Source organism: Pseudomonas sp. BS-2016 (assembly GCF_001806145.1).
GTDB classification, from domain to species: Bacteria; Pseudomonadota; Gammaproteobacteria; order Pseudomonadales; family Pseudomonadaceae; genus Aquipseudomonas; species Aquipseudomonas lundensis.
On the sequence record NZ_MLCT01000013.1, the window covers coordinates 230687 to 344312 of the forward strand.

The 113626-nt window shown below is 59.4% G+C and carries 109 protein-coding genes and 2 pseudogenes (2 of these 111 cut by a window edge); 57 read left to right on the forward strand and 54 right to left on the reverse strand.

What is annotated here, in order from left to right; all coding sequences use genetic code 11:
- From BKD70_RS03030 to BKD70_RS03055, 6 genes are all read left to right on the forward strand, one after another.
- Positions 1–228: the end of a YicC/YloC family endoribonuclease gene (locus BKD70_RS03030; RefSeq protein ID WP_047278751.1), read on the forward strand. Its footprint begins 636 nt before the window's first position; only the last 228 of its 864 coding nucleotides appear in the window; the start codon falls outside the window, past its left edge; its stop codon occupies positions 226–228.
- A gap of 13 nt (positions 229–241) precedes the next feature.
- Positions 242–862, forward strand: coding sequence for a guanylate kinase (gmk, locus tag BKD70_RS03035; RefSeq protein WP_047278749.1), 621 nt, complete (start codon positions 242–244; stop codon positions 860–862).
- A 168-nt stretch (positions 863–1030) separates the two neighbouring features.
- On the forward strand, positions 1031–1294 hold the full coding sequence (gene rpoZ, locus BKD70_RS03040) for a DNA-directed RNA polymerase subunit omega (protein ID WP_016782707.1): 264 nt from the start codon (positions 1031–1033) through the stop codon (positions 1292–1294).
- 60 nt (positions 1295–1354) lie between these two features.
- The gene (gene spoT, locus BKD70_RS03045) at positions 1355–3460 is read left to right on the forward strand and encodes a bifunctional GTP diphosphokinase/guanosine-3',5'-bis pyrophosphate 3'-pyrophosphohydrolase (RefSeq protein WP_047278746.1); all 2106 of its coding nucleotides are present in this window, start codon (positions 1355–1357) and stop codon (positions 3458–3460) included.
- Between the two features lie 34 nt (positions 3461–3494).
- A complete protein-coding gene (locus tag BKD70_RS03050; RefSeq protein ID WP_019828190.1) occupies positions 3495–3875 on the forward strand; it encodes a RidA family protein in 381 nt (126 codons plus the stop codon).
- Between the two features lie 70 nt (positions 3876–3945).
- Positions 3946–4689: a hypothetical protein gene (locus BKD70_RS03055; protein ID WP_047278743.1), complete on the forward strand. Its 744-nt coding sequence runs from the start codon at positions 3946–3948 to the stop codon at positions 4687–4689.
- 44 nt (positions 4690–4733) lie between these two features.
- Here BKD70_RS03055 and BKD70_RS03060 read toward each other — a convergent pair whose 3' ends face one another.
- Positions 4734–5591, reverse strand: coding sequence for an NAD-dependent epimerase/dehydratase family protein (locus tag BKD70_RS03060; RefSeq protein WP_047278741.1), 858 nt, complete (start codon positions 5589–5591; stop codon positions 4734–4736).
- Positions 5592–5776: 185 nt separating this feature from the next.
- Here BKD70_RS03060 and exbB point away from each other — a divergent pair, with 185 nt between their 5' ends.
- The 6 genes from exbB to BKD70_RS03090 all read left to right on the forward strand — a co-directional run bounded on the left by exbB (position 5777) and on the right by BKD70_RS03090 (position 12607).
- Positions 5777–6784 (forward strand): tonB-system energizer ExbB, encoded by a 1008-nt coding sequence (gene exbB / locus BKD70_RS03065; protein WP_047278738.1) that lies wholly within the window; start codon positions 5777–5779, stop codon positions 6782–6784.
- A gap of 6 nt (positions 6785–6790) precedes the next feature.
- A complete protein-coding gene (exbD, locus tag BKD70_RS03070; protein ID WP_047278735.1) occupies positions 6791–7216 on the forward strand; it encodes a TonB system transport protein ExbD in 426 nt (141 codons plus the stop codon).
- Entirely contained in the window at positions 7213–7962 is a 750-nt protein-coding gene (locus tag BKD70_RS03075) for an energy transducer TonB (protein ID WP_047278733.1), read from the forward strand. The genes exbD and BKD70_RS03075 overlap by 4 nt, the downstream gene beginning before the upstream one ends.
- A 161-nt stretch (positions 7963–8123) precedes the next feature.
- Positions 8124–9044 (forward strand): hydrogen peroxide-inducible genes activator, encoded by a 921-nt coding sequence (locus tag BKD70_RS03080; RefSeq protein WP_047278730.1) that lies wholly within the window; start codon positions 8124–8126, stop codon positions 9042–9044.
- Between the two features lie 8 nt (positions 9045–9052).
- Positions 9053–11128, forward strand: coding sequence for an ATP-dependent DNA helicase RecG (gene recG / locus BKD70_RS03085; RefSeq protein WP_047279208.1), 2076 nt, complete (start codon positions 9053–9055; stop codon positions 11126–11128).
- 78 nt (positions 11129–11206) lie between these two features.
- Positions 11207–12607 (forward strand): aminoacyl-tRNA deacylase and HDOD domain-containing protein, encoded by a 1401-nt coding sequence (locus BKD70_RS03090; RefSeq protein WP_047278728.1) that lies wholly within the window; start codon positions 11207–11209, stop codon positions 12605–12607.
- Between the two features lie 48 nt (positions 12608–12655).
- Here BKD70_RS03090 and BKD70_RS03095 read toward each other — a convergent pair whose 3' ends face one another.
- The 4 genes from BKD70_RS03095 to BKD70_RS03110 all read right to left on the reverse strand — a co-directional run bounded on the left by BKD70_RS03095 (position 12656) and on the right by BKD70_RS03110 (position 15062).
- A complete protein-coding gene (locus BKD70_RS03095) occupies positions 12656–13039 on the reverse strand; it encodes a hypothetical protein (RefSeq protein ID WP_047278726.1) in 384 nt (127 codons plus the stop codon).
- A 207-nt stretch (positions 13040–13246) separates the two neighbouring features.
- Positions 13247–13522 (reverse strand): HU family DNA-binding protein, encoded by a 276-nt coding sequence (locus BKD70_RS03100; RefSeq protein WP_047278724.1) that lies wholly within the window; start codon positions 13520–13522, stop codon positions 13247–13249.
- A 189-nt stretch (positions 13523–13711) separates the two neighbouring features.
- Complete coding sequence (locus BKD70_RS03105) at positions 13712–14860, reverse strand: NAD(P)/FAD-dependent oxidoreductase (protein ID WP_047278721.1); 1149 nt, start codon at positions 14858–14860, stop codon at positions 13712–13714.
- A gap of 34 nt (positions 14861–14894) precedes the next feature.
- Positions 14895–15062 carry a rubredoxin gene (locus tag BKD70_RS03110; RefSeq protein ID WP_041071620.1) on the reverse strand — a complete coding sequence of 56 codons (168 nt, stop codon included), beginning with the start codon at positions 15060–15062 and terminating at the stop codon, positions 14895–14897.
- Positions 15063–15271: 209 nt separating this feature from the next.
- Between BKD70_RS03110 and BKD70_RS03115 the strand changes: the two genes are divergently transcribed.
- Together BKD70_RS03115 and ubiA are read left to right on the forward strand one after the other, a co-directional pair.
- The gene (locus BKD70_RS03115) at positions 15272–15826 is read left to right on the forward strand and encodes a chorismate lyase (protein ID WP_169859488.1); all 555 of its coding nucleotides are present in this window, start codon (positions 15272–15274) and stop codon (positions 15824–15826) included.
- Positions 15826–16716: a 4-hydroxybenzoate octaprenyltransferase gene (ubiA, locus tag BKD70_RS03120; protein WP_047278716.1), complete on the forward strand. Its 891-nt coding sequence runs from the start codon at positions 15826–15828 to the stop codon at positions 16714–16716. The genes BKD70_RS03115 and ubiA overlap by 1 nt, the downstream gene beginning before the upstream one ends.
- Positions 16717–16734: 18 nt before the next feature.
- On the opposite strand, the gene BKD70_RS03125 is transcribed toward ubiA, so the two are convergent.
- Both BKD70_RS03125 and BKD70_RS03130 read right to left on the reverse strand, forming a co-directional pair.
- On the reverse strand, positions 16735–19116 hold the full coding sequence (locus BKD70_RS03125; RefSeq protein ID WP_047278715.1) for a penicillin acylase family protein: 2382 nt from the start codon (positions 19114–19116) through the stop codon (positions 16735–16737).
- Positions 19117–19145: 29 nt separating this feature from the next.
- Entirely contained in the window at positions 19146–19730 is a 585-nt protein-coding gene (locus BKD70_RS03130) for a DUF6436 domain-containing protein (RefSeq protein ID WP_047278712.1), read from the reverse strand.
- 109 nt (positions 19731–19839) lie between these two features.
- Here BKD70_RS03130 and BKD70_RS03135 point away from each other — a divergent pair, with 109 nt between their 5' ends.
- Positions 19840–20787, forward strand: coding sequence for an alpha/beta hydrolase (locus BKD70_RS03135; protein ID WP_047278710.1), 948 nt, complete (start codon positions 19840–19842; stop codon positions 20785–20787).
- Positions 20788–20796: 9 nt separating this feature from the next.
- Here the strand turns inward: BKD70_RS03135 and BKD70_RS03140 are convergent, their stop codons facing one another.
- Positions 20797–21549 carry a DUF2059 domain-containing protein gene (locus tag BKD70_RS03140; RefSeq protein WP_047278709.1) on the reverse strand — a complete coding sequence of 251 codons (753 nt, stop codon included), beginning with the start codon at positions 21547–21549 and terminating at the stop codon, positions 20797–20799.
- A gap of 152 nt (positions 21550–21701) precedes the next feature.
- On the opposite strand from BKD70_RS03140, the gene BKD70_RS03145 reads away from it, so the two are divergent.
- The 3 genes from BKD70_RS03145 (at position 21702) to BKD70_RS03155 (ending at position 23641) form a co-directional block, all read left to right on the forward strand.
- Complete coding sequence (locus BKD70_RS03145) at positions 21702–22337, forward strand: 2OG-Fe(II) oxygenase (RefSeq protein ID WP_047278706.1); 636 nt, start codon at positions 21702–21704, stop codon at positions 22335–22337.
- Positions 22334–22816, forward strand: coding sequence for a DUF523 domain-containing protein (locus BKD70_RS03150; protein ID WP_047278704.1), 483 nt, complete (start codon positions 22334–22336; stop codon positions 22814–22816). The genes BKD70_RS03145 and BKD70_RS03150 overlap by 4 nt, the downstream gene beginning before the upstream one ends.
- Before the next feature lie 93 nt (positions 22817–22909).
- Positions 22910–23641 carry a carbonic anhydrase gene (locus BKD70_RS03155; RefSeq protein WP_047278703.1) on the forward strand — a complete coding sequence of 244 codons (732 nt, stop codon included), beginning with the start codon at positions 22910–22912 and terminating at the stop codon, positions 23639–23641.
- 88 nt (positions 23642–23729) lie between these two features.
- Here BKD70_RS03155 and BKD70_RS03160 read toward each other — a convergent pair whose 3' ends face one another.
- Complete coding sequence (locus tag BKD70_RS03160; protein ID WP_047278701.1) at positions 23730–24371, reverse strand: hypothetical protein; 642 nt, start codon at positions 24369–24371, stop codon at positions 23730–23732.
- A 331-nt stretch (positions 24372–24702) separates the two neighbouring features.
- Here BKD70_RS03160 and coxB point away from each other — a divergent pair, with 331 nt between their 5' ends.
- The 9 genes from coxB to BKD70_RS03205 are packed head-to-tail and all read left to right on the forward strand — an operon-like array spanning position 24703 to position 32907.
- Positions 24703–25830 carry a cytochrome c oxidase subunit II gene (gene coxB, locus BKD70_RS03165; RefSeq protein WP_047278698.1) on the forward strand — a complete coding sequence of 376 codons (1128 nt, stop codon included), beginning with the start codon at positions 24703–24705 and terminating at the stop codon, positions 25828–25830.
- A 34-nt stretch (positions 25831–25864) separates the two neighbouring features.
- Positions 25865–27454 (forward strand): cytochrome c oxidase subunit I, encoded by a 1590-nt coding sequence (ctaD, locus tag BKD70_RS03170; RefSeq protein WP_047278696.1) that lies wholly within the window; start codon positions 25865–25867, stop codon positions 27452–27454.
- Between the two features lie 57 nt (positions 27455–27511).
- Positions 27512–28081: a cytochrome c oxidase assembly protein gene (locus tag BKD70_RS03175; protein WP_047278694.1), complete on the forward strand. Its 570-nt coding sequence runs from the start codon at positions 27512–27514 to the stop codon at positions 28079–28081.
- Between the two features lie 12 nt (positions 28082–28093).
- Positions 28094–28981, forward strand: a complete 888-nt coding sequence (locus BKD70_RS03180) for a cytochrome c oxidase subunit 3 (protein WP_047278692.1) — start codon at positions 28094–28096, stop codon at positions 28979–28981.
- 11 nt (positions 28982–28992) lie between these two features.
- A complete protein-coding gene (locus tag BKD70_RS03185) occupies positions 28993–29730 on the forward strand; it encodes an SURF1 family protein (RefSeq protein WP_047278691.1) in 738 nt (245 codons plus the stop codon).
- Positions 29705–30298 (forward strand): hypothetical protein, encoded by a 594-nt coding sequence (locus BKD70_RS03190; RefSeq protein WP_047278689.1) that lies wholly within the window; start codon positions 29705–29707, stop codon positions 30296–30298. Before BKD70_RS03185 ends, BKD70_RS03190 begins: the two co-directional genes overlap by 26 nt.
- A 10-nt stretch (positions 30299–30308) precedes the next feature.
- Positions 30309–31388 carry a heme A synthase gene (locus BKD70_RS03195; protein WP_047278685.1) on the forward strand — a complete coding sequence of 360 codons (1080 nt, stop codon included), beginning with the start codon at positions 30309–30311 and terminating at the stop codon, positions 31386–31388.
- On the forward strand, positions 31376–32275 hold the full coding sequence (gene cyoE, locus BKD70_RS03200) for a heme o synthase (RefSeq protein ID WP_047278683.1): 900 nt from the start codon (positions 31376–31378) through the stop codon (positions 32273–32275). Before BKD70_RS03195 ends, cyoE begins: the two co-directional genes overlap by 13 nt.
- A complete protein-coding gene (locus BKD70_RS03205; protein WP_047278681.1) occupies positions 32272–32907 on the forward strand; it encodes an SCO family protein in 636 nt (211 codons plus the stop codon). The genes cyoE and BKD70_RS03205 overlap by 4 nt, the downstream gene beginning before the upstream one ends.
- A gap of 87 nt (positions 32908–32994) precedes the next feature.
- On the opposite strand, the gene BKD70_RS03210 is transcribed toward BKD70_RS03205, so the two are convergent.
- The 3 genes from BKD70_RS03210 to BKD70_RS03220 all read right to left on the reverse strand — a co-directional run bounded on the left by BKD70_RS03210 (position 32995) and on the right by BKD70_RS03220 (position 35529).
- On the reverse strand, positions 32995–33765 hold the full coding sequence (locus BKD70_RS03210; RefSeq protein ID WP_047278679.1) for a MetQ/NlpA family ABC transporter substrate-binding protein: 771 nt from the start codon (positions 33763–33765) through the stop codon (positions 32995–32997).
- 82 nt (positions 33766–33847) lie between these two features.
- Positions 33848–34522, reverse strand: coding sequence for a methionine ABC transporter permease (locus BKD70_RS03215; RefSeq protein WP_047278677.1), 675 nt, complete (start codon positions 34520–34522; stop codon positions 33848–33850).
- Positions 34522–35529, reverse strand: coding sequence for a methionine ABC transporter ATP-binding protein (locus BKD70_RS03220; RefSeq protein ID WP_047278675.1), 1008 nt, complete (start codon positions 35527–35529; stop codon positions 34522–34524). The genes BKD70_RS03215 and BKD70_RS03220 overlap by 1 nt, the downstream gene beginning before the upstream one ends.
- A 308-nt stretch (positions 35530–35837) precedes the next feature.
- Between BKD70_RS03220 and katE the strand changes: the two genes are divergently transcribed.
- On the forward strand, positions 35838–37976 hold the full coding sequence (katE, locus tag BKD70_RS03225) for a catalase HPII (RefSeq protein ID WP_047278673.1): 2139 nt from the start codon (positions 35838–35840) through the stop codon (positions 37974–37976).
- A 67-nt stretch (positions 37977–38043) separates the two neighbouring features.
- On the opposite strand, the gene BKD70_RS03230 is transcribed toward katE, so the two are convergent.
- The 4 genes from BKD70_RS03230 to BKD70_RS03245 are packed head-to-tail and all read right to left on the reverse strand — an operon-like array spanning position 38044 to position 40849.
- A complete protein-coding gene (locus BKD70_RS03230; protein ID WP_047278671.1) occupies positions 38044–38760 on the reverse strand; it encodes a PA5502 family lipoprotein in 717 nt (238 codons plus the stop codon).
- A gap of 37 nt (positions 38761–38797) precedes the next feature.
- Positions 38798–39586, reverse strand: coding sequence for a zinc ABC transporter permease subunit ZnuB (znuB, locus tag BKD70_RS03235; protein ID WP_047278669.1), 789 nt, complete (start codon positions 39584–39586; stop codon positions 38798–38800).
- Entirely contained in the window at positions 39579–40367 is a 789-nt protein-coding gene (gene znuC, locus BKD70_RS03240) for a zinc ABC transporter ATP-binding protein ZnuC (RefSeq protein WP_047278667.1), read from the reverse strand. Before znuC ends, znuB begins: the two co-directional genes overlap by 8 nt.
- On the reverse strand, positions 40367–40849 hold the full coding sequence (locus BKD70_RS03245; protein WP_047278664.1) for a Fur family transcriptional regulator: 483 nt from the start codon (positions 40847–40849) through the stop codon (positions 40367–40369). Before BKD70_RS03245 ends, znuC begins: the two co-directional genes overlap by 1 nt.
- A 66-nt stretch (positions 40850–40915) precedes the next feature.
- Between BKD70_RS03245 and BKD70_RS03250 the strand changes: the two genes are divergently transcribed.
- Positions 40916–41836, forward strand: a complete 921-nt coding sequence (locus tag BKD70_RS03250; RefSeq protein ID WP_047278662.1) for a zinc ABC transporter substrate-binding protein ZnuA — start codon at positions 40916–40918, stop codon at positions 41834–41836.
- A gap of 80 nt (positions 41837–41916) precedes the next feature.
- Here BKD70_RS03250 and BKD70_RS03255 read toward each other — a convergent pair whose 3' ends face one another.
- Both BKD70_RS03255 and BKD70_RS03260 read right to left on the reverse strand, forming a co-directional pair.
- On the reverse strand, positions 41917–42867 hold the full coding sequence (locus BKD70_RS03255; RefSeq protein WP_047278660.1) for a homoserine kinase: 951 nt from the start codon (positions 42865–42867) through the stop codon (positions 41917–41919).
- Positions 42868–42924: 57 nt separating this feature from the next.
- Positions 42925–43215, reverse strand: coding sequence for a DUF2782 domain-containing protein (locus tag BKD70_RS03260; RefSeq protein WP_047278657.1), 291 nt, complete (start codon positions 43213–43215; stop codon positions 42925–42927).
- 74 nt (positions 43216–43289) lie between these two features.
- Here BKD70_RS03260 and polA point away from each other — a divergent pair, with 74 nt between their 5' ends.
- Positions 43290–46058: a DNA polymerase I gene (gene polA / locus BKD70_RS03265; protein ID WP_047278654.1), complete on the forward strand. Its 2769-nt coding sequence runs from the start codon at positions 43290–43292 to the stop codon at positions 46056–46058.
- A 268-nt stretch (positions 46059–46326) separates the two neighbouring features.
- On the opposite strand, the gene yihA is transcribed toward polA, so the two are convergent.
- Positions 46327–46971: a ribosome biogenesis GTP-binding protein YihA/YsxC gene (yihA, locus tag BKD70_RS03270; RefSeq protein ID WP_047278652.1), complete on the reverse strand. Its 645-nt coding sequence runs from the start codon at positions 46969–46971 to the stop codon at positions 46327–46329.
- 215 nt (positions 46972–47186) lie between these two features.
- Here yihA and BKD70_RS03275 point away from each other — a divergent pair.
- From BKD70_RS03275 to BKD70_RS03305, 7 genes and pseudogenes are all read left to right on the forward strand, one after another.
- Positions 47187–47439 (forward strand): annotated as a pseudogene (locus BKD70_RS03275) (cytochrome c5 family protein).
- Between the two features lie 46 nt (positions 47440–47485).
- Positions 47486–48106, forward strand: coding sequence for a cytochrome c (locus BKD70_RS03280; protein WP_047278650.1), 621 nt, complete (start codon positions 47486–47488; stop codon positions 48104–48106).
- A 198-nt stretch (positions 48107–48304) separates the two neighbouring features.
- Complete coding sequence (locus BKD70_RS03285; RefSeq protein WP_047278648.1) at positions 48305–48946, forward strand: thiol:disulfide interchange protein DsbA/DsbL; 642 nt, start codon at positions 48305–48307, stop codon at positions 48944–48946.
- A gap of 14 nt (positions 48947–48960) precedes the next feature.
- The gene (locus tag BKD70_RS03290) at positions 48961–49839 is read left to right on the forward strand and encodes an endonuclease/exonuclease/phosphatase family protein (protein ID WP_047278645.1); all 879 of its coding nucleotides are present in this window, start codon (positions 48961–48963) and stop codon (positions 49837–49839) included.
- Positions 49836–51878, forward strand: a complete 2043-nt coding sequence (locus tag BKD70_RS03295) for a GGDEF domain-containing protein (protein WP_047278643.1) — start codon at positions 49836–49838, stop codon at positions 51876–51878. Before BKD70_RS03290 ends, BKD70_RS03295 begins: the two co-directional genes overlap by 4 nt.
- Positions 51879–51933: 55 nt before the next feature.
- On the forward strand, positions 51934–52710 hold the full coding sequence (locus BKD70_RS03300; RefSeq protein WP_047278641.1) for an N-acetylmuramoyl-L-alanine amidase: 777 nt from the start codon (positions 51934–51936) through the stop codon (positions 52708–52710).
- Positions 52711–52725: 15 nt separating this feature from the next.
- Positions 52726–54366: an EAL domain-containing protein gene (locus tag BKD70_RS03305; protein ID WP_371913980.1), complete on the forward strand. Its 1641-nt coding sequence runs from the start codon at positions 52726–52728 to the stop codon at positions 54364–54366.
- A 7-nt stretch (positions 54367–54373) separates the two neighbouring features.
- On the opposite strand, the gene BKD70_RS03310 is transcribed toward BKD70_RS03305, so the two are convergent.
- Positions 54374–56161 carry an ATP-binding protein gene (locus BKD70_RS03310; RefSeq protein WP_047278639.1) on the reverse strand — a complete coding sequence of 596 codons (1788 nt, stop codon included), beginning with the start codon at positions 56159–56161 and terminating at the stop codon, positions 54374–54376.
- 10 nt (positions 56162–56171) lie between these two features.
- On the reverse strand, positions 56172–57518 hold the full coding sequence (gene algB, locus BKD70_RS03315) for a sigma-54-dependent response regulator transcription factor AlgB (RefSeq protein WP_047278637.1): 1347 nt from the start codon (positions 57516–57518) through the stop codon (positions 56172–56174).
- A 436-nt stretch (positions 57519–57954) separates the two neighbouring features.
- Between algB and BKD70_RS03320 the strand changes: the two genes are divergently transcribed.
- The 5 genes from BKD70_RS03320 (at position 57955) to BKD70_RS03340 (ending at position 62167) form a co-directional block, all read left to right on the forward strand.
- Positions 57955–58239: a hypothetical protein gene (locus BKD70_RS03320; RefSeq protein WP_047278635.1), complete on the forward strand. Its 285-nt coding sequence runs from the start codon at positions 57955–57957 to the stop codon at positions 58237–58239.
- 85 nt (positions 58240–58324) lie between these two features.
- Positions 58325–58489: a DUF1328 domain-containing protein gene (locus tag BKD70_RS03325; protein WP_019828122.1), complete on the forward strand. Its 165-nt coding sequence runs from the start codon at positions 58325–58327 to the stop codon at positions 58487–58489.
- Positions 58490–58491: 2 nt separating this feature from the next.
- Positions 58492–58956, forward strand: a complete 465-nt coding sequence (locus BKD70_RS03330; protein ID WP_047278632.1) for an inhibitor of vertebrate lysozyme family protein — start codon at positions 58492–58494, stop codon at positions 58954–58956.
- Between the two features lie 557 nt (positions 58957–59513).
- Positions 59514–60833 carry a glutamate/aspartate:proton symporter GltP gene (gene gltP / locus BKD70_RS03335; protein WP_047278630.1) on the forward strand — a complete coding sequence of 440 codons (1320 nt, stop codon included), beginning with the start codon at positions 59514–59516 and terminating at the stop codon, positions 60831–60833.
- A 104-nt stretch (positions 60834–60937) separates the two neighbouring features.
- Positions 60938–62167 (forward strand): nucleoside recognition domain-containing protein, encoded by a 1230-nt coding sequence (locus BKD70_RS03340; protein ID WP_047278628.1) that lies wholly within the window; start codon positions 60938–60940, stop codon positions 62165–62167.
- 66 nt (positions 62168–62233) lie between these two features.
- Here the strand turns inward: BKD70_RS03340 and BKD70_RS03345 are convergent, their stop codons facing one another.
- The 7 genes from BKD70_RS03345 to BKD70_RS03375 form a co-directional block, all read right to left on the reverse strand.
- A complete protein-coding gene (locus BKD70_RS03345; RefSeq protein WP_047278626.1) occupies positions 62234–62872 on the reverse strand; it encodes an ABC-type transport auxiliary lipoprotein family protein in 639 nt (212 codons plus the stop codon).
- Positions 62869–63807, reverse strand: a complete 939-nt coding sequence (locus BKD70_RS03350) for an MlaD family protein (protein WP_047278624.1) — start codon at positions 63805–63807, stop codon at positions 62869–62871. The genes BKD70_RS03345 and BKD70_RS03350 overlap by 4 nt, the downstream gene beginning before the upstream one ends.
- Position 63808: 1 nt before the next feature.
- Positions 63809–64600 (reverse strand): ABC transporter ATP-binding protein, encoded by a 792-nt coding sequence (locus BKD70_RS03355; RefSeq protein ID WP_088500181.1) that lies wholly within the window; start codon positions 64598–64600, stop codon positions 63809–63811.
- Between the two features lie 8 nt (positions 64601–64608).
- Positions 64609–65751: an ABC transporter permease gene (locus tag BKD70_RS03360; protein WP_047279204.1), complete on the reverse strand. Its 1143-nt coding sequence runs from the start codon at positions 65749–65751 to the stop codon at positions 64609–64611.
- 57 nt (positions 65752–65808) lie between these two features.
- The gene (locus BKD70_RS03365; protein ID WP_047278620.1) at positions 65809–66852 is read right to left on the reverse strand and encodes a DUF5924 family protein; all 1044 of its coding nucleotides are present in this window, start codon (positions 66850–66852) and stop codon (positions 65809–65811) included.
- Positions 66853–66978: 126 nt separating this feature from the next.
- Positions 66979–67644, reverse strand: a complete 666-nt coding sequence (locus tag BKD70_RS03370; protein WP_047278618.1) for a fumarylacetoacetate hydrolase family protein — start codon at positions 67642–67644, stop codon at positions 66979–66981.
- Positions 67645–67778: 134 nt separating this feature from the next.
- Complete coding sequence (locus tag BKD70_RS03375; protein ID WP_047278616.1) at positions 67779–69173, reverse strand: FAD-binding oxidoreductase; 1395 nt, start codon at positions 69171–69173, stop codon at positions 67779–67781.
- Positions 69174–69379: 206 nt separating this feature from the next.
- Between BKD70_RS03375 and serA the strand changes: the two genes are divergently transcribed.
- Positions 69380–70609, forward strand: coding sequence for a phosphoglycerate dehydrogenase (gene serA, locus BKD70_RS03380; RefSeq protein ID WP_047278613.1), 1230 nt, complete (start codon positions 69380–69382; stop codon positions 70607–70609).
- Between the two features lie 56 nt (positions 70610–70665).
- Here serA and BKD70_RS03385 read toward each other — a convergent pair whose 3' ends face one another.
- Positions 70666–71091: a DUF4399 domain-containing protein gene (locus BKD70_RS03385; RefSeq protein ID WP_047278611.1), complete on the reverse strand. Its 426-nt coding sequence runs from the start codon at positions 71089–71091 to the stop codon at positions 70666–70668.
- A gap of 137 nt (positions 71092–71228) precedes the next feature.
- Here BKD70_RS03385 and BKD70_RS25295 point away from each other — a divergent pair.
- Positions 71229–71667 (forward strand): annotated as a pseudogene (locus tag BKD70_RS25295) (transporter substrate-binding domain-containing protein); the annotation flags it as partial.
- Positions 71668–71733: 66 nt separating this feature from the next.
- Here the strand turns inward: BKD70_RS25295 and BKD70_RS03390 are convergent.
- The 3 genes from BKD70_RS03390 to BKD70_RS03400 are packed head-to-tail and all read right to left on the reverse strand — an operon-like array spanning position 71734 to position 75548.
- Positions 71734–73002, reverse strand: a complete 1269-nt coding sequence (locus BKD70_RS03390) for a cytochrome c (protein ID WP_047278609.1) — start codon at positions 73000–73002, stop codon at positions 71734–71736.
- A 12-nt stretch (positions 73003–73014) separates the two neighbouring features.
- On the reverse strand, positions 73015–74796 hold the full coding sequence (locus tag BKD70_RS03395) for a GMC family oxidoreductase (RefSeq protein WP_162493706.1): 1782 nt from the start codon (positions 74794–74796) through the stop codon (positions 73015–73017).
- 2 nt (positions 74797–74798) lie between these two features.
- Entirely contained in the window at positions 74799–75548 is a 750-nt protein-coding gene (locus BKD70_RS03400; protein WP_047278605.1) for a gluconate 2-dehydrogenase subunit 3 family protein, read from the reverse strand.
- A 302-nt stretch (positions 75549–75850) separates the two neighbouring features.
- On the opposite strand from BKD70_RS03400, the gene BKD70_RS03405 reads away from it, so the two are divergent.
- Complete coding sequence (locus BKD70_RS03405; protein WP_047278603.1) at positions 75851–76492, forward strand: dual specificity protein phosphatase family protein; 642 nt, start codon at positions 75851–75853, stop codon at positions 76490–76492.
- On the opposite strand, the gene BKD70_RS03410 is transcribed toward BKD70_RS03405, so the two are convergent.
- On the reverse strand, positions 76489–77544 hold the full coding sequence (locus BKD70_RS03410) for an aminopeptidase (protein ID WP_047278601.1): 1056 nt from the start codon (positions 77542–77544) through the stop codon (positions 76489–76491). The two genes, BKD70_RS03405 and BKD70_RS03410, sit on opposite strands and share 4 nt — an antisense overlap.
- 109 nt (positions 77545–77653) lie before the next feature.
- Between BKD70_RS03410 and BKD70_RS03415 the strand changes: the two genes are divergently transcribed.
- Entirely contained in the window at positions 77654–78073 is a 420-nt protein-coding gene (locus BKD70_RS03415) for a hypothetical protein (protein WP_047278598.1), read from the forward strand.
- 3 nt (positions 78074–78076) lie between these two features.
- On the opposite strand, the gene BKD70_RS03420 is transcribed toward BKD70_RS03415, so the two are convergent.
- A complete protein-coding gene (locus BKD70_RS03420; RefSeq protein WP_047278597.1) occupies positions 78077–78310 on the reverse strand; it encodes a DUF1161 domain-containing protein in 234 nt (77 codons plus the stop codon).
- Between the two features lie 170 nt (positions 78311–78480).
- A complete protein-coding gene (locus BKD70_RS03425) occupies positions 78481–78912 on the reverse strand; it encodes an OsmC family protein (RefSeq protein ID WP_047278595.1) in 432 nt (143 codons plus the stop codon).
- Between the two features lie 216 nt (positions 78913–79128).
- Between BKD70_RS03425 and BKD70_RS03430 the strand changes: the two genes are divergently transcribed.
- Positions 79129–80133, forward strand: coding sequence for an LLM class flavin-dependent oxidoreductase (locus BKD70_RS03430; protein ID WP_047278592.1), 1005 nt, complete (start codon positions 79129–79131; stop codon positions 80131–80133).
- Between the two features lie 90 nt (positions 80134–80223).
- Positions 80224–83148 carry an RHS repeat-associated core domain-containing protein gene (locus BKD70_RS03435; protein ID WP_052892489.1) on the forward strand — a complete coding sequence of 975 codons (2925 nt, stop codon included), beginning with the start codon at positions 80224–80226 and terminating at the stop codon, positions 83146–83148.
- 30 nt (positions 83149–83178) lie between these two features.
- Here BKD70_RS03435 and tauD read toward each other — a convergent pair whose 3' ends face one another.
- Genes tauD through tauA form a run of 4 tightly spaced genes read right to left on the reverse strand, consistent with a single transcriptional unit; the run spans position 83179 to position 86706 of the window.
- Complete coding sequence (gene tauD, locus BKD70_RS03440; RefSeq protein WP_047278591.1) at positions 83179–84012, reverse strand: taurine dioxygenase; 834 nt, start codon at positions 84010–84012, stop codon at positions 83179–83181.
- 55 nt (positions 84013–84067) lie between these two features.
- Positions 84068–84907: a taurine ABC transporter permease TauC gene (tauC, locus tag BKD70_RS03445; protein ID WP_047278589.1), complete on the reverse strand. Its 840-nt coding sequence runs from the start codon at positions 84905–84907 to the stop codon at positions 84068–84070.
- Entirely contained in the window at positions 84904–85698 is a 795-nt protein-coding gene (gene tauB, locus BKD70_RS03450) for a taurine ABC transporter ATP-binding subunit (protein ID WP_047278587.1), read from the reverse strand. The genes tauC and tauB overlap by 4 nt, the downstream gene beginning before the upstream one ends.
- A gap of 27 nt (positions 85699–85725) precedes the next feature.
- Positions 85726–86706: a taurine ABC transporter substrate-binding protein gene (gene tauA / locus BKD70_RS03455; protein WP_047278585.1), complete on the reverse strand. Its 981-nt coding sequence runs from the start codon at positions 86704–86706 to the stop codon at positions 85726–85728.
- Positions 86707–87204: 498 nt separating this feature from the next.
- Here tauA and BKD70_RS03460 point away from each other — a divergent pair, with 498 nt between their 5' ends.
- The 8 genes from BKD70_RS03460 (at position 87205) to BKD70_RS03495 (ending at position 94390) form a co-directional block, all read left to right on the forward strand.
- Entirely contained in the window at positions 87205–88548 is a 1344-nt protein-coding gene (locus BKD70_RS03460; protein ID WP_047278583.1) for an OprD family porin, read from the forward strand.
- A gap of 294 nt (positions 88549–88842) precedes the next feature.
- On the forward strand, positions 88843–89481 hold the full coding sequence (locus tag BKD70_RS03465) for a peroxiredoxin (protein WP_047278581.1): 639 nt from the start codon (positions 88843–88845) through the stop codon (positions 89479–89481).
- A gap of 214 nt (positions 89482–89695) precedes the next feature.
- The gene (ssuE, locus tag BKD70_RS03470; RefSeq protein ID WP_047278578.1) at positions 89696–90289 is read left to right on the forward strand and encodes an NADPH-dependent FMN reductase; all 594 of its coding nucleotides are present in this window, start codon (positions 89696–89698) and stop codon (positions 90287–90289) included.
- An 87-nt stretch (positions 90290–90376) separates the two neighbouring features.
- Positions 90377–91342: a sulfonate ABC transporter substrate-binding protein gene (locus BKD70_RS03475; RefSeq protein WP_047278576.1), complete on the forward strand. Its 966-nt coding sequence runs from the start codon at positions 90377–90379 to the stop codon at positions 91340–91342.
- Between the two features lie 31 nt (positions 91343–91373).
- Positions 91374–92522: an FMNH2-dependent alkanesulfonate monooxygenase gene (gene ssuD / locus BKD70_RS03480; protein ID WP_047278574.1), complete on the forward strand. Its 1149-nt coding sequence runs from the start codon at positions 91374–91376 to the stop codon at positions 92520–92522.
- A gap of 7 nt (positions 92523–92529) precedes the next feature.
- Positions 92530–93336: an aliphatic sulfonate ABC transporter permease SsuC gene (ssuC, locus tag BKD70_RS03485; protein WP_047278572.1), complete on the forward strand. Its 807-nt coding sequence runs from the start codon at positions 92530–92532 to the stop codon at positions 93334–93336.
- Positions 93333–94139 carry an aliphatic sulfonates ABC transporter ATP-binding protein gene (ssuB, locus tag BKD70_RS03490; protein WP_047278570.1) on the forward strand — a complete coding sequence of 269 codons (807 nt, stop codon included), beginning with the start codon at positions 93333–93335 and terminating at the stop codon, positions 94137–94139. Before ssuC ends, ssuB begins: the two co-directional genes overlap by 4 nt.
- 35 nt (positions 94140–94174) lie before the next feature.
- Positions 94175–94390: a molybdopterin-binding protein gene (locus BKD70_RS03495; protein WP_003444581.1), complete on the forward strand. Its 216-nt coding sequence runs from the start codon at positions 94175–94177 to the stop codon at positions 94388–94390.
- A 60-nt stretch (positions 94391–94450) separates the two neighbouring features.
- Here the strand turns inward: BKD70_RS03495 and epsC are convergent, their stop codons facing one another.
- From epsC to phoB, 7 genes are all read right to left on the reverse strand, one after another.
- Positions 94451–95377 (reverse strand): serine O-acetyltransferase EpsC, encoded by a 927-nt coding sequence (gene epsC, locus BKD70_RS03500; RefSeq protein WP_047278566.1) that lies wholly within the window; start codon positions 95375–95377, stop codon positions 94451–94453.
- A 94-nt stretch (positions 95378–95471) separates the two neighbouring features.
- Positions 95472–96854, reverse strand: a complete 1383-nt coding sequence (locus tag BKD70_RS03505; protein WP_047278563.1) for a pitrilysin family protein — start codon at positions 96852–96854, stop codon at positions 95472–95474.
- A gap of 81 nt (positions 96855–96935) precedes the next feature.
- On the reverse strand, positions 96936–98594 hold the full coding sequence (locus BKD70_RS03510) for a Na/Pi cotransporter family protein (RefSeq protein WP_047278560.1): 1659 nt from the start codon (positions 98592–98594) through the stop codon (positions 96936–96938).
- 207 nt (positions 98595–98801) lie between these two features.
- On the reverse strand, positions 98802–100109 hold the full coding sequence (locus BKD70_RS03515; RefSeq protein WP_047278559.1) for a CitMHS family transporter: 1308 nt from the start codon (positions 100107–100109) through the stop codon (positions 98802–98804).
- Positions 100110–100327: 218 nt separating this feature from the next.
- The gene (locus BKD70_RS03520) at positions 100328–101668 is read right to left on the reverse strand and encodes a hemolysin family protein (RefSeq protein WP_047278557.1); all 1341 of its coding nucleotides are present in this window, start codon (positions 101666–101668) and stop codon (positions 100328–100330) included.
- A gap of 123 nt (positions 101669–101791) precedes the next feature.
- Complete coding sequence (phoR, locus tag BKD70_RS03525) at positions 101792–103114, reverse strand: phosphate regulon sensor histidine kinase PhoR (protein ID WP_047278555.1); 1323 nt, start codon at positions 103112–103114, stop codon at positions 101792–101794.
- 41 nt (positions 103115–103155) lie between these two features.
- Positions 103156–103848 carry a phosphate regulon transcriptional regulator PhoB gene (phoB, locus tag BKD70_RS03530; RefSeq protein ID WP_047278552.1) on the reverse strand — a complete coding sequence of 231 codons (693 nt, stop codon included), beginning with the start codon at positions 103846–103848 and terminating at the stop codon, positions 103156–103158.
- A gap of 152 nt (positions 103849–104000) precedes the next feature.
- Here phoB and BKD70_RS03535 point away from each other — a divergent pair, with 152 nt between their 5' ends.
- Positions 104001–104381, forward strand: coding sequence for a hypothetical protein (locus BKD70_RS03535; protein ID WP_047278550.1), 381 nt, complete (start codon positions 104001–104003; stop codon positions 104379–104381).
- A gap of 88 nt (positions 104382–104469) precedes the next feature.
- Here the strand turns inward: BKD70_RS03535 and BKD70_RS03540 are convergent, their stop codons facing one another.
- From BKD70_RS03540 to BKD70_RS03575, 8 genes are all read right to left on the reverse strand, one after another.
- A complete protein-coding gene (locus tag BKD70_RS03540) occupies positions 104470–105360 on the reverse strand; it encodes an ABC transporter permease subunit (protein ID WP_047278547.1) in 891 nt (296 codons plus the stop codon).
- Positions 105357–106277, reverse strand: coding sequence for an ABC transporter permease subunit (locus tag BKD70_RS03545; protein WP_047278545.1), 921 nt, complete (start codon positions 106275–106277; stop codon positions 105357–105359). Before BKD70_RS03545 ends, BKD70_RS03540 begins: the two co-directional genes overlap by 4 nt.
- Complete coding sequence (locus BKD70_RS03550; protein ID WP_047278543.1) at positions 106274–107416, reverse strand: ABC transporter ATP-binding protein; 1143 nt, start codon at positions 107414–107416, stop codon at positions 106274–106276. The genes BKD70_RS03545 and BKD70_RS03550 overlap by 4 nt, the downstream gene beginning before the upstream one ends.
- Before the next feature lie 68 nt (positions 107417–107484).
- Positions 107485–108579: a polyamine ABC transporter substrate-binding protein gene (locus BKD70_RS03555; RefSeq protein ID WP_047278541.1), complete on the reverse strand. Its 1095-nt coding sequence runs from the start codon at positions 108577–108579 to the stop codon at positions 107485–107487.
- A gap of 249 nt (positions 108580–108828) precedes the next feature.
- Entirely contained in the window at positions 108829–109941 is a 1113-nt protein-coding gene (locus BKD70_RS03560) for a polyamine ABC transporter substrate-binding protein (protein ID WP_047278539.1), read from the reverse strand.
- A gap of 184 nt (positions 109942–110125) precedes the next feature.
- On the reverse strand, positions 110126–111490 hold the full coding sequence (locus BKD70_RS03565; RefSeq protein WP_047278537.1) for an aspartate aminotransferase family protein: 1365 nt from the start codon (positions 111488–111490) through the stop codon (positions 110126–110128).
- Positions 111491–111545: 55 nt separating this feature from the next.
- Positions 111546–112904, reverse strand: a complete 1359-nt coding sequence (locus BKD70_RS03570) for a glutamine synthetase family protein (RefSeq protein WP_047278535.1) — start codon at positions 112902–112904, stop codon at positions 111546–111548.
- Positions 112905–112940: 36 nt separating this feature from the next.
- On the reverse strand, positions 112941–113626 hold the 3' portion of the coding sequence (locus BKD70_RS03575; RefSeq protein ID WP_047278532.1) for a gamma-glutamyl-gamma-aminobutyrate hydrolase family protein. It continues 91 nt past the right edge of the window; only the last 686 of its 777 coding nucleotides appear in the window; the start codon falls outside the window, past its right edge; the stop codon is at positions 112941–112943.

Here is a 113626-nt window from a genome sequence, read left to right on the forward strand (position 1 = left end):
GACGTGGCCGAAGAGCTTGACCGTTTGAGTACCCACCTCCTTGAGGTGCGGCGTGTGCTCAAGTCCGGTGGTGCCGCGGGCCGGCGCCTGGATTTTCTGATGCAAGAGCTTAACCGTGAAGCCAATACACTGGGCTCCAAGGCTTTTGATCCCCGCAGCACGCAAGCAGCGGTCAACCTCAAAGTGTTGATCGAGCAGATGCGTGAACAAGTACAGAATATTGAGTAAGGCTTCCCCTGACATGACCCACAGCACTGGCACCCTTTACATCGTTTCTGCACCTTCGGGCGCAGGAAAAACCAGCTTGGTGAAGGCGTTGATCGACCTTGAGCCGCAAATCCGCGTCTCGGTTTCGCACACCACGCGGGCGATGCGTCCGGGTGAAGTCGACGGCGTGAACTACCACTTCGTCGAGCGCGAAGAATTCGTGAAAATGATCGAGCACGGCGACTTTCTTGAGCGCGCAGAAGTGTTCGGCAACCTCTATGGCACGTCCCAAAGCCATTTGCAGCAGACGCTGGATGAAGGTCACGACCTGATTCTGGAAATCGACTGGCAGGGTGCCGAACAAGTGCGCAAGTTGATGCCTCAGGCGCGTTCGATCTTTATCCTGCCGCCCAGCCAGCAAGCATTGCGTGAGCGTCTGGACAATCGCGGGCAGGACAGCGATGAAATCATTGACGGTCGCATGCGCGAAGCGGTGAGTGAAATGAGTCACTACGTCGACTATGACTACCTCATCATCAATGATGACTTTGCGCTGGCGCTGGAGGATTTGAAGGCTATTTTCCGTGCCAATCGCCTCCAGCAGAAGCGTCAGCAGCAGCGTTATGGCAAATTACTGGCCGAACTGCTCGGCTAAAGGGCTCTTCCCAAAACACCTGTAAGGCCTTTACATTGGCGCTTACAGACGGTTTTGGGAGAGCGCTCGAAAAATCAGCGCTTCCCTAATGGCTGGTGATTTTTTAAACTGTTCAGTCCGCTCGCCCATCCGGGCAGCGCGCATATTGCATTTGCTACGAGGAAGACCATGGCCCGCGTAACCGTTGAAGACTGTCTAGAACACGTGGATAACCGCTTTGAGCTGGTCATGCTGTCTACCAAGCGTGCCCGCCAACTGGCCACCGGTGGTAAAGAGCCGCTGGTTCAGTGGGAAAACGACAAGCCTACTGTTGTAGCCCTGCGTGAAATCGCTGAAGGCCTGATGAGCTACGAGTTTATCGCCAACGCTGAAATCGTCGAAGACGAACCGCTGTTTGCAGCGTTCGAGGACGAGTCCAACGAGGCGAACTAAGCCTATGCCCGGTCGACGTAGCACGGCGAAGGGTACACAGTTTTGGCAGGAGGCTTACTCTTGCCGAGCATAGACGCCCTCGCCGATCGCTTGTCGGCGTACCTCGGCCCGGACCAGGTCAATCTGGTCCGCCGAGCGTACTACTACGCAGAACAAGCCCACGACGGCCAACGCCGCCGTAGCGGCGAACCTTATGTCACGCATCCGCTGGCAGTCGCGAATATCCTTGCCGACATGCACATGGATCATCAAAGCCTGATGGCGGCGATGCTGCATGACGTCATCGAAGACACCGGTATTGCCAAAGAGGCGCTCGTCGCGCAGTTCGGTGAAACCGTGGCAGAACTGGTTGATGGTGTCAGCAAGCTGACCCAGATGAACTTCGAAACCAAAGCCGAAGCCCAAGCCGAAAACTTCCAGAAAATGGCCATGGCCATGGCGCGGGACATCCGCGTGATTCTGGTCAAACTGGCTGACCGTCTGCACAACATGCGTACCCTCGAAGTGTTGTCCGGCGAGAAACGCCGGCGGATTGCCAAGGAAACCCTGGAAATCTACGCACCCATTGCCAACCGGCTGGGCATGCACAACATTCGTATCGAATTCGAAGACCTCGGTTTCAAGGCGATGTACCCGATGCGTTCGGCGCGCATCTATCAGGCCGTCAAACGTGCCCGGGGCAATCGCAAGGAAATCGTCAACAAGATCGAAGAGTCGCTGAGCCACTGTCTGGCCGTTGATGGCATTCAGGGCGAAGTCAGTGGTCGCCAGAAACACATCTACGGCATCTACAAGAAGATGCGCGGCAAGCGTCGGGCGTTCAACGAGATCATGGACGTTTACGCGTTCCGCATCATCGTTGATAAGGTCGATACCTGTTATCGCGTGCTGGGTGCTGTACATAATTTGTACAAACCCCTGCCGGGGCGCTTCAAAGATTACATTGCCATACCCAAAGCCAACGGCTATCAGTCGCTGCATACCACGCTGTTCGGCATGCATGGTGTACCGATCGAGATTCAGATCCGTACCCGTGAAATGGAAGAAATGGCCAACAACGGTATTGCCGCCCACTGGTTGTACAAATCCAGTGGCGACGAGCAACACACCGGCACCCATGCCCGCGCACGGCAATGGGTCAAAGGCGTGCTTGAAATGCAACAGCGCGCAGGCAACTCCCTCGAATTCATTGAAAGCGTGAAAATCGACCTGTTCCCGGACGAGGTTTACGTATTCACGCCCAAAGGCCGGATCATGGAGCTGCCAAAAGGCTCCACGGCGGTCGACTTTGCGTACGCGGTACACACTGACGTGGGCAACAGTTGCATTGCCTGTCGGATCAACCGTCGTCTTGCGCCGCTGTCCGAACCGCTGCAAAGCGGCTCCACGGTCGAGATTGTCAGTGCCCCCGGCGCCCGCCCGAATCCGGCGTGGCTTAATTTTGTGGTGACAGGCAAAGCCCGTACCCACATCCGTCACGCCCTCAAGTTGCAGCGTCGTTCCGAGTCGGTGAACCTCGGCGAGCGGCTGCTCAATAAGGTGCTCAACGGTTTTAACAGCTCGCTGGACAAGATCCCGGCCGAGCGTGTGCAGGCGATGCTCAACGAATATCGCCTGGAACAGATCGAAGACTTGCTCGAAGACATCGGTCTGGGCAATCGCATGGCTTACGTCGTCGCCCGCCGCCTGATGGGCGAAGGTGAGCAGTTGCCAAGCCCGGAAGGGCCGCTGGCCATCCGTGGCACCGAGGGGTTGGTGCTCAGCTACGCCAAGTGCTGTACGCCTATTCCGGGCGACCCGATCGTGGGTCATTTGTCCGCGGGCAAAGGCATGGTTGTGCACTTGGACAACTGCCGCAATATCAGCGAAATCCGCCACAACCCCGAGAAGTGCATCCAGTTGGCATGGGCCAAGGATGTAACGGGCGAATTCAACGTCGAATTGCGCGTCGAGCTGGAGCACCAGCGCGGTTTGATCGCGCTGCTGGCCAGTAGCGTGAACGCCGCCGACGGCAACATTGAAAAGATCAGCATGGACGAACGCGATGGTCGAATCAGCGTGGTCCAACTGGTGGTCAGCGTGCACGATCGCGTGCACCTGGCTCGCGTGATCAAAAAACTGCGTGCCCTTACCGGGGTTATCCGCATCACTCGGATGCGTGCATAGGCCGTCTACCTGCGGCCATTACAAGGAGTCAATCATGACCAAGACTGTTATCACCAGCGACAAGGCACCTGCGGCCATCGGTACTTATTCCCAGGCGATCAAAGCTGGCAATACCGTCTACATGTCCGGTCAAATCCCGCTGGACCCAAAAACCATGGAACTGGTTGAAGGCTTCGAAGCCCAGACCATCCAGGTGTTTGAAAACCTGAAGTCGGTGGCCGAAGCAGCAGGCGGTTCGTTCAAGGATATCGTCAAGCTGAACATCTTCCTGACTGACTTGAGCCACTTCGCCAAGGTCAACGAGATCATGGGCACTTACTTCGAACAACCTTACCCGGCTCGTGCAGCCATTGGTGTTGCAGCCCTGCCAAAGGGTTCGCAGGTTGAGATGGATGCCATTCTGGTTATCGAGTAATGCCCCTCGGCGCAGCGTCCTCATGCTGCGCCAACTCCCCCGCTTTTCCCCGTTTTAAAAGGATTCCACCATGCGCAAAGCGTTAGCCTTGTCACTGCTCACCGTTTTTCTGGGTGGCTGTGCCAACGAACCCGCCCACCGCGATGTCAGTGGTATCTGGATCAACCAGGCTGCGATTGATGCAGCTGCCCAAGGTGGCAACCTGCGTGAAGCGTTGCTGACTTACGGTCCCAACCTTGAGTGGGACATTGATACCCAGCGTGCTCAAGCCCGCTACACCAATGGTTTCGAACGTGTCGAAGGCAAATTGCAGCCCGAAGACAAGGGTGTGTGGCAGGTTAATTTTTATGGCAGCACGGCAACGGCCTTGAGTGTGGAGGGCGATGAGCTCATCCAGGCTGCGGCTGACGCCGACCCTCAGCAATCTTTCGTACGATCACGCGTCAATGTGATGGCCGATGACCCGCTTGGAACCAGCTTCGAAAAAGCGCTCAAAGCAGCTTACCTGGGTGGCCCGTGGCGCATTCAGAGCGGCGCTGGGCAAGGTGGTACGGTGACGTTTACACCGGGTGGCCAGCTCACGGGGTTGCCGGGCATGAATGCCTACGCGCTGTGTCTGGCGGGCGATTGTGCGTCGATGAGCGGTGAGTACGACAGCCTGTGGCTGCAGCAGGGTGATGCGGGCGCCGCTCACATTTTCGTGCGTAAAGGTAAGCAGCTCGAAATCTTTGAAGCGCTGGATGCATCGCAACCTGACGAAATGCCTCAGTTGTATCCGGGCAAGCGTGAATGGGTGCTTGAAAAACAGAGTTAAGCGTACGCGGGAGCCAGATTAACAGCTCCCGCCCTTGCCTATGATTAAGCCTGCCCTGCCAGAATTGCCGCATAACCTTCACGGTAGCTCGGGTAGCGCGGTTCCCAGCCCAATGCCCTGGCCCGCGCGTTGCTGCATCGCTTGCTACCTGCGCGTCGCACGCTAGCTTCGTCGCTCCATTGTGTGACGCCCAATTGCCCACGCAGCCAGTCGACCACATCTGCCAGCGGTGCAGGCTCGTTGTCGACACCGATGTAACAATCGTCCAGCTTTTTGCCCTGCCGGTGCGCTTCCAACAAAAAGGCCAGTAACCCGCCTGCATCGTCCGCATGGATGCGATTGCCATACAGCGGCGGATCACGCTCTACGCGATAGCCTTTGCGCACTTGCCCCAGCAGCCACTCCCGGCCCGGTCCATAAATGCCGGTCAGGCGTACAACGCTGGCGGGGATGCCGCTGTTCAACGCGAGCTGTTCGGCATCGAGCATGATGCGGCCTGAATACCGGGTGGCTTCGGCCGGGGAGGTCTCATCGACCCAGGCCCCGTTTTGCTGCACATACACACCGCTGCTGGAGACAAACAACAAGTGCTTGGGGTGCTGGTTGTGCTGTTTCAGCCAGCTCAAAGTGTGGGTGAGGGCTTGCACATACGCCGCTTGATAGCCCGCTTCGTCATGCTCGGTCGCGGCAACGCTATAGACGACGTAATCAATCTGTTCAGTGGGCCATTGGGCCGGGCACTGCGCGTTGAACAGATCAGCAGGAACGCCGATCACCCCCTTGGGCAGTCGATCAACGGAGCGTCGCAATCCGTACACCTTCCAGTCGGCATCCATCAGCTGGGCAGCAAGTCGGCTTCCGACATCGCCACAGCCGACGATCAAAACAGCGCCTTTGGTCATCTCAAACTCCTAAAGAAAAGCTACAAAGCGGCACGAAAAGGTCAGACGTTGGTCGTGACACTGGAAAAAAACAGGTGCTATTGCTTTTGTTAACAAGAATTACTTGCAATAATAACGCATCATTTGTCCTTGGTCTTACACGCGTTGTAGGGCAAAACCCTAATACTTTCTCAGGTCCGGCTAGCATGACACGCAATCATTCCACCGCTTCGCCAACCCAGCCGTTGAGCCCGACACGCCTTTGGCGTGGAGTGGCGGCGCTGATGTTCAGCCTGTTACTTGCTCCTGCTGCGGCGTTTGCCGATGAGCCAACGACGCCTGCCACCCAGCCTGCTGCCGTCGCGCCTGCTCCAGCGGATGCGGCAGCTCCTGCCACGCTTCCTGTTGTCACTCCTGACGCTACTACGCCGGCCAATGCTGCTGACGGTGTTGCGGTGCCCGCTGAAGACGCACAACAAATCGTCGCTGAAGAAGGCAACAGCCTGGGCATGGCCCACGACCTGTCGCCTTGGGGCATGTATAAAAATGCCGACATCATCGTCAAAATTGTGATGATCGGTCTGGCTATTGCTTCGATCATTACCTGGACCATCTGGATTGCCAAAGGGTTTGAAGTGCTGGGCGCCAAGCGTCGCCTGCGGACCGAAATCGCCAACCTGAAAAAGGCCCGCACCCTTAAGGAAGCCAGCGAGTCGGCCGCCAAAGAAGGCACCCTTGCTCACCTGCTGGTGCAAGACGCTCTCGAAGAGATGCGTTTGTCGGCAAACAGCCGTGAAAAAGAAGGCATCAAGGAACGTGTGAGCTTCCGCCTGGAGCGCCTGGTTGCGGCATGCGGCCGTAACATGAGCAGCGGCACAGGTGTATTGGCCACCATCGGTTCGACTGCCCCGTTTGTTGGTTTGTTCGGGACCGTGTGGGGCATCATGAACAGCTTCATCGGCATCGCTAAAACGCAAACCACCAACCTGGCTGTTGTTGCGCCTGGTATTGCCGAAGCCCTTCTGGCGACGGCTTTGGGCCTGGTTGCAGCGATCCCGGCGGTCGTGATTTACAACGTCTTCGCCCGCTCGATCACCGGCTACAAGGCCCAAGTGGCAGACGCGTCGGCCGAGGTGTTGTTGCTGGTCAGCCGTGACCTCGATCACCTGCCGCCTGAGCGCAGCTCGCAACCGCACATGGTGAAAGTGGGGTAATCGGCCATGGGCCTGCATTTAAAAGAAGGCGCAGACGATCTCGCCGAGAACCATGAAATCAACGTCACGCCCTTCATTGACGTGATGCTGGTGCTGCTGATCATCTTTATGGTGGCCGCTCCGCTGGCCACTGTGGACATCAAAGTGGACCTGCCCGCCTCGACAGCCAAGCCTGCGCCTCGTCCCGAGAAGCCAGTGTTTCTGAGCGTCAAGGCTGACCAGCGTCTGTTCCTGGGCGAAGAGCCGGTATCGGTTGAAGCGCTGGGCCCGACCCTGGATGCCCGCACGCACAACAACAAGGACACGACGATCTTCTTCCAGGCCGATAAAGGCGTGGATTACGGTGACTTGATGAGCGTAATGGATGCATTGCGCGCAGCCGGTTACTTGAAGGTGGGTCTGGTCGGACTTGAGACGGCAGCCAAGAAATGAGCATGACGCGCCAAAAGATGACGCGTTACGGAATCAGCCTGGCCGTGGTATTGGGCGTCCATGCAGTGGCGGTTATCCTCGCCCTGCAATGGTCTAACCCGCGCGCGATCGAATTGCCGCCTCAGGCGATGATGATCGATCTCGCGCCACTGCCGGCACCGCCTCCTCCTGCGCCGCCGAAAGTGGTGACCCCACCACAGCCGCCGGCACCGGTAGAAGAGTTGCCGATCCCCAAGCTGGCCGAAGCGCCCAAGCCGAAGATTTCTGTTCCTAAACCGGTCAAGCCCAAGCAGAAGCCGCAGCCTCCCAAGCCTGTGGAAAAGAAGCAGGAGCCGGTCAAAGAGAAGCCTTCTGAAGAAAAACCGAGCGATGCGACGCCCACCAAGGCGCCAAGCGAGAAGTCAGCCGCCCCGGTCCAAGGGCCGTCGGCACAACAGTTGGCGGCGAAGGCCAGTTGGGAAGGCGCCTTGCTGGCTCACCTGGGCAAGTACAAAAAGTACCCGGCGGCTGCGCAGTCGCGTGGCAAGGAAGGCCTGAACCGGCTGCGCTTCGTGGTCGATGCCGAGGGCAAGGTGTTGTCCTATGAGTTGGTAGGACGCTCGGGCAACGCCGATCTGGACCGTGCCACCCTGGAAATGATCCGCCGGGCACAGCCGCTGCCCAAGCCTCCGGCAGACATGCTGACCAACGGCAGCATCGAAATTGTGGCGCCTTTCGTTTATTCGATCGATAAACGTCGGCGTTAACATCAGAAAGGGCACCGCGAGGTGCCCTTTTTGCGTCTGCTAGCGCAAGAAAACAGCTCAGGCACTGATTAGCGACTGTAGCTGCGTGGGTAATGTCTGATAACGTGCGTCTATCGATTGCAGCCGTTATGCTTTGGCCCGCAACCACATGGACGCCCGCTATGACTCTTACAGAATTGCGTTACATCGTTACTCTTGCCCAAGAGCAACATTTCGGCCATGCGGCTGAGCGTTGCCACGTCAGCCAGCCGACCCTCTCGGTAGGCGTGAAAAAACTGGAAGACGAACTCGGTGTGCTGATTTTTGAGCGCAGCAAAAGCGCCGTGCGACTCACGCCCGTGGGTGAAGGCATTGTGGCCCAGGCCCAAAAAGTACTGGAGCAGGCGCAAGGCATTCGCGAGCTGGCCCAAGCGGGTAAAAACCAGCTGACTGCCCCGCTCAAGGTCGGCGCGATCTACACCGTTGGCCCCTATCTGTTTCCGCACCTGATCCCGCAACTGCACCGGGTCGCTCCGCAGATGCCGTTGTACATCGAAGAAAACTTCACGCATGTGCTGCGCGACAAACTGCGCAACGGCGAACTGGACGCGATCATCATCGCCCTGCCGTTCCAGGAAGCGGACGTGCTGACCTTGCCGCTCTATGACGAGCCGTTCTACGTGCTGATGCCGAGCGAGCACCCGTGGACCAAAAAAGAAACCATCGACGCCAGCCTGCTGAACGACAAGAGCTTGTTGTTGCTGGGTGAAGGCCATTGCTTCCGCGATCAGGTGCTTGAAGCATGCCCGACCCTGACCAAAGGCAATGACGGCGCCAAGCACACCACGGTGGAATCCAGTTCGCTCGAAACCATTCGCCACATGGTGGCCTCCGGTTTGGGGATTTCGATCCTGCCGCTGTCGGCGGTAGACAGCCATCACTATTCCCCCGGCGTGCTGGCGGTGCGTCCACTGACGCCGCCCGTGCCATTTCGGACGGTTGCGATTGCATGGCGCGCCAGTTTCCCGCGGCCCAAAGCCATTGAGATCCTCGCTGATTCGATTCGCCTGTGCTCGGTGGCCAAGCCGCCCGCGGCGACATAAGTGCTGCCATGACCGAGTTGTCGAAGGTGTCGGTCACTGCGCTCAAGGGTGTGGGCGAGGCCATGGCCGAGAAATTGGCCAAGGTCGGGCTGGAAACCGTACAAGACGTATTGTTCCATTTGCCGCTGCGTTATCAGGACCGCACCCGCGTCGTGCCCATCGGCGCGTTGCGGCCGGGTCAGGATGCGGTGGTCGAAGGGCGGGTGATCGGCGCCGATGTGGTCATGGGCAAGCGTCGCAGTCTGCTGGTGCGCATCAATGACGGCACCGGCGGCCTGAGCCTGCGCTTCTACCACTTCAGCAATGCGCAAAAGGAAAGCCTCAAGCGCGGCACTGAAGTACGGTGTTACGGCGAAGCTCGTCCCGGCGCATCGGGGCTGGAAATCTACCACCCGGAGTACCGCGCCATCACGGGCGATGAGCCCCCTCCGGTGGACACCACCCTGACCCCGATTTACCCCACGACGGAAGGCTTGACCCAGCAACGGCTGCGCCAGTTGAGCCAGCAAAGCCTGGCCATGCTGGGACCGCGCAGCCTGCCGGACTGGCTGCCGCCGGAGCTGGCCAAAGACTACCAACTGGCCCCGCTGGACGAAGCGATTCGCTATTTGCACCAGCCGCCGGCCGATGCGGATGTAGAAGAGCTTGCCCTCGGCCATCATTGGGCTCAACACCGGCTGGCTTTCGAAGAACTGCTCACCCATCAGCTCTCCCAGCAGCGGCTGCGTGAAAGCCTGCGTTCGCTGCGTGCTCCGGTTTTGCCCAAGGCCAAACAGTTGCCTGTTCAATTTTTGAACAATCTTGGGTTCTCACCCACGGGTGCCCAAGTACGTGTGGGCAACGAAATTGCCTACGATCTCAGTCAGCACGAGCCCATGCTACGTCTGATCCAGGGCGATGTTGGCGCCGGTAAAACGGTGGTCGCGGCCATGGCGGCGTTGCAAGCGCTGGAGGCTGGCTATCAAGTGGCATTGATGGCACCGACGGAGATCCTCGCCGAGCAACACTTCATCAGCTTCAAACGCTGGCTGGAACCGCTGGGGCTTGAAGTGGCGTGGCTGGCGGGCAAGCTCAAGGGCAAGGCACGCGCCTCTGCGCTGGAGCAGATCGCCAATGGCGCGCCGATGGTGGTGGGCACGCACGCGTTGTTTCAGGATCAAGTGCAGTTCAAGAACCTGGCCCTGGTCATCATCGACGAGCAGCACCGTTTCGGTGTTCAGCAGCGGCTGGCCCTGCGCAATAAGGGGGCGGGCGGTGTGATATGTCCGCACCAATTGATCATGACCGCCACCCCGATCCCGCGCACGCTGGCCATGAGTGCTTACGCTGACCTCGACACGTCGATCCTCGACGAATTGCCCCCCGGCCGCACGCCCGTCAACACCGTGCTGGTGGTCGACACCCGGCGTGTCGAAGTGATCGAGCGGGTGCGTGCTGCGTGTGCCGAAGGCCGTCAGGCGTACTGGGTGTGCACCTTGATCGAAGAGTCTGAAGAGCTGACCTGTCAGGCGGCAGAAACCACCTATGAAGACCTGTCCAGCGCCTTGGGCGAGCTGCGCGTCGGCTTGATTCACGGCCGCATGAAAGCCGCAGAAAAGGCCGAAGTCATGGCGTGTTTCAAGGCCGGTGAGCTGCAATTGCTAATTGCTACCACCGTGATTGAAGTCGGGGTCGACGTGCCCAACGCCAGCCTGATGATTATCGAAAACCCCGAGCGTCTGGGCCTGTCGCAATTGCACCAGTTACGCGGCCGCGTCGGGCGTGGCAGTGCCGTCAGCCATTGCGTGCTGTTGTACCACCCGCCGCTGTCGCAAATCGGCCGTCAGCGTTTGGGCATCATGCGCGAGACCAACGATGGTTTCGTTATCGCGGAAAAAGACCTGGAGCTGCGTGGCCCCGGCGAAATGCTCGGCACCCGGCAAACAGGCCTGCTGCAATTCAAGGTCGCGGACCTGATGCGCGATGCTGACCTGCTGCCTGCGGTGCGTGATGCCGCGCAAGCCCTCCTGGAGCGTTGGCCAACCCATGTCAGTCCGTTGCTGGACCGATGGTTGCGGCATGGTCAGCAATACGGACAAGTCTAAAGCGCGTTCAGTAAATAGATCAGCGGCCGATTAACTGCCTGATAACCACATTCGAGTTGTAAGAACCGGACACACATCATGACTGAAGTCGCCAGCGCACCAACCTCCCCGAGCACACCCTCCGTTATCCGGGAATTGCTCGGCGAGTTGGCCATCCCATACCGGGAAGTCATTGACCACCCCGGCCTGAATCCCGCCCGCAAGGTCCAAGCCGCACTGCTCGATGATTCGGTCGGTGCGCTCATGGTGCTGTTCCCGCAGAGCCATTTGCTTGACCTCAACCGTTTGGCGGAACTGACCGGTCGGCGCATGACGGCCGTGGCTCCGGCCGCGCTGGAACGCATGCTCGGCAAACACGAACTGACGTTGTTGCCGGGGTTGCCGGCGCTCACCAGTTCGCCTTGTCTGTATGAAGAGCAACTGCTGCAACAGCCGCTGCTGCTGATTAATGCCGGGGAGTCGGGCCTGTTGCTGGAGATCTCGCAAGAGGACTTCAAAAGCATGCTGACCAAAGCCAGCGCGGGCCGTTTTGCCGAACCGCTGGCGGGGATCAAGCTCAACCTTGATCGGCCCGATGACGACAGCGAAACCATCACTGAGGCGGTGCATGCGTTTACGGCGCGCCGCATCCAGCAGCGGCTGGAAGCCACCATCGAGATTCCACCGCTGGCCGAAACCGCCCGCAAAATCATCCGCTTGCGCGTCGATCCCAACGCCACCATCGACGACATCACCGGGGTTGTCGAAACCGACCCGGCGCTGGCGGCTCAAGTAATGAGCTGGGCGGCGTCGCCGTACTACGCGTCGCCGGGCAAGATTCGCTCCGTAGAAGATGCCATCGTGCGGGTGCTGGGTTTTGACCTAGTGATTAATCTGGCGTTAGGTCTGGCCTTGGGCAAAACCCTGAGCTTGCCCAAGGACCACCCGCAATCGAGCACGCCTTACTGGCAGCAGTCGATTTACACGGCGGCCGTCATTGAAGGGTTGACCCGCGCCATGCCCCGGGCCGGCCGCCCTGAAACCGGTCTGACCTATCTGGCAGGTTTGCTGCACAACTTCGGTTATCTGCTGTTGGCGCACGTGTTTCCGCCACACTTTTCGCTGATTTGCCGGCATCTGGAAGTGAACCCTCACGTCAGCCACAGCCTTGTCGAACACCATTTGCTGGGCATTACGCGCGAGCAAATCGGCGCATGGCTGATGCGTTACTGGGACATGCCTGACGAGCTGGCGACCGCGCTGCGCTTCCAGCACGACCCGCATTACGCCGGGGAACATGCCCAGTATCCGAATCTGGTGTGTGTGGCCGTTGGCCTGTTGCGTAGCCGAAGCATCGGTCACGGGCCTTATGAGCCGCTGCCGGACGCGTTGTTTGAAAGCCTTGGCGTGACGCGCGAGAAAGCCGAAGACGTCGTCAGCAAAGTGCTGGAGGCTGAGGTGCTGCTGCGTGAGCTGGCAGCGCAGTTCAGTCAGGCGTAAAGCCGCCACGCCACTCAATACCCTCTCCCGGCGGGAGAGGGTCAGGATTCACTGGGCTTTTGGTTTTTTGCGCGGTTTGAGGTATTTGGTCAGGCCCTGAAACCAGATCACCTGTGCCGGATTACCCTTGATCTGAATCGACTTGTCCTGAATCCCGGTCATGAAAGCCAATTGCTTGTTCTTGGCCTGCAGGGTCGCAAACCCGTAGGCCGCATCCTTGAACGCAATCGCAAAAGCCGGTTCCGGGTACAGCCCGGCGTGGCTGGTGATGCGTTGGTTTTTGACCTTGAAGTGACGGGCAACCTTGCCATCGAGGGTTTGCAGCTGGAACACCAGATCCTTGTCCACCAGTTGCTGCTGGAACGCGGGGTTTTTACGGCTGGCCTTGCTCATCAGGAAGCCCAGCATCCAGAGCAAAAAACGAAATTTCATCTACGCGGCCTCAGGGAAAAATAAATGGCCGGCGCAGTGTAGCGATTTGCTCAGGGAACGCCATATATCTGTAGGGATAGGCGTAGATAGGCGGGGTTTTGCCACTTATGGCCGCACGATTGTCTCATTGTCTATCAAGAATGGGCGACTGGCCGGGCCAGCGTGCCCATTCTTCATGGCCAGGTGCAGCTAATGGCCGGGCGAAGACTAAGGGTTGACGCTGTCTTTCAGGAATTTGCCAGGCTTGAATGCAACCGTGTTGCTGGCTTTGATCGTGACCGGCTGGCCCGTTTGCGGGTTTTGACCGGTACGGGCGCCGCGATGGCGCTGCAGGAACGTACCGAAACCGACCAGCGTGACGGTGTCTTTGCGATGCAGGGCGCCGGTGATTTCTTCCAGTACCGCATTCAGGACACGGTTGGCTTGTTCTTTGGTGAGGTCAGCCTTTTCAGCGATGGCGGCGGCGAGATCTGGTTTACGCATGATGAAGCCTCTTTGACGGTTTTTTGTTGTTATGTCCGTGCTGCTCTCTGTGGAGCAACGCCTAAGGCGCCGCAGGCTCTACGCTGCGGCAGACCGGTGTGAGAATGGCATGCGGCCAAAGCCGACGCCAGCATCGATCCGGCCTTTGTTGCCCCAAGGCAAAGGCATATGCGACAGAATTCGCAGCATTTACGCCAAAAGCGCAGGCAGCTCTTTGTTGAGCGCCAATTTCTCGCGAACGGCTTCGCCTGTCAGTGCATAGCCCAGCAATTTGCCATCAGCATCGCGGCACAGCGCCTTGATATCAGCGCCAGCGCCTTCAACCGACCACACGCCTTCGCAGCCACGGGGTACAGGCGAGACCACCAGGGGGCACACCGGCGTTTTGACGGTGATCGGCATGGCGCCGTAGCTGACGGCCGTCGGGTTACCCGCCAGGGTTTGTGCGAGCGCGCGGGCGCAGCTCATCAACGGCATCACGTACAGCAAGCTCAGGCCTTCCACCTCGGCGCAGTCCCCGAGCGCGAAAATGTTGGCGTGGGAGGTTTTGAGCAGGCGATCCACTTCGATCCCGCGATTGACCCGAATCCCGGCAGCCGCCGCCAAGTCGATGCGCGGGCGCAAACCGATGGCGGACACCACCACGTCGCACGGGATGACGCTGCCGTCGGACAGCTGTGCGTGCAGCCCGTCCTCAGTCCGTTGCAGGCGGGTCAGCACCGGCCCGAGGTGAAAGCGGGCGCCGAGTCCTTCGAGGGCTGTTTTCACCGCCGTGGCGGCGGCCGGGTGCAGCAGGGTGGGCATGATTTGTTCGCACGGGGCGACCAGGTCCACTTCATAGCCGCCAGCGATCAGGTCATTTGCAAATTCGCAGCCAATCAGACCGGCGCCCAATATCAGCACACGGCGCTTGCCCGCAGCCGCGGCGCGAAAGCGTGCGTAGTCTTCCAGGTCGTTGATCGGGAAAATCGCGTCCTGAGCGTCACCTTCTACCGGCACCTGCACCGTTTGCGCGCCCCACGCCAAAATCAGGTCGCGATACGGGACGGCTTCTTCACCGATCCACAATTGTTTATGGCCGGGGTCGATGCCGCTGATGCGCGTATGGGTGCGCACTTGGGCCTTGAGTTGCTCGGCCATCGCGCCCGGCATGGCCATGCTCAGGCCGTCGGCTTCTTTGTTTTTGCCAAAACCGGTGGAGAGCATGGGCTTGGAGTAGGAACGCCCGTCATCGGCCGTGATTAACAACAGTGGGGTTTCGCTGTCCAGTTTGCGAAACTCCCGAGCCAGGTTGTAGCCGGCCAGCCCGGTGCCCACGATCACGACAGGTGCGTTCATTCCATTCTCCATAGGGGTCAAACTCAAAAAAGGATCAGTTGATTTCGATCATCTCGAAATCCAGTTTGCCGACGCCGCAGTCCGGGCACAGCCAGTCTTCGGGTACGTCTTGCCACAGGGTGCCGGGCGCAATGCCGTCATCCGGCCAGCCATCGGCTTCGTTATAAATCAGTCCACAGACGATGCATTGCCACTTTTTCATGGGGATTTCCTTGGGTTCAGGCTTAGACAAGCCCACGGTTTCTTAACAACGGCACGTGGTGCTAGGTGAAATCAGGGCGTTTTGTACTGATCGCACGCCGCAGATGCAAGCCTGATGACGACCAATCGGTACTCAAGCGCTCAGGGCAAGGGCAGCGTGATAAGCTCGGCGCCCTCAATGGCTGCCAATTATGACCGACTGTGCCGCACATGACTTCCCCGTTGATCTCCCCCGTCTGGCTTGAGCAAAGTCAGCTTGGCGCCCTGCCCGACGCCCTCACCCTCGACTGGTTGTTCGATGAAGGCTCCCTGACCCGCCGCCTCACTGCTGTGTCGAGTGACCACTTCAGCGTGTCGCCACTGTTTGAAGGCTGGCAAACCCTGCGCGAGGACGAATGCCGCGCTCTGGAGTTGCCCGCTGGCAGTCTGGGCTGGGTGCGTGAAGTGTATTTGCGCGGGCATCAGGTGCCGTGGGTATTTGCCCGCAGTGTGGCGTCCAAGTCCGCCCTTGAAGCGGGCGGGTTGAATATGGACGCGCTGGGCACGCGTTCGCTGGGCGAGTTGTTGTTCAGCGATCAGGCGTTCGAGCGTGGCCCGTTGCAGGTGTGCCGCTACCCTCGGGACTGGTTGCCGGACGCCGACCGCACCGACAACCTGTGGGCGCGACGCTCACGTTTTATGCGCGGGTCGTTGAGCGTGCTGGTGGCTGAAGTGTTTTTACCCAACCTGTGGGCCGCAGTGAGTGCCCGGCCGGAGACCTACTGATGTACGTGCGTTTGCTCAAATCTCTCAATCGCCTGAACCCCCGCGCATGGGACTTCATCCAGCTGACGCGCATGGACAAACCCATCGGCATTTACCTGCTGTTGTGGCCCACCCTGTGGGCGCTGTGGATTGCCGCTAAAGGGGTGCCCTCCCTGAGCAACCTGCTGATTTTCGTCTTCGGCGTCATCCTGACCCGGGCCGGTGGCTGCGTGATTAACGACTTTGCAGACCGCAAGGTCGACGGCCACGTCAAACGTACTGAACAACGCCCTTTGGTGAGCGGAAAAATCAGCAGTAAAGAAGCATTGGTGTTTTTTGCCCTGCTCATGGGGGTCAGCTTCCTGCTGGTGCTGTGCACCAATGCGACCACCATCTGGCTGTCCTTCGGGGGTCTAGCCTTGGCGGCCAGCTACCCGTTCATGAAGCGCTACACCTATTACCCGCAAGTGGTGCTCGGTGCTGCGTTCTCGTGGGGCATGCCGATGGCGTTCACGGCCGAAACCGGCAGCCTGCCTGCGGCGGCCTGGTTGCTGTACATCGCCAACCTGCTCTGGACCGTGGCCTACGACACCTACTACGCCATGACTGACCGTGAAGACGACCTGAAAATCGGTGTCAAATCCACCGCCATCCTGTTCGGTGATGCGGATCGCGTGATCAACCTCAGCCTGCAAGGCCTGGCGCTGGGTTGCTTGTGGCTGGCCGGGACGCATTTTGAGTTGGGCGGCTGGTTCCACCTGGGTCTGCTGGTGGCTGCGGGCTGCTTCGTGTGGGAGTTCTGGTACACCCGCGACCGCGATCCGCAGCGTTGCTTCAAGGCCTTCTTGCACAACCATTGGGCCGGGTTGGCAATCTTCGTCGGCATCGTCCTCAACTACGCCCTGGCCTGACCCCGGTCAGATCAGCGCTTACGGCTGGGGCATCAAGCGCAAGGTGCTACGGGTGTTGAGCTGCACATCGGCTTCTTCCAGGTACGGTTTGTCGTACTGGCCTTCAATGTAGCTTTGCGCCTGATCCTTATAGTGCTTGTCGAACGGCACCCCGCTCTGGCCCACCGGGTTGATGGTCAGGGTGTGGGTCGGGTCTGCGAAATCGATCAAACGCCGCGTGGACGGGCCGTAACTCACCGGCCACGGCGCCGGCCCGAGTTTGGCCGACAGGTTATTGGGCACTTCATGGCTCCCCGGCGCGTCGAACGGGCCGACGTTGAGCAGCCAGTCCAGCGGCTTCTGTTTGCCCAGCGGGTGTTCTTGGGTCAGCGTGTGCGCCCTTCCCCACTGCCAATGCGCGGGATCGTCCCCCAAGGTGGCTTTGAGCTGAGTGATGCTGTTTTGCCAGGCGACCAGCACCGTGTCGGCCCGCGATTCTTTGGCCAGGGTGTGGCGATTGTCCCACCACGGCGATGTTGGATTGGCAATCAGGCGAGGTAGCGCTTCATCCACCAACCGGGTGGTCAGCAGAATGTCGAAGAAGGCATCGCCCAACTCATCCTGCATCGCGGCATCGGCCAAGCTGAACAGCAATTGATTGAACAGCGTGGCACTGGTTGATTCCAGCGGGTAGTCGCCTTGCCACTGCGCCAGTTGCTCCACCAGTTTGAGTTCGGCCGGGTCGCTCACCACCTTGCGCAGTACCGGCAGCAGGGCGGTGAGCACGCGCGGCCCATAACCCGTGGTGGTGCCCAGTTGCAGCGCCTGACTGTTTTTCAGGTTCCACTTCACACCGGGGGCGCTTAGCTGTCGATCGAGCTGCTGGCCGCGGTCCGCCAGGTTGTAATAGCCCGCAATCTCAATGCCGGCGGGTGAGACCGGCTGGAAGTTGGCCGACACGATATAGCCACGCGGCGGGTTCACTTCCTGCGGGTTGGCGCTGAACGGGTAAAACCCGGGCTTGTCGGCCTGCGCGGTGCTGCCATCCAGAATGAACGCCGGGTTCACCCCGGCCGCACGTTTGGGCAATTGCGCGGCGGCCCACCAGCCGATGTTGCCTGAGGCATTGGCCCAGACCACATTGAGCCCCGGCGAGTGGATGTACGTCGCGGCCTGACGCGCTTTGCTGACCGTGTCCGCGCGGTTGAGCCGGTAAAAACCTTCCAGAATCGGGTTTTTGGTTTCCAGAAAGCCCCACCACATGGCGATGGGCGTATTGCCAGCGATGCCACCCAGCACGTCGTTGATGATCGGCCCGTGCGGCGACTGACGCAGTACCAGCGTCACGGGGGCCTGGCCCTTGACGGCAATTTCCTGTTCGGTGCGGGTCATGTCGACCCATTGGCCCTGATACCAGACCTGATTCGGGTTGGCGGGGTTGGTCTTCTCGGCGATCAAGTCCAGGTCATCGTTCTGGAACATCGTCAGGCTCCAGCCGAACGCGCGGTTGTTGCCCAGAAACGCGAACGGCACCAGCGCCTGGTGATAGCCGTACAGGTCAAAATCAGGGGCCGACAGCTGCGCTTCGTACCACACCGACGGCACTGAAAAGCGGATGTGCGGATCGCCCGCCAGCAGCGGCTTACCGCTTTGCGTGCGTCTGCCTGACACGACCCAGGCATTGCTGCCTTCAAATTGCGGCAACCCGGCCTGACTCAAGGCGCTGTCGCTGAGCTGCGCCAGTGCGCCGAGGGATTTCCAGTCATTGGCCGCCAGCGTCGGGGGCAAGACCCCTTTGGGTTGCCAGTCGAGGTCAAAGACCTTCAAGTAATCGCTGCCCAGTTGATCGCGCACATAGGTTAGAAGCGGCTCGGTACGAAAAGCGGCCGCAAAGCTGTAGGCCATGTAGCCGGAGACGCTGATGGTGTCTTCGGCAGTAAACGCGCGGGGCGTGATGCCCAGCAGATCGAACTCCACGGGTGTGGCGTGGGTGGACTGGTATTGATTAATACCGTCCAGATACGCTTGCAGCGCCTGCCAGGCGGGGGATTGTTGATCCAGTTCACTGACATAACTGGCCGCTCGCTCGCGAATGCGCAGGCTGCGAAACAGCTTGTCGGTGTCCACCAGTTTAGGGCCTAGCACTTCGGCCAGTTCACCCCGGGCCAGGCGGCGCATGATTTCCATCTGGAACAGCCGATCCTGTGCCTGCACATACCCCAGCGCCCGGTACATATCCAACTGATTGCCCGCGCGGATGTGCGGCACACCGCGCTCGTCGTAACGCACGGTGACGGGCTCTTGCAGTGTGGGCAGCTCAACCTGCCCCTGACGCGTGGGCAATTTGCTCTGCACGTACCAGACACCCCCCCCGGCCACGGAGGCGACGATAAGAGCGATGACGGTCAGGCTGCGTTTCATGGGGTGAACTCCTGTTCGTTAACACGCCATCACGGGGCGACGTGATCGGCCTGCCACGGGCAATAACAGCCCACAGCCATGGTGTGCGTGGCTTTTACCGGGCGCCCGGCGCTCAACGCGTGCAGGATCGGCTCGATAAAGCTGTTGCTGGCGTTGCAGGTGGCCCCTTCGCTGTAAGGTCCGAAGTACGCCAGTTGACCACTGTGGTCCCAGATGGCGACGGCAGGACTGGCGCTCACGTGTTCGGCGCCGGGCAGTCGGGCGAGGGGTTTGATCGCGCTGAGGCTCTCGGGCAGTTGGCCTTGAGTGCCTGATTTTTGCACCGCATAAAACTCAATGCCCAGTGGCACGTAATGCGCCAACAGTTCGCTCAAGTGCTGCTGGTTGCCGACATTGCACGGGCAGGCCGGGTCCCAGAAATGCACCACGCGGATGGGGCCCGGCCCGGACAGCTCAGCGGGCAGGCTCAGCACATCCCCGGCGAACAGCGCGGTCTGCTCACTGAAGGGACGAATGTACTGGCCTTGAAACCAGTCATAAGCGGCCCATAATCCGGCCGCACAGACACCGATCAGCACGCAGGCAAGCAGGGTTTTGAAAGTGGGCACAGGCATCAAATTAGGTCCTCGAAGGCCGCGTAGCTTGCCATGCTTGACCTGACAGAAGAATATCGACGTTCTATAAAGCCTGTTTTGCGCACACGCGCCCTGCCTGGAACCCCTTATGCCTGCCCCGTTTTCCCCCGATACCTTGCGCGCCAGTTTGCAGCCCTTGGCCGCAGAGGGCCCGATATCGAGCGAGGGGTTGGCGTACCAACGGTTTTACGGGCTGGACTTCCCCCATCGCGCCACGCCCGTGAAGCGGCAACTGGGGCGCTACAGTGCGGCGGGCTACGACCTGGTCAGCCAAGTGTGGTGGCCGGAGGCTGCGCCAGTGGGCACGCTGTTCGTGATACACGGTTTTTACGACCACATGGGGTTGTACCGCCACATCATTGAATGGGGGCTCAACCGGGGTTTTGCGGTCATTGCCTGCGACTTGCCGGGGCACGGCCTGTCCAGTGGCGAGCGGGCCAGCATCGGGGACTTTTATCAGTATCAGGAAGCCTTGCAGGGCCTGTTCATTGAGGCGCAATCACTGTCGCTGCCTCAGCCGTGGCACCTGTGCGGGCAAAGCACCGGCGCCGCTATCGTGCTGGATCATGTGTTGCGTCAGGGCGACAGCAGCCCGGCACAAGGGCAGGCGATATTGATGGCCCCGTTGGTACGGCCCAAGGACTGGCATTGGTCCAAATTCAGCTATTACCTGCTGCGGCCGTTCGTCAAAGGCATTGCCCGGCGTTTCAGTGAAAACACCAATAACCCCGATTTCATGCCGTTTTTGCAGGCCGATCCGTTGCAGCCGCTGCGTTTACCGACCGCCTGGGTCGGTGCGCTGGCCCGCTGGATCCCGCGCATTGAAGGCGCAACACCCAGCGCGCGTCAGCCGCTGATCATTCAGGGCGACGCAGACAAAACAGTGGATTGGCGACACAACCTGCAGGTGCTCAAAAGCAAATTCCATGAGCCGCACGTGTTGTTGCTACCCGGCGCCCGCCATCATTTGGCCAATGAAACGGATGACATACGCGATCGCTATTTCGCGTTTCTGGACCAGCACTTCAACGCGTAACCCGTCAGGTTACGGCGCTAGATTTGAGGTGCTCTGCCCGACCGCCAGCCCGGCGCGCACGGCGCTCAAGGCGGCCTGGTAATACGCTTTGCCTTCCGGCGACTCTGCAAAAGTGACGAATTCTTCCAGTTCGGGATCGGACAAGTCGCGGTACACATAGAGCAACGTGTTATCCAGCTCGCCGCCGATCTGCTCCATCAGCCGCTGGCGCTGACCGTTGAGCATGCCTTGGGCCTGACCGCCGCCGAGCAGTCCCGGGATCATCGAGCTCAGGCTGTCTGCCGCCACGCCTGCAATCGCGAGGCTGACTTCCGCCCCTGCTTCGCGCGCGGGCAAGGCGTTGGACAAATGATTAATCAACAATTGGCGGGTGGCGCTGGCTTCGATGCGCGGCAAACCTTGGGCGTGCTGGGCCAACTGGTCGCGACGCGTGGCCAGCAGCTCGGCCGCGACAATCTTGCGCCCCAGCTCGGACTGGAAAAAAGCCAGTGCCGGGGCCGGGTCAGCCAGGTGCTTGCGCATCTGATCCTTGGCGCGGGTGTCCATGGCTTGCGGGTCGAAACGCTGACTGCTGTTGTTGACCAGGGCTTGATACACAGCGGGCGGCAAATTGCTGCGATAGCGTTCTTGGGCTGCCGTCAGCGCGTCATTGAAATGCGCCCGTTGATCCGACCAGCCAGCGACCTTGTACAAATCATCCAGGCTGTCTGACCATGCGGGTAATGAACAAAAAATAAGCAACGATAAAACCAAGCGGCGCATGAAGGACTCCTGTCAACAAGTCGCTATTGTCCGGGTGTGGCGTAGGACTTGTCGAGAATTCGTCTGGTCCAAAGGGCTTTTAAAGTGCGAGCGGTATTTTTTCGTGGAACACCGCTATATGGCTCTGTCAGATTTTGAGGCGTATGGATACTATGCGCGCCATGCACATATCCTCTGATCACCCGCTGTTACTGCGCATTGTCGACGACCTGTACGCACAGGGATGGTCACAGCAAAACATCTTCCTGCCCGAGGCTTTGACCCTTGAGTTGGCGGCTGAGTGCCGCAAACGTTCGGCCGAGGGGGAACTGACCCCGGCGGCGGTCGGGCGCGGGCTGAATCAGGAGGTTCGCGAGGGTATCCGCGGGGACCACATTCAATGGCTGGAGCCCGGAGAAGCGCTGGCCTGTGACAGTTATCTCGGCTTGATGGAAAGCCTGCGAGTCGCCATGAACCGCAGGCTTTTTTTGGGCCTGGAGGACTTCGAAAGCCACTTCGCGATGTACCCGCCCGGCGCGTTTTACCTCAAACATCTGGACCGTTTTCGCGACGACGACCGGCGCATGGTGTCGGCCGTGGTGTACCTCAATCAGGCGTGGTTGCCCGAGCATGGCGGACACCTGCGCATGTACCTCAATGACCGCGGCGAATACGATGTGCTGCCGACGGGCGGTTGTCTGGTGGTATTCCTGTCGGGGGAAATTCCCCATGAAGTGATGCCCGCGACCCGTGACCGCTTGTCATTGACGGGCTGGTTCCGGCGTCGTCCTACAGAGATCGTGCTGTGAAGTCCAAAGTGCTGGTCAGCCGCTGCTTGCTGGGGCATCGCGTGCGGTATGACGCAGGCGCCAGCGGCCCATATCCGCAACTGATGGAGTGGCAAGCGCAAGGCCGGGTGATTGCACTTTGCCCTGAGGTCGCAGGCGGTTTGCCCACGCCGCGCGCGGCGGCCGAAATTCCCGGAGGCCAGGGCATTGAAGTCCTCAGCGGCAAGGTTCCGGTGATAACGACAGACGGCGACGATGTCACCGAGGCCTTTGTATCGGGCGCCCGGCAAGCGCTGGCACTGGTGCAAAAACACGGCATCCGCGTGGCGATCCTCAAGGCCAACAGCCCTTCATGCGGCAACCGGCTAACCTACGATGGCAGTTTCAGCGCAACCAAAGTGGCCGGTCAGGGCGTGACGGCCGCGCTGCTGAGTGAGGCTGGCGTGCAAGTGTTCAGTGAACTTGAACTCGAAGACGCGGCCAAAGCGCTGGAACAATGACCCGCAATCGTCAGGGCCATGCGCCGGTTTGGCGTAGAGCCCCGATTTGAGTTCAGGTAACATCCGGTGCCACTTTGCCTTGGGGAATACGCGATGAGTGATAAACAAAAACCGCAGCCTGCTGCTTCGGCCACTGGCCCTTCACCCGCTGAAAGCGCCGACGCAGCCTTGCACCATATCGTTGATGGCTTTTTGCATTTCCATCACGAAATCTTTCCTGAACAAGAAGCCTTCTTTAAAAAGCTCGCCACCGCGCAACGCCCGCGGGCAATGTTCATTGCCTGTGCGGATTCGCGGATCGTGCCTGAATTGATTACCCAAAGCGCGCCGGGCGATCTGTTTGTGACCCGTAACGTGGGCAACGTTGTTCCGCCGTACGGTCAGATGAACGGTGGTGTTTCAACCGCCATCGAATACGCCGTGCTGGCCTTGGGTGTGCAGCACATCATTATTTGCGGCCACTCGGACTGCGGCGCGATGCGCGCGGTGCTGAACCCGGCCAGTTTGAAAAAAATGCCGACGGTACGCGCCTGGTTGCATCACGTGGAAGTCGCTAAAACCATGGTGCAGGACAACTGCAATTGCGCCAATGAAGCCGAAAGCATGCACGTACTGACCGAAGAAAACGTCATCGCTCAGTTGCAGCATTTGCGCACGCACCCGTCAGTGGCTTCGCGCATGGCCAGCGGGCATTTGTTCATTCATGGCTGGGTGTATGACATCGAAACCAGCCAGATCAAAGCGTATGACGCCGATAAAGGCGCTTTCCTGCCGCTCGACGGGACCAACCCGATCCCGAGTGCAACGCCCAAGGCGCGGTTCTAACCGTTGCCCAGCGTCGCCGCCGAACACCAGAGGCTGATTCGGCGGCGGCGCCGTCGCACGTCATTGAGCCCGTGCGACAGGTGTCAGCTTACAAATTCAAACCGACACCCAACTGTTTGGACAGGCACGGCCAGCGCTTCCAGGCAGCGCCGGTGTCCGGGCTGGTGAGTTTGTCGCGGTAGGCTTCCACCGATTCCAGCGTGAAACATTCGTCGTCCAGCATGCAATCAACCGCGTGGTGAACCACTTCATCCAACTGGTTGGCAAAGGTTTCACCAATCAAGTGGTGGGCGATTACATTGGCCACCGTGGTGTCCAGCGGGATCAGCGGCTGATTGAAATGCTTGATATAGAGGTCGTTGACCTCTTCCACCAGGCGGTGGGCCAGATACGCTTCATCCAGCAAACCTTCCAGACCGACGTGTCCGTTCATCACGGCTGGCGGCTGAACGAAAAACTGTTCGGCAATTTTCAGCACCGGCGTGATCTGCGACTCGATACCCGCTTCGCGCGCGACTTCATTGGCCGCCTCCAGCAAAGCAGGTACTTGATCGATGTAGGCGCTGACAAAACGGGTCATTACCAGATTTTTAGAGTGGTCTTCTTCAGGCACACGGATGGCGGTGTGAAGGTGCGGCAGTTTGGTTTCCAGTTGGCGAGCGAGCAGGCCCGTATCGGCCTCATGTTCTTGGGCACACAAGATCTGCTCGCGGATGGCGGCGGTGTTCATGGGAACTCCAGGGAGACACTAGACAGGGAATATCGTTGAAAAATGGCCCCGTGAATCAGAGGGCCTTTTTCAGAGGGCGCGTATTGTTATTCATTTTGTGATCGGGCAGTGAGTGCCATTTGTCGTTGGGGTCAGTTTTTTACAGTTTTCCGCCAGCGCGTTGCGGGGTTGAAGGCGCTGGCTATACTCGATTTTGTAAACGTTTTCTGATGATGCCCGACTGCCTGAGCAGGCGAGGCTCGGCGGTCAAGGTTCACTGGTTTGAAAACCGCCCCCTTGTAACGCAGGTATAGACCGGCGCAATAACAAGAAAAATAAAGGGGAACCCGCAATGAAGCGACATCCAAACCTATGGATGGGCCTGCTGTTGTGGTCCGTTTTCAGCCAGGCGCAGGCCGCCTGGACCGTGAACATGACGCCCGGCGCGACTGAGGTCAGCCAGGCGGTCTTCAACCTGCACATGACCATTTTCTGGATCTGTGTTGTGATCGGCCTCATCGTGTTCGGCGCCATGTTCTGGTCAATGATCGTTCACCGGCGCTCCACGGGCCAGCAAGCGGCCAAGTTCCACGAGAGCACCACGGTCGAAATCCTCTGGACGGTCGTGCCCTTTCTTATCCTCGTGGCGATGGCGGTGCCCGCCACCAAAACCCTGATTAACATCTACGACAGCAGTGATTCGGATGTCGATATCCAGGTCACGGGCTATCAGTGGAAATGGCATTACAAGTACCTGGGTCAGGACGTCGAGTTCTTCAGCAACCTGGCCACCCCCGCCGATCAAATCCATAACAAAGCCCCCAAGGACGAACATTACCTGCTCGAAGTCGATGAGCCGCTGGTGCTGCCGATTGGCGCCAAAGTGCGCTTTCTGGTGACCTCGGCCGACGTCATCCACTCGTGGTGGGTGCCCGCGTTCGCGGTCAAGCGCGACGCCATTCCGGGGTTTATCAACGAGGCCTGGACCCGCGTTGAAAAGCCCGGCGTTTATCGGGGGCAATGCGCCGAGTTGTGCGGCAAGGACCATGGCTTCATGCCGATTGTGGTGGATGTCAAAACCCGGCCTGACTACGACGCCTGGCTGGCCGAACGCAAAGCACAGGCTGCGCAGCTTAAAGAACTGACCAGCAAGGAGTGGACCCTCGACGAGTTGGTCGCTCGGGGTGACAAGGTCTACCACACCGCTTGCGTCGCCTGTCACCAGGCCGAAGGCCAGGGGTTGCCGCCGATGTTCCCGGCGCTCAAGGGCTCTCCGATTGCCACCGGCCCCGCCGCCGATCACCTGCATCGCGTGTATTTCGGCAAGCCGGGCACGGCCATGGCCGCCTTCGGCAAGCAACTGTCGGAAGTCGACATCGCGGCGGTGGTGACCTACGAACGCAACGCGTGGGGCAACAACAAGGGCGACATGGTCACCCCCAAAGACGTGCTCGCGCTGAAACAGGCGCAAGGCAAATGAGCCGCTCATTGATGTGCGCGCAAGGAGTCAGGACATGAGTGCTGTTATCGACGACCACGGGCACGCGGACGACCACGCTCACGGCCCGGCCAAAGGCTTGATGCGCTGGGTGCTGACCACCAACCACAAAGACATCGGCACGCTGTACCTGTGGTTCAGCTTCTGCATGTTTTTGCTCGGGGGCTCATTCGCGATGGTCATCCGTGCCGAACTGTTCCAGCCGGGCTTACAGATCGTCGAGCCGGCGTTCTTTAACCAGATGACCACCCTGCACGGCCTGATAATGGTATTTGGCGCGGTGATGCCCGCATTCGTCGGGTTGGCCAACTGGATGATTCCGCTGATGATCGGCGCGCCGGACATGGCCTTGCCGCGCATGAACAACTTCAGTTTCTGGCTGCTGCCGGCGGCGTTTCTGATGCTGGTGTCGACCCTGTTCATGGCCGGGGGCGGGCCGAATTTTGGCTGGACCTTCTACGCCCCCTTGTCCACCACTTATGCACCCGAGAGCGTGACGTACTTCATCTTTGCCATCCATCTGATGGGCATCAGTTCGATCATGGGCGCGATCAACGTGATCGCCACCATCCTTAACCTGCGTGCGCCCGGCATGACGCTGATGAAAATGCCGCTGTTTGTCTGGACCTGGCTGATTACTGCGTTCCTGCTGATCGCCGTGATGCCGGTGCTGGCAGGCGTGGTCACCATGATGTTGATGGACATCCATTTCGGCACCAGCTTTTTCAGCGCGGCCGGCGGCGGGGACCCGGTGTTGTTCCAGCATGTGTTCTGGTTCTTCGGTCATCCTGAGGTGTACATCATGATCCTGCCGGCCTTCGGCGCGATCAGTGCCATCATCCCGACCTTCTCGCGCAAACCGCTGTTCGGTTACACCTCAATGGTCTACGCCACGGCCAGCATCGCCTTCCTGTCCTTCATCGTCTGGGCGCACCACATGTTTGTGGTGGGCATTCCGCTGGTGGGCGAGTTGTTCTTCATGTATGCCACGTTGCTGATCGCCGTGCCCACCGGGGTCAAAGTCTTCAACTGGGCCAGCACCATGTGGCAAGGTTCGCTGACGTTCGAGACGCCGATGCTGTTTGCCGTGGCGTTTGTGATTCTGTTCACCATCGGCGGGTTTTCCGGGCTGATGCTGGCCATTGCCCCGGCGGACTTCCAGTACCACGACACCTATTTCGTGGTGGCGCACTTCCACTACGTGCTGGTGCCGGGCGCCATCTTCGGCATTTTCGCCTCGACCTATTACTGGTTGCCGAAGTGGACCGGGCATATGTACGACGAAACCCTCGGCAGGCTGCATTTTTGGCTGTCCTTCGTGGGCATGAACCTGACGTTCTTCCCGATGCACTTCGTGGGACTGGCCGGTATGCCGCGTCGGATTCCTGACTACAACCTGCAATTTGCCGACTTCAACATGGTGTCGTCGATCGGTGGGTTCATGTTTGGCGCTACGCAGTTGCTGTTCCTGTTCATTGTCATCAAGTGCATTCGCGGCGGGCCCAAAGCGCCCGCCAAACCGTGGGACGGTGCCGAAGGTCTGGAATGGAGCGTGCCTTCGCCCGCGCCGTATCACACCTTTACGACGCCCCCTGAAATCAAGTGAGCCGGTGCCCTCACCCCAACCCTCTTCGGGAGGGCCGGCTGAGGGTCAGGAGGATTCATGGCTGACTCAACATCGATCAAGCGCCTGGTCATGCGCCTGTTGCTGATGGTGGTGGTGATGTTTGCCTTCGGCTTTGCCCTGGTGCCGCTCTACGACGTGATGTGCAAAGCCTTCGGCATTAACGGCAAGACCGCCGGGCAGTATGAGGGCGCGCAGGTAGTGGACACCGGGCGGCAGGTGCGGGTGCAGTTTCTGGCTACCAACAACCTGGGCATGGTGTGGGAGTTTTACCCCAAGGGCGACCAGTTAGTGGTCAACCCCGGCGGCGTGTACGAGATGGTGTTTGTGGCGTCCAACCCGTCTGACCACCCGATGTCAGCCCAGGCGGTGCCGAGTATTTCCCCGGCCGAGGCGGCGCAGTACTTCCACAAGACCGAATGTTTCTGTTTCACCCAGCAAGTGCTGCAAGCGGGACAGCGCATCGAAATGCCCATGCGTTTTATCGTCGACCGCGACATGCCCAAGGACGTGAAACACCTGACGCTGGCCTACACGCTGTTCGATATCACTGCGCGCCATCCGCCCGTTGCCGCTGCTGGCAATGACGCTCAACGGCCAGCCCGATAAGGAGAACGCTCCATGGCAACTCACGATCACTACTATGTCCCGGCGCAGAGCAAGTGGCCGATCATTGCCACGGTCGGCCTGCTGGTCACGGTGTGGGGGCTGGCCACATGGTTCAACGACCTCAAGGCCACGCGCCCTGAATCCCATGGACCGCTGATCTTTTTTGTCGGCAGCCTGCTGGTGGCCTACATGATGGTCGGCTGGTTCGGCGCGGTGATTAAAGAGAGCCGCGCCGGGCTGTACAGCCCGCAACTGGACCGTTCGTTTCGCTGGGGCATGACGTGGTTCATCTTTTCGGAAGTGATGTTTTTTGCAGCGTTTTTTGGCGCGCTGTTTTACGTGCGCCATTTCTCGGGCCCGTGGCTGGGCGGTGAGGGCAGCAAGGGGCTGGCACACATGCTGTGGCCCAATTTTCAGTTCGCCTGGCCATTGCTCAACACCCCTGATCCGGTGCTTTACCCGGCGCCCAAAGACATCATCAACCCGTGGGGCTTGCCGCTACTGAACACGGTGTTGCTGGTCAGTTCCAGCGTCACCCTCACCCTCGCCCACCATGCGTTGAACAAGGGCCAGCGTGGTGCATTGAAAGCCTGGCTGGGCCTGACCGTGGTGCTGGGCATCGCTTTTTTGGGCTTTCAGGCCGAGGAATACATTCACGCTTATAAAGAGCTGGGGCTGACGCTCGGCTCAGGGGTGTATGGCGCGACCTTCTTTATGCTCACCGGATTCCATGGCGCCCACGTCACCATCGGCACCCTGATTCTGTTGGTGATGCTGGTGCGTATCGTGCGCGGGCATTTCAACGCCGAACATCAATTCGGCTTTCAGGCGGCCAGTTGGTACTGGCACTTTGTGGACGCGGTGTGGGTGGCGCTGTTTCTGTTTGTCTACGTGCTGTAGACGCCGCGACCATGGCCGCCTTCGCGCCCGGACGTGTGCCCACCGTGGTGGTACTGGCGCTTTTGCCGGTGCTGGTGTTTCTGGGGGTTTGGCAACTGGGGCGTGCCGAGCAAAAACGCACCCTGCTCGACAGCTATGCCGTACACCGGGCCGCCGCGCCCCTCAATGTGGATCAATTAATGAGCACCTCAACGCCTGCTTTCCGCCGTGTGCAGTTGCGTGGCCATCTGGATGCGCAGCACAGCCTGCTGCTGGACAACCGGGTGCGGGACGGCAAGGTCGGGGTGGAGCTGTTGCAGCCTTTTCAGGATCAGGCCAGTGGCCAGTGGCTGTTGCTCAATAGGGGCTGGATCGAATGGCCCAGTCGGCGCACGCCGCCAGTGTTCAGTACCCCGGATCAATTAGTGGAGCTGGAAGGCTGGGTGTATGAGTCGCCCGGCACGCCCTTCCAGCTGCAGGCCGACCCGGCCACGGGTAACTGGCCGCGGCTGGTGACGGCAGTCTTCCCCGCCAAGGTGTGGGCTGAGCTGGGGCGAAGCGGTTTTAACGATGAAGTGCGTATTGCGCCCGGCCCTGCGGCGTATCAGGCCGACTGGCCAGTGATCGCCACGGGCATGGGCCCGGAAAAACACACCGCGTATGCCGTGCAATGGTTCGCCATGGCGCTGGCGTTGTGCGGGCTTTATGGGTACCTCGGTTGGCATAACGCTCGGGAGAAGCGCCATGGGAACGGCCATCAATCCGTCTGAAACGGCTCACCACGCGGCACCGGCTTCGCGGCGCCGTGGACGGCTGCAGTTGATCCTTATTCTGTTGCTGACCATCGGCCCGATGGTGTTGGCCACCGGGATGTACACGCTCAAGTTCTGGGTGCCCGACAGCCGCAGCTATCACGGTGAACTGATAGGTAACGGCCCGACCCGCGCTGAGCTGGGCGTGCAAACGGACGAGCAGCGCTGGCAGTTGCTGGTGACTGCGCCACAAACCTGCACTGTGGCGTGTCAGCAATTGGTGTACTTGGCACGGCAGATACAGATCGGCCTGGGCCGCGATGCCTCCCGTGCCACCCATGCGCTGGCGAGCGCGCAGCCGCTGGACGCTGACTATGTGGCCAGGCTGCAACGTGAATACCCGCAGTTGCAGCGTTACGCGATGGACGTGCCAGCGTATACCCGGGGGGCGCAGGGCAATGGCGGCGCCCAGCTGTGGATCATCGACCCGCACGGCAATCTGGTGCTGCGCTACGACCCCAGTGTTAAAGGCAAGGACGTGCTCAACGACCTGCGCCACCTGTTGAAACTGTCCAACATCGGGTAGGAAAACCGTCATGGCCAAAGCCGGATTTCGTCTCGCATTACTTGCCACCGTGCTGGCACTGGTGGTGGTGTTACTCGGTGCCTACACGCGTTTGACCCACGCCGGGCTGGGTTGCCCGGACTGGCCCGGCTGCTATGGCTTCATCAGCGTGCCCAAAACCGATGCACAGCTGGCGCATGCGCAACGGCACTTTCCCGACACCCCGGTACACGTCGAAAAAGGCCGGAGCGAGATGGTGCATCGCTATTTCGCAGGCACCCTGGCGCTGGTGATTGTGCTGTTGGCGGCGCGGGCCTGGCGCCAGCGCACACTGCCCGGCCAGCCACTCAAATTGCCGTTGTTCATTCTGTTGGTGGTGCTGGCGCAGGCGGCCTTTGGCATGTGGACCGTCACGCTCAAACTCTGGCCGCAGGTGGTGACTGGGCATTTGCTGGGTGGTTTCGCGACCTTGAGTTTGCTGTTTTTGCTGACCCTGCGTTTATCGGGCGTGCTGCCAGCGCTTGCCGTGCCCCGCCGTTTACAGCGTTGGGCGACTGCCGGGCTGGTGCTGGCGATTGGACAAATCGCGCTGGGCGGCTGGGTCAGTTCCAACTACGCCGCCGTGGCGTGTGTCGACCTGCCGACGTGCCACGGTCAATGGTGGCCGTCGGCCGATTTCGCCAACGGTTTTCATCTGACCCAACACATAGGGCCGAACTATCTGGGCGGCCAACTGGACAGCGACGCGCGCACCGCGATTCATCTCACCCACCGTTTGGGCGCGCTGGTGCTCACGGTGGTGCTGTTGGGGCTGGCCTGGCAGCTGCGGCGAGTGGGCATGACGCGGCTGGCGGGGTTACTGATGCTGGCGCTGGGCCTGCAAGTGAGTCTGGGGATCAGCAACGTGCTGTTTGGTCTGCCCCTGGCGGTTGCCGTGGCGCATAACGCTGGCGGCGCGGCCCTGTTGTTGACGCTGGTGCTGGTCAACTACCACGCACGTACGGCCCTGGTCAGGGTCAAGGCACTGCGTCTTGCCCGCTGGCGTTTCAGCCCTCGGCCACCGGTGCCCGGCCCGATCATGCTTAAAGGAGAACTGCCATGGCGACCTTGACCGTTGAGCGTTCACGTCCGGCGTCCTGGCGCGACTACCTGGAGCTGACTAAACCCAAGGTGGTGATGTTGATGCTCATCACCTCGTTGGTGGGCATGTTCCTCGCCACGCGCGCAGGTGTGCCGTGGACGGTGCTGGTCTTTGGCAATCTGGGCATTGGTTTGTGTGCCGCAGGCGCTGCGGCGGTCAATCATGTGGTGGACCGGCGCATTGATGCGCTGATGGCGCGTACCCAAAAGCGTCCGTTGGCCGAGGGCCGGATTTCAGCGGGTTCTGCGCTGGCGTTCGCCCTGTTGTTGTCCGCGTCGGGGTTGGGGGTGTTATGGGTGTTCACCCATGCACTGGCGGCCTGGCTGACCCTGGCGTCGTTGTTGGGGTATGCAGTGATTTACACGGGTTTTCTCAAGCGCGCCACGCCGCAGAACATCGTGATCGGCGGGCTGGCCGGGGCTGCGCCGCCGCTGTTGGGCTGGGTCTGCGTGACCGGGCATGTGACTGCCGAACCGCTGCTGTTGGTGCTGATTATCTTCGCCTGGACCCCGCCGCACTTTTGGGCGCTGGCGATCCATCGCAAAACTGAGTACGCGAAAGCCAACATTCCCATGCTGCCCGTGACCCATGGTGAGCAGTACACCAAGTTGCACATCCTGCTTTACACCTGTGTGCTGCTGGCCGTGAGCTTGCTGCCGTTTGTGATTCGCATGAGCGGCTTGCTCTATCTGGTGTGTGCGCTAGGGTTGGGCGCACGCTTTCTGTATTGGGCGTGGGTGCTGTACCGTGGCACCCTGCCGCACGCCGCGATCAACACCTTCAAGTACTCTATTTACTACCTGTTCGCGTTGTTCATCGCGCTGCTTGTCGACCATTACTCAGTGTTGAACCTATGACTAAAACTCAAAAAACCGTCTACATCCTCGTTGCGCTGGTGGCATTGGTCATGGGCCTGACGTTTAACAAAATCATGTCCGGCAAAAGCCAGAGCGACAATACGGCGCTGATCGATGCGGGCATCATTCTGCTGCCGCAGAGCCGTCCGTTACCGGCCATCAAGATGACCAATCAGGACGGTCAGCCGGTGCAGATGAATGAACTGACCGACACGTGGAGCTTGTTGTTCTTCGGTTACACCTTCTGCCCCGATATTTGCCCGACCACCCTGGCCCAGCTGCGTCAGATCAAAAGTGAGCTGCCGAAAGCCGCGCAAGACAAACTGAAAATCGTGCTGGTCAGCGTCGATCCGAACCGTGATACGCCGCAGCAGCTCAAGCAGTACCTGGGTTACTTCGATCCGCAGTTCGTGGGCCTGACGCCCGGCTCGATTGAAGAGCTGCAAACCCTGGCCAATGCGGTGAGTATTCCGTTCATTCCGGCGGATACCAGCAAACCCAACTACACGGTCGACCACAGTGGCAATCTGGCGCTGATTGGCCCGGACGGCACTCAGCGGGGTTTCATCCGCGCACCGTTCAACAACCAGAAAATGGTTGCCCAGTTGCCGGGTTTGATCGAAAGGAAATAAGGCAAAGCGGTTGCTGCGGGCACAGGCTGCGAGCTTGCGGATCAAAGCTCACAGCCTGCGGCAGCGATCAGGCGAGGGTCTGAGGCATTAGAACGCCGGAACGATGGCGCCTTTGTACTTCTCATTGATGAACGCTTTCACTTGCGGCGTGTGCAGCGCATCAACCAGTTTCTTCATATCAGCCGAATCTTTGTCGTCCGGGCGAGCCACCAGAATGTTCACGTAAGGCGAGTCGCTGCCTTCGATCACCAGTGCGTCTTTTTCCGGGTTCAACTTGGCTTCCAGCGCGTAGTTGGTGTTGATCAGCGCCAGGTCTACCTGGGTGAGCACACGCGGGATGGTGGCCGCTTCCAGTTCACGGAATTTCAGGCCCTTGTTGTTCTCAGTAACGTCTTTAATCGTCGAGAGAATGTTGGTCGAGTCTTTGAGCTTGATCACGCCCGCCTTGTCCAGCAGCAACAGGGCACGGCCGCCGTTGGTGGCGTCGTTGGGGATCACCACGGTTGCGCCATTGGGCAGTTCTTCAAGCTTTTTGTACTTGGACGAGTAAGCGCCCAGCGGCTCAAGGTGAACGTTGGCCACGCTGACCAGGTGGGTGCCCTTGGCCTTGTTGAACTCATCCAGGTAGGGCTGGTGCTGGAAGAAGTTGGCATCCAGGCGCTTTTCGGCAACTTGCACGTTGGGCTGGATGTAGTCGGTGAAGACCTTGACCTTGAGGTTGACGCCTTCTTTGGCCAAGGCTGGCTTCACGAATTCAAGGATTTCGGCGTGCGGCACCGGGGTGGCCGCCACCGTCAGATCGCCCGCGTGGGCTGAAAATGCCGCAACAGCGGCGACCGCAGCAAATAACTTCTTCATCCAGCAACTCCTTGTGAACACCTGACTTCAGGCGCCTGCCAGCCCGTAGGCTGGCGGTTACGTTTATTAACGAGGGTCGCGCTCACTTGCGCGAAAAGTGCACCACCAGCCGATCGCCAACGGTTTGCAGAATTTGCACCAGAATCAGCAACAGCACCACTGTCACGATCATCACGTCAGGCTGGAAGCGCTGATAACCAAAGCGGATGGCCAGGTCGCCCAGACCGCCCGCGCCAACCACACCCGCCATGGCGGTGTAGCCGACCAGCGTAATGGCTGTCACCGTAATTGCCGCAAAGATGCCGGGACGTGCTTCAGGCAACAACGCACTGGTAATGATCTGACGCGTGTTGGCGCCCATTGCCTGAGTGGCTTCGATGATGCCGCGGTCCACTTCCCGAAACGCCGTTTCGACCAGGCGCGCAAAGAACGGCGTGGCCCCCACGACCAACGGCGGAATCGCACCGGCGACGCCCAGCGAGGTGCCGGTAATCAGGACGGTGAACGGGATCATCACGACCAGCAGGATGATGAACGGCAGCGAACGCAGAATGTTCACCACGAACGACAGGGCCGAATACAGGGCTTTCTGTTCCAGCAGTTGGCGCGGGCTGCACAGGAACAACAGAATGCCCAGCGGCAAACCGAGCAACACCGTAAACAGCAGCGAACCGCCGAGCATGATCAGGGTGTCGATGGAGGCCAACCAGATTTCGTACCAGTCGATGTTGGAAAAGAAGCTCAAGAGGGTTTCCATTAGCGCAGCACCTCCATATGTACGTCTGCGGCGGTGAAGCGCGCGAAAGCAGCTTCCATGTCGCCACCGGTGATGGCGAGGGTCAGTTGCCCATAAGGGGTGTCTTTGATGCGGTCGATACGACCGGCCAGGATGCTGTAGTCCACTCCGGTTTCACGGGCGATGGTGCCCAGCAATGGCGCGTAGGTGGATTCGCCCTGGAACGTCAGGCGCACGATACGGCCTGGCACGTGAGCGAAGTCGTCACGCTGTTCGCTTTCGTCGATCTGCTCGTCTTCCTGCACGAAGCGTTTGGTCGTCGGGTGCTTGGGGTGCAAGAACACGTCGGCCACAGGGCCTTGCTCGACGATCTTGCCCGCATCCATGACCGCCACCACGTCACACACGCGACGGATAACGTCCATTTCGTGGGTAATCAGCACGATGGTCAGCTTCAGCTCACGGTTGATTTCGGCCAGTAGCTGCAACACCGAAGCCGTGGTTTGCGGGTCGAGGGCACTGGTGGCCTCGTCGCAGAGCAACACTTTTGGCTGGGTGGACAAGGCGCGGGCGATACCCACGCGCTGTTTCTGGCCGCCTGACAGTTGCGCCGGGTACTTTTTGGCGTGGTCGGACAAGCCCACCCGTGCCAGCAGTTCAGCGACGCGTTTGTCGATTTCGTTGCGGGACAATTCACCGGCCAGCGTCAGAGGCAGCGCGACGTTGTCCGCCACGGTCTTGGAGGCCAGCAGGTTGAAGTGCTGAAAGATCATGCCGACTTGTTGACGGAAACGGCGCAGGCCGTTGCCGTCCATCGCCGTGACGTCTTCGTTGTCGACGATGATCTGCCCGCCGCTCGGTGTTTCGAGGCGGTTAATCAGGCGCAGCAATGTACTTTTACCCGCGCCGGAATGGCCAATCAGACCAAATACCTGGCCGCTCTCGACACGCAAACTGGTGGAGTGCAGCGCGGGAATGTCCTTACCGGCGACCCGGTAAGTTTTATGAACGTTATGGAACTCAATCACGTAGCGAACCTTGTGGGGCGCGAAAAAATAAGATCAGCGGTTAGCCGGGCGCGCATTTTAGCCTGTCCGTATAGAGGTTCTTAGCATTTATTTGCGCTCCAACCATCGATTTGGCAATAAGACGATCAAAGGTCAGAAAAAAGGAACGCCGCTAAGGGTGACAAGTCAGTACTAGGGTCTGTTCACGTTTCAATGAAAGCGGCGGCGATCAAACGGGAACAGACCCTGAAGCAACTCACATCCCGTTTCGGGAGATTTGTCTACAAAGCCCGGCCCATGGGGCTTTTGCCTACAAGGAGTGAAGTCTGATGAGTACCAAAAAACCGTCTTCGAACAAGAGCCAGATGGCCGGAACCGACACCTTGGATCGTGGCAACACGAACGTCAAACTGGAGAGCCTGGAACGCTTCCGGGATGACGCCACCGATCAGGCGTTGCGCACCAATCAAGGGGTGAAGATTTCAGACAATCAAAACACCTTGAAGGCCGGCGCCCGAGGCCCTTCGTTGCTTGAAGACTTCATCATGCGCGAGAAGATCACGCATTTTGACCACGAACGCATTCCAGAACGTATCGTCCACGCCCGGGGCACCGGCGCCCATGGTTACTTTCAGACGTACGAAGCCCACACCGCCCTGACCAAGGCGGGTTTCCTGCAAGACCCGAGCAAGAAAACCCCCGTATTTGTGCGTTTTTCCACGGTACAAGGACCTCGCGGGTCGGGTGATACGGTGCGCGACGTTCGCGGCTTTGCCGTGAAATTTTTTACCGATGAAGGCAACTTCGATCTGGTCGGCAACAACATGCCGGTTTTTTTCATTCAGGACGCCATCAAATTTCCTGACTTCGTACACGCGGTAAAACCTGAGCCGCATAACGAAATTCCTACCGGCGGTTCAGCCCACGACACGTTCTGGGATTTTGTTTCACTGGTGCCCGAGTCCGCGCACATGGTTATCTGGGCGATGTCTGACCGTGCCATTCCGAAAAGCCTGCGCAGCATGCAAGGTTTTGGCGTGCATACTTTCCGGCTGGTCAACGCCGAAGGTAAATCCAACTTCGTCAAATTCCATTGGCGCCCAAGTGCTGGCACCTGCTCACTGGTGTGGGACGAAGCGCAAAAACTGGCCGGTAAAGACACCGACTTCCATCGCCGTGATCTGTGGGAGTCGATTGAAGTCGGCGATTACCCGGAGTGGGAGCTGGGCGTTCAAATCATTGCCGAAGAAGACGAACACAAATTCGAGTTCGACATCCTTGATCCGACCAAATTGATCCCGGAAGAGCTGGTGCCGATCACGCCTCTGGGCAAAATGGTGCTCAACCGTAACCCGGATAACTTCTTTGCCGAGACCGAGCAGGTTGCGTTCTGCCCCGGTCATATCGTGCCCGGTATCGATTTCTCGAATGACCCGTTGCTGCAAGGTCGTCTGTTCTCGTACACCGATACGCAGATCAGCCGTCTGGGCGGGCCGAACTTCCATGAGATCCCGATCAACCGCCCGGTCGCGCCGTTCTATAACAACCAGCGCGATGCACAGCACCGCAGCACCATTCATAAAGGTCGGGCGTCTTACGAGCCTAACTCGATTGATGGTGGCTGGCCGAAAGAAACCCCTCCAGCGGCACAGGATGGCGGTTTTGAAAGCTACCCTGAGCGCATTGATGCGAACAAGATTCGCCAGCGCAGTGAGTCGTTCAGCGACCACTTCTCCCAGGCACGGCTGTTTTTCCACAGCATGAGCAAGCACGAGCAAGAGCACATCATTGCGGCGTATAGCTTTGAGCTGGGCAAGGTGGAGCGCGAACACATCCGCGCGCGTCAGGTAAACGAGATTTTGGCCAACATTGATCTTGAACTGGCCAAGCGTGTGGCTGAAAACCTCGGTCTGCCAGCGCCTAAAGCCGGCACGGTGGAGGCTCGCAAAACCACGGTTAGCCAGTCCCCTGCGCTAAGCCAGGCCAACCTGCTGCCAGGCAATATCAAAACCCGCAAAGTGGCGATTCTGGCCGCCAACGGGGTCGATGGTGCCGCGATTGATGCACTTAAGCAGGCGCTGGCGGCTGAAGGCGCGCATGCCAAGCTGCTGGGGCCGACTTCAGCGCCTGTGAAAACAGCGGATGGCAAGGCGTTGCCAGTGGATGCGTCGATGGAAGGCATGCCCTCGGTGGTGTTCGACGCGGTGTACGTGCCGGGCGGCGCAGCATCGATCAAAGCGCTCAGCGGCGATGGCGTAGCTTTGCATTACGTACTGGAAGCCTACAAACACTTGAAAGCGATTGCGCTGCACGGCGAAGCCAAGCAGTTGCTGGATGTGCTGCATTTGCAGGCGGATGAGGGGCTGTTGGTGCTCAAGGATGCCAAGGACTTCAAGGCGTTCTTTGCTGCCATTGGCCAGCATCGTGTCTGGGCGCGCGAGCCGAAGGCCAAAGCAATCCCGGCATAAGGTGAGCCTGAAAAAAACGCGCTTGCAGAGCCTGCAAGCCCGTTTTTTTACGTCTGGAGCCTGTCGGTCAAGGCTTGCTTGGAATCAGCACCATTTGCGCCGGGACGTGGCGCACGATGTGGCGATCAAGTTTGAAGTCGAAGCCGGGGTTGAGCTTTTTAACGCGTTTGGTGATCAGGGTCGCCAGCCATGGGTAATCGGCGGTGCGCGGCACTTGTAACGTCACGGCGCACTGATAATTGACGATGTCCTGCGCGATCAGGTCCAGTTGATGGCGAAGTTTCTTGATGTCGGTGATGTTCAGCGCAACGGTGGTGCTCTCTGCTGCCGGGTCGATGACCTTGGCCGGTGGCCGTTTTTCAGCCGCTTTGAGGGCGGCTTCTGCCTTGTCCAGTTCGGCTTTGCGTGCATGGGCAATGGCGCTGTTGACGCCGCTGGTCAGCGCAGGCGCTTTGGGCATGAGGGTGCGGGCGCGGCTCAGGGCCGTGGCAGCCGCATTCACATCACCCTTTTGCAGGTAGATTTGACTGCGTTGCAGGTAGGCTTCGGCCAGTTGGCGCTGGTACTGCACCCACTGGGGGTCGTCCGGGGTTTGCGCTTGCAGGGCCGCCAGTTCGTCTTCGGCGGTCGCCAGTTCGCTGCTGGCCAGGTTTTGCTCCAGCTGAGCGATGGCTGCAGCACGTTGTTGCTGCGCGAGCTGGTCGGCAGACGGTGTGCTTTGGCAGGCGCCCAGCAGCACGGAAAATGCGACCAGAAGCACATAACGGTAATTGAACAGCTTCATTCCTGCGGCTCTCTAAGTGCGCAAAAAACGAGCAAGTCTACACCCCTCGACGGGGCAGAACAAAACTCAGCAGAAACAGTGCAGCGGCACAGACCACAATCGAAGGGCCAGCCGGTGTGTCCTTGAACCATGACAGCGCAAGGCCACCACCCACGGCCATCATCCCCAGAACGCTGGCCCCGAGGGCCATTTGCTCAGGGGAACGGGCATGGCGTTGAGCCGCCGCTGCCGGGATGATCAGCAGCGATGTAATCAACAGCACCCCGACAATTTTCATTGCCACGGCAATCACGACAGCAATCAACAGCATCAAGGTCATGCGCAATGCGGCGACGGGCAAGCCTTCGACCATGGCCAGCTCTTCGTGCACTGTAATCGCCAGCAACGGCCGCCACAATGCGACCAATAGCGCCAGTACCACAGCGCTACCGCCCACGATCCACATCAGGTCGGTCGGGCTGATCGCCAGCAGGTCACCGAACAGGTAGGCCATCAGGTCGATTCGCACTTCATGCATGAAGCTTAGTACGACCAGGCCGAGGGACAAGGTGCTGGGTGCGAGAATTCCCAGAAGCGTGTCTGAAGCCAGTGGTTGTCGTTGTTGCAAGGTTACCAAGAGGATGGCCAGCAACAGGCAACCGACCGTCACGGCAATGGCCGGGCTGATGTCCAGCAAGAAACCCAGCGCTACGCCCAACAAGGCCGCGTGGGACAGCGTATCGCCAAAATAGGCCATGCGCCGCCACACCACAAAAGAGCCTAAAGGCCCTGCTACCACCGCCAAAGCCAAGCCTGCCAGCAGGGCGTAAAACAGAAAATCAGCCATGCTTGCAGCCTTCTCCATGAACGTGGGGGTGTGTGCTTTGGGCGTCTGCGTTGACCACCGAACCATGCAAGTCATGGGCATGGTCGTGATGGTGGTGATAAATCGCCAGGCTTTGTGCGTTTTTGCCGAACAGCTCGACGAAAGCGGGGTCGCCGCTGACCTGTTCCGGGTGACCTGAGCAGCAGACATGACGGTTCAGGCACACCACCTGGTCAGTGGTGCTCATCACCAGGTGCAGGTCGTGGGACACCATCAACACACCGCAACCATGACGGTCGCGCAGGCGGGTAATCAGGGCGTACAGCTCGGACTGACCGGCGACGTCCACGCCTTGCACCGGTTCGTCGAGCACCAGCAGTTGAGGCTTGCGCAGCAAGGCGCGGGCCAGCAGCACGCGTTGCATTTCGCCCCCGGACACGCTCTGCACCGGGCTGTCGATGACCTTTTCTGCGCCCACTTCTTTCAGGGCTTCGAGCGCCTGAGCCCGGTCAACCCCCGGTACCAGGCGCAAAAAACGCAGCACTGACAACGGCAGCGTCGGATCGACGTGCAGTTTTTGGGGCATGTAGCCCACGCGCAGTTTGGGTTTGCGCCACACACTGCCGCTCGTCGGCTTTATCAGGCCCAGTACGGCTTTGACCAGTGTGGTTTTACCCGCGCCATTGGGCCCGATCAGGGTCACGATCTGGCCCGGCTCGACGCTCAGCTCGATGTTGTCGAGCACGTTTTGCCCCGAGTAGGTCACGGTGACGTGTTCAAGGCGAATCAATGCAGCGCTCATCAAGCCTCCCGGCAGCCTGCGCACAAGCCGACGACTTCGACCGTCTGGCCTTCGACAGTAAAGCCGACATCGTGTGCGCTGCTGATAATCGCGTCGCTGATGGATTTTTGCTCCAGCTCAATGGCGGCGTGGCAGGTGCGGCAAATCAGGAACTGCCCCTGATGCGGGTGCTCGGGGTGGCTGCACCCCACAAAGGCATTCAGAGATGAGATGCGGTGCACCAGGCCGTTTTCCAGCAGAAAGTCGAGTGCTCGGTACACGGTCGGGGGCGCGGCGCGGCGGCCGTCCTGTTCGCTGAGCACGGCCAGAATGTCGTAGGCGCCCAGCGGTTTATGGCTCTGCCAGACCAGCTCCAGCACCCGCTTGCGCAATGCGGTCAGGCGCAGGCCCTTTTGCGCGCACAAGGTATCGGCCTCGCTTAGGGCGCTGTGAACGCAATGGGAGTGGTCGTGAGGGCGGCTGGCAAGCGGTGTAATAGGCATGGGCGGCGACGATTTCTGAGAGAGACGTTATTATGTTACCCGTTTCAACCACCCTGAGTGCTCATCGTGCCCCGTCTTTTTTCGATTTTTATTGCTTTCAGCGCCAGTTTGTTGGTGATTGGCCCTGCTCAAGCGGACGTTAACGTGCTGACCAGCATCAAGCCTTTGCAGCTGATCGCTGCGGCGGTGCAGGACGGCGTCGGTAAGCCAGACGTGTTGCTGCCACCCAACGCATCGCCGCACAGCTTCGCGCTTCGGCCATCCGACGTACGGCGTGTGCAATCGGCCGACCTGCTGTACTGGATCGGCCCGGACATGGAAGGGTTCCTGCCGCGCGTGCTGACGGGGCGCACCGCTCCGTCGGTCTCGGTACAGACCTTGCCTGGCCTGACGCTGCGTCACTTTACCGAGGACAGCCATTCCCACTCTGAGGATGCTGCCGAACACGATCACGATCATCGCCCTGGCACGCTGGATGCCCACCTGTGGCTGGCGCCTGCGAATGCACGGGTTATCGCAGCCAAAATGGCGGCTGACCTGAGTGAGAAAGACCCGGCCAATGCGGCGACATATCAGCGCAACCTGAAGGCCTTCAACGAACGCCTGGACGCACTTGATGCGCGGCTCAAGGCGCGTCTGGCAGGCGTGGCCGACAAACCGTTCTTTGTGTTTCACGAGGCTTACGACTACTTCGAGAGCGCTTACGGCCTCAAGCATGCGGGCGTGTTCAGCGTGGCATCGGAAGTCCAGCCGGGCGCTCAGCATGTGGCCGCCATGCGCAAGCAATTGCAGGCAGTGGGCAAAACCTGCGTGTTCAGCGAGCCGCCGCTGCGTCCGCGTCTGGCGCAAACGCTGACGGCCGGGATGCCCGTGACCTTGGCGGAGCTGGATGCGTTGGGGGGCTACACCCCGGCGACGGCTCAAGGCTATGAGCAGTTGCTGGAGAAACTGGGCAACGACCTGGCGGGGTGTCTGGAGAATTTGTAACTTGGCGCCGCTGAGGGGCGGGCTGCGCTATCACGGTGATCGCAGCCCTGCCCCTCAATCGCACTGTGTGGCCGTGTGCGTTACAGCGCGAACGGCAATTGAATACTGACGTTTTGATGAACGGCCAACAGTCGTTCGAACTCGGCCGGGTCGTGAATCAGTACGTCCTGGCCTGCGAACGTTTGTGCTGCAATCAGGCGCGATAGCCAGAAACGCACACAGGCGACGCGCAGCAGGGTGGGCCATAACTCGGCTTCGCTGGCGGTAAACGGGCGCAATGCTGCGTAGGCACCCAGCAAGGCGCGGGCACGGGGAGCGTCTAGGTGGCCTGCTTCGTCTGCGCACCAGTCGTTCAGTGCAATGGCCACGTCGTACAGCATCGGCCCGGAACAGGCGTTGTAGAAGTCGATCAGGCCGGTCAGGTGCGTGCCTTCGAACATCGCGTTGTCGCGGAACAGGTCGCCGTGCAGGTTGGCCCGTGGCAGCGCCAGAATCTGCGCTTTGCGTTCGCTGATCTCATCGAGTGCGAGTTGCAGCAGCCGGGCCGCTTCAGCGGTCAGGTCCTTTTTCAGCGCGGGGCCTTCGGCCAGCATCCAGTCCAGACCGCGGTCCGTCTTGCGCTCAAGCAGCTTGTCGCGGGTCGCCACATGCAAATGGCCCAGCAGCTCACCGACTTGTGTGCAGTGCTGAGCATTGGCTTCGCGAATGTGCTTGCCCGCCAGGCGCGGTTGCAGGAGCGCCGGTTTGCCTTTGAGTTCACGTAAGGCCTGGCCGTCCAGCGTGCGCAAAGCGTAGGGCACCGGCAAGTCGGCGTCGTGCAGCACGTCCAGCAATTGAATGAAGAACGGCATTTCGTCAACAGGACCGCGTTCAACCAGGGTCAGAACGTATTCGCCCTTCTCCAGGCTGATGAAGTAATTGGTGTTTTCGCTACCAGCGGCGATCCCCTGGAAGTCGAGCAAACGGCCGAGCCCATAAGGTGCAAGAAAGGTTTCCAGCTCGGGACGAGCCAGTTGCGTGAAAACAGACATGGTTAAAACTGCCAGTACGGGCGCCGCGAGGGTGCGGCGCCGATTAAAGTTAAGACGCTATTTCCATTCGAAAATTTTCCACGATGGAATCAGCATATCCGGCTGGTCGGAACGGATGTAATTGCCTTCTGAACCATCAGCGCGTACCAGAAAGTACGGTTTGCCCCCTTTTGGGGTGACCTTGATGGCGTACAGGAAGCCGTTTTGACGGTATTCCTGGATAGTTTTGTCGCCTTCCGTGCGAATGGTGACTTCCGGATCGGCGGAAGGTGCCTCATCTGCCGCGAAGGTTACCAGCGGAATGGCTGCAATCAAGCCGGTGAGCAACAGGCGATTAAGTGTACGCATGATAACCTTGTCCCTTTGTCGTCATTGGTCCGGACATTCTAGCGCCGGACTCGCGGAAAAGGTTGATCCTGCTCATGAGCCAAGCACCCCTCGTCCTGGTGGACGGTTCTTCATATCTGTACCGCGCTTTCCACGCGCTGCCGCCGCTGACCACGTCCAAGGGCCTGCCGACAGGTGCCGTGAAGGGCGTGTTGAACATGCTGAAAAGTCTGCGCAAGCAGTATCCGGACAGCCCGTTCGCGGTTGTTTTCGATGCCAAGGGCGGGACATTTCGCGATGACATGTACGCCGAATACAAGGCCAACCGACCGAGCATGCCCGATGACATGCGCGTGCAAATCGAGCCCTTGCATGCAAGCGTGATTGCGCTGGGCTTCCCCCTGCTGTGTGTCGAAGGCGTTGAAGCGGACGACGTGATCGGCACCCTGGCGCGCAGCAGCGCCGCCGCAGACCGCCCGGTGGTGATCTCCACCGGCGACAAGGATATGGCGCAACTGGTTGACGGTCACATCACCTTGGTCAACACCATGACCGGCAGCGTGCTGGACGTTGAAGGTGTGAAAGAGAAGTTTGGCGTCTCGCCCGAGCAGATCATTGACTACCTGGCGCTGATGGGCGATTCCTCCGACAACATTCCGGGTGTTCCGGGCATTGGCCCGAAGACGGCGTCTGGCTTGCTGGTTGGCGTAGGCGGCGGTCTGGTCGACTTGTACGAAAAACTCGACATCGTCCCGACGCTGCCCATTCGCGGGGCCAAAAACCTGCCCGCGAAGCTTGAAGAACACCGGGAAATGGCATTTTTGTCGTATCAATTGGCCACGATCAAAATCGATGTGCCGCTGGATATCGGCCTTGAAGACCTGCACCTCAAAGCGCCCGATTGCGAAAAGCTGATCGCGTTGTACACCGAGCTGGAGTTCAAGAGCTGGATCGCAGAAGTCGAGCGCGAAGCCAAGCGGGCGGGTCAGGTGATTGCCCAGGAAGCGCCTGTCGAGAGTGCCGATACCGAGGTGCAGTACGAAACCATCCTCGATCAGGCCCGTTTTGAGGTGTGGCTGAAGAAGTTACAGGACGCCCAACTGATCGCGTTTGATACCGAAACCACCGGTTTGGATGCTCAGCAAGCGCAGTTGGTGGGCCTGTCGTTTGCAGTCAAGCCGGGTGAAGCGGCTTACATTCCGTTGACGCATTCCTACATGGGCGTGCCTGAGCAACTGGACCGTGACACCGTGCTGCGCGCCCTTAAGCCGCTGCTCGAAGACCCGAACAAGGCCAAGGTCGGGCAACATGCCAAATTTGACATGAACATCCTCGCCAACTGCGCAATCGGCGGCGATCCGGCGTGTGGGATCAGTGTGCAAGGCATTGCTTTCGACACCATGCTGGAGTCCTACGTGCTCGACTCCACGGCCACTCGCCACGACATGGACAGCCTGGCGCTCAAGTATCTGGGTCACAGCACCACCAGTTTTCAGGATATTGCCGGCAAAGGGGCCAAGCAGCTGACCTTTGACCAGATCTCGCTGGAACAGGCTGGCCCTTACGCTGCCGAAGACGCCGATGTGACATTGCGTTTGCACAATGTCCTGCATGAAAAACTGCTGGCGATACCGAGCCTCAACAGCGTGCTGACCGACATTGAGATGCCGCTTGTGCCGGTATTGGCGCGCATCGAGCGCCAAGGTGCCTTGGTGGACGCCAAGCTGTTGGGTGTGCAGAGCGTTGAACTGGGCGACAAAATGGTCGCGCTGGAGCGTGAGGCGTTTGAAATTGCGGGCGAAGAATTCAATCTCAGCTCCCCTAAGCAATTGGGCGTGATCCTGTACGAAAAGTTGGGCTTGCCCATTATCAGCAAGACGGCCAAAGGTCAGCCTTCAACCGCTGAAGCCGTTCTGGCCGAGTTGGCCGAGCAAGACTTCCCGCTGCCCAAAGTGCTGATGCAGTACCGTTCGATGAGCAAGCTGAAAAGCACTTACACCGATCGCCTGCCTGAACAGATCAACCCGCGAACGGGACGGATTCACACGTCCTACCACCAGGCGGTCACGGCGACAGGCCGTTTGTCGTCCAGTGATCCGAACCTGCAGAACATCCCGATTCGGACGGCGGAAGGCCGCCGGATTCGTCAGGCATTCGTCGCGCCACCAGGTTACAAATTGCTGGCGGCGGACTACTCACAAATCGAGCTGCGGATCATGGCGCATCTCGCCAAGGACGAAGGCTTGTTGCATGCCTTCCGCAATAATCTGGACGTACACAGTGCGACCGCGGCGGAAGTGTTCGGGGTTGAGCTGAGCGATGTCACCACGGACCAGCGACGCAGTGCCAAGGCGATCAACTTTGGTTTGATCTACGGGATGAGCGCTTTCGGTCTGGCCAAGCAAATCGGGGTCGACCGCAAGCAGTCGCAGGCGTACATCGACCGTTATTTCGCACGCTACCCCGGCGTACTCAACTACATGGAGCGCACGCGCACGCAGGCGGCTGAGCAAGGGTATGTCGAGACCATTTTCGGCCGTCGCCTGTACTTGCCCGAGATCAATGCGAAGAACCCGGCCTTGCGCAAAGGCGCCGAGCGCACCGCGATCAACGCACCGATGCAAGGCACGGCGGCTGACATCATCAAGAAAGCCATGGTGGCGGTGGATAACTGGTTGAGCGCTTCGGGGCTTGAGGCGCGCGTCATCCTGCAAGTGCACGACGAATTGGTGCTGGAAGTGCGCGAAGACCTGGTGGAACAGGTGAGCGAAGCGCTGCGCGTACACATGAGTGACGCCGCCACGCTGGATGTGCCACTGGTGGTGGAGGTGGGCGTCGGCAATAACTGGGATGAGGCGCACTAAAACCCTGAATTGCCTGCGACTGATCGTCACAGGCAATTTGCCATTAGTTCTGAAGGGAATTTGCTTAGATCAAAGAGTTTTTAGGCGTCTGGAACTAAATCCTCCTTCACCACTCAGATCTGTTGAATGGGTGGTGAAGCCCTTCAATGCTCCTAATGTTGTGTTAAGTGTTGGCAGAATTCTGAACCCCGCCCTAGCGGTTCAGTACTTGAACCCCGAACTTCCCCCTCCCCATACGAAGTCCGGGGTTTTTTTTGCCTGCGATTTGTTACTCGCCCGCGTCTTCTTCGCCTTTGTTCGGCAGTTCCATCCAGTTTGCGAGCACGGTGTACGCCTCTTCCAGGCCCATGCGCTTGGGGGCCGAGAACATTTGGATGGTCACCGCGTCGCCCCAGCCTTTACGGATTTGTGACTGCACTTTCAACAACTCGCCCTTGGCGGCGCCGAAGGTCAGTTTGTCGGCTTTGGTCAGCAAGATGTGCATCGGCATGCCGCTTTGCACTGCCCAGTCGAGCATCAACTTGTCGAAGTCAGTCATGGGATGACGGATATCCATCATCAAAATCAGCCCTTTGAGGCTCTCACGACTGCCCAGGTAGGCTTCCAGGTGGCGCTGCCAGTGAAGTTTCAGCGGGATGGGCACTTTGGCGTAGCCGTAACCCGGCAAGTCGACCAGGCGCCGTTCTTCGTCGAGCTGGAAGAAGTTCAGCAGTTGGGTACGGCCCGGAGTTTTGGAGGTGCGTGCCAGGCTGGCGTGTGTCAGGGTGTTCAGGGCGCTGGATTTACCGGCGTTGGAACGCCCGGCAAAAGCGACTTCAAAGCCTTCATCGTCAGGGCATTGATCGACTTTGGCGGCGCTGAGCATGAATTTAGCCTGTTGGCACAGACCGAGAATGGGGTTCTTGAGTTGCATGGGATTTCCGATGTGAGCGGCGTCAGGAATGGACGCGGCGAGCAGTGTCGTTTCCGTTTCAGTGACGCCAGTATATAATGCCGCAGATTTTGTGTGCGCTTTGTCCCAGCGTAGGATGAAGTACACGGGAGCGATTGACCTAGGTTGCGCATTAGAACGCAGCAAGCTCCCAACCCTGAAAGGTCGTTTTATGACTGCTGGCTGTCGGTGTCTTGATGCCGCGAATAGCGCTCAGGCTACACAGGATCCGGAAGCCGTGTACAACCGCGTTTGTATGACCTGACGTTCTGGCCCGCGCCAACCGACCCGAAACCGGTCGTCGGAAAGCCTGAGACTAGAAGCAAACAGGGTATGAAAACGCTGGTGCAGCACGTGACCCAGGGTTTCAAGGCGATGCCGCCGCGTGGTTTGTGCATGGACTGCAGTGTCGAGGTTTACCGTAATGATCATCGTGTGATGAATGAGTGAGCCCGGCCCATAACTCTTTAACCCTTAGCCGTAGTTGGATTAGCTGATGAACAAATTACTCGTGAGTCTGCTGTTGACCTTGGGCGTCACCGGTGTTGCCCAGGCCGCAGGCACTGCTCTTGTGGGCGATGCTACTGCCGGTCAGGCAAAAACCGCTGTATGTGGCGCTTGTCACGGTCCCGACGGCAATAGCATGGCGCCAAACTTCCCGAAGCTGGCTGGGCAAGGTAATAAATACCTGCTCAAACAGCTGCACGAAATCAAGGACGGCAAGCGTGAGGTGCTGGAAATGACCGGCATGCTGACCAACCTGAGTGATCAGGACCTTGCCGACATTGCCGCTTATTTCTCCAGCCAGAAGGGCTCTGTTGGCGCGGCTGACGCAAAACTGGTCGAGCGTGGCCAGGCATTGTTCCGTGGTGGGGATGTTGAGAAAGGCCTGCCAGCCTGCACCGGTTGCCACTCGCCAGACGGTCAGGGCAACGCACCCGCCGGGTTCCCGCACCTGGGTGGCCAACATGCCGGCTACATCGAGAAACAACTGACAGCTTTCCGTGAAGGCGACCGTACAAACGACGGCGACACCATGGTCATGCGCAGTATCGCGGCCAAGCTGAGCAACAAGGACATCAAAGCCCTGGCCAGCTACATTCAAGGTCTGCACTAAGGTTTCTGCGGTCGATGAGCCAAGGCGTGAGTCGTTGGCCATGTTAACGATCGTTTAATCCTTGAGTGTGAGTTTAAAAGGGCAGCGTTGGCTGCCCTTTTTTATGGCATCTGCCGTTACACTACCGAACTCAAGACTGCGCGGGCCTGTCTGAATACAGGTCACGTGACAGCGACCTTATTTGTCCAGGAGTAAAGCATGCGTAATCTGATCCTCAGCGCCGCTCTCGTCAGTGCCAGCCTGTTTGGCATGTCGGCCCACGCTGCCGATGTACCGCTCGAAGCGGGTAAAACATACGTTCAGTTGTCTAATGCTGTTCCGGTCGCTGAGCCTGGCAAGATCGAGGTTGTTGAGTTGTTCTGGTACGGCTGCCCGCATTGCTATTCGTTCGAGCCAGTGATTAACCCATGGGTCGAGAAGCTGCCTGCGGATGTGAATTTTGTGCGTATTCCTGCCATGTTCGGCGGCCCATGGGATGCTCACGGGCAAATGTTCCTGACCCTTGAAGCCATGGGTGTTGAGCATAAAGTGCACAATGCGGTGTTCAACGCCATCCAAAATGAAGGCAAGCGCCTGGTCAAACCTGATGAAATGGCTGAATTTTTGGCCACTCAAGGCGTAGACAAAGACAAGTTCCTGTCGACCTTCAATTCGTTCGCCATCGCGGGCCAAATCACTAAAGCCAAAGAACTTGCCAAAAAATATGAAATCTCCGGTGTGCCTACCATGATCGTCAACGGCAAGTACCGTTTTGACCTGGGTTCTTCAGGTGGCGCTGAGCAAACCTTGAACGTGGCCGATCAGTTGATCGCCAAAGAGCGTGCAGAGGCTGCGAAGTAAGGGGGGCCTTTCCTGTGCGGCGCTGGAAGAATGAACGCATCGTTGGCCTGCATGAGCCGCAGGTCAATGAAGACCCTCTGGTAACCCGCGGGTTATCGGATGATCGTCGTTTGCGGCTGCTCAGTTTCAATATTCAGGTCGGCAACAGCACTCAGGGTTATCGTCATTACCTGACCCGCAGTTGGCAGCACGTGTTGCCGCACAAGGGGCGCACCGGCAACCTGGATCGAATCGGCGACCTGCTGAGCGACTTCGATCTGGTTGCGCTGCAAGAGGCGGACGGCGGCAGCCACCGTTCCGGCTACATCAATCAGGTCAAGTACCTGGCCCAGCAGGGCGAATTCCCTTACTGGTACCAACAACTCAATCGCAATCTCGGGCGCCTGGCCCAGCACAGCAACGGGGTGCTCAGCCGTTTGCGCCCTACCGCGATTGAAGACCACCCCCTGCCCGGCCCTGCGGGTCGTGGCGCGATTCTGGTGCGGTTTGGTGAAGGAGCGGACGCTCTGGTCGTCGTCATGATGCACCTGGCGTTGGGCACCAAGACCCGAACCTTGCAACTGGCGTATGTACGCGAGCTGATTGGCGGCTATCAGCACCAAGTGTTGATGGGGGACATGAACACCCATGCCAGTGATCTGTTACATACTTCGCCACTGCGCGATCTAGGCTTACTGGCCCCGCAAATGGAAGCCACCTTCCCCAGTTGGCGTCCGCAGCGTTGCCTTGATCATATTTTGCTCAGTCCAACCCTGACCCTGGAGCGGGTTCAGGTACTGGATCAACCCATTTCAGACCATTTACCGGTCGCGGTTGAAATACGTTTGCCCGGTTCGGTGGGTGTCGACTCACTGCCCGTGTTGAGTCCCCCCGCCAGTGAGCCCCCTGCATGACCGCCGACGACGCCAAGCGCTGGAAAGAGAAGTACCTTAAAAGCATCGAGCACCAAGAAAAACTCGAACGTCGCTGGAACGCACGGCTCGACTTGCTGCGCCGTGGGCTGGTGCGCAGCACGCTGGCCGCCGAAGGTTCTGACCGTACGGTCGATCAGTGCATGAAAGAGATGCGCGAGGCGGTGCGCACGGACGAGATGGACGCGGCGCTGGCCGCCCTTATGCCACGCCTTGAAAAGGCCGTGCTCGACTCCGAGCAGCGCCGTGAAACCCGTGTCGAACAGATCAGTACTGCGCTCAATACGCTGGTCAATCAGTTGCAGGCGCTGCCCTTGCCCAGGGACGTCCGAAAGCCCCTGAAGACCTTTGCCAAGCAGCTCGACAGCCGCGTGACACAGGCGCGTGAGATTCCGCTGCTTTTGGGCGAATTAAGTGCCTTGCAGGGGCAGGCGCTTGCGCCTCAACTCAACGATGCAGAGCCGCAGAAGCCGGGCTTGCTGCAACGTTTGTTTGGCAGCGCAGACGCGGAAAAGGCTGCGCCGGAGTTCGAAACCTCGAGCCCGCAGCCCATCAACCCAGACCCGGTGGCCATCAGTGCTGAACCGGTTGCAGTGCGGCCCGCGCTGGCTGTCGAGCCTGTGCCTGCGACTCAACCCGACGAGGAAGTCGCGGAGGTACCGCAACACGCGCCCGAGGCGCTTCAACCCTCGCCCATTGAAGTCGAAATCCTGTCGCTGCCACCCCTTGAGCCTGTTGCGCAGGCCGCAGCGGTGGAGGTGCCTGACGCTACCGAACCCGATGCAGATGAGGCCTCGAGTGGCGCGCTGGAATCGGTGCTCGCCCAGGCCGATGCCGAGCGGGTCGAGGCCGGGGTGTCGCCCGTTTCTGAATCGCTGGCCCCCGAACCCGAACCCGAACCCGAGCCTGACGCGCTTGAACCGCTCAGTGCCGAAGAAGACCCGGTTTACGCACTGCCCGACACGCCCGAGCCGTCCTATAGCTCGGTCGCTTCGCACATTGAATCGACCCTGCTGGGCTTGTTGAGCGATCTTTCGTTGCCGGAGCATCATCGCCCGCAAGCCGAAGCGATGCGCAGCCGTCTCGAAAAAGGACTGAACTGGTACGAATTACTGCCGATCCTCGACGATCTTGCCGTGTTGATGTTGGCCATTACGGACAGCGGTCAACATGAGTTCGAGGCTTACCTCAAGCAGCTCAACGAGCGCTTGGAGTCCTTTCAAGGCAATCTCCAGGCGGCGAGTGCGGGCCATGCTGAAGGCCGTACCGCAGCCGATGACATGCACACCCAACTGCGCGAACACGTCGACGATCTGCAGAGCAGCGTGCAAGACGCCGCGGACCTCAACAGCCTTAAACACATCCTCGAAAGCCGCTTGGAGGCGTTGCTGGGCACCATGGACCAGCATCAGCAACAGCGCGATGCCCGCGAACAGGAAGTTGCCACGCACCTGCAAGGCTTGGCCGAGCGGGTGGCGCATATGGAGCAGGAAGCCCAAGGCTACCGCGAGCACCTTGAAGAGCAGCGGCAAAAGGCCCTGATTGATCCGTTAACCGGCTTGCCTAACCGGGCGGCGTGGGGCGAGCGATTGGCCCACGAGGTCGAACAATGGCAACAACACGGCAACATGCTGCTGGTGGCCATGCTCGATCTGGATCATTTCAAACGCATCAACGATGGCTATGGTCATCTGGCGGGCGACAAAGTCTTGAAGATCATCGCCACGCAGTTGCGCAAGCGCCTGCGCCCTAACGACTTTATTGCGCGTTTTGGGGGGGAAGAGTTCGTCATGCTGATGCCCGCGACGAGCATGGCGGTGGGGATGCAACTGGCCAACACGCTGCGGGCTGCCATCGAGGCGTGCCCGTTTCACTTTAAGGGCGAGCCTGTGACCGTCACGGTTTCGATCGGCCTGGCCGCGTTCAAGCCCGGCGAGCGCAGCGATCAGGTCCTCAAACGCGCGGATCAAGCGCTGTATCGCGCCAAAGCGGCAGGCCGCAACACCATTGAGCAGGGTTAAACGCCTGCCTTACGTTATGCTGTTGCCTGTCTGCCCCAACGCTAAAACTTAAACCATGAAAGTAATCACCCTGATTTTGTCTGCCCTGCTGCTGGCCGGTTGTGCCAGCGGGCCGCGCATGGACACCAGCCATCCTTCGGTCAATTACGACAGCCGTGTGCAATTCATCGTGCTGCATTACACATCGACCTCGCTGGAGCGCTCGCTTGAGTTGCTCACCCACGGTCCTGTGAGCAGTCACTACCTGATTGGCGATACCCCGCCGACCCTCTACAAACTGGTGGATGAAAACCAGCGCGCCTGGCACGCCGGCGAAAGCCAATGGAAAGGCCGCACCTGGCTGAATTCCAGCTCCATCGGTATCGAAATCGTCAACAAGGGCTTTCGCGACACGCCTCAAGGTCGGGTCTGGTACCCGTATACCGAAGGTCAGATCCAGACCCTGATCGCCCTGCTCAAGGACATTTCCACGCGCTACAAAATCAACCCGCAGAACATCATCGGTCACAGCGATATTGCGCCGACGCGCAAGCTCGACCCCGGTCCGCTGTTCCCCTGGAAACGTCTGGCAGACGCAGGTTTCGGCGTGTGGCCCAATGCCCAGGCGGTTGCTCGCGCTCAGGCTGTGTATGACCGACAGCTGCCGAGCATCACCTGGTTTCAGCAACAATTGGCCCTGTTCGGTTATGAAACACCGCAAACAGGTGAACTGGACGTCGCGACGCGACACGTTTTGGCCGCGTTCCAGATGCGTTTCCGCCCTTCTCGCTTTGACGGCTTCCCGGACGCGGAAACGGCAGCTATGTTGAATGTGCTGAACACCACTCAATAAGATCAGGAGCAGGGATTGGCCTCAGGACGTGTGACGCTGCGGACTTTTACCAAAAGCCTGCGCAATGCTCTTTACCGTCCATGGTCGCTGGCCATACTGGCGACCTTGCTCAGTGCCAGCCTGTTGCTGGCACTGAGCGTTCCGATTGCCATGCATCAAGTTCAGATGCGCGAGCGCGAGCAAATGAGCGTGCATGGCGAACGGTTGCTTGAACGACTCGAACAACTGTTCAACCAGTTGCGCAAAGGGTTGGATGATTTGAACAATCAGCCGCTGCGCGATTGCGGCCCGTTGATGATTGACCAGTTGCAGCAGGTCAGTTTTCAGTACCGCTTCATTTATGAAGCCATTTTCTATGATGGCTCCCAGATCTGCTCCAACTGGCCTGCGCGTCTGAGTCTGACCCCTTCACCCGGCCGCGAGCCCGACATAAAAGGCCCGGTCTATCGTTACTGGCTCACCAGCCCCAATGAACCGGACGACAATCTTGCCGGGTTGATGCTGGGCCGCGGCGATTTTGAAGTCACCACCTCGCGCGGGCATTTGAGCGATGCGGTGGATTTGCCCCCCGACGGCAGTCTGCTGGTGGTGGTCGATGAGGGCAAACGGGCGCTTCCTGTGTTGGGGCAGGCTCAGGATTGGCCGCCCAGTGCAGGCTGGCCACCGGACGACGGCGAAGTGGTGGTCACCGATTACCGCATGTTGTACCGCTTGCCCACGGACAGTTCCGACTATCAATTGGTGTTGAGCCTGCCGCGTGCCGAGGCCAAGGCGTATCTGGCAGAGCTGTGGTGGATGCTCCCCGGCAGCCTGCTGATTGCGCTGTGCATGGGGGCGCTGGTGTTGCACCTGGCCCGTCAGCGTCAGTCACTGGGCGGTGAGTTGCAGGGTGCCCTGCGGCGGGGCGAATTCAAGGTGCGCTATCAACCGATTGTCGACCTCAACACCCGCCAGTTTGTAGGGGCTGAAGCGTTGATTCGCTGGCGACATGCAGATGGCACCATGACCAGTCCCGAGTTGTTCATTCCCTTGGCAGAAAGCACAGGGCAGATTCGTCAACTGACCGATTTCGTCTTGGAGCGCACCCTCGAGCAATTGGGGCCGGTGTTGCGCGCCAATCCGCAGCTATATGTCTCTATTAACCTGTCTGCGTGTGACGTGATGGAGCCGCGCATTGGCAAGGTGGTGGCGCGTCTGTTGGCCATTCACGAGGTGGCGGCCAGCCAGATCGCGTTTGAAGTCACCGAGCGCGGCATGATCGATGTCGAAGTCGCGCGCCTCAAGCTTCAAGCCTTGCGCGACAAGGGGCATTCAATCCTGATTGATGACTTTGGCACCGGCTACAGCAGCCTGGCGTACCTGCAAACCTTGCCCGTGGACTGCCTGAAAATCGACAAGGCATTCATTGATGCGCTGGGCTATGACGCGGCCAGCAGCGGCGTGGCGCCACACATCATCCGCATGGCTCACGCCTTGAACCTCAAGGTGATCGCTGAAGGCATCGAGCATGACTATCAGGTTGAATTGTTGCGCAGCGAGGGCGTGGTCTATGGGCAAGGCTGGCTGTTTGAGAAACCGCTGAATGCGCACCAGTTCCGGGAGCGCATCACCGGTGGCCGACGGCTCGGCCCACGTCGTGCTGACGACGACGTGTAAGCCGCGCCTATAACGGCAGCGCCATATAGAACTGGGTGCCTTGGCCAGGACGCGAGTAGACGCCGATGCGCCCGCCGTGCAACTGCACAATCTCCTTGCACAACGCCAGCCCCAACCCTGCGCCGCCTTTTTTACGGCCGACTTGCACGAAGGGCTCGAAAATACGGCCTTGCTGGCTGTAGGCGATGCCTTCGCCATTGTCTTCGACGCTGATAATCACCCGCTCTCCATGGCGCCGCGCTTGCAGGCGGATTTGCCCGCCAATAGGGGTATGGCGCAAGGCGTTGTCTATCAGGTTGTCCAGCACGCGTTCCAATTGCGCCTGATCGGCATTGAGGCGCGGTAGTGGCGACTGCAGGTCGATCACAAACTCGACATCCTTGGCGTTGGCCCGGTCAGCAAATCGGGCTTGCGCCTGCTCCAGCATTTCCTGAAGGTCGCACGGTGCCAAGGTGAGTTTTTGCATGCCGTTCTGATAGCGGGAGAAGTTCAGCAGATCGTTTATAAGCTGCATCAGCCGCTGCATTTCTTCGTTGACCGTGTTCAGCAAGTCCGCTTCACGTGATTGCGGATCGAAATGCGCACGCTCCAGAAACAAACCGAACGCCATGTGCATGCCGCTCACCGGGGTCCGTAGCTCGTGAGAGGCCCGCAATACAAACTCGCTGCGAACCCGCTCGAACGCCCGCTGCTCGGTCACATCATGCAGCACCATTACCGCGCCCAGAATCGGGCCCTTGGGTTGGCTGACCGGGGTCAGGCTGTACGTCAGCAGGCGTGTTTCACCCTCAATGTCGACGCTCAGGTCTTCCGGCAAGCGTTCCAGACTGCCGCCGCGTAATACAGTCAACAGTTGCTGATCCAGCTCCGGCCGCTGCAAGGCTTCGCCCAGCGTCTGGCCCAGACGGCCTTCGTCCCAGCCCAACTGACGCTGAGCGACAGGGTTCAGGTGTTCCAGACGGCCCTCTTGATCGATCATCAACAACCCGTCGTCAATGCTGTCGAGCACTGCCTGTAGCCGTTGTTGCCCGGCCAACAGTTCATCGACGTTGGTTGCCTGATGCTGGCGCAAGGCTTCGGCCATGATGCCGAAACGCCGCGTCAGCAGGTTCATCTCGGTGGCGGAAGACAGCGGCAAAACCACCTCGAAATTCCCTTTACCGATGTTGTCGGCCGCTTTGGCCAGCGCCTCGATGGGCGCGCCAAAACGTCGGGCGATCCCGTGGGCGGTAATAAAGCCGATGATCAGCACCGCAACGCCCACCAGCCCCAGTACCGTGGCGATCACCATGGCCCGTTCACGCGCCTGCGCCTGTGCGGTGTTGATGGTTTCGAGCGCCTTGCGGTGTTCGTCAATCAGGCCGTTGCGCAGCGCATTGAAGCGGTTGGTGAGGTCATTGTTGTTGCTCAGGTTAAGACCCTGGCGATGCGTCTGATTGAACGCCTCCAGAAAGCTCACATAATCGACCCGCGCCTTGGCAAACCCACTGGTCAAATTATGCTTGCGCTCGTGTTCGATGCCTTCGTCGAGCAGTTTCAGGTACTGCTCGGAGGTGGCTTTAAGCTCAGCCGTATCAGGTTCGTTGTGCAGCATCAGGATCAGTTGATCCCCCAAGGTCTGGCGCAGCTTGAGCCCCAGATCGAGGGTGATGAAGTTATTGCGGATCAACGCTTCCTGGGTTTTGGCCATTTGCATCACGCCGAACACGCCGAGCACCAACCCCATCAGCGCCACGGTAATCAGCGCTGAAATGCTCAAAAAAAGGCGTGTTCGAAGCTTGATAGCGAGTTTCATCGAAGATTACTCACAGGTTGTACTGCTTGCGTTTGCGATACAGCGTTGAGGCGTCAATACCGAGGGTTTTGGCAGCTTGATCGAGGGTGTCGCTGGTGGCCAGTACCGCGCCGATGTGCGCTTTCTCTAACTGGTCGAGGCTTAATGCAGCCCCGATACGCGGGGCGTTGGGCGTGGTTTGCTCGGCCATGCCCAAGTGGCTGACTTCAACGACTTCCTGCGGGCAAATGATGCTGGCGCGTTCTACAACGTTACGCAGTTCGCGGATATTGCCAGGCCATCGGTAATTGGCCAGTGCCTGACGCGCTTCTTCGCTGAAGCCGCGGGCGGGGCGTGCGTACTCTTTGACGAAACGCGCCAGAAAGCGGTCGGCCAGCGTCAGGATGTCTTCGCTGCGCTCGCGCAAGGGCGGCAAGTGCAACGTGATGACGTTCAGACGATAGAGCAAGTCCTCGCGGAAGCGGCCATCGCGCACCATGTCCTCAAGGTTAAGGTTGGTGGCGGCCAGAATACGCACGTCAGCCCGGCGTGTGACCGGGTCACCGACGCGCTCATATTCTTTGTCTTGAATGAAGCGCAGCAGTTTTGGCTGTAACGCCAGTGGGAAGTCGCCGATTTCATCGAGGAACAATGTCCCGCCGTCGGCCTGGTTGACGCGGCCCAGAGTGCTTTCGCTGGCGCCGGTGAACGCGCCTTTGGTGTGGCCGAACAACTCGCTTTCCATCAACTCGGCCGTTAATGACGGGCAGTTAATGGTGACGCAGGACTTCTTCGCCCGTTTGCTCCAGCCATGGATGGCACGCGCCAGTTCCCCTTTACCGGTGCCCGACTCGCCCAGAATCAGGATGTTGGCGTCGGTGCTGGCCACCTGGCGCGCGGTCTCCAGGACCACCATCATCGCCGGGCTGTGAGAGTCCAGGCCGTCTTTAGGCTTGCGCACTTCCCCTTCCAGCGCCTCAAGGCGCGCCGACAACTGACGCACTTCCAACTGTTTGGCCGTGGCCAGTCGCAGTTGATCCGGGCTGCATGGCTTGACCAGATAATCTGCCGCGCCTGCTTGAATGGCGTCGACCGCGGTGTCTACAGCGGAATGAGCGGTGACGATAACCACGCGCATCCAGGGGGCTTGAACGCGCATTTGGGCCAGCACATCCAGGCCGTTGTCTTCGCCCAGGCGCAGGTCCAGAAAGCACAAATCGAACACTTGGCGTTGCAGCAGGGCTTCGGCCTGGGCGGCACTGTTGGCCGTGGCCACGGTGTACCCCTCGTCTTCGAGGCAGTAGCGGAATGTACGCAGGATGGCGGACTCATCGTCGACCAGCAGAATGCGGCCTTGGTGCTCTTTGGCTGACTCCATTTCCTACGTTCCTTAGTGAGTGATGTTGGTTAGTGTCGGAATCATCGGGCAAGTTGCATGATTTTTCACGAATGATTCAGAGGCTAGCAGGGTAGCCACTTGCCTGCATGCTGTAACTCACTGATTTAACGTGATTTTAAGCTCCGACGCCGGTCATCCCCTCTCACTAAAACAATTGCATTGTGCCATCCCTTCCCGGCCTGAGTGGAACTCGGCCTCAGTCCGTCGTGCAGAACGCCCGACCCAACCTCCGTGCATCGTGCAGGATGCTCGCTAGCGCATTTTGTTATCGCTTATAAATCATTGATTTATAAGGGTTTTGTGGTTGTTAAAAAGTTGGCATGCCGCCTGCAATAACCCCTGTAACGCAGTCTTGCAGCGGTTAACGCTGGCGGACTCAACCCAACAATGACCACCGAGTGGCAGGAGTCTGAGCATGAATCGTCTAGGTCTATCCCGCATTCGCGTTTCTTCGCTTCAGCTTCAGCAAGGCCTGTTCGCCAGCTTGGCGCTTCTGGTCACGTTGATCGGTGGTCAGCAACTCGTGCGTTTTGAGCAGGTTTCACCACCTGCCCAAACAGTTTTGCACCAACCCGCCCAGCAGACGCACTTCAGTGCGATCGGCTCGAGCGCCGAGGTGATCGCCGGCTACGCCCTGACGGCAGCCGATGAGACGCAAATCGCAAATACTGAAGTGCCGCAGGAACGTTGGGTGTTTTAAGTGTTCACAACCTTGAGACCCTTGCGGGCTTGAGGGGGCTGCATTGATACAGACACGCTTTCCCACAGTAATAAGGAGAATCACCATGTTGAGTTGGGCAATTACCTTTCTGATTATCGCCATCATCGCAGCCGTTCTGGGCTTTGGTGGTATCGCTGGCACCGCCACGGGTATCGCCAAGATTCTCTTTGTCGTGTTCCTGGTGATGTTCGTCGTGTCCTTCATCTTCGGTCGCCGCGGTCGAGGGTAACCATGTTTAGCCGATCCTTTAAGGCAATGGCCGCTGCCCTGCTCATGGGCAGCAGCGCCATGGTCATGGCCGCCAACGATGGCCAGACCCGTGCCAACGAACTGTTAAATGACCCTGCTTACCGCGATGCATGGCAAAAGGTCGTTAAAAAGGAAGAGCGCCTGCCGGAATGGGTGATGAACCTGTCGGGCAGTGCCGAGCAGATGAATGCGGTGACTGAAGACGGCGATGCTTACTTGGTCGGCCCGCTTTGCGAAACCGCCCAAACCTGCTTGAACAAGCGTCTTATCGTGGCGGTCAGCCTCGACAAGAAGGACGCTTACGCCATGTTGGTTGAAGTCCCGGCGGGTTTGCCGGCAGACAAGTCACCGACGCGTCATGCCGATTATCGATTCTTGGGTCAGCCTGATGTCGGTATGCAAGCACTGCTTAAAGAACAATTGAAGAAAGACCCTAACTGGTACTAACCCGTTGGGCAGTTTCTTCAGCTGTTGATCAGTGAAAAAACCAAGGTCATGCCTTGGTTTTTTTTCGTCTGAAAAATCTCTTTCTTATGCGTAAAACCTTCTCACGGCTCATTTTTTTCAAAACACATGTGGCTTGAGGCGCCTTTGCGAACGTCGACCTTTTATCGACTAATAGCAAAATGATCACTTCTCTATAACCGATTTATGTTGTCGGATATTTCTGAGGTCAGAACGTATTTTTGCTCGCCTCGCGGTGACAAAAAGACCTTGAAACAGCCGGTATGCGGCGGTTATGTCGTCTATTCTCTGTCTTTACGGCTCCATGCTTTTAAGGTCTTGTCGGACAATATCCATGCCGATTCGGCATAGGGTAGGCGTTTACGGCATTAGACGGCTTCCCCTTGCATGGGAATAGTTGCGCCTTTTTTCGCCTGCCGAAGAGCCTGATTGGCTCGATTTGGGCGACCTTCTACGGGGGGAGAGGTTTTGGATTTATGCGCTTCGCGGCGCTCTAGTCTGAGCCTCTTCCCGAGTCCACTTGAAGTAAGGGTAATGACATGAAGAAGGCAAAACTGAGCCTCGCCTGGCAGATCCTCATCGGTCTGGTCCTGGGTATTGCAATCGGCGCGCTGCTTAACCATTTCAGTGCTGAAAAGGCCTGGTGGATCAGCAACGTCTTGCAACCCGCTGGCGATATCTTTATCCGTCTGATCAAGATGATCGTAATCCCAATCGTGATTTCTTCACTGGTTGTCGGGATTGCAGGCGTGGGGGATGCGAAGAAACTCGGTCGCATCGGGCTTAAAACCATCATCTACTTCGAGGTGGTGACCACCATCGCGATCGTGGTCGGCCTGCTACTGGCCAACCTGTTCCACCCGGGCGCCGGCATCGACATGAGCACCCTGGGCACGGTCGATATCTCCAAATATCAAGCGACGGCCGCAGAAGTTCAGCACGAACATGCGTTCATCGAAACCATCCTCAACCTGATCCCATCGAACATTTTCGCGGCCATGGCTCGCGGTGAAATGCTGCCGATCATCTTCTTCTCGGTGCTGTTCGGTCTTGGTTTGTCGAGCCTGAACGCCGAGCTGCGCGACCCGCTGGTGAAAACCTTCCAGGGCGTGTCCGAGTCGATGTTCAAAGTGACTCACATGATCATGAACTACGCGCCAATCGGTGTGTTTGCGCTGATCGCCGTGACCGTCGCCAACTTCGGTTTTGCCTCGCTGCTGCCACTGGCCAAGCTGGTGGTGCTGGTGTACGCCGCCATCCTGTTCTTCGGCTTCGTGGTACTGGGCCTGATCGCCAAGATGTTTGGTTTCTCCGTCATCAAGCTGATGCGCATCTTCAAGGATGAGCTGGTACTGGCTTACTCCACCGCCAGCTCGGAAACCGTGTTGCCGCGTGTGATCGAGAAAATGGAAGCCTACGGTTGCCCGAAAGCGATCTGCAGCTTCGTGGTGCCAACCGGTTACTCGTTCAACCTCGACGGTTCGACCCTGTACCAGAGCATCGCGGCGATCTTCATTGCCCAGCTGTACGGCATTGACCTGTCGATCAGCCAGCAACTGCTGCTGGTTCTGACCCTGATGGTGACCTCCAAAGGCATCGCCGGTGTGCCGGGCGTGTCCTTCGTGGTGCTGCTGGCGACACTGGGCAGCGTCGGTATCCCGCTCGAAGGTCTGGCCTTCATCGCTGGTGTTGACCGCATCATGGACATGGCCCGTACGGCCCTGAACGTGATCGGTAACGCCCTGGCGGTATTGGTGATCTCGCGTTGGGAAGGCATGTACGACGATGCCAAGGGCCAGCGCTACTGGAACTCGCTGCCGCACTGGCGCAGCAAGCAAGCCCTGCCAAAAGGCGAATAATCGCCCCGCGCATGCTTGAACCGCCAAACCCCGGACTTGTCCGGGGTTTGTTGTTTTCGGGGGTTGGCCGCTATCATTCGCCGCATCTTTGAGGAGTGCTTTTGATGCTTAACGGCCTATGGCTCAGCTTTTTCGTCGTCGCGACCGTGTCCGCACTCGCCCAATGGCTGGTGGGGGGCAATGCCGGGATCTTCGCCGCGATAGTCGAAAGCATTTTCGCCATGGCCAAGCTCTCGGTTGAGGTGATGATTCTGCTGTTCGGCACCCTGACCCTGTGGCTGGGGTTTCTGCGCATCGCCGAGAAGGCCGGGATCGTGGACTGGCTGGGCAGGGCGCTGGGGCCGTTGTTCAAGCGCCTGATGCCCGAAGTGCCGCCCGGCCACCCGGCGCTGGGGTTTATTACCCTGAACTTCGCCGCCAACGGATTGGGCCTGGACAACGCTGCCACGCCGATCGGTTTGAAAGCGATGCGCGCCCTGCAAGAGCTCAACCCCAACCCGACCAGTGCCAGTAATGCGCAAATCCTGTTTCTGGTGCTCAATGCCTCGTCCTTGACGCTTCTGCCCGTCACCATCTTCATGTACCGCGCCCAGCAGGGCGCTGCTGACCCGACGCTGGTGTTTCTGCCTATCTTGCTGGCAACCAGCGCTTCAACCCTCGTAGGGCTGCTCTCAGTGGCCTTCATGCAGCGTTTGCGCCTGTGGGACCCGGTCGTGTTGGCGTACTTGCTACCGGGCGCGCTGATTCTGGGCGGGTTCATGGCCTTGCTGGCAGGCTTGTCTGCCACGGCGCTGGCCAGTTTGTCGTCCCTCCTTGGCAACCTGACTCTCTTCGGGCTGATCATGATCTTTTTGATTATCGGCGCGCTGCGTAAGGTCAAGGTGTATGAGGCGTTTGTCGAAGGAGCCAAAGAAGGCTTCGACGTGGCCAAGAATCTGCTTCCCTACTTGGTGGCCATGCTCTGTGCCGTCGGCGTGCTGCGGGCTTCGGGGGCGTTGGACTTCGGCCTGGACGGCATTCGCCATGCGGTGCAATGGCTGGGTTGGGACACGCGTTTTGTCGACGCCCTGCCCACCGCGATGGTCAAGCCCTTCTCGGGCAGTGCGGCGCGGGCGTTGTTGATCGAAACCATGCAGAGCCAGGGGGTCGACAGCTTCCCCGCGCTGGTGGCGGCGACGGTGCAGGGCAGTACCGAAACGACGTTCTATGTACTGGCGGTGTACTTCGGTGCGGTCGGTATCCAGCGCGCCCGCCACGCCGTGGGTTGCGCGTTGCTGGCGGAGTTCTCGGGCGTAGTGGCGGCCATTGGTGTGTGTTACTGGTTCTTCGGTTAAGGCCAACGGGCTGTCGTCGCCGCGTCCCCCGGTAACGTCCAGCCAGGGGCGCGGCTGCGTTGTCGACTAAGGGGCGATGACGCGTTGCGCCTGGCCCTGTTGCATCACCCACTGCACCACTTGAGGCATCAGTGCATCGGTTGCTTGGCCAAACCCTGCCACCACGCCTGGCACCATCGGATTACTCAGGGGCTGGCGCGTTTCAAAGCGGCGAGACGCGATGACCCGTTGGTCGCTGGTGCGCACTAGTCGCGCGTTGTACTGAACCAGCACTTCAGGGTTTTTGCCGTTGTAATGGGTCTGAAAGGCCAACAACTCGCCGCCCAATTCGTAGTCCGCCTGCAGGTTGCTGTCGTCCGTGCTCAACCCCTGAATCCGCCCGTCCTGCAAGAACGCGTCCAGCAAGCGATTACGCAACAGGACCGGCGCCGGGTCGCTCCAACGTGCGCCTTTGTAGTTGCTGATCAGGTTGCCTTGCGGCACGACGGCGATGTTCTGGCTGTTCAGTGCATTGCTGGCCATCGGCTTGTCGAGCCGCAGCGACCATGTCACCGGCGCGTTGCGGCTGGCAGCTATCGGCGTTTGCGCATAGGGCAACCAGTACACGTCCACTTGCTCGGGCTTGGGCAAGATCGAGCAAGCGCTGAGCAGGCTCAGGCTTGCGGCCAATACGATTGAACCTGCCAGGCGATACGTGCGACTCATGGCGTGAATTCCTTGTTCTGTTCGCGGCCCAGCAAATAACCGCTTGGATTGGCCTCAAGCCGCCGCGAAATGCCGCGCAGCGTGCTCAGGGTTTCGCGCAGCTCATTGACGGCCGGGCCCAGTTGATTGAGGCCTTGCATGCCGTTGTTCAACGACTCTTCGTTATTGCTGAGCAAGGTGTTGATGGTGGCCGCGCTTTGCTCCAGCGACTGCATCGCCTGCTCGGCGCTGCCGAACATCTGCTTGCCCTGGGTGTTGAGCAGGCCATTGGCATTGCGCATCAGCGCCGTGGTTTGCTCCAGCGTGATACTCGCCTGTTTGCCGACCTGCGCCAGTTGCTTAAGCGTCTGGGAGATATCCCCGCGCTGGCCGGCAATGGCGTTGGTGGTTTGCTCAAGGTTGTTCAGGGTTTTACCCACGCGGTCGACGTTTTCATGGGAGAACAGTCGATTGGCGTTGTGCAGCAGCATGTTGACGTTGGCCATCACGTCCGAGCCGTCGGTCAGCAGGCGCGCGATAGGCGAGGGCGAGGCCACGATTTCCGGCAGTTTGCCGTCTTTGCCTTTGAGTGGCGGGCTGTTCGGGTCGCCGCCGCTGAGCTGGATGATGGACGTGCCCGTCACACCGGTCAGCGCCAACTTGGCCTTGGTGTCGACTTTGACCGGGGTATTGGCCGCGAGGCGGATGCGCGCCAGCACCCGGCGCGGGTCCTTGTCGTCGAGCCGCAACTCAATCACATCACCGACCTTGATCCCGTTGTATTGCACCGAGCTGCCCTTGGACAAACCGCTGACAGCCTCGTTGAACACCACTTCGTAGTCTTTGAAGGTGCTGTCCATGCTGGCCTTGGCCAACCACAGCCCAAACAGCATGGCACCGACGATGACCAGCACGGTGAACAAGCCAATCAATACATGATGGGCGCGGGTTTCCATGTCATTGCTCCTTACGCTGGGTTGCCGCTTCGTACGCGGCGCGGCCACGAGGGCCATGGAAATACTCATGAATCCACGGGTCGTCGTAGTCTTCGACCTGCTTGATCGGTTCGGCCACCAACACGCGTTTCTGTGACAGCACCGCCACCCGGTCGGTGATGGTGTAAAGCGTGTCGAGGTCGTGGGTGACCAGGAACACGCTCAAACCCAGCGCATCGCGCAGGGTCAGAATCAATTGGTCGAACGCGGCCGCCCCAATCGGGTCGAGCCCGGCAGTCGGCTCGTCGAGAAACAGGATGTCCGGGTCCAGCGCCAGGGCACGGGCCAGCGCGGCCCGCTTGACCATGCCGCCGGACAGCGACGACGGGTACTTATCGGCCGACGACAGCGGCAGCCCGGCCAGGGCCAGTTTCACCAGCGCCAGATGCTCGGCGTCCGGGCGGCTCAGGCCTGCGTGTTCGATCAGTGGCAAGGCAATGTTTTCGGTCACTGTCAGCGATGAAAACAGCGCGCCTTGTTGAAACAGCACGCCAAAGCGTCGTTCGACCCGTGAGCGCTGTTCTTCCGGCAAACTCATCAAGTCTTCACCGAACACGCGGACTTCGCCTTCATTGGGCCGCCGCAGGCCGACAATGCTGCGTAACAGCACGGATTTACCCGTGCCCGAGCCGCCCACCACCCCCAATATCTCGCCCTTGTACACATCCAGATCGAGGTGCTCGTGCACGGTCTGGCTGCCGAAGCGATTGCACAGGCCGCGCACTTCAATCACCGCCTCGCGGTCGTTTGGCACAGAAGCACTCACCAGCCCATCTCCATGAAAAACAGCGCCGCCACGGCATCGAGCACGATCACGATAAAGATCGACTGCACCACGCTGGAGGTCGTGTGTTCGCCCACCGATTCAGCACTGCCCGCTACCTTGAAGCCTTCAAGGCAGCCGACGGCGGCGATCAGGAAGGCGAAAAAGGGCGCTTTGACCATGCCCACCAAAAAGTGCTGCACGCCGATGTCCGAGTGCAGCAGCGAGATGAACATGTCGGGCGAGATGCCCAGCGACACGATGCACACCACGGCACCGCCCAGAATCCCGGCCATCATGGCCAGGAACGTGAGCAGCGGCAGCGCGATCAGCAGCGCCAGGACACGCGGCAACACCAGCAAATCCATGGGGTCGAGACCCAGGGTGCGGATGGCGTCGATCTCTTCGTTGGCTTTCATCGAACCGATTTGTGCCGTGAACGCACTCGCGGTGCGGCCGGCGAGCAGGATGGCGGTCAACAACACGCCAAATTCCCGCAAGAAGGAAAACGCCACCAGATCGACGGTGAAAATACCCGCGCCGAAGTTGGCCAGCACTGTCGCGCCAAGGAACGCCACCACCGCGCCCACCATGAAGGTCAGCAACACCACAATCGGGGCCGCGTTCAAACCGATCTGTTCGATATGCGCCACCACCGGGGTGATGCGCCATTGCTTGGGGCGAAACAGGTTACGGGCCAGGGTTTGCAGGATCAGGCCGATGAACCCCAGCAGTTTCAGCGAGTCTTGCCACAGCTTGTCGACGGCGCAGCCAATGCGGCTAAGCACCTGAATGCCGGTGTTCTCCTCGGGGGCCTTGGTCGGCACGCAGAAGTCGCGCATCGAGGAATAGACCGTTTGCAACAAGGCACGGTCGGCAGCAGGGAGTCTGGAGGTGGTGTCGGCCAGTTGGCTGACACGTTCGGCGCCCAGCAGCTCGACCAGCAGCGAAGCGCCTGCCGTATCGAGGCGGGTCACGTCATCGAGGTCAACGTGGGTGCTGTCGTCGTACTTGCCAGCCAACTGCGCGTTGAGTTGCTTGAGGCGTGCGTAATTGGCCAGCGTCCAGTCGCCACTGATGTGGAGCCGGGCCGGTTTACTCGAAGTGTCTAATTGGGCGTCGCCAGCCTTAGCAGTAATAATCGTCGGCTCCAAGCTCGGTTCGCGAATACGTAGACCATAGGTAATAGCACAATCCGGTCAGTTTGCCTGACGGGACGCTGAAGACGATTGATCTGCGTCGGTAACCCGGAAGCGCAGCACGCCAATCATTTGCCCGTCTTCCGTCAACACCCGCACTTGCCAGCGGCCGACAGGATTGGGCGGGAAGTTCTGCTTGTGGGTCCAGGCGCGGTAGCCTTCCTGGCGTCCGCCTTTGATGTCCAGCGCGATGCGGTCCACTTCCTGGCCGTTGAGCTTCCACACGTGATAAATCCGTTCATTCAAGCCCCGTGGCGCATTGATCGCGGTGTAGGCGTACAGACCCCGCGCACGCAGCTCATTGACGTCGATGCGCTTGAGGCTCTCGCCCGGCGTGCGGTCTTGTAATTGCGTGGTCACGGCCACTTCCGTCATCCACAAGGTGGCGGGCGGCACCCATGAACGCAGCAGCCACCCCGTGCCGCCGAGGGCAATGACCATCAACGGCAGCAACAGCCAGCCGCGCATGGTCTTGAGCGGCAAACTCACGGCCAGGCTGGGGATGGACAGCACCACAGCGGCGCCCAGCGCCAGCATGTAGCTTTGCGAAGTGGTGAGGTTGAGGATGATCGGCAGTGCGGTCAGCAGCGCCGCGAACAGCGCCAGCGTGTGAACGGCCAAAAACAGCCAGCGTTTGGGCGCCAACCATTTGTAATAGAGCGGGTCGGTGATGGTCACCAGCGCAGTTGCACCGAGCAGCCCGGTGAACACCAGCTGGCCACTGTTCCAGGTGGTGGTGACAAAGAAAAACGGCAAGACGAAAAACAGGCTTTCCTGATGGATCATCTGCGTGGCGTAACGCAGCAGCGGCGGGGGGATTTCGCGTTTGAACACCCGCATAAACAGCTGCGTGAAGGTGTTTTCCAGCATCAGCCAGACCCAGCTCACCAGCAAAATCACCGCGATCCAGCGGGCCATGCCTTGCTGGCGATCAACCAGAATGAAACTGCCCACACCCGAGCAGAAGCCGAACAGCGCAATCAGCCCCGGATAGCGCTTCATCAATTCAATGACGCGCTGTAAGTAGTGGTTCCAGTTTGGCATGCGGCGGGTTCACATTCTGTATAGGAAAAATCCTCGACAGAATAACGTTTAAGTACTGCTGGCGCCTGAGAGATTGTGCGCCCCTGAGCAGGGGCGCTGATGGGCCAGGAGGCTTATGACCCTGACTCAGTTCACGCGGCTTTCGAAGCGGCTGGCGCCTGGCAGTTCCAGCACGATCTCATCCCCGACATTCAACGGACCTACCCCAACCGGCGTGCCGGTCATGATGACGTCGCCCGCTTGCAGCGAGAAGCACGAGGCCATGTGCTGAATCATCGGCACAATCGGGTTGAGCATCAGGGCGCTGTTGCCGTCCTGGCGGACTTCGCCGTTGATGGTCAGGCGAATGCCAATGTCAGCCAGATCCTTGAACGCGCTGCTTTGTACGAACGGGGCCAGCACGCAGGCGCCGTCGAATGATTTGGCGATCTCCCAGGGCAGGCCTTTGCTTTTCAGCTCGGCCTGTTTGTCGCGCAGGGTCAGGTCCAGGCCCGGAGCAAAACCGGAGAGGGCGTCCAGCACCTCTTCAGGGCTCGGGTGGTTGGACAGCGGCTTGCCGATCAGCACAGCGATCTCGGCCTCGTAATGCACGGAGCCGCGCTCGGTCGGGATAGTGAAGCCACCTTGCAGCGGCACCACGCAACTGCCGGGCTTGATGAACAACAAGGGTTCAGTCGGGATCGGGTTATCCAGCTCTTTGGCGTGCTCGGCGTAATTACGCCCGATGCACACCACTTTGCCGATTGGAAAGTGAATCCTCGTACCGTCGACATATTGGTGCTGATAGCTCATTGACCGACTCCGCTGGTGGGTTCGCTGAAAGCGTCGATGCCGATGTTGCCCCTGAAGGCCCCATGCACGCGGTCTTCAGTGAAACAGGTGGGTGAACCACCGTCCGGCAGCGACGACCGCTGTGGTGTCGCTGATTAAATCGCGAAAATCTTGCCCGGGTTCATGATGCCGTTGGGGTCGAAGGCAGCCTTGATGGCCTTCATGTACTCGATTTCGACCGGCGAGCGGCTGTACGTCAGGTAATCACGCTTGGTCATGCCCACGCCGTGCTCGGCCGAGATCGAACCGTTGTACTTCTCGACGGTTTCAAACACCCACTTGTTGACGGTCGCGCACTTGGCGAAGAACTCGTCCTTGCTCAGGTTTTCAGGCTTGAGGATGTTCAAGTGCAGGTTGCCGTCGCCAATGTGGCCGAACCAGACAATTTCGAAGTCCGGGTAGTGTTCGCCGACGATCGCGTCAATTTCTTTCAAGAACGCCGGGACTTTTGAAACCGTGACCGAGATGTCGTTTTTGTACGGTGTCCAGTGGGAAATGGTCTCGGAGATGTACTCGCGCAGTTTCCACAGGTTTTGCAACTGGGTTTCGCTCTGGCTCATCACGCCGTCCAGCACCCAGCCTTGTTCCATGCAGTGCTCGAAGGTTTCCAGCGCGGCATTGGCCACTTCTTCGGTGGTCGCTTCGAATTCCAGCAGCGCGTAGAACGGGCACTCGGTGTCAAACGCAGCAGGCACATCGCCACGCGCCATGACCTTGGCCAGAGCCTTGTCAGAGAAGAACTCGAATGCTGTCAGGTCCAGCTTGCTCTGGAAGGCATGCAGCACGGGCATGATCGAATCGAAGTCGGCCGTACCCAGCACCATCGCGGTCAGGTTCTTGGGCGCACGGTCCAGGCGCATGGTGGCTTCGACCACAAAGCCCAGCGTGCCTTCGGCACCGATGAACAACTGGCGCATGTCATAACCGGTGGCGTTTTTGATCAGGTCTTTGTTCAGTTCGAGTATGTCGCCCTTGCCGGTGACCACTTTCATGCCCGCGACCCAATTGCGGGTCATGCCGTAGCGAATAACCTTGATCCCGCCGGCATTGGTGCCGATATTGCCACCAATTTGGCTGGAACCGGCCGAGGCGAAGTCCACCGGGTAATACAGACCGTGTTCTTCAGCGAGGTTCTGCAAGTGTTCAGTGACCACGCCCGGCTGGCACACCACGGTGCGGTCGGTCAGGTTGATGTCCAGCACCTGATTCATATAGTCGAAGGACACCACCACTTCGCCATTGGCCGCCACGGCTGCGGCCGACAAACCGGTACGGCCGCCCGACGGCACCAGCGCGACGTGATGGGCGTTGGCCCACAGCACGATGGCCTGCACCTGTTCAGTGGTTTTCGGGAACACGATGGCCAGCGGCGCGGGGGCGAAATGCTTGGTCCAGTCCTTGCCATAAGCATTGAGGGAATCGGCGTCGGTGAGAACCTTGCCAGGCTCTACCAGGGTCTTTAGCTCATCAATCAAGGCAGGATGGGTCATCAACAGAACTCTCGAACAATTCATGGTCATCCTGAGAACGCTTCACGTCGCAGGAATGGGTGTTTAGCGGGGCGCTTATGCTAGCATACGGCCCCCCCGTAGAATCGAGCCGTAGGACGATTCTCGGTGCCGGTCTTCACGCCGGCCAGGTCAGCTCAGGCTGTCCACTTCCCTGCCATTTTTCTCTGGGACACAGGTTTACGCAGATGAGCAAGACTTCTCTCGATAAGAGCAAGATCAAGTTCCTTCTTCTGGAAGGCGTCCACCAATCCGCTGTTGATGTTCTCAAGTCCGCCGGGTACACCAGCATTGAGTACATCACCAGTTCCTTGCCTGAAGATCAGCTGAAGGAAAAGATCGCTGATGCCCATTTCATCGGCATCCGTTCTCGCACTCAACTGACCGAAGAAGTGTTCGATTGCGCCAAGAAGTTGGTGGCTGTTGGCTGTTTCTGCATCGGTACCAACCAGGTCGACCTCAACGCTGCTCGCGAACGCGGTATCGCTGTTTTCAACGCCCCTTACTCCAACACCCGTTCGGTGGCCGAGTTGGTGTTGGCTGAAGCGATCCTGTTGCTGCGTGGCATCCCTGAGAAAAACGCTTCCTGCCATCGTGGTGGTTGGATCAAAAGCGCTGCCAACTCCTTCGAAATTCGCGGCAAAAAGCTGGGTATCGTCGGTTATGGTTCGATCGGCACACAGCTGTCGGTACTGGCTGAAGGCCTGGGCATGCAGGTGTTCTTCTACGACACCGTGACCAAGCTGCCGTTGGGTAACGCCACGCAAGTGGGCAACCTGCACGAACTGCTGGGCATGTCCGACATCGTGACCCTGCACGTGCCTGAAACCGCCGCCACTCAGTGGATGATCGGTGAGAAAGAAATCCGCGCCATCAAAAAGGGCGGCATTCTGATCAACGCGGCACGTGGCACCGTGGTCGAGCTGGACGCCCTGGCTGACGCGATCAAGGACAAACACCTGATCGGCGCCGCCATCGACGTGTTCCCGGTCGAGCCGCGTTCCAACGACGAAGAGTTCGAAAGCCCGCTGCGCGGCCTGGACAACGTGATCCTGACCCCGCACATCGGCGGTTCTACCGCTGAAGCGCAAGCCAACATTGGTCTGGAAGTGGCAGAGAAGCTGGTCAAGTACAGCGACAACGGTACGTCGGTGTCTTCCGTCAACTTCCCTGAAGTGGCATTGCCAGCTCACCCTGGCAAGCACCGTTTGCTGCACATCCACCAGAACATTCCGGGTGTGATGAGCGAGATCAACAAGGTCTTTGCAGAAAACGGCATCAACATTTCCGGCCAGTTCCTGCAAACCAACGAGAAAGTAGGCTACGTGGTGATCGACGTCGACGCCGAGTCCTCGGACCTGGCGCAAGAGAAGCTGCAAAGCATCACCGGCACCATCCGTTGCCGCGTACTGTTCTAAGTCGCGCTACTAAAAAAGGAGACCTTCGGGTCTCCTTTTTTGTGCCGCCCGTAAAGTTACTTCACGTTAACCGTGATCTTCTTCGACACGATCACCGGTTCGAAGGTCATGTGGTTCTTGTCTGCCAACTCCAGCTGCAAGGTGTGCTTGCCGGGCGCGAGGGTGACTTCAGCTTCAGTCTGCGCCTTGCCGAAATGCACGTGGTTGGCGTCTGCCGGGATCACTTGGCCCGCAGCAATGGGCTGGTCAACGTCGATCAGCAGGTGATGATGGCCGGTGTTCGGCGTCTGGTCGCCAGCAGGTGCCAGCTGGATGCCTTCAACGCCGAATTTGACCGTGAAGGTTTTATCCACTGTGGCGCCGTCAGCCGGGGAAATGATCGAAACTTTTGCGCCTTCGGGTGCCGGGGTGGCCGCCATGGCCATGACCGAAGCGCCCATCAGAACTGAAGCCAGTGCAGCGCGAGACAGTAAACTTTTCATTTTTCTCTCCGTTTTTCACAAAATTCATGGGGTGAAGACAGCGTCCAGTCGCAGTGCTGTCCAACCCGCAGCGGACCAACATAAAGCAAAGCGAACCTTTATTGCGAATCGCTTGCATCCTGCTCAACCCAGTGACCCTGCGCTTTCTGCCAGGCCTGTTGCTGTTATTGCCACGGATAAGCCCTTTGGCTCACGCCGCGTTGATCGATGACGTTAGCCACCGATGCGAATCGCACACCGCCCTCGACGCAGACACGCCGCCCTGAATCTTCAGGCAGGCCGGGCACCTGACCAGGTTTGAGGTTGAGCCGGGCCAACGCTTGGCGCAAGCGCAGCAGGTGCAGGCCTCAACCCTGATCACGGACGGCAACGAGTTGCTGTCAGGGATTGAAAGCGGGACATACAATGTTGCAATCATCACATCGGTTCGACTCCCCAACTGCATAGTCGGTTCGATTTCAGCGAGCCCTGTGAAAACGCTCGTTCCAGAAAGGCATGCCTGTTTGCCAGAAGTGCCTGAATAATGCTTTGCAGCGCATCCGGGGCGAAGGGCGGTGGGCCGCTCTGGCACAGAGAGGGCAGGTGGCCGAGAGACAGGCGCCCTGCGGCCGCTGCTCGGCAGCGGCCGTGGCGCCCGATACATCATGGGTGTGTGGATGGGTCGCGCATGCTTTTCACATCAGACGCGTTGACGTCCGCCCCTCTGTTGCCCCAACTGGTGCGGATGAAATTGACCACATCGGCCACTTCCTGATCCGACAAGCGCCAGTCGAAGGCGGGCATGGTGAAGGTCGACGGCGCGGTGTGTGTCGCCGGGAGTGTCCCGCCCTTGAGCACGATATGGATCAACGAGGTCGGGTCTTCGGACTGCAACACCGGGTTGCCCGCCAGCGCCGGGAACACGCGGGCATAGCCATGACCATCGGTGCGATGGCACGCGGCGCAGTTGTCGATGTAGACCGCCGCACCGCGTTTGCTGTCGTCGCCGTTCCACAGTGCGTCGGCCACGGCCGGGTCGTACTGATGGGGTTTGTCGGTTGAATCCACCGCAGGCAAAGACTTCAAGTAACGTGCGATTGCCGTCAGGTCGGCATCAGACATGTACTGCATGCTGTGAACGATCACGTCACTCATGCCGCCAAACACCGCACTGCGATCACTGCGCCCGGTTTTCAGGAACTGCACCAACTGCGTTTCGTCCCAGCTGCCAAGGCCGTCCTTGTGGTCGCCGCGCAGGTTTTTGGCGATCCAGCCTTCCAGCGGCGCACTGCCCGAGAGGAAGGTGCTGCCGTCTGTGGCGCTCAATGCTTTTTCCTGCATGGTCAGGGCGCGCGGGGTGTGGCATGCGCCGCAGTGGCCCAGGCCTTCCACCAGGTACGCGCCACGGCTGAGCACCGGATCTTGGCCCGCGACGGGGGTGAAATCGTGCACGGCGGGCGCAAAGGTCCAGCGCCACATGGCCAGCGGCCAGCGCATGCTCATGGGCCACGGGATATCCACCGGTTTGTTCGCGTGCTTGACGGGCGCCACGCCTTTCATGAAGTAGGCATACAACGCGTGCATGTCTGCCTCATTCACACGGGCGTAGGACGGGTAGGGCATCGCCGGGTACAGGGTACTGCCGTTTTGCGCAATGCCATGGCGCACGGCGTTGTCGAAGTCCTCAAAGCTGTAATCGCCGATGCCGCTTTTGTCTGGCGTGATGTTGGTCGAGTAGATCGTGCCAATCGGGGTTTCCATCGGCAGACCGCCCGCGAACGGCTTGCCGTCCTTGGCGGTATGGCAGGCCACGCAGTCCCCGGCGCGCGCCAGATACTCGCCCTGCCGGATCAAGGCCTGCGGATCTGCCCCGGCGGCCATGGCCGAGACGCTGCCCAGCAGCCCGAAGGTCGCGATAACAAGTGCTTTCATGGTCATCGCTCCTTATGCCTGAACCAGCGGGCCGGGGTTTTTCAGGTACTGCTCGCGAATGGCCCGCGCCGACCAGTAGGTCAGTGCCGCTACCAGCCCGGTCGGGTTGTAGCCCAAGCCCTGCGGGAAGGCTGACGCGCCCGGTACGAACACGTTATGCACATCCCAGCTCTGCAAATAGCGGTTCAGCGCACTGGTTTTCGGATCGGTGCCCATGATCGCGCCACCGTTAAGGTGGGTGGTCTGATAAGACGCCGTGTTGAAGTGGTCACCGACTTTTTTGCCCAGCAGGGCGATGGCCTTCGGGTTCATTGCCTGGGCGATCTTGCCCATTTTTTCCATCATGAAACGGTTCATCTTGATGTCGTTTTCTTGCCAGTCGAATGTCATACGCAGCAAGGGCTGGCCGTAGGCATCGCGATAAACCGGGTCGAGATCCAGGTAGTTGCCACGGTAAGACTGATGCGCACCGTGAGCATCCATGGATACTTGGTGGGTGTAGTAATCGGCGGTGGCTTTCTTCCACGCGCTGCCCCACGCCGGGGTGCCCGGCGGGTTGGACGTGCCGGCAATCGGACGGCTCCCGGCCTGGTTGACCCACATAGGGGAGCCACCCACGAAACCGTGCGGCCCGTGATCGAAGTTGTCGGCGTTGAAGTCATCAATCGCCACGCCATTGCCGCCCGCACCGATGAAGTTGTTGGTGTGCACGTCTTTGTCGAAGTACGCCTTGATGGTGCCCATGTTCTGGTAGGCAAAGTTACGGCCCACCACACCTTCATTGGTGATCGGGTCGTAAGGTTTGCCGATGCCCGAGAGCAGCATCAAACGCACGTTGTGGAACTGGAACGCGCCCAGAATCACCAGGTCGGCGGGCTGTTCGATTTCGCGGCCCAGGGCGTCGATGTAGGTAACGCCCGTGGCTTTGGTTTTGTCGCTGTCGAGGTTGACGCGAATCACGTGCGCGTTGGGGCGCAGTTCAAAGTTGGGCACCTGCTTGAGCGCGGGCAGGATGTTCACGTTGGGCGAGGCTTTGGAATACATGTAGCAGACATAGCCGCTGCAAAAGCCGCAGAAGTTGCACGGCCCCATCTGCGCGCCATAGGGGTTGGTGTACGGCCCCGAGGTGTTGGCTGAAGGCAGGTTGTAGGGTTTGTAGCCCACTTCATTGGCGGCTTTCTGAAACAGTTGTGCAGAAACGGTGTTTTTCTGCGATTCCAGCGGGAAGTGATTTGAGCGATCCGGCGCATACGGGTTGCCGCCTTTGCCTTCACCTACTAACTGCCCGTTGACGGTCCATGCCTGTCCCGAGGTGCCGAAGACTTTTTCGGCGTAATCGAAAAACGGCTCCAGTTCTTCATAGCTCACGCCGAAGTCCTGGATGGTCATGTCCTTGGGGATGAAGTGTTTGCCGTAACGCTCTTCGTAATGGCTGCGCAGGCGCAGTTCGATCGGGTCGACACGGAAATGCACGCCTGACCAGTGCAAACCGGCACCGCCCACCCCGTTGCCAGGCAGGAAGGCACCCAACTGGCGGTTCGGCAGTGCGACGTCGTTCACGCTGTGGCGGATGGTGACGGTTTCTTTCGACACATCCTGGAAGAGCTTTTTGCGCACGCTGTAGGTGAGTTCGTCGATGACCTGCGGGTAATTGCCATCCGGGTACGTGTCCTGCATCGGGCCGCGCTCAAGGGCTACCACGTTCAGTCCCGCTTCGGTCAGCTCCTTGGCCATGATCGCGCCTGTCCAGCCGAAACCTACAATCACGGCGTCCACTTTTTTCATAACGGTCATGCTCAGGCCCTCTCGCCGCGGATCGATACTGCCGGGAAGGGGTACTGCTCATTGCGTTCTACCCAGTCCATGAAGTCGGCGCGGGCGCCGGGGAAGCCGATCAGGGTCCAGCCGACCATGCCTTTGTTGCCACCGTGAATCGGGTCGCAGAAGAACCCTTCCTTGGTGTTTTGCAGCAGCAAACTGAAGAACATCTTCGCCGGGACACTCTCCAATTGCGGGGTGCCTGCTTCCAGCTGCGAGAGCACGATGTCTCGGGTAGCGCTGTCTAGCCCAGCAAATACAGAGCCGTAGACCTTTTTGCAGTGCTCATCCGTGGCGGCAATGCCCAGGCGATAAATCTGATTGGGGACCAGTTTGCTCTGCCAGCCCATCTCGGCCGGGGCATCAGCATTGAACGGGCCTTGCATGAACCACAGCGCGCCGCTGGCGTAAGGCGTGTTCATCTGGCGGTCGATGTATTCCGGCACACCGGCTTCCAGTGCGCCGGGGCCTTGTTCGTCAGCGGGAATCAAGCGCGCCACGGCGGCCTGCACAAATGCCCACTCTTGGGCGGTGAAGTAGGTGGGTTCGTACGCATTGCCGGCAGCCGGCGCGGGCGATCGCCCTTCGCGAGCCGCGGCGTTGGCATCGACGCTGGCCGAGGCCATCAGCACTGAGCCGCCAAGGCTGGTGCTGGCGACAGTCACCACGGGAATCAGGGTCAGGGTTTTGCGCAGAAACTCACGCCGCGGGTTGTCTTGTTCAGACATTAGGCACCTCATCAGGCATTCACGGAGGACAGCTGCTCAGCGGCAGCTTTTCGTTTTGGCAGGCGGCACGGGTCGGCTTCGACCGGGAAAAACAACGCGCAGGCAAACATTGGTTACAAATTCTAACAGGCCAATGACCTAGGTGAATCGTTTCATGCGTAATTTTGCCGCACCCCGCGGCAATTAAATCCGGGCAATTGCGGGCTTCACGTTTTTTTGACAAGCGGCTCACAGCGTTTTGATTGCGGCTGATCCACCCTCGCCCCACATTTTCTGATCTTTATAAAAACGGTCGAACTGATATGGCGAAACATCGGATTCTCCCTGCGCTGTGCCTGATATTCCTGACGTTGGCGGCGCTGCCACAGGCGCAGGCGGATGAACATCCTGCGTCTCGCCCTGCGCAATGGGCCCAGCCTGTTGCCACGCAATACAACCTGTATCAAATGTCGCCCACGCTCTGCCGCAGCGCCTTGCCAGACAGCCATGCGCAGCCGCTGCTGGCAACGTTGCAGATTGCGACGGTGATCAATTTTCTGCCCGAGGCCGACAGCACGTGGCTGAAAACCCCCGGCGTGACTCAGGTGCAGCTACCGTATCGCACCAATCACGTGGACGACCAGGACGTACTGGCTGCGCTGCGCGCCATTCAGACGGCACAAGCGCGCGGGCCGGTCTTGATGCATTGCAAGCATGGCGCCGACCGCACCGGGCTGATGTCAGCCATGTACCGCGTGGTGGTTCAGGGCTGGAGCAAAGAAGAGGCTCTTACAGAAATGACCCAAGGCGGCTTCGGTGAAAATGCGCATTACAAGGATGGCGCGAAATACCTGATGAACGCAGACATACCGGCCTTGCGTGCAGCCTTGAGCAGTGGCGCGTGCAGCACGAGTGCATTTGCATCGTGTGTGGTGATGAACTGGCTGAAGCCGGGCAAGGCTTAAGCCGCAGCGTGTGCGGCCAGTTGGCGTAAGGCGGTTTTGCGCGCCGGCAGCGGCAATTTCGCGAGGTGTTCCACGGCGGCATAAAACGTCTGCCAGTCGTTGCCGCTTTGCTGGAACAACGCCGCGAACGCGGGCACCCATTGATCGTAGAGCCCGAACGGTAGCAGTTTGGCGTTGTTCATCGGGCTGTTGATCCAAGGGTCAAAACGCGTATTGGCGGCCCAGTGTTGATCGCGCAATAGGCGGTATTGATCGCGCATGCGCTCAAACGTTTGGGCTTTGCGCTGGCGCAGAGTGTCGGCCGGTAACTCTTGCGCGTAGAGGGTTTGCAACGCTTGGCGCGTTTGCAGCACCAAGCCGATAAATTGCTCGCGTTGTTGAGTGGCGCGTGGATCGGGGGGCGGTAAGCCTTGGTGGGCACGCCACTGACGCGTGCCTTCCTGTTCGACGAAGTTCGCGAAGGATTCGTTGAATTCTGTGTCGTCTTTGACGTAAACACGCTGGTGAGCCAGTTCGTGAAAAATTACGCTGGCGAGTCGCTCGTCACCCCAGTTCAGCATGGTGTTGAGGATCGGATCGTCGAACCAGCCCAAGGTTGAATAGGCTTCCACGCCACTGACAAAGACATCCCGGTGTTGCTCGCGTTGTAAGGCCGCCTCGCCCCGCGCGCCTGCCAATGAGTAGTAGCCACGGTAGGCAACGCACCCGGCAATCGGGAAGCAGTGGGTGATGGGGTCGAGTGAAAATTCCGGGGTCGCAAACACGTTCCACACCACGTAAGGGCGTTTGAGGTCGGCGTACAGGCGATAGCTGGCGTTATCAGGCAGTAGCAGATGCTGGCTGGCGAAGGTACGCGCCGCCTGTGCATGGGCAAGCTGTTTGCGCAGGGTTGCGGGGCGTTGGGGGTCGTTGATGACGCGATCGATCGGCTCGCGGGCTTTTAGTAGGTGCAACTGCCCGCTGGCCAGTTGTGAGTAATAGTTCACGCTGGAACAGCCACTGAGCAGGGTCAGTGCAGCCAGCACCCATAAACAACAAGCCCTGGGCGTCATCGGGTAATCCAGTCAAAGAGTGCGGCAAGCCTAGCTGTTAAGAGGGTGGGTGCGCCACAGTCGTGGTGAAGGCGCTATGCTGGCACTTCACACTGCCAAGGAAACGAGCATGCGAACTTTTACCGGGTTGGCGCTAGCGTGTCTGCTGCTGAGTGCGTGTGCCAGCACGCCCTTGCCTGTGCACAACCCCGCCATGGCGTGGGTCGATCTTGAGACGCAAACCGGCAAGCTGGTGATGGCGGAACGGCTGGATAACCAGCGCACGGCCGATGGCCGCTATTTTCAGGTGACGCCGGGCAGCCATGAACTCATGGTGCGGTTCGACTATGAAGTGTTTATCGGGGGCATGAGCCAGTTCAGCAACCCGCAGGAACGGCTGTGCTACCTGACGCTCAATTACGCCGATTTTCAGCCCGGTCAGCGTTATCGGTTGCAGGCACGCTCCCTGGGCTTCAACGCCTATGCCCGGCTGTTTAACGCCGAGGGCAAGGTGGTGGCCGAGGAGCGGCTGGTCAACTGTATTCCGTAGCGATCAGTTGTCGTTCTTCTGGTAGATGATCTTTTTCGTGCCGTTTTCGCACGTGCCTACCACCATGTTCTGGTCTTGGACTTCATCGTTAGTCACGATTTCCAAGGTGTAGGACGACACGTTATTAGCCTGAATCTTGGCCTCGATTTCAGCCTTGAGTTCTTCACACGGCTTGGGCGCGGCCAACACAGTGGTCGCCATGGCGCAGCAGATAACAGCTAAAGCGAAACGTTTCATGGTGAGACTCCCTTGATTGCGATGCGCAAAGTCATGCATTGACGCACGCGGGGATGATTCGATCACATTCGGCGTCAATCCAGACTGATCCAGGGCAAACACACGGGGATCGCCAAGACCGCCCTGGCCTGCTCAAGGGTGAGCGGGCCAGGGCGCGGTGCCGTGCTTGATCAGCTCAGCAACGTGGCGTCGAGCGTGATTTCGGCCTTGAGAACCTTCGACACCGGGCAGCCTTCTTTGGCCTTGGTGGTCAATTCGTCGAATTGCTGCTGGGTGGCGCCCGGCACTTTGGCCTTGAGCACCAAGTGCACGGCGGTGATCGCGAAACCGTCGTCTTGTTTATCCAGCGTCACTTCTGCGGTGGTGTCGATGCTCTCGGCGGTGAGCCCTGCTTCACCGAGGATCATCGACAGGGCCATCGAGAAGCAGCCAGCGTGTGCGGCACCGATCAGTTCTTCGGGGTTGGTGCCTTTGCCGCCTTCGAATCGTGCCTTGAAGCCGTAAGGCGCTTCGCGCAGTACGCCGGTTTCAGTGGAGATGGAGCCGATGCCGGTTTTAAGATCGCCTGCCCAATGAGCCGATGCTGTCTTTTTAATACTCATGCGTGCCTCCTGAAGAACGGCGTGAAGGTTTCACGCCTTGTGTGGAGTTGTGAGGGTAGTCGGCCGAGTAAAGTTCATCCTGTCGGACCAATCGTCTTTTTTAGTAGCTCATTTCGTAGCCTGCTATTGAAACTCGGGTATATGCCCATATTGCAAAGAGCATTGGCAGGTTTTGGCGAGCGTCTGAGCCTGCGTCCCATTAGGAGTAGCCGGCTGATGACACACCTGTCCGATATCAAGTTCTCAACCCTCGATCTGGTGCCCGTGCGTGAAGGCGGCAGCGCTGCCCAATCGCTGCACAACTCGCTGGATTTGGCGCAGCACGTGGAGAAGTTTGGCTATCACCGCTTTTGGGTTGCTGAACACCACAACATGGACGGCATCGCCAGTTCCGCGACCGCGGTGCTGATCGGTTATCTGGCGGGCGGTACATCGACCATTCGCGTGGGCTCTGGCGGTGTGATGCTGCCCAACCATGCGCCGCTGGTGATTGCCGAGCAGTTCGGCACCCTTGAAAGCCTCTACCCCGGGCGCATTGATCTGGGGCTCGGCCGTGCGCCGGGTTCGGATCAGATGACCGCGCGTGCGTTGCGACGCGAACGTTCCGGCAGTGCCGATGATTTCCCAGAGGATGTGGCCGAGCTGATGCGCTACTTGGGCCCGCGTACGCCGGATCAGCGCGTGATTGCCATGCCCGGGACCGGCACCCAAGTGCCTGTGTGGCTGCTCGGTTCGAGCTTGTTCAGTGCCCAATTGGCGGGTGAACGCGGCTTGCCTTACGCCTTCGCCTCCCATTTCGCACCCCGTTTGATGCATGAAGCCATTCGCGTCTACCGCAATCACTTCAAACCCTCGGCCGTACTCGACAAACCCTACGTGATGCTGGGCGTGCCGCTGGTGGCCGCCGATACCGACGAGCACGCCGAGTACCTGGCGACGTCCGTCTATCAGCGCATTCTGGCGTTGATGCGTGGGCAAAGTCTGGTGCAGCGAGCGCCGGTCAAGACCATGGACGGTGTGTGGTTGCCGCATGAGAAAGACGCGGTGATGAGCTTCCTCGGCCTGGCCATGGTCGGTAGCCCCGAGAAGATCCGCGCCAAACTCGAGGTATTGGTCGAGCAAACGGGCGCTGATGAGCTGATGTTCACCTGCGACCTGTACGAACATGCTGACCGGATTCATTCCTATGAATTGCTGGCGCAGGTGATGACGCAACGCTGAGAGGCCCGTACGCCACAATAACTATCCACTACCTGACGGCCTGATCGGGCCGTCAGGCTGGCATGACCTTGTTTACCTGCGGTCATGCCCATGCCTTCCTCCCTGCACCACCACACGCCAAGCCTCGCCGCTTTTGACCCACGTGGCTTGAGTGTGCGCCGCGTGGCTTATCACCGAACCTCCTCCAGCGCACCGGCTCGGGCGCGCATCACCCGCCAGGTGTTTAGCGCGACGGGCGTGCTGCTGGAGCAGTGGGACCCGCGCTTGCATCGCCTGCGGGACCATTCGCCCGCGCCTCCCTCCAATCAAAGCACCCTGTACAGCCTCGGCGGCCAACGCCTCTTTAGCCGCAGCGTCGATGCGGGCAGCCGCTGGTGGTTGCGCGGAGCAGCGGGGCAGGTGCTCAGGCGCTGGGACTCAAGGGGTGGGCAACAGCGGCAGGTGTTCGACCCATGGCTGCGACTGATCGCACGGCATGAGCGCGGCGCTGATGAACTGGCCGAACGTTGCGTCGAGGTGCTGACCTATGGAAGCTTCACGCCACAGGACCAGCTCGCCAACCGCTGTGGGCGGTTGGTGCGGCATGAAGATGCCTCGGGGTCTTTGCGTTATGAGCACTATTCGTTGACCGGGCAGGTGTTGAGCGAGCAGCGCAGGCTCTGTCAGTCACTGGACGCGGTGGACTGGCCGCAGGCGGTGGCTGAGCGGGATGCACGGTTGAAGCCTGAGGGGTTCACTACGGCCTGGCACTACGACGTGTTCGCCGCCGTCATCGGGCAAACCGATGCCAAAGGGCATTGCCAGCACAGTGTCTATGGCATCGACGGGCTGTTGCTCGAAAACGCCCTCACCCTCAACGGTGAGCGCCGCCAGGTGCTGATCGATCAACGCACCTACAACGCCAGTGGCCAGTTGGAGTCCGAACGCGCTTCAAACACTGTCATGACAGTGGCGCAGTATGCGCAGCCTGATGGACGTCTGGAGCGGTTGCAGGCTTATCGGGCTGGCGAGGCGAAGTCGCCGCTGCAAGACCTGAACTATGAATATGACCGGGTGGGCAATGTGACCCGGATCCGTGACAACGCGCAGCCGGTGCAGTGGTCGTTTAATGCCCAGGTCGATCCGGTCAGTACTTTTACTTACGACACGCTCTATCAGTTGGCCTCTGCAAGTGGTCGCGAAAACGCGAATAACAGCCCCTCCCCGGCTTTATCTGAGCTCAAGCTGTTTGGCGTGAAAGATGACACGGTCTGGCGCAACTACCGGCAAGTGTACGCCTACGACGAGGCGGGCAACCTGACCCAGTTACGCCATCACGTGAAGACCGGCAGCGGCTATCGACGGACCCTGGCGGTGGCCAGCACCAGCAATCACGGAGTACTGCATGACGACGAGGCCGTTACGCCTCAAACCCCTGGACTGGGCAGTGCGTTTGACCGCAACGGCAACCAACTGTCGCTGGGTCGAGGGCAGGCCCTTCAATGGAGCGTGAACAACCACCTGTTGAGCGTCACGCTGGTTCACCGCACCGATGCTCGCAACGACGAGGAGGCTTATACCTATGACGCGGCCGGGCAACGGGTGCAGAAAGTGCGCACGACCCTGGCCGCAAGCAGAGTCCATACCCGTTCGGTTTTGTATTTGCCAGGGCTTGAGATCCGCGAAGACACGGCCACCGGCGAGCAACTCAATGTCATTACCGTTCAAACCGGCTTGAGCGGGGTCAGGGTGTTGCAATGGGACCGCAGCCGGATTAACACCGAGGCTGACACGCAGTTGCGTTTCAGCCTCGCAGACCTGTCGGGCAGCACGACGCTGGAGCTTGACGGGCACGGGCAGTTAATCACGCAGGAAAGCTACTACCCCTTTGGCGCCACGGCCTGGTGGGCGGCCCGGACAGCGTTGCAGGCCACCTACAAAACGGTGCGTTACGCGGGCAAGGAACAGGACGCCAGCGGGTTGTATTACTACGGATTTCGCTATTACGCGCCATGGTTGCAACGCTGGATCAACCCCGACCCCGCGGGCGCCGTGGACGGTTTGAACCGCTACGTCATGGTCGGTAACAACCCGGTTTCAAAACGTGATCGCATGGGCTTGAATGGCGCTTATTCGGATCTCAGGCCAAATCGTGTTCAGGCCTTGGAACGTTACGTTCAGGAGCATTTTCCGACGGTTTACCTTCAGCCCCTGGAGACATTCATCTTCCGGCATAGCCTTTCAGGCGGTGAGCATGCGGATGTCATCAACGCATTAAGCGCTGAAGGGTTCAGTTTCGAAGAAATGGCCCTGTACAACGCGTCCGTGAGCATCAGCGCCAACAGGCCAGCCAATATCATGCAGGGCTTGGGTCAGGTCTATATCGCGTCATCCAGTTACTTCAACGAAGCGGCCAGGTGGATGACCAATCCTCTTTTCAATCCGGCCCCTGGCGACTGGCGCGCAGCGGACATCGAGACGACCTACTCCGGCATGCAACCCGAAGGCGCTGTCACGTTTGATCCTGCCGAATCAGGCATGAGTGACGCGTTGAGTGTGACCCGCCAACGCGCGGTCGAGCTGTTCAATCTGCATATTCGCAGCAACCCCGGCGCCTCCGTGACGACGACCTACAGAGGCCAAAGGGTGAGCGATGTGGGGTTGAAAGCCCTGTCCGCACAAGCCAAAAAAGGGGACATTGTGCGCACCGAGCAATTCCTGTCGGTGAGCGACATGATGAGCGTAGCCAAGCGGTTTGCGCTGGGGTCCTACGACACACGTCGGGGGGCTCTGAACCCCGTGATGTTCACGGTCATAGGCAAACTTGCTATGTCCTTGCCATCACCGGTCAATGAGGCCGAAAGCGTTTACCCGCTGGAGTCGACTTTCACCATCAAGCCTGCGGGCTTCTCTCAGGCGCTTGTCAGAGCCTATGCCCCGTCTGCGACCCACTTTGTGCTGCAAGAGGTGCATGTGCCGCCATCAAAGCGTCAATCACTGCCCTTTATGACCGATCCCCACGGGCTCAGGTGGTAGCCTGCGCCCTCACTGCCTGAACCCTGGGAATCAAAACGGTGCATCGCCCAGAATAGTGGCGCGGTGCATCACGCGGCGGTTGGGGCGGTAGTCATCCACGGCGTAATGCTGAGTGACACGGTTGTCCCAAAACGCCACGTCGTTTTCCTGCCAGCGCCAGCGAATGGTGTATTCAGGGCGCGTGGCGTGGGCGAACAACAGCTTCAGGAGCGCCTCGCTTTCAGCCTCTGACAGCTCATTGATGCGAGTGGTGAAACCCTCGTTGACGAACAACGCCTTGCGACCGCTCACCGGGTGCGTGCGTATCACCGGGTGTGACAGCGGCGGGTTGTTCTTGCGCGTCTGGTCCCAGCGCGCGAAGTCTTCCGGGGTGGAGCCGAAGCGCTCCAGCGGGAATGACTTAGTAAAGTCGTGGGTCGCCGTCAACCCGTCCAGCAGCCGCTGCAAGGGTCCTGACAGTCCCTCAAATGCCGCAATTCCGCTGGCCCACAACGTGTCGCCCCCAAAGGCTGGCAACTGCTTGGCACTCAACACCGCGCCCAGGGCAGGCGTTGGCAGGAAGGTGACATCGGTGTGCCAGACCGCATTGTCGCGCACGTCGGTGACGGCGGTGTCCAGCACCAGCACTTCGGGTTGCTCGGGGATGTTCGGGTAAATCGGATGGATGTGCAGATCGCCGAAATTGGCCGCAAATCGCGCTTGTTGCTGCGGGTTGATCGACTGGTTCCTGAAGAAGATCACGTGATGCGTCAGCAGCGCCTGTTCAATGGCTTCGCGCTGTTCGATGCTCAGCGGCTGAGTCAGGTCAACGCCTTCAATCTGCGCGCCGAGGGCAGCGCTAAGCGGGGTAAGGGTCAGGCTCATGGTCATTCTCTTCATCAGCGCGCCGATGGATCAGCGTCGTGTTAGTTCGAAACAGTTAGTGAGCCTGGCCGTGCCACGGCACCAGCTTGCGTTGCAGGGCGCGCAGGCCCATTTCCATGGCGAAAGCGATGATGGCAATCACCAGAATGCCCAGCACCACTACATCGGTGACCAGAAATTGCGCGGCCGACTGCACCATGAACCCCAGGCCGCTGGTGGCGGCGATCAGCTCGGCGGCCACCAACGTGGACCAACCCACGCCCAGGCCAATGCGCACGCCGGTCAAAATGTCGGGCAGGGCACTGGGCAGGATTACATGCCGAATCAACTGCCAGCGGGTCGCGCCCAGTGACTGCGCAGCGCGCACCTTGGCCGGGTCGACGGTGCGCACGCCGGTGGCGGTGGCAATGGCAATCGGCGCGAAGATCGCGAGGTAAATCAGCAGCACTTTCGACAGCTCGCCGATGCCGCACCAGATGACGATCAGCGGCAAGTAAGCCAGTGGCGGGATCGGGCGATAGAACTCGATCAGCGGGTCGAAAATCCCCCGCGCAATGCGGTTATGGCCAATCGCAATGCCCACTGGAATCGCCGTGAGAATCGCACACCCCAGGCCCAGCCCGATGCGGCTCAAGCTGGCGCCCAAGTGCTGCCACAAGGTGGAATCCATGTAGCCCCGGGTTGCCAGCAGCCAGCCTTTTTCCAGCACGGCGGACGGTGGTGGCAAAAACAGCGGCTCGATCAGGCCCGCAGCGGTCACGGCCCACCAGGCAGCGATCAGCGTAATAAGGGTCAACAGGCTGATCCAGCGTGTGCTCAGTGGCCGTTTGGCCGGGCGCGGTGCATGGGCCGCTGCGGGTGGGGTGGCGTCGTTCGCCAGTTCGTAACTGCTCATGCGCGCTCCTGCCGCCGGGTGGCGTCGCGTTGCGAAAACACGCGTTCGAGCACGTGTTCGCGGGTTTCAATAAAACGGGGGTCCGACTTGATCGAGCGCGCGGACTCTCCGGCGTTGTAGCGCTGCCCGAAGTCCAGCGTCAGGCGTTCCACGATGCGTCCCGGATTCGGTGCCAGCAGAATCAGGTCCGTGGCCAGAAATACGGCTTCCTCGATGTCGTGGGTAATCAGGAACACCGGCTTGGCAGTGCGGCGGCACACTTGCAGCAACAGCTCCTGCATCTGTTCACGGGTGAAGGCATCGAGGGCGCCAAACGGTTCGTCCATCAGCAGCACGCGAGGATCGGCCGCCAACGCACGGGCCAGCCCCACGCGCTGTTTCTGCCCGCCCGACAGCTCCCAGATCCGGCGTTTTTCAAAACCCGACAAATCCACCATCGCGAGCATTTCGCGGGCCCGGCTTTCGCGTTTGTCCTTGGCGATACCCGCCAGTTCAAGGCCGAAGCCGACGTTGGCCAGTACGTCTTGCCAAGGCAGGAGCACGTCATCTTGAAACACCACGCCGCGTTCGGCGCTGGGGCCATGGACCGGCGCGCCATCGAGGGTGATACGCCCGCCGCTGGGTTCGACAAAGCCTGCAATCAGGTTCAGCAACGACGTTTTACCGCTGCCCGACGGGCCGAGTGCGACCAGCAACTGCTGAGGGCCGAGGTTGACGGAAATGTCCGACAGCACCGGTTCGGCAGCCCCCGGGTACTGTGCGCTGATGCGCTCCAGTGATAACAAGGCCATGTCGGGCGGCTCCTGAAAAAGCGTGAGTTATTGAGCGACGAAGCGGGCGTTCACAGACGGCGCGTAGTCAGGCAGCACGGCGTCCACTTTGCCTTGCTCTTTAAGGAAGGCCGCTGTGTCAGCGAGGGCTTTGGTGGTGGGCGCGCCCAGCAATACCGCCTGATCGGTGGCCAGCGGGTAGACGTTGCCTTGCAGCAACAACGGGATATCAGCCGCTTTGGCGCCCGACAGCTTCACCAGCTTGTCGATGTTGCTTTGATTGGCCAGCCAGGCTTTCGGGTCATTGTGGTAGTCGGCGTAAGCATCCAGGGTCACCTTGGCGAAGGCTTTGACGACGTCCGGGTGTTTGGCGGCAAAGTCTTTGCGCACGATCCACGCATCAAACGTCGGGGCGCCGAACGTGCTCAACTCGCCGGAGGTAATCAGCACCTTGCCGTTTTCTTTGGCGGCACCCAGCGCCGGGTCCCACACGTACGTAGCGTCAATGTCACCGCGCTTCCAGGCGGCAATGATGGCGGGCGGCGCAAGGTTCAGAATCGTGACCTTCGACGGGTCGATGTTCCAGTGCTTCAACGCGGCCAGCAGGCTGTAGTGGCCCGTTGATACAAACGGCACGGCGACTTTTTTACCGATCAGATCCTGCGGGTTGTTGATGCCTGAACCGTTGCGCGCTACCAGCGCTTCAGCGCCGCCGATCTGAGTGGCTATCAAAAAGGTTTCGACCGGGACGTTACGGGTGATCGCCGCGGTCAACGGGCTGGAACCCAGGTAGCCGATTTGCACATCGCCCGACGCGATAGCGGCAATGATGTCTGCGCCGTTATCAAACTTGCGCCACTTGATGGGGGCGTCGATGGCTTTCTCGTAAGCGCCGTCTGCCTGAGCAACTTTTGCCGGGTCAACGGTGGTTTGGTAGGCAACGGTGAGATCCGTGGCGGCCTGTGCGAAGAAGCTGGCTGTTGCCAGGGACAAAGCAGCCAAAAGGCGTAGGGGAGAATACTGTTTCACGTTGAAGCTCCTCGACAGGCGGCCGGATATCGGCAGGAAGCGAGGTTAAATGATCTAAGAATCGCTAAATAAATAACTTTTAAGCATTAGCTTATGAAGTTCTTCGTTCGGCTTGAGCGTGCGCTCACGAAAACTGATCCGGCGATTTTCCGCGTCCCTGATCCGTTGATCGCCTTATAAGAAAACAGACTTAAAAAATTCATAAATATCCATTTAGAAATTAGACCAAAGGCCGATAGCATTCCCTCACCTGCGCGTTGGAAAAGGCGCTGTATATAGCTGTTTGATCTGATAATTTTAGAAATAATTCTTTTTGGGTTTAACAGAAAGCCATTAACCTACGCACAAAGGACAGCGGACTAGACAAAGGTCGTAGACACGAAAAGTTACGATTGACTTGTCAGTCACTGTCTGGCGCTAATCGCGCATCTGTAGCACCGAGACGTCAGATTTCGGGCTAAAGAACTACAAAAATTAGAAATGCAAAGGAGCAAGACAATGAACAAGTCCACCTTGGCCGTGGCTGTGGCCGTAGGTTTGTTGGCACAACAAGCGGGCGCTGCCGGTTTTATCGAAGACAGCAAAGCCACGCTGAAACTGCGTAACTTCTACATCAATAACGACAACCGCGATTCGGGCACACCCAAGAACGCCAGCTACCAAGAAGAATGGGGCCAAGGCTTCCAGTTGGACTTCACCTCTGGTTTTACCCAAGGGACAGTCGGTTTTGGCGTTGACGCTATCGGTCTATTGGGCGTCCGTCTTGATTCCGGTAAAGGCCGTCACGGTAACCCGACCAGCTCAAACTATGGTGGCACGGTATTTCCTACCGACAGCGACGGTCGTGCAGTCAATGATTTCTCCAGCCTGGGCCTGACCGCCAAAGCCAAGATTTCCCAGACCGAACTGCGTTACGGCACCCTGATGCCGAAACTGCCGGTCATCTCCTACAACGATGGTCGTCTGCTGCCTCAGACCTTTGAAGGTGGCCAGATAACCTCCAACGAGTTCAAGGACCTGACCCTGATCGGTGGTCAGATCGAGCACGTTAAAGGCCGTAACTCCAGCAACAACGAGCAGATGTCGATTGGTGGCGCGAGCGCTCGCACTGCCAACAGCAACAAGTTCATCTACGCTGGCGGCGATTACAAAGTCACCAAAGACCTGTTGCTGCAGTACTACTACGGCAACCTGGACAAGTTCTACAAACAGAACTTCCTCGGTCTGGTACACAACTGGTCGATCGGCCCGGGCGTGTTGAAAACCGACCTGCGTTATTTCAACAGCCGTGATGACGGTAAAAATGCGTACGACCCGGCTTACTTCAGCAACGGCGACTACAGCAGCAGTGTTAACGGTAAAGGTAAGGTTTCCAACAACCTGTACAGCGGCCTTTTCCTGTACACCGTTGAAGGTCACACGTTCGGTGGTGGCTATCAGGTGAGCAACGGCAGCAGCGACTTCCCGTGGCTGAACCAGGGCGACGGTTCGTCGAACTACACCATCACCGACATGCAGATCCAGAAGTTCGGCCGTGCCGGCGAGCGCACTTGGCAAGCACGCTACTCGTATGACTTCGCCAAGGTGGGTGTACCCGGCCTGACCGCCGGCGCTGTTTACCTGCGCGGTGACAACATCGACACCTACAGCGGCGGTAAGCAAACCAGCAATGGCGCTTCCGAGTGGGAACGTGACATCACGGTTGCCTACGTCGTGCAGGAAGGCCCGCTGAAAAACCTGGGCCTGATGTGGAAAAACGCCATGTGGCGCAACGACATTGCCAACCAGCGCGATCAGGACGAAAACCGTCTGATCGTCAGCTACTCGATCCCGTTGCTGTAATTCGGGCGTAGCGCAAAGGTAAGAAAAATCCTGCCCGGCGCAATGCCGGGCAGGGTGTTTACCGAAGACCAGAACGATCAATTCGCAACACAATCATCGTCGCAGCTCCCTGCCGCTCCCCTTGCCTAAACCAGAGTCCAGAGTGGACCCGGTGCTTTTGGGCGTCCAATGAAACACTTTTTAATATTCGATTCTGATCTAAATAAATCGATATTCATTCTTTTTAATTCATTCATGAGGCAGGCAGAGTGAGGCTTCTACGCCCCGCCAACCCTTATAAAAAGGAGCTGCACCATGAGCCTCAGACTCGGCGACATCGCCCCCGATTTTGATCAGGATTCCAGCGCTGGCCCGATCCGCTTCCATGAATGGCTGGGGGACAGTTGGGGGGTGTTGTTTTCGCATCCCGCGGACTTCACCCCGGTGTGCACCACGGAGCTGGGCTTTACCGCCAAACTCAAAGATGAATTCGCCAAACGCGGCGTCAAGGCCATCGCGCTGTCGGTGGACCCGGTGGATTCACACCACGCGTGGATCGATGACATCAACGAAACCCAGAACACCGTCGTGAACTTCCCGATCCTGGCCGACGCCGATCGCAAGGTCAGTGACCTGTACGACCTGATTCATCCCAATGCCAGTGACACGCTGACCGTGCGCTCGTTGTTCGTGATCGATCCGAACAAGAAAATTCGCCTGACCATCACCTATCCCGCCAGTACCGGGCGCAATTTCCACGAAATCCTGCGGGTCATTGATTCGCTGCAACTGACCGATCACTACAAAGTCGCCACCCCTGCCAACTGGCAAGACGGCGACGAAGTGGTGATCGTGCCGTCCATCAAGGACGAGGAGGAAATCCGGCAGCGCTTCCCCAAAGGCTACCGTGCCGTGAAGCCCTATCTGCGCCTGACGCCACAGCCGAACAAGTAACACAGCCTGAGCGCCCTGGCCCGGTGTCGGAGTGCAGCGGGCCGTTGGCCGGGGCGGCGGCGAGACGGAATACATGCCTTGTCGCATATGCAAATAAAGAATAAACAAATGAATAAATATGATTTATGGATATAAAAATCGCCTGTTATGGTCTGTCCACTCAAGCGAAAACGCTGACAGCGGTTTGCACACATTCATGCAAGGAAATCTCTAGATGCTGGTCGTGACACTCGGAGGAAGCCCAAGCCAACGATCCCGTTCCGGGGTGTTGCTGGACCGCGCCAAACACTGGCTCAACCAGCAAGGCGTCGAAGTGGTGAGCTATCAGGTGCGTGATTTCCCGGCTGAAGACTTGCTGCATGCGCGTTTCGACAGCCCGAAGATCATCGACTTGTTGCAACAGATCGAAAACGCCGACGGGCTGGTCATCGCGACACCGGTGTACAAAGCGTCGTTCAGCGGCGCATTGAAAACCGTGCTCGACCTGCTGCCTGAGCGCGCACTGAGCCACAAAGTGGTGTTGCCGATTGCCACCGGAGGCAGCATCGCTCACATGCTGGCGGTGGATTACGCCCTCAAGCCTGTGCTGTCGGCGCTCAAGGCACAGGAAATGCTGCACGGCATTTTTGCTGACGACAGCCAGATTGCGTATGGCGAAGGCAGCGCTCAGCCCCAATTGGCCCCGGTGCTGGAGCAACGGCTGAACGAGTCGCTGGAACAGTTCTACAGCGCTCTGGCCCGTCGCCCAAAACCGTTGGACCCGAACATCCTCAACGACCGTCTGGTGACGGCTCGCTGGAGTATTTGAAACACCCGTTTATGTCGTCCCACCTTACTGATCCGCTAACGGCTCGGCAGGTGCTATCTGAATCTCGAATAACAAAAGGAGAGCGCCATGCGCCCTGTCATTTTGCGTCGAGGTCTGGTCGCACTGTTTGCTGCGGCTGTGTCCTTCGGCGTTGTGTTGGAAGCCCAAGCGGATGCCCTGCGCATCGGTTATCAAAAGTACGGCACGCTGATGCTGCTCAAGGCCAAAGGCACGCTGGAAAAGCGTCTGGCCGAGCAGGGTGTTGACGTTCAATGGACTGAATTCCCCGGTGGCCCGCAACTGCTGGAAGGCTTGAACGTCGGCTCGATCGACTTTGGCGTGACAGGCGAAACGCCGCCGGTGTTCGCCCAGGCCGCAGGCGCCGATTTGCTGTACGTCGCCTACGAGCCCCCGGCCCCCACCAGTGAAGCAATCCTGGTGCCCAAGGACTCACCGATCACCTCGGTCAGCGATCTCAAAGGCAAGAAAGTTGTGCTCAACAAGGGCTCCAACGTCCACTACTTGTTGGTGCGGGCTTTGGAAGACGCGGGCCTTAAGTACACCGATGTCCAGACCGTCTTCCTGCCCCCGGCCGATGCGCGAGCCGCCTTCGAGCGCGGCAGTGTCGATGCCTGGGTGATCTGGGACCCGTACCAAGCCGCCGCCGAGCAACAACTGCACGCCCGCACGTTGCGCGATGCCAGCGGTATCGCGGACAACCATCAGTTCTATCTGGCCACCAAGCCTTACGCCGAACAGCATCCCAAGGTGATCGAAACCCTGGTCGATGAAGTGCGCAACATTGGCGACTGGGCCAAAGCCAACCCTGACGAGGTGACTCAGCAAGTGGCCCCGCTGCTGGGATTGTCACCCGACATCACGCTGACAGCGGTCAAGCGTCAGGGCTACGGCGCGCAGTTCCTGACCCCGGATGTGGTCAACGCGCAGCAAAAAATCGCTGACAGCTTTCACCAGCTCAAGCTGATCCCCAAGCCGCTGGTGGTGAAAGACGTGATCTGGACGCCACCGGCCGCTGTGGCCAAAGCCCTTTAACGCTTGCCGTACCCATTTAGGAGACCACTCCATGAGCCTCAACATTTTCTGGTTCCTGCCTACCCACGGTGATGGCCATTACCTTGGCACCTCCGAAGGCGCCCGCGCTGTCGATTACGGTTACCTGCAACAAGTGGCACAAGCCGCAGATCGGCTGGGTTTTGGCGGCGTATTGATCCCCACCGGCCGTTCCTGCGAAGACTCGTGGCTGGTGGCCGCGTCCTTGATTCCAGTGACCCAGCGCTTGAAATTTCTCGTGGCCTTGCGCCCCGGCATCGTCTCGCCCACGGTGGCGGCGCGTCAGGCTGCGACCCTGGATCGACTCTCCGGCGGGCGCGCGCTGTTCAATCTGGTGACCGGCGGCGACCCGGAAGAACTGGCCGGTGATGGCTTGTTCCTCAGCCACGAAGAACGCTACCAGGCGTCTGTGGAATTCACCCGCATCTGGCGTCGTGTGCTGGAAGGCGAAACCGTTGATTACGACGGCCAGCACATCAGCGTCAAAGGCGCCAAGTTGCTCTACCCGCCGATCCAGCAACCGCGCCCGCCGCTGTACTTCGGGGGCTCTTCGGAAGCGGCGCAGGACCTGGCCGCCGAGCAAGTCGAGATGGTGCTGACCTGGGGCGAACCGCCCGCGGCGGTCGCTGAAAAGATCGAACAGGTGCGTGCCAAGGCCGCCAAGCTCGGTCGCACCGTGCGCTTCGGAATACGCCTGCACGTGATCGTGCGCGAAACCAATGAAGAGGCCTGGAAAGCCGCTGACAAACTGATTTCCCATTTGGACGACGACACCATCGCCCGGGCGCAGGCATCGCTGTCGCGTTTCGACTCGGTGGGCCAGCAGCGCATGGCCGCCTTGCATGGCGGCAGCCGTGACAACCTCGAAGTCAGCCCTAACCTGTGGGCCGGTGTGGGGCTGGTACGCGGCGGTGCAGGCACGGCGCTGGTCGGTGATGGCCCGACGGTGGCCGCGCGGGTCAAGGAATACGCCGACCTGGGCATCGACACGTTCATCTTCTCGGGCTACCCGCATCTGGAGGAGTCGTATCGCGTGGCGGAATTGCTGTTCCCGCACCTTGATGTCGAGCGTCCCGAGTTGCCGAAAAGCGCCGGTTACGTGAGCCCCTTTGGCGAGATGGTGGCCAACGACATTCTTCCCAAAGCTGCGTCGCAGAGCTGAGGCGGGCATGAGTACGGGGAAGGCGTCGCGCCTCAATACGATCGGTCACAGCCTGGCACCCTGGGTTTTGCCCGTGTTGCTGCTGGCGATGTGGCAGTTATCCGTGTCGGCGGGCTGGTTGTCGACGCGGATCTTGCCTGCGCCCAGCGCCGTGATTGCCGCCGGGGTCGAGTTGGTGCGCAGTGGCGAAATTTGGAAGCACCTCGCCATCAGCGGCTGGCGCGCCGGGCTGGGTTTTGTGATCGGCGGCAGCATCGGCCTGGCATTGGGCTTTATCACCGGCCTGTCGAAGTGGGGCGAGCGCCTGCTCGACAGTTCGGTGCAGATGATCCGCAACGTGCCGCATCTGGCGCTGATTCCGCTGGTGATTCTGTGGTTCGGGATCGACGAGTCGGCCAAGATCTTTTTGGTCGCGCTGGGCACGTTGTTCCCGATTTACCTCAACACCTATCACGGCATCCGCAACGTGGACCCGGCGCTGGTGGAAATGGCGCGCAGTTACGGGCTGTCGGGTTTGAGCCTGTTCTGGCAAGTGATTTTGCCGGGCGCCTTGCCCTCGATTCTGGTGGGCGTGCGCTTTGCGCTGGGCTTTATGTGGCTGACGCTGATCGTGGCTGAAACCATCTCTGCCAGCTCCGGCATTGGCTATCTGGCGATGAATGCCCGCGAGTTTTTGCAAACCGACGTGGTGGTGCTGGCAATTGTTTTGTACGCGGTGCTCGGCAAATTGGCCGACAGCGCGGCCCGTGGGCTGGAGCGCGTGTGGTTGCGCTGGCACCCGGCGTATCAAGTGGTTAAAGGCGGTGCAGCATGACAGCTCAACAACCTCCGCGTTTGCGTCAGGGCATTCCGCTGGCGATCAACGGCCTGCACAAAGCGTTTGGCGAACGTCAGGTACTGCGCGACATCGATTTACACATTCCGGCCGGGCAGTTTGTGGCCGTGGTGGGGCGCAGCGGCTGCGGTAAAAGCACGCTGATGCGCTTGATCGCCGGTCTCGACCAACCCACGGGTGGCGAACTGCTGGCGGGCAGCGCGCCCCTGCGCGAGGCCCACGGCGACACGCGCCTGATGTTCCAGGAAGCGCGCTTGCTGCCGTGGAAAAAGGTCATCGACAACGTCGGTCTGGGGCTTAACGGTGACTGGCGCCCCAAGGCCCTCAAGGCCCTGGAAGAAGTCGGTCTGGCCGAACGGGCCGATGAATGGCCAGCGGCGTTGTCGGGCGGGCAGAAACAGCGTGTGGCGTTGGCCCGCGCGCTGATCCACCAGCCGCGTTTGCTGCTGCTGGACGAACCGTTGGGCGCGCTGGATGCCCTGACCCGCATCGAGATGCAGCAGTTGATTGAGCGTTTGTGGCGCCAGCATGGTTTCACCGTGTTACTGGTGACCCACGACGTCAGCGAGGCCGTGGCCATTGCCGACCGCGTGATTTTGATCGAAGACGGCGCCGTGGGGCTCGACCTCACCCTCGAATTGCCGCGCCCTCGGGTGCGCGGTTCACATCGGCTGGCGGCGCTGGAAACCGAAGTGCTCAACCGAGTGCTCGCTTTACCCGGTTCGCCACCCGAACCGGAACCCGTTGCACCGCTGCCCACGCAATTGCGTTGGGCGCAATAACCTTTTTTTTCAATCCCGAGACAGGAATCGACACCATGACCATAAAAGCCATCAACGTGCGCAACCAGTTCAAAGGCCACATCAAGGAAATCGTGCTGGGGGACGTGCTGTCTGAAATCGACGTGCAGACCGCTTCCGGCATCGTCACCTCGGTCATCACTACCCGCTCGGTCAAAGAGCTGGAGCTGGTGGTGGGCAGCGAAGTGATCGCCTTCGTGAAATCCACGGAAGTCTCGATCGCCAAGTTGTAAGGCGTGAGTTATCCACAACCCCGGAGGGCGTGAGCCCTTCGGGTTTTTTTGTGGACGCTGTTATTTCTGGGTGCCGTCGTCGTGTTGCAGGTTGGCCTGGGTCAGGTTGCAACCGGCGGGGACGCTGCGGGTCAGCCACACGTTGCCACCGATGGTCGAACCCTGACCGATGGTGATGCGCCCCAAAATCGTGGCCCCGGCGTAAATCACCACGTCGTCTTCGACAATCGGGTGACGCGGGTGGCCTTTCTGCAACTGGCCGGATTCGTCGGCCGGGAAGCGCTTGGCGCCCAGGGTGACGGCTTGATAAATCCTGACCCGCTCACCGATGATCGCGGTTTCGCCAATCACCACGCCGGTCCCGTGGTCGATGAAGAAGCTGCGGCCAATTTGTGCGCCGGGGTGGATATCGATGCCAGTGGCGGAGTGGGCGATCTCCGCGCTGATGCGGGCCAGCAGCGGCAAACCGGCGCGATACAAATGGTGCGCCAGCCGGTGGTGAATCACGGCCAGAATCCCCGGATAGCACAACAGCACTTCATCCACGCTGCGGGCCGCCGGGTCGCCGTGGTAGGCGGCCAGCACGTCGGTGTCGAGCAGGGTGCGCAGGCCCGGCAGCGCCAGGGCGAAATCCTGAATCAGCAAGGTGGCGGTGGCATCGACGCCATCGTCCGGCTGGCCGCTTTGACGTGCGGCGTAGCGCAGTTCCAGCCGGGCCTGCGCGAGCAAGGCATTGAGGGCGACGTCGAGGGTGTGGCCGACGTAGAAATCTTCACTTTCTTCGCGCAAGTCCACCGGCCCCAAACGCATCGGGAACAACGCACCGCACAGCGCTTCCAGGATGTCGGCCATCGCGGCGCGGGACGGCAGCTCTCGCCCGCCCAGTTCGCCACTGACACGCCCGTTTTGCGTGCGCCACTGGTTACGCGCGGTGCGTAACTGCCCGACGATGGTTTGCAATTGCCAAGGATTGGAACGCTCGCTCACGATGAATACTCCGCACGCTGGCGACCGGGTGTGCCGGCCGCGAAAGGGCAATGATTTTACGGTATCAAGGCGTGTCAGTTTTGGACAATTACACTTAATGATGACGATGGCGCCAGATGCGCCAGCCCAGCGCGATCAACACCAGCAGCACCAGCGCTGCCAAAATCGCCACGCTCAAGCCGTTGTAGCTGAACAGCGGCTTCTCGATGCGCACATAACCCGGTTCAGCGAACAATTGGCGCAACGCATGATTGGCCTCGTTTAGCGTCACCGTCTGCAAGCGCTTGGCCGGGTCGGCAAAGCGGCTTTCGTCGTAATCGCCCAGTGCGCTCCAGTAATAGTCGGCCAGCGCGCTGTTGCCCTGCACAGCCCACGCCTGACGCGCGATGGCGGCTTGCTTGAGGCGGGCGAAACGCTGCGGGTCGAGGCCATTCTTGAGCAGTTGGGTTTTCAGTTGCGTCATCACCTGTTGCGCTTGCTCGACATCATCACGCTCAAGGTCGGCGTTCAGGCTCAGAAAGCCCACCCCGCCAAACACTTCGCGCTCTGACCACGGCCCGTAAGACAAGCCATGCTTGAGCCGCAGCTCGCTGTACAGCGCCCATTCCAGATAGTCGCGCAGCAGGTTCCAGGTTTCGTCGCTTTGCCCGGCGATGACCGGTTCCGGCAACAACCAGTGCAGCTTGGCGGTATCGCCCACCACACCGCGCAGCAACACGCGTTCGGCGTCGGCCTTTGCATCAATGTCGGCCAACGGCTTGTGATCGCTCGGCTCGACCGCTTCCAGCGCGCCATAGGTGCGTTCCAGATAGGCCGGCAGCACGCGATCCAGTTCGCCGACGACAATCAGCGTCATGTTATTGGGCGCATACCAATCGTTGCGCACGCGTTCGAGTTGCGCGCGGGTGAGGCTGCGGACGGGCGCGCGTTCGGCGCATTTAAGGCCGAGTTCGACCGCCAGCTGATTGCTCGCGCTGTGGCCCAAATCCTGACGGTCCAGCCAGCGCTGCAAGTGCGAGTAGTGGCCGCCGTCTTCGCGTTCGACCACTTGCTTGGCGTCTGCGATGCGTTGTTCGGTGAGTTGGGTTTGGGTCAACAGGCTCAGTAAAAGATCCAGTACCTTGCGCTGGTTCTTGGCCGGCGCCTCGATCACAAAGGTGGTGTCGGCATGGCTGGTAAAGGCGTTCCACTCGCCACCCAGCGCCTGCATGCGTTCTTCGAGGCCGCCTTCGCCCGAGTCATCGGTGCCGCTGAACAGCAAGTGTTCGAGCAAGTGCGGCAGTTGTTGGTCGGCACAGCTGAAATCATCCAGCCCCACCCCGACCACCAGCCGGATCGACACGTGTCCGCGGTCACTGGTGGGTTTGAGGATCAGTTGCAGGCCGTTGGCCAGTTGGTAGCCTTCAACGCTGGAACGGTCGAGGGCAAAGCTCTGGACGGCGCCGAGCAGCAGGCAGATGAACAGCAGGCAACGCATAAAAAATCCCTGAATCCCTGTTGGGTGTGTGATGCCGTCGATGCGGGTTCTAAAGACTGACAACAGTGGATCGCGCAACGTTCAAGGCGAATGGTGGGTATCGGTCATCTCGTCCAGCAACAGAGCGCCCGTTTCAGAGGTTTCGAGCACCACGTAAGCACTGGCGCAAAACAGGGAGTTGAGGCGCTGCATGTCAGCGATCAGTTCAAGGTGCAGGGAGCTGGTTTCGATGCTTTGGGTGATTTTGCGCTGCAAGCGGCTGACGTGGGCGTGCGCCAGTCGACGTTCCTGCGCACGAAAACGGCGTTTTTCACGCAGCAATTGCCGTGCGCTTTGCGGGTCGCCGGTGAGGAAGACCGTCAGACCCAGCCGCAGGTTGTCGATCAACTGGCTTTGCAAACCGGTCAGTTCCTCCAGCCCGTCTTCGGAAAACGCCCGGCGCCTGGAGGTTTTTTGCTGCTGCACTTTGCGCAACATGCGCTCGATCAGGTCACTGGCCAGCTTGAGGTTGATCGCCAGTTCGATGATTTCCGCCCAGCGTCGGCTGTCTTGCTCGCCCAAGTCTTCGCGGGGCATCTGCGCCAGATAGAGTTTGACCGCGCTGTAGAGCACTTCGACATCATCGGCCAAGGTGCGCATCTCTTGGGTGATGGCTGTTTGCTTGCCGCGTAGCACGTCGAGCATGTTGACCAGCATGTTGTCGATCAGGTCACCGATGCGCAGGGTTTCGCGGACTGCGTTGGCCAGGGCAAGGCTCGGCGTTTCCAGGGCGGTCGAGTCGAGATGACGGGGTTTGACGGCGCCGTTGGCATTTTCGCGCTCGGGCAACAGCCATGCGCACACCCGCGCCATCGGCCCGACCGTGGGCAGCATCAGGAAGCAACGCGCCGTGTTGTAGAGCAGGTGGAAGCCGATCACGAGTTCCTGGGCGCTGTAGCTCAGGCTGTCCATCCACGCGACCAGCGGGTCAAGGACCGGGATAATCAGCAGCAACCCGATCAGCTTGTACAGCAGGCTACCGAGCGCAACCTGCCGCCCGGCGGCGTTTTGCATGCTGGTGCTGAGAAACGCCAGTACGCCGCTGCCGATATTGGCGCCAATCACCAGCCCCACCGCGACCGGCAAGCTGATGACCCCCGCACCGGCCAGCGTCGCCGTCAGCAGCACGGCGGCCAGGCTGGAGTAAGAAATCATCGCGAACAGGGCGCCGATCAAGGCATCGAGCAAGATGTCGCCGGTCAGCGAGGCGAAGATCACCTTCACCCCTTGCGCCTGGGTGATGGGGGCTGCGGCTTCGACGATCAATTGCAGGGCGAGGATGATCAGGCCCAGGCCGATGCCCACGCGCCCCAGTTGCCCGGCGCGCGTTTGCTTGCGCGAGAGGAAGAAGATCACGCCCAGGAAAATCAGCAGCGGCGACAGCCAGGACAGGTCGAATGTCAGCACCCGGGCCATCAGCGCCGTACCGACATCGGCCCCGAGCATCGTGGCCAGCGCTGGCGTGAGCGCCATCAAGCCCTGGCCGACAAATGACGTGACGAGCATGGCGGTGGCGTTGCTGCTCTGCACCATGGCGGTCACCACGATACCGGCGACAAATGCCAGCATGCGCTTGGACACGTTTTGCCCGATGACGTGGCGCAGGTTTGTACCGTAGACCCGCAAAATACCGGTCCGGACAATGTGCGTGCCCCAGATCAGCAGGGTCACGGCGGAAAGCAGATTAAGCAGGGTCAGCATGCAGGCTCCCTGTGCGATGGATGCCCTGGTGGGCCGGATCAAAGGGCTGCGGCCAGCTCCTACAGTCGTTTCTTAAGCTGTAGTCGGCAAATAAGCAGAGCGCCAGCATCGCATAGCTGGCGGAGGGTTGAAACATTTCTGAAACACTTGTGAGAAAACCCGCAGGGAGAGGCCGCCGTGGTCAGCGGCCGCTCGCGGTGCCGGGCGTCAGAGCGTGCTGTACAGCGGGAAGGTGCCCAGCAGCAAGGCGGCCAGCAGAATGCCCATGCACACCAGAACCGCCCATTTCAGGGTGAAGCGCTGGTGGTCGCCAAACTCGATACCAGCCAGCGCCACCAGCAGGTACGTGGAGGGCACCAACGGGCTGAGCAAGTGCACGGGCTGGCCGACAATCGAGGCGCGGGCCATTTCGACCGCGGTGATTCCGTAGTGGCTCGCGGCCTCGGCCAGTACGGGCAACACGCCGTAGTAGAACGCATCGTTGGACATGAAAAAGGTAAACGGCAGGCTGACCAGCGCGGTGATGACCGCCAGGTACGGCCCCAGCGCCGGAGGAATAACGGCCAGCAGGCTTTTTGACATGGCATCCACCATGCCGGTGCCGGAGAGGATGCCGGTGAAAATACCCGCCGCGAAAATCAGCCCGACCACCGCCAGCACGCTGCCTGCGTGGGCGGCGACGCGGTCTTTTTGTTGTTGCAGGCATGGGTAGTTAACGATCATCGCGATGCTGAACGCGACCATGAACAGCACGGGCAGCGGCAGCAAACCGGCGATCAGGGTCATCATCAACGCCAGGGTCAGCGCGCCGTTGAACCAGATCAGTTTGGGGCGGCGTGCGTCGGGGAATTGCGACACGCTGATCTCGCTGTGATCCACGTCGTCGCCTTGCACATGCAACTGGCCCAGACGCGCGCGCTCGCGCAGGCCGTAGCACCAGGCGATCACCAGAATGGTCGCGCAACCTGCCAGCATGGCGGGGATCATCGGCACAAAAATGTCAGAGGGGTCCACATGCAGCGCACTGGCGGCCCGTGCAGTCGGCCCGCCCCACGGCGTCATGTTCATCACCCCGCCCGCCAGAATAATCAGCCCGGCCATGATGCGCGGGCTCATGCCGATGCGCTTGTACAGCGGCAGCATCGCCGCCACGCAAATCATGTAGGTGGTGGCGCCGTCGCCATCCAGCGACACCACCAGTGCCAGCACGGCGGTGCCGACGCTGATTTTCAGCGGGTCGCCCTTGACCAGCTTGAGGATCTTGCGCACGGCCGGGTCGAACAGGCCGGAGTCGATCATCAGGGCGAAATACAAAATGGCAAACATCAGCATCACCCCGGTCGGGGCCAGCTTGGTAATGCCTTCGAGCATCATGGGGCCGATCTTGGGTGCAAAACCGCCGAAGAGCGCAAACAGGATAGGCACCAGAATCAACGCGATGAGGGCGGACAGGCGCTTGGTCATGATCAGGTACATGAACGTAATGACCATGGCAAAGCCAAGGAAGGTCAGCATAAACAGTCACCATTCTTATTGTTGTCGAGTGGGCGCTGAGCGCGGGTTGGACCGCTGCTCTGGCCTGCCGGTCTTATGCCGGGAGTGACGCGATGCTAGAGGGGAATGCTTTCAGCCAGCTTTCGCCGGGCAGAAATGATTGAAGGGGCGTGTCAGGGGGGCAAAAGCGGTGGTCGCTGACGGCCCAAGAGCGCGCGTCAGCGACAACCGGTGTGGCTTCAGTCCAGTTTGAGGACTTTGGCCAGGACGATTTTCGGGCCTTTCATCTTTTTGATGATGATGCGCAGGCCTTCGACTTCCAGCAGTTCTTCTTCTTCCGGCACGCGCTTGAGGGTGTCGTAGATCAGGCCCGCCACGGTTTCGGCTTCGACGTGGTCAAGATCGACTCCCAGCAGGCGCTCGATCTTGAACAGTGGCGTATCGCCCCGCACCAGCAGCTTGCCGGGCTGGTACGAAAGAATGCCGCGCTCGGCCTTGCGGTGTTCGTCCTGAATGTCGCCCACCAGCACTTCGAGCACGTCTTCCATGGTCAGGTAGCCCACGACTTTGCCGTCCGCTTCTTCGACCAGCGCGAAGTGCGCGCCGCCTTTGCGGAACTGTTCAAGCAACTGCGACAGCGGCATGTGGCGCGACACGCGCTCCAGCGGCCGGGTCAGTTCTTCGAGGTTGAACGTCTCGGGCAAGTGGTCGAGGTCTGCCAGTTCCAGCAGCAGGTCTTTGATGTGCAGCAAACCGACGAAGGTGTTGGTTTCGGCATCGTAGACCGGGTAGCGGCTGTACTTGTGGCGACGGAACAGCGCGAGGATTTCCTTGAGCGGTGCCTTGGAGTCGAGGGTCACGAGGTCTTCGCGGGAGTTGGCCCAGTCGACCACTTCCAGTTCGCCCATTTCCACGGCCGAAGCCAATACCCGCATGCCTTGGTCGCTCGGGTCCTGACCACGGCTGGAGTGCAGGATCAGTTTGAGTTCTTCGCGGCTGTAGGCGTGGTCGTGGTGCGCGCCTGGTTCGCCCTGGCCTGCAATGCGCAAAATCGCGTTGGCGCTGGCATTGAGCAGGTAAATGGCCGGGTACATGGCCCAATAGAACAGGTACAGCGGCACAGCGGTCCACAGCGACAGCGCCTCGGGTTTGCGGATCGCCCAGGATTTGGGGGCCAGTTCGCCAACCACGATGTGCAGGTACGAAATGATGAAGAAGGCGGTGAAGAACGACACGCCTTTGACCACTTCGGCCGACTCTACGCCCAGCGCGCTGAGCAGCGGTTCAAGCAGGTGTGCGAACGCCGGTTCACCGACCCAGCCCAGACCCAGCGAGGCCAGCGTAATGCCCAGCTGACACGCCGACAGGTAGGCGTCGAGCTGGCTGTGAACGGTGCGCAGTATGCGTCCGCGCCAGCCGTTCTGGTCGGCGATGGCTTCGACCCGGGTTGAGCGCAGTTTGACCATGGCAAATTCCGCCGCAACGAAGAAGCCGTTGAGCAAAACCAGGATCAGTGCAAAAAGAATCATGCCGAAATCGGCGAACAGTGTGGCGAGGGTCAAGCCAGGGGAAGGGTCCATGATGGAGTTTTAATGGTTCCGTTGTTTCAAAAAAGGGAAAGGTCAAGTGCCTGAAGGGCAGGCACATGGCAAGCAATGTAACCATTGATGTAGCCGTTGCCTAGTGGGCGAACGCCGCAGGGTTCAGTCAATCAGGTCGGGGCTGAGCGATTTTGTGACCTGAACCGGTGGGAAATGGCAGGTGAAGGTGCTGCCGTGGCCCAGTACGCTGCTGATTTCAAGGCGGGCGCGATGGCGCAGCAGCACATGCTTGACGATGGCCAGCCCCAGGCCCGTGCCGCCGGTGCTGGCGTTGCGGCTGGAGTCGACGCGGTAGAAGCGTTCGGTCAGGCGCGGCAGGTGTTTGCTGTCGATCCCGACACCGGAATCCTGCACGCTCAAGTGCGCGCCCGAGCCGTCGGACCACCAGCGAATGCGAATGTGCCCGCCGTCCTGGGTGTATTTGACGGCGTTAAATACCAGGTTTGAAAACGCACTGCGCAGCTCGGTCTCACTGCCTTTGAGGGCAACGTCGGCTTCAACGTCCAGCGTAATGGTTTGATTGCGCTGCCCGGACAACGCCTGCGCGTCGTTTTTGATGGTGCGCAGCAGGCTGTCGATCGGCACGGGCTGGTTGTCCGACGGGTAATCCGTGGCTTCCAGTTTGGCCAGCAACAGCAAGTCGTTGAGCAAGGTTTGCATGCGCTCGCCCTGTTGCTGCATTTGCGACAGCGGGCGTTTCCAGCGGGGGTTCACGTCATCGACGTTATCCAGCAGGGTTTCCAGATAGCCGCAGATGACGGTCAGCGGCGTGCGCAGCTCGTGGGACACGTTGGCGATGAAGTCTTTGCGCATTTGTTCGAGCTGGTGCAAACGCGTGACGTCGCGCACCAGCATCAGGTGTTCGTTGTTGCCGTAGCGGGTGATGTAGAGCTGGATGCGCAGGTGGTCGTTGACCGGCGAGGGGATGTCCAGCGGTTCGGCGTAGTTGTCCTGCTCGAAATACTCCTTGAAGCGCGGGTGGCGCACCAGGTTGGTCACGGGCTGGCCGCTGTCCTGGGGCGTCTTGAGGCCCAGCAAGGTCTCTGCGGCGCGGTTCCACCATTCGAGGTTGCCATCGCTGTCGAGCATCACCACAGCGTCCTTGAGCGCCGCCGTGGACTCTTGCACGCGGTCGATGACGGCTTGCAGGCGCCCGCGCACGCGCTGATCGCGGCGTTGCAGGTGATAAATGCTGTCGAACACTTCGCCCCACAGGCCATAGCCGTCGGGCGGGGCTTCATCGGGTTGGTGATTGCGCAGCCAATCGTGCAGGCGCAGCAACTGTTTGAGGGTCCAGCCCAGGTACAAGGCCACCCCGGCGGCCAGGCTCCAGCCGTAATAGCCCGTGACCAGCCCGATCAACAGGCAGCCCGTGACCAGAAGCAACAAATGACGAATCAGCGTGCTATGCCAGTTTTGATTCACGTCGCGCGGGTCCTTGCTTGCCGTTGAGTCTGGAGGGGGTATCAGGCTTTGGTGGAGAAGCGATACCCGGTGCCGCGCACGGTTTGTACCAGATTCTCGTACGCCTCGCCGAGGGCTTTGCGCAGACGGCGGATGTGCACGTCCACGGTGCGCTCTTCAACGTACACGTTGCCGCCCCACACTTGGTCGAGCAATTGGCCGCGGGTGTAGGCGCGTTCCTGGTGGGTCATGAAGAACTGCAACAGACGATATTCGGTCGGGCCCATTTCGGCGGGGGTGCCGTCGATGGTGACGCGGTGGCTGATCGGGTCGAGCAACAAGCCGCCAATTTCAATGGGGGATTCGCTGTCCGCCGGGCCTGCACGCCGTAACACGGCTTTGAGGCGCGCCACCAGCTCGCGCGGGGAAAAGGGTTTGGTGATGTAGTCGTCCGCGCCGACTTCCAGCCCTTGAATCTTGTTGTCCTCTTCACCCTTGGCCGTGAGCATGATGATCGGGATGTCCCCGGTCATTTCCTCGCGCTTGAGGCGGCGGGCCAGCTCAATGCCGGACGTGCCCCCCGGCAGCATCCAGTCGAGCAGGATCAAGTCGGGTTTACGGTCGACGATGATGGAGTGGGCCTGCTGAGCATTCTCCGCCTCCAGGCAGTCGTAACCCGCCATTTCCAGAGCCACAGCGATCATTTCGCGGATCGGTGCCTCGTCATCGACGATCAGAATGCTCCTGCCAACCATGCCGTAATCCTCATGTCATTTATCTGTCTTGTGGCGCATTAGATAACGGAATTATTGCAGTCGTGTGACAACTTTGGGCAAGCGCCACGTTCGAAGGACGAATGACCTACGCTTGAGGTCCAAATCGTACAACCACGAAGAGGACGATTCCGATGACATACCGCTCGTTTTACCTAAAGACATTATTGCTAAGCGCTGTACTTGCATTGCCGGGGCTGGCATTGGCCGCAGAGCCCGCGATGATCAAAAGGGGTGTATTGGTCGATCATAACGGCATGACGCTCTACACCTACGCCAAAGACACAGACGGTAAATCGATGTGCAATGACGAATGCGCCAAGTATTGGCCGCCGCTCAAGGCTGAAAGCACAGACACCGGCGAAGGCAAATGGTCAACGATCATTCGGGACGACCAGCAGGTTCAGTGGGCCTATAAGGGCAAGCCGTTGTACACCTTCGTGAAGGACAAGAAAGCGGGCGACAAGCGCGGGATCGGGGAAATGGGCGGTGCCTGGAAAGTCGCCAAGCCCTAAGCCGCCTTGCAGCAGGCCCCGTGATCCGGCGCTCATAAAAAAACCTCGCCCCCTGAACAGGAAGGCGAGGTTTTTTTAGTGCGCTGCCTTAAGCCGCGCTGGGCGACTTGGGACGGCGAACATCAGGTTGCTTCCATGACTCGGCAGCCGCCTCATCAATGGCTTGCTGGATGGCTTTCTTGCGGTGTTCTTCGGCACGACGGCTGAAGAACCACACCAGGAAGGTCACCAGCGACACCGCCAGCAGGATCAGGCTGGCCACTGCGTTGATCTCGGGCTTAACCCCGAGGCGCACGGCCGAGAACACTTCCATTGGCAACGTGGTCGAGCCCGGGCCGGACACGAAGCTGGCCAGTACCAGGTCGTCCAGCGACAGGGCAAAGGACATCATGGCGCCCGCTGCCAGCGAAGGCGCGATCATCGGGATGGTGATCAGAAAGAACACTTTCCAGGGCTTGGCGCCCAAGTCCATGGCCGCTTCTTCGATCGACAGGTCCAGTTCGCGCAACCGCGCCGACACCACGACCGCCACATACGCTGCACAGAACGTGGTGTGAGCGATCCAGATGGTGACGATGCCGCGCTCTTGCGGCCAGCCAATCATCTGCGCCATGGCCACGAACAGCAGCAACAGCGACAGACCGGTAATCACTTCAGGCATCACCAGCGGCGCTGTCACCAGGCCGCCGAACAACGTGCGGCCTTTGAAGTGGCTGATGCGCGTCAGCACAAACGCTGCCAGGGTGCCCAGGGCGACCGCCGCAATCGCCGTGTACAGCGCGATTTCCAGCGAGCGCATGACCGAGCCCATGAGCTGCGTGTTGTCCAGCAGGCCGGTGTACCACTTCAGCGACCAGCCGCCCCACACCGTCACCAGCTTGGAGGCGTTGAACGAGTAGATCACCAGAATCAGCATCGGCAGGTAGATGAACAACAACCCCGCGACCAACATGAAGCTAGAAAAACGGAAGCGATTCATATCTTGCCCTCCAGCTCTTTAGCCTGGCTGCGGTTGAACAGGATGATAGGCACGATCAGGATCGCCAGCATGACCACGGCAAGCGCGGAGGCTACCGGCCAGTCACGGTTGTTGAAGAACTCTTGCCACAACACTTTACCGATCATCAGGGTTTCCGGGCCGCCCAGCAGTTCCGGGATCACGAACTCACCTACGACCGGGATGAACACCAGCATGCAGCCGGCGATGATGCCGTTCTTGGACAGCGGAACGGTGATCTTCCAGAAGCTGTTGAAGGTGCTCGAACCCAGGTCAGACGCGGCTTCCAGCAGGCTGGTGTCGTGCTTCACGAGGTTGGCGTACAGCGGCAGGATCATGAACGGCAGGTACGAATAGACGATACCGATGTAGACCGCGATGTTGGTGTTGAGGATCTGCATCGGTTCGCTGATCCAGCCCATCGACATCAGGAAGCCGTTGAGCAGCCCGTTGTTGCTCAGGATGCCCATCCACGCGTAAACGCGGATCAGGATGGCGGTCCAGGTGGGCATCATGATCAGCAGCACCAGCACGGTCTGCATTTCTTTACGCGCATTGGCGATGGCGTAGGCCATCGGATAGCCGATCAGCAGGCACAGCAGCGTGCTGAAAAAGGCCATCTTCAACGAGCCCAGATAAGCGGCGATGTACAGCTCATCGTCGCCCAGCATGGCGTAGTTGCCCAGGTTCAGCAGGATCTGGATCTTTTGGTCAACGTAGCTGTAGATCTCGGTATAAGGCGGGATCGCAACGTCGGCCTCGGCAAAGCTGATCTTCAACACAATGAAGAACGGCAGCATGAAGAACAAAAACAGCCACAGGAATGGAATCCCGATCACCGCATGGCGGCCCCGGGGGGTTATTCGTTGCAGTCGGCGTTTAAGTTTTCGCATGTTCATGAGCGCAGTACCACGCCGCTGTCGTCTTCCCACCAGACGTAAACTTCGTCGTCCCAGGTCGGGCGTGCGCCACGGCGTTCGGCGTTGGCCACAAACGATTGCACCAGCTTGCCGCTCGGCAGTTCGACGTAGAACACCGAGTGCCCGCCCAGATACGCGATGTCATGCACCTTGCCGCGCGACCAGTTGTACTCGTAGGTCGGCTTCTCAGTGGTGACGAGCATTTTTTCCGGGCGAATCGCGTAGGTCACATGCTTGTCTTCCACCGAGGTGCTGATGCCGTGACCGACGTAGATGTCGTTCTCCAGCTCCGGGCAGTTGATACGGGCATAGCCTTCTGCGTCGTCGACCACTTCACCTTCGAACAGGTTGACGTTGCCGATGAATTCGCACACCAGTCGGCTGACCGGGGTTTCATAAATGTCGATCGGGCTGCCGATCTGGGCAATCCAGCCCAAATGCATGATCGCGATGCGCTGGGCCATGGTCATGGCCTCTTCCTGGTCGTGGGTCACCATCACGCAGGTCACGCCCACGCGCTCGATGATTTCCACCAGTTCGAGTTGCATTTGCGACCGCAGTTTTTTATCCAGCGCGCCCATCGGTTCGTCGAGCAGCAGCAGCTTCGGGCGTTTGGCCAACGAGCGGGCCAGGGCCACACGCTGGCGCTGGCCACCGGACAACTGGTGCGGCTTGCGCTTGGCGTACTGGCTCATGTGCACCAGCTTGAGCATCTCGCCCACGCGGGCATCGATCTCGGCGTTGGACATTTTGTCCTGCTTGAGACCGAATGCGATGTTCTGCGCCACGGTCATGTGCGGAAACAGCGCGTAGGACTGGAACATCATGTTGATCGGCCGCTCGTAGGGCGGCATGTCCGTGATGTCCACACCGTCGAGGAAGATACGGCCCTCTGTTGGGCGCTCGAAACCGGCGAGCATACGCAGCAAGGTGGATTTGCCCGATCCCGATCCGCCGAGCAAGGCGAAGATTTCGCCTTTGTTGATTTCCAGGGACACGTCGTCCACGGCAATCGTCTCGTCGAATTTTTTCGTGACCCGGTCGATTTTGACCAGTACCTGTTTAGGGGTCTGGTCGCCCTCGAGGGCTTTCTTATAGGCGCCGGAGGCAACAGCCATTACGAAACTCCCAACAAATTTAGCAGCCCGATCCAGATGGTCGGGCCTTGGATAGGTGATCCAGAGGGTTATTTACCCGTCTTGACCTTGGTCCACGTGCGCGTCATCAGACGTTGCACTTTCGGGGGTAGTTCGGTGGAAACGTAGGTTTTGTCCAGTACCGCCTGGGTTGGGTAAACCGCTTCGTCGGTACGAATGGACTCGTCCATCACCTTGTCGGCCGCCGGGTTAGGGTTGGCATAACCGACATAGTCGCTGACCTGAGCGATCACTTCAGGTTTGAGCAAGTAGTTGATGAACGTGTGGGCTTCCTTGACGTTGCTGGAGTCCTTGGGGATCGCCAGCATGTCAAACCACAGGGCGCCGCCTTCCTTGGGCACGATGTAGGCGATGTTGACGCCCTTTTTGGCCTCTTCGGCACGCGCCTTGGCCTGGAACACATCACCGGAGAAACCAATGGCGACACAGATGTTGCCGTTGGCCAGGTCGGAAATGTACTTGGAAGAATGGAAGTAGGTGACGTACGGACGCACCGACATCAGGGTCTTTTCAGCTTCTTTGTAGTCTTTGGGGTTGGTGCTGTTGGCGTCTTTGCCCAAGTAATTGAGCACGGTCGGCAGCATTTCGTCGGCCGAGTCGAGGAAGGCCACGCCGCAGCTTTGCAGCTTCTTCATGTTCTCGGGTTTGAACACCACATCCCACGAGTCGATGGTGTCGACGCCCAGTACTTCTTTGACTTTGTCGACGTTGTAACCGATGCCATTGGTGCCCCACAGATAAGGCACGGCATACAGGTTGCCCGGATCGTTTTGCTCAAGACGCTTGAGCAAGGCCGGATCGAGGTTGGAATAGTTGGGCAGCTGCGATTTATCGAGCTTTTGGAAGGCGCCCGCTTTGATCTGCTTGCCCAGGAAGTGGTTAGACGGCACGACCACGTCATAACCGGTACGTCCGGCCAGCAGTTTGCCTTCCAGGGTTTCGTTGGAATCGAAGACGTCATAGACCGGTTTGATACCGGTGGCCTTTTCAAAATCGGCCAACGTGGTCGGGGCGATGTAGTCCGACCAGTTATAGATGTGCACGGTGGGTGCCGCTTGTACGCTGACGGCAAGCGTCAAACCAGCGCCGACCAGCAAGGTCTTGCGAAACAAAGATATAGACACGTGATGGTCCTCAAAATAGTTGGGCCTGAGTTGCCCGCGTCACACGGCAGCAGTACCGCCAAAGACAAAACCGGCGCGCAACTTACCCTCGATAAACCTGCACAGCAAAGTTTTCTGCGATTAATTGCGCGATGGCCGGTTTTTGACACCGCTGCGCCAGGTTGCGACAGGGCCTTGAAGGCCTTCAAAAGGGCAAATACCTGCGTCCTTTTGTCTCAATCGCCACCCTGCGCAGCCGCTACCGATGGCTTACTTGCCCGACTTGATTTTGGTCCAGCTGCGGGTCAGCAACCGCAAGGTGGCCGGTGGCAAATCGCTGATTGCGTACAACTTGGCTTTCACCTCGTCGGACGGGTAGATGCTCGGGTCGCCCGAAATATCTTTATTCACCAGTGGCGTTGCAGCCAGGTTCCCGTTCGGGAAACGGACGCTGTTGGTGATTTCGGCCATCACTTCCGGCTGCAGCAGGAAGTTCATGTAGGCATAAGCTGCGTCCACGTTTTCGGCATCTTTGGGGATGGCAACCATGTCATAGAAGCTGCCAGCGCCTTCTTTCGGAATCACGTACTTGAGCTTGACCTTGTCACCGGCTTCCTTGGCGCGGGAAATCGACTGTTCAAGGTCACCCGAGTAACCCACGGCGACACAGATGTTGCCGTTGGCCAGGTCGGAGATGTACTTGGAGGAGTGGAAGTAACCCACCGAAGGACGGATCTTCAGGAACAGGGCTTCGGCTTCAGCCAATTGCTTTTTGTCCTGCGAGTCGGTCGGGTAGCCCAGGTAATGCAAGGCAGCCGGGATCATCTCGGTGGGCGAGTCGAGGAAGCTGATGCCACAGCTTTTGAGCTTGGCCGCGTTCTCGGGCTTGAACAGCACGTCCCATGAATCGATGGTGTCGACGCCCAGGGCAGCCTTGACCTTTTCAGGGTTGTAGCCGATGCCGATGGTGCCCCACATGTACGGGAACGCGTGCTTGTTGTCCTTGTCGCTGGCATCGCCAACGGCCTTGAGCAACGCAGGGTCGAGGTTTTTCCAGTTAGGCAGCTTGGATTTGTCCAGCTCCTGGTAAACCCCGGCCTTGATCTGCTTGGCCAGGAAATTGTTGGACGGCACGACGATGTCGTAGCCGGACTTGCCCGCCAGCAGCTTGGCCTCCAGGGTCTCGTTGCTGTCGAACACGTCGTACACCACTTTGATACCGGTCTGGTCTTCAAACTTTTTCACGGTATCGGGTGCGATGTAATCGGACCAGTTGTAGATGTGCAGCACTTTGTCTGCTGCTTGTGCTGCCCCAGCCATCACACCCATCAAGGACAGGGCGAGAAGGGTCTTGCCAGCGTTCTTAAAACCTGATGCCTTCATCTGTAATGCTCCAATTATTCTTTTAAACCACCGATTCAGCGTCCTGATCTCAGGGTGACTAAAGCCGGCGGCTAGTCTGGCAAGATCCGGGGCAGGCTTTCAAGGGAAGAGCCTTGATTCTTAAGGCTTCGAGCGCAATTACCTACTTTAAAACGGCAGTTGTCTTGCGCTTGAAGCCTAGCAGTTAACCTTGCAGGACTTCCAAGGTCAGATCCAGGCACTTACGAGCCTTGGTTACCAGCTCATCAATCTCGTCCCGGGTGATTACCAGCGGTGGCGAAATAATCATGGTGTCGCCCACGGCGCGCATGATCAGGCCGTTATCAAAGCAGAACTGGCGGCAGATCATGCCCACCCCTTTGCCCTCATAACGTTTGCGCGTGGCTTTGTCCTGCACCAGTTCGATGGCGCCCAACATGCCGACACCACGGACTTCGCCCACCAGCGGGTGATCGTTCAGTTCGCGTAAACGCTTTTGCAAATACGGTGCCGTTTCGGCATGTACCTTTTCGATAATTTTCTCATCGCGCAGGATGCGGATGTTTTCCAGCGCAACGGCAGCGGCCACCGGGTGACCGGAGTAGGTAAAGCCGTGGTTAAAGTCACCGCCTTCGTTGAGCACGTCCACGACTTCATCGCGCACGATCAGACCGCCCATGGGGATGTAGCCGGAGGTCAGGCCTTTGGCAATGGTCATCATGTCGGGCTTGAGGCCGTAGAAATCGCTACCGAACCACTCACCGGTGCGGCCAAAACCACAAATCACTTCATCGGCCACGAACAGGATGTCGTATTTGGCGAGGATTTCTTTGATGCGCGGCCAGTAGGTGTCAGGCGGCACGATCACGCCGCCTGCACCCTGAATGGGCTCAGCGATAAAGGCACCGACGTTATCGACGCCGATTTCGAGGATTTTTTCTTCCAGTTGATTGGCCGCCCAGATGCCGAACTCTTCCGGGGACATGTCACCGCCTTCGCCGAACCAGTAAGGCTGCGGGATGTGGGTGATGCCCGGGATCGGCAAGTCGCCCTGTTCGTGCATGTAGGTCATGCCGCCCAGGCTGGCGCCGGCCACGGTCGAACCGTGGTAACCGTTTTTGCGGCTGATGATGACTTTCTTGTTCGGTTTGCCCTTGATCGCCCAGTAGTGGCGGACCATGCGCAACATGGTGTCGTTGCCTTCGGAGCCCGAGCCGGTGAAGAACACGTGGTTCATGCCTGCAGGCGCGATCTCGGCAATGACCTTCGACAGCTCCAGCACGGGTGGGTGGGCGGTCATGAAAAACAGGTTGTAGTAGGGCAGTTCGCGCATTTGCTTGCTGGCCGCGTCGGCCAGTTCGTCACGCCCGTAACCGATGGCCACACACCACAGGCCGGCCATGCCGTCGAGAATCTTGTGACCTTCGCTGTCCCACAGGTACACGCCCTTGGCGTGAGTGATGATGCGCGGGCCAACTTCTTTCAACTGCTTAAAGTCGCTGAATGGCGCGAGGTGGTGATCGTTACTGAGGTTCTGCCATTCGCGGGTTTGCGGGTTCTTGTTAGTCATACGGCTCTCCTTTATTCAGTGGGGAGCCGCGCTTCCCAAGCGCGGCCCCGGCGTGTCAGACGGCGAACAGCAGGAATTCCCGCTCCCACGAACTGATGACGCGCTTGAAGTTTTCATGCTCGGCACGTTTGACCGCGACGTAGCCGGTGATGAACTTGGTGCCCAGGTACTTCTCGATGGTCTTGCTGTTTTCCATGCGCTCAAGCGCATCTTCGATGGTCAACGGCAGGCGCAGGTTGCGACGCTCATAACCGCGACCAACAACCGGCGCGCTCGGATTAACGCCTTCGACCATGCCGATGTAGCCACACAGCAGGCTGGCGGCAATCGCCAGATACGGGTTGGCGTCGGCGCCCGGCAGACGGTTCTCGACCCGACGGTTTTGCGGACCGGCATCCGGCACCCGCAGACCCACGGTCCGGTTCTCTTCACCCCATTCCACGTTCACCGGTGCCGATGTGTCAGGCAAGAAACGGCGGAAGGAGTTCACGTTCGGTGCAAACAGCGGCAGCAGCTCTGGAATGAACTTCTGCAAGCCACCGATGTGATTGAGGAACAGCGTGCTCATGGTGCCGTCTTCATTAGAGAAGACGTTCTTGCCGGTTTGAATGTCGATAATGCTCTGGTGCAAGTGCATGGCACTGCCAGGCTCGCCGGTCATGGGCTTGGCCATGAAGGTGGCGGCAACGTCGTGCTTGAGCGCGGCTTCACGCATGGTGCGCTTGAACACCAGAATCTGGTCGGCCAGCGACAGCGCGTCGCCATGACGGAAGTTGATTTCCATCTGCGCGGTGCCGTCTTCGTGGATCAGGGTGTCCAGATCCAGCTCTTGCAGTTCGCACCAGTCGTAAACATCTTCGAACAGGGGGTCGAATTCGTTGGCGGCTTCTATAGAGAAGGACTGACGGCCGGTTTCCGGGCGACCCGAGCGACCGACTGGCGGCTGCAACGGATAATCCGGGTCGTCGCTGCGCTTGGTCAGGTAAAACTCCATTTCCGGCGCCACGATGGGCTGCCAGCCATGGTCGGCATAGAGTTTAAGTACCTTCTTCAGCACGTTGCGCGGCGACAACTCAATCGGGTTGCCTTGCTTGTCGTAGGTGTCGTGAATCACCTGGGCCGTGGGCTCGATCGCCCATGGCACGAGAAATACGGCGTTCTCGTCGGGGCGGCAGACCATATCAATGTCGGCCGGATCGAGGAGTTCGTAATAGATGTCGTCTTCGACGTAGTCGCCCGTTACGGTCTGCAGCAATACGCTCTCGGGCAGGCGCATGCCTTTTTCGGCAATGAACTTGTTGGTCGGCGAGATCTTGCCGCGAGTAATCCCGGTAAGGTCGGCGATCATGCATTCGACTTCTGTGATCTTGTGGTCTTTCAACCAATCGGTGAGCTGGTCGAGGTTGTTACTCATAAATGCCTCTGGGCTGAGTTTCCTGACTTGAATAAGTCAGGCGTTTACTGACGCATCGGCGTCGCGTTGTGTTGCGCGCCGTCTGCAGGCATCTCCAAATGCCTGGAAGATGGCGAGGTAAATCGGGTTAGAGCTTACCTGCCATTCGGGGTGCCACTGAACAGCTAAAGTAAAAGCCTTGCCGCCTTCGACCGAAACCGCCTCCACCAGACCGTCCGGCGCAGTGGCTTCAACCCGCAAGCAGGGGGCCAAGCGATCAATACCCTGGGTGTGAATGGAATTGACCGCGAATTCAGCCGGCACGCCCAGACCGGCCAGCACGCCGCCGGGGTGAACGTGCATGGCGTGGCTGGGTGCATACTGCACGTCAACCGGGGCGCTGGGGTCTTCGCGGTGCTCGATGAAGCCCTCGACTTCGTGGAGTTTCTGGTGAAGCGAGCCGCCGAGAGCTACATTCAACTCCTGAAACCCGCGGCAGATGCCAAGCACGGGAACGCCAGCAGCGAGCGCGGCACGGATCAGGGGGAGGGTGGTGCGATCACGGTCAGGGTCATGCAGCGTGCCAGGCGCGCTGGACGGGCCGTGATACAAATGAGGTTCGATATTGGAGGGTGACCCGGTAAAGAGCAGGCCATCCAGACCGTCAAGAATATCGATCGGATCAATAAGCTCCGCCAACGACGGAACGATCAGAGGCAAGCCTTTGGCTGCCACCGCAACTG

Coding starts and splice junctions, on each gene's coding strand:
- katE (WP_047278673.1), top strand. CDS start 35,838: ATGAGTACCAAAAAACCGTCTTCGAACAAGAGCCAGATGGCCGGAACC.
- BKD70_RS03540 (WP_047278547.1), bottom strand. CDS start 105,360: ATGAATCGCTTCCGTTTTTCTAGCTTCATGTTGGTCGCGGGGTTGTTG.
- BKD70_RS03080 (WP_047278730.1), top strand. CDS start 8,124: ATGACTCTTACAGAATTGCGTTACATCGTTACTCTTGCCCAAGAGCAA.
- BKD70_RS03180 (WP_047278692.1), top strand. CDS start 28,094: ATGGCAACTCACGATCACTACTATGTCCCGGCGCAGAGCAAGTGGCCG.
- BKD70_RS03520 (WP_047278557.1), bottom strand. CDS start 101,668: ATGGACCCTTCCCCTGGCTTGACCCTCGCCACACTGTTCGCCGATTTC.
- gltP (WP_047278630.1), top strand. CDS start 59,514: ATGAAGAAGGCAAAACTGAGCCTCGCCTGGCAGATCCTCATCGGTCTG.
- BKD70_RS03430 (WP_047278592.1), top strand. CDS start 79,129: ATGACACACCTGTCCGATATCAAGTTCTCAACCCTCGATCTGGTGCCC.
- BKD70_RS03475 (WP_047278576.1), top strand. CDS start 90,377: ATGCGCCCTGTCATTTTGCGTCGAGGTCTGGTCGCACTGTTTGCTGCG.
- BKD70_RS03570 (WP_047278535.1), bottom strand. CDS start 112,904: ATGAGTAACAACCTCGACCAGCTCACCGATTGGTTGAAAGACCACAAG.
- ssuC (WP_047278572.1), top strand. CDS start 92,530: ATGAGTACGGGGAAGGCGTCGCGCCTCAATACGATCGGTCACAGCCTG.
- BKD70_RS03280 (WP_047278650.1), top strand. CDS start 47,486: ATGAACAAATTACTCGTGAGTCTGCTGTTGACCTTGGGCGTCACCGGT.
- BKD70_RS03370 (WP_047278618.1), bottom strand. CDS start 67,644: ATGAGCTATCAGCACCAATATGTCGACGGTACGAGGATTCACTTTCCA.
- BKD70_RS03390 (WP_047278609.1), bottom strand. CDS start 73,002: ATGAAAGCACTTGTTATCGCGACCTTCGGGCTGCTGGGCAGCGTCTCG.
- BKD70_RS03405 (WP_047278603.1), top strand. CDS start 75,851: ATGGCGAAACATCGGATTCTCCCTGCGCTGTGCCTGATATTCCTGACG.
- BKD70_RS03075 (WP_047278733.1), top strand. CDS start 7,213: ATGAGCATGACGCGCCAAAAGATGACGCGTTACGGAATCAGCCTGGCC.
- BKD70_RS03100 (WP_047278724.1), bottom strand. CDS start 13,522: ATGCGTAAACCAGATCTCGCCGCCGCCATCGCTGAAAAGGCTGACCTC.
- BKD70_RS03495 (WP_003444581.1), top strand. CDS start 94,175: ATGACCATAAAAGCCATCAACGTGCGCAACCAGTTCAAAGGCCACATC.
- BKD70_RS03205 (WP_047278681.1), top strand. CDS start 32,272: ATGACTAAAACTCAAAAAACCGTCTACATCCTCGTTGCGCTGGTGGCA.
- rpoZ (WP_016782707.1), top strand. CDS start 1,031: ATGGCCCGCGTAACCGTTGAAGACTGTCTAGAACACGTGGATAACCGC.
- BKD70_RS03435 (WP_052892489.1), top strand. CDS start 80,224: ATGCCTTCCTCCCTGCACCACCACACGCCAAGCCTCGCCGCTTTTGAC.
- BKD70_RS03060 (WP_047278741.1), bottom strand. CDS start 5,591: ATGACCAAAGGCGCTGTTTTGATCGTCGGCTGTGGCGATGTCGGAAGC.
- BKD70_RS03345 (WP_047278626.1), bottom strand. CDS start 62,872: ATGAGTCGCACGTATCGCCTGGCAGGTTCAATCGTATTGGCCGCAAGC.
- BKD70_RS03160 (WP_047278701.1), bottom strand. CDS start 24,371: ATGAACACCGCCGCCATCCGCGAGCAGATCTTGTGTGCCCAAGAACAT.
- BKD70_RS03125 (WP_047278715.1), bottom strand. CDS start 19,116: ATGAAACGCAGCCTGACCGTCATCGCTCTTATCGTCGCCTCCGTGGCC.
- BKD70_RS03350 (WP_047278624.1), bottom strand. CDS start 63,807: ATGGAAACCCGCGCCCATCATGTATTGATTGGCTTGTTCACCGTGCTG.
- BKD70_RS03560 (WP_047278539.1), bottom strand. CDS start 109,941: ATGAAGGCATCAGGTTTTAAGAACGCTGGCAAGACCCTTCTCGCCCTG.
- tauC (WP_047278589.1), bottom strand. CDS start 84,907: ATGAGCAGTTACGAACTGGCGAACGACGCCACCCCACCCGCAGCGGCC.
- BKD70_RS03420 (WP_047278597.1), bottom strand. CDS start 78,310: ATGAAACGTTTCGCTTTAGCTGTTATCTGCTGCGCCATGGCGACCACT.
- BKD70_RS03330 (WP_047278632.1), top strand. CDS start 58,492: ATGTTTAGCCGATCCTTTAAGGCAATGGCCGCTGCCCTGCTCATGGGC.
- BKD70_RS03155 (WP_047278703.1), top strand. CDS start 22,910: ATGAGTGATAAACAAAAACCGCAGCCTGCTGCTTCGGCCACTGGCCCT.
- serA (WP_047278613.1), top strand. CDS start 69,380: ATGAGCAAGACTTCTCTCGATAAGAGCAAGATCAAGTTCCTTCTTCTG.
- ssuB (WP_047278570.1), top strand. CDS start 93,333: ATGACAGCTCAACAACCTCCGCGTTTGCGTCAGGGCATTCCGCTGGCG.
- BKD70_RS03385 (WP_047278611.1), bottom strand. CDS start 71,091: ATGAAAAGTTTACTGTCTCGCGCTGCACTGGCTTCAGTTCTGATGGGC.
- ssuE (WP_047278578.1), top strand. CDS start 89,696: ATGCTGGTCGTGACACTCGGAGGAAGCCCAAGCCAACGATCCCGTTCC.
- BKD70_RS03535 (WP_047278550.1), top strand. CDS start 104,001: ATGACATACCGCTCGTTTTACCTAAAGACATTATTGCTAAGCGCTGTA.
- exbB (WP_047278738.1), top strand. CDS start 5,777: ATGACACGCAATCATTCCACCGCTTCGCCAACCCAGCCGTTGAGCCCG.
- gmk (WP_047278749.1), top strand. CDS start 242: ATGACCCACAGCACTGGCACCCTTTACATCGTTTCTGCACCTTCGGGC.
- BKD70_RS03565 (WP_047278537.1), bottom strand. CDS start 111,490: ATGACTAACAAGAACCCGCAAACCCGCGAATGGCAGAACCTCAGTAAC.
- BKD70_RS03215 (WP_047278677.1), bottom strand. CDS start 34,522: ATGGAAACCCTCTTGAGCTTCTTTTCCAACATCGACTGGTACGAAATC.
- BKD70_RS03415 (WP_047278598.1), top strand. CDS start 77,654: ATGCGAACTTTTACCGGGTTGGCGCTAGCGTGTCTGCTGCTGAGTGCG.
- BKD70_RS03110 (WP_041071620.1), bottom strand. CDS start 15,062: ATGAAAAAGTGGCAATGCATCGTCTGTGGACTGATTTATAACGAAGCC.
- BKD70_RS03195 (WP_047278685.1), top strand. CDS start 30,309: ATGGCCAAAGCCGGATTTCGTCTCGCATTACTTGCCACCGTGCTGGCA.
- BKD70_RS03375 (WP_047278616.1), bottom strand. CDS start 69,173: ATGACCCATCCTGCCTTGATTGATGAGCTAAAGACCCTGGTAGAGCCT.
- BKD70_RS03505 (WP_047278563.1), bottom strand. CDS start 96,854: ATGCGTTGCCTGCTGTTCATCTGCCTGCTGCTCGGCGCCGTCCAGAGC.
- BKD70_RS03515 (WP_047278559.1), bottom strand. CDS start 100,109: ATGCTGACCTTCCTTGGCTTTGCCATGGTCATTACGTTCATGTACCTG.
- BKD70_RS03050 (WP_019828190.1), top strand. CDS start 3,495: ATGACCAAGACTGTTATCACCAGCGACAAGGCACCTGCGGCCATCGGT.
- coxB (WP_047278698.1), top strand. CDS start 24,703: ATGAAGCGACATCCAAACCTATGGATGGGCCTGCTGTTGTGGTCCGTT.
- ssuD (WP_047278574.1), top strand. CDS start 91,374: ATGAGCCTCAACATTTTCTGGTTCCTGCCTACCCACGGTGATGGCCAT.
- BKD70_RS03510 (WP_047278560.1), bottom strand. CDS start 98,594: ATGCTGACCCTGCTTAATCTGCTTTCCGCCGTGACCCTGCTGATCTGG.
- znuB (WP_047278669.1), bottom strand. CDS start 39,586: ATGGCTGATTTTCTGTTTTACGCCCTGCTGGCAGGCTTGGCTTTGGCG.
- BKD70_RS03325 (WP_019828122.1), top strand. CDS start 58,325: ATGTTGAGTTGGGCAATTACCTTTCTGATTATCGCCATCATCGCAGCC.
- BKD70_RS03550 (WP_047278543.1), bottom strand. CDS start 107,416: ATGGCTGTTGCCTCCGGCGCCTATAAGAAAGCCCTCGAGGGCGACCAG.
- BKD70_RS03465 (WP_047278581.1), top strand. CDS start 88,843: ATGAGCCTCAGACTCGGCGACATCGCCCCCGATTTTGATCAGGATTCC.
- BKD70_RS03460 (WP_047278583.1), top strand. CDS start 87,205: ATGAACAAGTCCACCTTGGCCGTGGCTGTGGCCGTAGGTTTGTTGGCA.
- yihA (WP_047278652.1), bottom strand. CDS start 46,971: ATGCAACTCAAGAACCCCATTCTCGGTCTGTGCCAACAGGCTAAATTC.
- BKD70_RS03310 (WP_047278639.1), bottom strand. CDS start 56,161: ATGAAACTCGCTATCAAGCTTCGAACACGCCTTTTTTTGAGCATTTCA.
- BKD70_RS03395 (WP_162493706.1), bottom strand. CDS start 74,796: ATGACCGTTATGAAAAAAGTGGACGCCGTGATTGTAGGTTTCGGCTGG.
- cyoE (WP_047278683.1), top strand. CDS start 31,376: ATGGCGACCTTGACCGTTGAGCGTTCACGTCCGGCGTCCTGGCGCGAC.
- BKD70_RS03365 (WP_047278620.1), bottom strand. CDS start 66,852: ATGCCAAACTGGAACCACTACTTACAGCGCGTCATTGAATTGATGAAG.
- BKD70_RS03135 (WP_047278710.1), top strand. CDS start 19,840: ATGCCTGCCCCGTTTTCCCCCGATACCTTGCGCGCCAGTTTGCAGCCC.
- tauB (WP_047278587.1), bottom strand. CDS start 85,698: ATGGCCTTGTTATCACTGGAGCGCATCAGCGCACAGTACCCGGGGGCT.
- tauD (WP_047278591.1), bottom strand. CDS start 84,012: ATGAGCCTGACCCTTACCCCGCTTAGCGCTGCCCTCGGCGCGCAGATT.
- BKD70_RS03140 (WP_047278709.1), bottom strand. CDS start 21,549: ATGCGCCGCTTGGTTTTATCGTTGCTTATTTTTTGTTCATTACCCGCA.
- BKD70_RS03210 (WP_047278679.1), bottom strand. CDS start 33,765: ATGAAGAAGTTATTTGCTGCGGTCGCCGCTGTTGCGGCATTTTCAGCC.
- BKD70_RS03260 (WP_047278657.1), bottom strand. CDS start 43,215: ATGCGTACACTTAATCGCCTGTTGCTCACCGGCTTGATTGCAGCCATT.
- znuC (WP_047278667.1), bottom strand. CDS start 40,367: ATGAGCGCTGCATTGATTCGCCTTGAACACGTCACCGTGACCTACTCG.
- BKD70_RS03175 (WP_047278694.1), top strand. CDS start 27,512: ATGGCTGACTCAACATCGATCAAGCGCCTGGTCATGCGCCTGTTGCTG.
- exbD (WP_047278735.1), top strand. CDS start 6,791: ATGGGCCTGCATTTAAAAGAAGGCGCAGACGATCTCGCCGAGAACCAT.
- BKD70_RS03255 (WP_047278660.1), bottom strand. CDS start 42,867: ATGTCTGTTTTCACGCAACTGGCTCGTCCCGAGCTGGAAACCTTTCTT.
- BKD70_RS03545 (WP_047278545.1), bottom strand. CDS start 106,277: ATGAACATGCGAAAACTTAAACGCCGACTGCAACGAATAACCCCCCGG.
- phoB (WP_047278552.1), bottom strand. CDS start 103,848: ATGGTTGGCAGGAGCATTCTGATCGTCGATGACGAGGCACCGATCCGC.
- recG (WP_047279208.1), top strand. CDS start 9,053: ATGACCGAGTTGTCGAAGGTGTCGGTCACTGCGCTCAAGGGTGTGGGC.
- BKD70_RS03095 (WP_047278726.1), bottom strand. CDS start 13,039: ATGAAATTTCGTTTTTTGCTCTGGATGCTGGGCTTCCTGATGAGCAAG.
- BKD70_RS03130 (WP_047278712.1), bottom strand. CDS start 19,730: ATGCCTGTGCCCACTTTCAAAACCCTGCTTGCCTGCGTGCTGATCGGT.
- BKD70_RS03055 (WP_047278743.1), top strand. CDS start 3,946: ATGCGCAAAGCGTTAGCCTTGTCACTGCTCACCGTTTTTCTGGGTGGC.
- BKD70_RS03145 (WP_047278706.1), top strand. CDS start 21,702: ATGCGCGCCATGCACATATCCTCTGATCACCCGCTGTTACTGCGCATT.
- BKD70_RS03230 (WP_047278671.1), bottom strand. CDS start 38,760: ATGAAGCTGTTCAATTACCGTTATGTGCTTCTGGTCGCATTTTCCGTG.
- BKD70_RS03245 (WP_047278664.1), bottom strand. CDS start 40,849: ATGCCTATTACACCGCTTGCCAGCCGCCCTCACGACCACTCCCATTGC.
- BKD70_RS03425 (WP_047278595.1), bottom strand. CDS start 78,912: ATGAGTATTAAAAAGACAGCATCGGCTCATTGGGCAGGCGATCTTAAA.
- BKD70_RS03410 (WP_047278601.1), bottom strand. CDS start 77,544: ATGACGCCCAGGGCTTGTTGTTTATGGGTGCTGGCTGCACTGACCCTG.
- polA (WP_047278654.1), top strand. CDS start 43,290: ATGAGCCAAGCACCCCTCGTCCTGGTGGACGGTTCTTCATATCTGTAC.
- BKD70_RS03115 (WP_169859488.1), top strand. CDS start 15,272: ATGACTTCCCCGTTGATCTCCCCCGTCTGGCTTGAGCAAAGTCAGCTT.
- BKD70_RS03300 (WP_047278641.1), top strand. CDS start 51,934: ATGAAAGTAATCACCCTGATTTTGTCTGCCCTGCTGCTGGCCGGTTGT.
- BKD70_RS03320 (WP_047278635.1), top strand. CDS start 57,955: ATGAATCGTCTAGGTCTATCCCGCATTCGCGTTTCTTCGCTTCAGCTT.
- BKD70_RS03295 (WP_047278643.1), top strand. CDS start 49,836: ATGACCGCCGACGACGCCAAGCGCTGGAAAGAGAAGTACCTTAAAAGC.
- BKD70_RS03105 (WP_047278721.1), bottom strand. CDS start 14,860: ATGAACGCACCTGTCGTGATCGTGGGCACCGGGCTGGCCGGCTACAAC.
- ubiA (WP_047278716.1), top strand. CDS start 15,826: ATGTACGTGCGTTTGCTCAAATCTCTCAATCGCCTGAACCCCCGCGCA.
- BKD70_RS03190 (WP_047278689.1), top strand. CDS start 29,705: ATGGGAACGGCCATCAATCCGTCTGAAACGGCTCACCACGCGGCACCG.
- BKD70_RS03400 (WP_047278605.1), bottom strand. CDS start 75,548: ATGTCTGAACAAGACAACCCGCGGCGTGAGTTTCTGCGCAAAACCCTG.
- BKD70_RS03090 (WP_047278728.1), top strand. CDS start 11,207: ATGACTGAAGTCGCCAGCGCACCAACCTCCCCGAGCACACCCTCCGTT.
- BKD70_RS03285 (WP_047278648.1), top strand. CDS start 48,305: ATGCGTAATCTGATCCTCAGCGCCGCTCTCGTCAGTGCCAGCCTGTTT.
- ctaD (WP_047278696.1), top strand. CDS start 25,865: ATGAGTGCTGTTATCGACGACCACGGGCACGCGGACGACCACGCTCAC.
- algB (WP_047278637.1), bottom strand. CDS start 57,518: ATGGAGTCAGCCAAAGAGCACCAAGGCCGCATTCTGCTGGTCGACGAT.
- BKD70_RS03185 (WP_047278691.1), top strand. CDS start 28,993: ATGGCCGCCTTCGCGCCCGGACGTGTGCCCACCGTGGTGGTACTGGCG.
- BKD70_RS03340 (WP_047278628.1), top strand. CDS start 60,938: ATGCTTAACGGCCTATGGCTCAGCTTTTTCGTCGTCGCGACCGTGTCC.